The sequence below is a fragment of the Pseudomonas sp. S5D5 genome (assembly GCF_003013355.1).
GTDB classification, from domain to species: domain Bacteria; phylum Pseudomonadota; class Gammaproteobacteria; order Pseudomonadales; family Pseudomonadaceae; genus Aquipseudomonas; species Aquipseudomonas aylmerensis.
Genome location: NZ_PTEO01000001.1, coordinates 1965152 through 2080494 on the forward strand (window position 1 = coordinate 1965152; position 115343 = coordinate 2080494).

Here is a 115343-nt window from a genome sequence, read left to right on the forward strand (position 1 = left end):
TTGTCGACGCCGCCCAACAACGCTTTCTGTAGTGGCGTGTTTTGTGTGGATTCATAGGCTTCCAGCAATCGGAGGGCTTCCTGGGCTACGGCTGAACCTGGCACGATTTTGTAGCGGCCGGGGCTGCCTGCGCTGGCGACGATTTTTATGCTCAATGACTGATCGATACTGATGGCTTGGAAGAATTCGCCCATTTGATCGCTGCCATGATTCAGCGTGTTGGCGCGTATACCCAGGAACAGGGTGTGAGGAGAGCGGCTATCGACTACGGCAATGGTCTGCGTGATGCCGATAAGTTGCGCTGGCGTGAGTGCGTTGATACCCCGCGTGACGCAGTGCTCTTCCAGTCCCGTGTGCGCAAAGCTCCAGGTGCTATCCAGTTTTTTATAGGAAAAGCACAGGCGAAACTTCACGAACTGGCTGTTCAGCCATTCAGCCTGGCGTTGTTTTTCATCCCCGTCCTCTTCGTTGTCGCCATTGCCATTGCCATTGCCCTGTGCCTTGAAGGAGTGGTGCGGGGCCGGCTTGATGATCTCGGCCCAAACCATAAATAGCCGCTGATTGAACAGGACGGGACGGATACTGTGGGCCGGTGTATCGGCGCCAAACGTCAGGTTGATGGGTTTCCAGTCTGTCCAGGCCAGAGGTGCAGGCGCGTCGGGGTTGGCGGTCGAGCGTTTGGACAGGTCCAGCGAACGCCAATAATAGATGCTGTCGGTGGCGGACTTGCCGACGAAATAATAAGTGCTGGTCTCCAACTGTCCGACATTGCCATCAATGTAGCCATTGAGCGTTTGAATGCTGGCGACCTCTTCGAACCGTGACAGGAAGCCTTGCACGGCTTTCAGTGCGGTGTCGGGTTGGAGTCGATGCTGTTGAAGTTCGTTTTCCAGTTGCGCAAAGCTGTCGCTCTTGTCCTCGCGCAGCGTGGGGTCGAGGAAATTTTGCGGGTGATAGCGCAGTTGCTGGCTGGCGCTCCAGAGGGGGTAAGTGTGCAGGGAGTTCTGCCAGGCCAGGGTCGCGTGTGGCGACATGCCCGGGGTCTCATAACCCGGTTCGAGGCCTGAGTGGATCCGGTTTATGTAGTGTTGCAGGCTGGTGATCGCACTGGCGACCGGGCTGGTCGGCACTGCTTCGCTGACTTGTACGTCCAGTAGCCAGTAGTCGTACAGGTCGTTGGGTGTCTGCAACGCGTCTTTAAGGTCGGCGCTGATGCAGTGAGCCAGATAGTAGCTCAGCATGGCATCACGCCTGGCTTCATTAAGCCGTTGGTCGAGGTTCTCAGACATAGTCATTCCTTGAGTCTGCTGATTGAGATGCAGCGTTATTGACGTGCGGCGACGACGGCTTCACCCACGGACTGCCAACTGCTGAAGTCGCTTTGGATATCCAGTTCGCTGGTGTCGAGCAGGGTCTGGCTGGAGAGTCGGGTGAGGGTGCAGGCTTGCCGGCAGCGCATGATCCAATCCAGTTGGTCCATGGACCTGACCATGCCCGAGGGCAAGGTCGCCGTGAGCACGCGCAGCTCGCGTTCGTCCCAGCCCAACCATTGACTCAGCTGGGCGTTGGGGTTTTGCGGCCCGTTGTTGTTGGCGCCCTGGAAAAACGCCAGGAGGCTGTCCTGCGCCAGGCCATACGTATCGCAGCAGTCTCTGAAACGCTGTAATAGATAAAGCGTGCCCAGGTTCAGCCCGACCAGCGCGCCTTTCGTCATCTCGCTGTCCAGCCAATGAGGGTTGAGCAGCAATTGACGTAGCGACGTGCCGTTAACTGGCAAGGACAACAATGTGGTGATGTCTGGAACCAGCAGGATCAGGTGTATCGGTGCCGGCTCAGGCTCAGGCAAGGGCACAAAATGTTGGCCGTAGTAGAGTTTCAGCTCACTGCTGTAGACGGCCGGCTCCGGGCTTTCCAGGAACTGTTGGATGCATGAGTGCGGCCCCTGTCTCAGCAGATCGACCCCGCGTTGCAGTACCGGGCTGTCAGTAATGGGTTCCAGCAGCAATTGCTGGCGCAGCTGCGTCACGCTGGTACCGCAGGCCTTGAGCCACGTGACGGCCCAGTCCATTTGCATCAGCACATCGAGAAAATCCATCGGAGCGGCTTTCTTGATGCGTAATGTGGGGGTGACCAGCGACGCCCAGGTCGACGGGCCGAGCACGTCAGCCAGTTGTTTGCAGTGCAGGACAGAAAGGCCGAAGACTTGAGCGATCCGCGCTTGCCGATAGATCGCGGAGTACGTGGCAAGGTTTCGGGCGACAGGGGCCGGTGTGGCCTCGATCAGCAATTGCAGTGAATCCGGCGTGTCCCTCAACGTCAGCGCGGCGCAGAGTTGCTGGCGGGTGTGTGAATCGAAGGCCTGGTCGTCCAGCGGCAGGGGTTGCGAGGACACCGCTGTGCGGTTGAACACTTGATCGAACAGCGGCTGCTCATTGGCGCTGGCCTGAACGGGCAAGCGATGCAGCCACGCGGAAAACTCCAATGGCTTAAGGGCGTAGTGCCGACTCAGGTAGCGGTAGACGCCTTGTGCGCGCAGGGTATTGGGGCTGATGCGCAGGCTCGAGTTGGCTGTGCCCTCACACTCCATGGCGCTGACGATCAAAGTGTCCAGCTCGGCGAAAGGCAGATTGACCCACTGTTGCAGGCGGATCATCCGTTGCATGCGATCAAACCGGTCGTGCGAGGTATTCAGCAGTTGCGCGGTTTGCCTGCTGGTGGAGATGCCCTCCACAGTCATGGGCGGGTCACCAGTACCGTTGACGTAGCGCGCCCCAAAGGTAGGCAGTGTCTGGCCCTTGGTCGAGAGAGAGGCATGGGGAGCGAAACTGTTTTGCGCCAACAGTGCCTGCAATTGGAGGCTGTTCAACGCCGTACTTTTCAAGAAGACGTCGAGGTTTTCCAGTGGGATTGCCATCTGGGTCGGCGGTTTCCGAGGCCGGCCGTAGTAGATTTCATACAATGTGTCTTCCGGGACGAGCGATTGCGCCAAGAGCTTTTGCTGCTCCGGGCTCAGTTCACCCAGCAGCCGCTGGGTATTGGCATTGGGCTTTGTGACCGTGGCATAGCGTGCGCTGCTGGCGTCGTCAAACGGCAAGCGTTTGCTGATTCGATAATTCAACTCACCCAGGGAGTACCGGGTTCCCGAGAGTGCCAGCTGGCACTGGCGATGATGATGGTGGTAAGGCAACGCCATGGGGTAGCGCGCCCTGCTGAGTTGTTGATGCAGGTCCTTATCCGGATGGTGGAGCTGGATCTGCACGTGCAACATCTCATCAATGAGTGTCAGCAGGGGGCGTTGAGAATAGGTTGTGTCGTGGTCGATCAATAAGCGTCCCAGGTCCGGACGTCGTTGGCTCAACAGGATTTTTTTTTTACTGGTTGCCGCGCCTTTTTTTTCCAGTTGAGTTGCAAAAAGAAACAGCGTGCGCAGGTAGGCAACCGGTGAGTCGATAGCGGCGATGGCCTCCGGGTGACAGACATTCCCCCAGTCCTCGTTGAGCGGGCTGGGCGCCTTTGAACCCAGGTCGCGCTTGCTGTGAGAGGGGGCAGGGCGCGGGCTGAATGATTGTTGGTCGTGCAGCCATTGCAACTGGGTGGCGTAGGACAGCGCATTTTCATAGGCCTGGGCGCCATCGTCATCAGTGTATTGAGCCAATTGACGGATGAATTCGGCCTTGGGCTGGTCGACAATGTCGAAGACGCTGGCGAGGTTGAGTCTATTCAAGGCGGTACTCAAATCGACCCTCCCTGCGCCAGGAGTGACGGGGTGTTCCACCAGTTGCGCCAGTAGCGGACTGCTTGGAGTTGATGTGTCCATATCAATCGATCTTCCAATAAAACTGTCCAAAGGCGGGTCCCATGGGCGACGCAAGACGCTATCACGCAGGTGGTCTGGGTCGAGGTCAGCCAATGCCGTGGGGGCGTCAAGGAAATATCGGTGATTGAGTGTCGATGCAGTCGCATCGGGGTTTTGCTAGAATCCGCAACGCGCCGCCCAGTCGGCGCGTTTTTTTTGCGTTTACTGGCAGCTTGCGGTTAAAAGCCCGCAGCTGCCGACATCCGGTTCACCCCTTACGAGGGTAGCCACCTGGAGAGAACACCCATGACTCAACCGATTGTCGTGGCGGCACTGTATAAGTTCGTCACCCTGGAAGATTACGTCGCCCTGCGCGAGCCATTGCTGCAAGCAATGGTCGACAATGGCATCAAAGGCACCTTGCTGATCGCCGAAGAAGGCATCAACGGCACCGTTTCCGGCAGCCGCGAAGGCATTGACGGGCTGATGGCGTGGCTGAAGAACGATCCACGCATGGTCGACATCGACCACAAGGAATCGTACTGCGACGACCAGCCGTTCTACCGCACCAAGGTCAAGCTCAAGAAAGAGATCGTGACCCTGGGTGTCGAAGGCGTCGACCCGAACAAAAAAGTCGGTACCTACGTTGACCCACAAGACTGGAACGCGCTGATCAGCGATCCGGAAGTGCTGTTGATCGACACGCGTAACGACTACGAAGTATCGATTGGCACCTTTGAAGGGGCAATCGATCCGAAAACCACCAGTTTTCGCGAATTTCCCGACTACATCAAAGCCAACTTCGACTCTGCCAAGCACAAGAAAGTCGCGATGTTCTGCACCGGCGGCATTCGCTGCGAGAAGGCCTCGAGCTATATGCTCAGCGAAGGGTTCGATGAGGTCTACCATCTCAAGGGAGGCATCCTGAAGTACCTCGAAGAGGTGCCCCAGGCAGAAACCAAATGGCAGGGCGACTGCTTTGTGTTCGACAATCGCGTGACTGTGCGCCACGACTTGAGCGAAGGCGACTACGATCAATGTCATGCCTGCCGCACACCGGTGAGCGTAGAAGACCGCGCGTCCGAGCACTATGTGGCCGGCATCAGTTGTCCACATTGCTGGGATAAGCTGCCGGAGAAAACCCGTCGCAGCGCGATCGACCGGCAAAAGCAGATCGAGCTGGCCAAGGCCCGCAACATGCCGCACCCGATTGGCTTCAACTATAAGCAAACCCCTTCCGAGGCCTGACCCATGTCCGCGCGCCTGCTCTATGTAATGGACCCGATGTGTTCCTGGTGCTGGGGCTTTGCCCCGGTGGCGCAGGCGTTGGTAGAGCAGGCCCAGGCGGCCGGGGTGGAACTGCACCTGGTGGTGGGCGGCTTGCGCACCGGCAGCGGCGCGGCGCTGGAGCCCACCACCCGGCGCTACATCCTGGAGCACTGGCAGGCCGTCACCGACGCCACCGGCCAGCCGTTCAAGCGCGAAGGTGCGTTGCCCGACGGTTTTGTCTATGACACCGAGCCGGCCTGTCGCGCCATCGTCACCGCGCGCAGCCTGGCGCCGGATTGCGCGTGGACACTGCTGGGGCTGATCCAGCGCGCGTTTTATGTCGAGGGTCGCGATGTGACCCTCGCCAGCGTGCTGGTGGAGCTGGCCGAGCAGGCCGGCATCCCGCGCATCGAGTTTGCCGGCGCGTTCGACCGTGCCGAGCAGCATGCCGCGACCGCCGCCGACTTCACCTGGGTCCAGGATTTGGGCATCGCCGGTTTCCCGACGTTGCTGGCCGAACGCAATGGCCAGCTCGCGTTGCTGACCAACGGCTACCAGCCGCTGTCGGAACTGTCGCCCTTGCTCGCCCGTTGGCTGGAGCGAGCTGCCTGTGTATGACCGGCCCGATGAGCAACCCAAACGCGTCGACCGACTGACCTGGGCGGAAATTCGCCGCCTGGCCTTGCGGCACCGTAAATCCCTGTGGATCGCCAATGGCGTTGCCGTGCTGGCGACCCTGTGCAGCGTGCCCATTCCCTTGCTGTTGCCGTTGCTGGTGGACGAAGTGCTGCTGGGCCACGGCGATGCCGCGCTCAAGGTGATGAACCATGCGCTGCCCCTGGGCTGGCAGAAAGCAGCCGGTTATATCGGCCTGATGCTGCTGGTGACGCTGACGCTGCGGTGCGGCGCCCTGGTGTTCAACGTGGTGCAGGCGCGCTTGTTTGCGCGGCTGGCCAAGGACATCGTGTACCGCATCCGCGTGCGCCTGATCGAACGCCTCAAGCGCATCTCCCTGGGCGAGTACGAAAGCCTGGGCAGCGGCACGGTGACCACGCATCTGGTCACCGACCTGGACACCCTGGACAAATTCGTCGGCGAAACCCTCAGCCGCTTCCTGGTGGCCATGCTCACGCTGCTCGGCACCTCGGCCATCCTGGTGTGGATGCATTGGCAACTGGCCTTGCTGATCCTGCTGTTCAACCCGCTGGTGATCTACGCCACGGTGCAATTGGGCAAGCGCGTCAAACACCTGAAGAAGCTCGAAAACGACAGCACCTCGCGCTTCACCCAGGCGCTGACCGAAACCCTGGACGCGATCCAGGAAGTACGCGCCGGCAACCGTCAGGGCTTCTTCCTCGGACGCCTTGGCCAGCGCGCCCAGGAAGTGCGTGACTACGCGATCAATTCGCAATGGAAAAGCGACGCGTCCAGCCGCGCCAGTGGCTTGCTGTTCCAGTTCGGTATCGACATCTTCCGGGCGGCGGCGATGCTGACGGTGCTGTTTTCCGACCTCTCCATCGGCCAGATGCTCGCGGTATTCAGCTACTTGTGGTTCATGATCGGCCCGGTGGAGCAACTGCTCAACCTGCAATACGCCTACTACGCTGCGGGTGGCGCGCTGACGCGGATCAACGAGCTGCTGGCGCGTGCCGACGAACCGCAATATGCGGGCGGCGAAGACCCGTTCAGCGGCCGCGAAACCGTCGGCATCGAAGTCCGCGGCCTGGACTTCGGCTATGGCGATGACCTGGTGCTCAACCAGTTGAACCTTGCCATCGCTCCCGGTGAAAAGGTCGCGATTGTCGGCGCCAGCGGCGGCGGCAAAAGTACCCTGGTGCAGTTGCTGCTCGGGCTGTACACGCCGCAGGCCGGCAGTATCCGTTTCGGCGGAGCGACCCAGCAGGCCATCGGCCTGGAGACCATTCGCGAGAACGTCGCGGTGGTGCTGCAACACCCGGCGCTGTTCAACGACACCGTTCGCGCCAACCTGACCATGGGGCGTGAGCGCACTGACCAGGCCTGCTGGCAGGCGCTGGAAATTGCCCAGTTGGACGCCACCGTCAAAGCCCTGCCGCAGGGTTTGGACAGTGTGGTGGGACGCTCTGGCGTGCGCTTTTCCGGCGGGCAGCGCCAGCGCCTGGCGATCGCGCGCATGGTCCTCGCCGAGCCGAAAGTGGTGATCCTCGACGAGGCGACCTCCGCCCTCGATGCCGCCACCGAATACAACCTGCACCAGGCGCTGGCGCGGTTTCTCAGCGGCCGTACTACACTGATCATTGCTCACCGTTTGTCGGCGGTTAAGCAAGCGGATCGAGTATTAGTGTTCGACGGCGGTCATATTGCTGAGGACGGCGATCATCAGCAGTTGATTGCCGATGGCGGCCTGTACGCCAAGCTATATGGACACTTGCAGCAAGTGCGTTGATTTAGCCTAGGCTTAGCTATCGGAAGCGGATTTTCGCGTGCGTATTGGGCAGTGCATGTGTAAGGGACTTCATGAAGCAAAAGCGGACTCTCGGAACGCCTCGGCTGTTGGGCATTGTGTGGCCCTTCATCGCCGTCGTTCTGTTTCAGGCATTGTTGGGCTGCGTCAGTCTCTACGTGCTTTCAGCGGTACGCGGCTACGTGGCCGGTGAAAGCCTGTGGTCGAAGGGCCAGAAAGACGCGATCTACTACCTGACGCTCTACGCCGACAACCGTGACGAATCCACCTATCTCAAGTATCAGCAGGCGATTGCCGTGCCCCAGGGCGGGCATGAGCTGCGCATCGCCCTGGATCGGCCCACGCCCGATCTTGCTGCCGCCCGCCTGGGCATCCTCAAGGGCGGCAACCACCCCGATGACGTCTCCAGCCTGATCTGGCTGTACCTCAATTTCCGGCATTTCAGCTACCTGGAAAAAGCCATCGAGCTGTGGACGGTGGGCGATGGCTACCTGATGCAGCTCGATGACCTGGCCCGGGAGATGCACCAGGCGATCCGCCGTGACCAGGTCAACGCCAATGATGTGCGCCAATGGAAGGCGCACATCATTGCCATCAACGAAGGCGTGACACCCGCCGCCAAGGCGTTCAGCGACGCGTTGGGCGAAGGCTCGCGGATGATCCTGCGGCTGCTGCTGATCACCAACCTGACCACGGCCCTGGGCTTGATCGTGCTGGCGCTGTTGCGTACTCACAAGCTCCTGGCCCAGCGCCATGCCTTTGCCGATGCGCTGCAGGAAGAGAAAGAGCGGGCGCAGATCACCCTGGAGTCGATTGGCGATGGCGTGATCACCACCGACGTCGAAGGCAGCATCACCTACCTGAACCCGGCGGCCGAGGCGCTGACCCATTGGAACACGGCGCAGGCCCAGGGCCTGCCGCTGGCGGCGTTGTTCAACCTGCTGGATGACAATGCCCAGCCCGACGGTTTCACCTTGATCGAGCACATCGTCAAGGGCCAGCTCAGCAGCGGCAGCGAGCATTCGAAAACAATCCAGCGCCTGGACGGCAGCACCGTTTCGGTCAATCTGGTGGGCGCGCCGATCCGCAGCGCGAGCAAGGTCACGGGCGCGGTGCTGGTGCTGCACGACATGACCCAAGAGCGCCAGTACATCGCCAACCTGTCGTGGCAGGCAACCCATGACGCCCTGACCGGCCTGGCCAACCGCCGCGAGTTCGAGTTCCGCCTGGAACAGGTGCTGCACCCGGCCGGGGGCGCGCAGAGCGGGCGGCATGCGTTGATGTTTCTCGACCTGGACCAGTTCAAGCTGGTCAACGACACCTGCGGCCATGCGGCGGGTGACGAGCTGTTGCGGCATATCTGCGCACTGTTGCAGTCGGACCTGCGCGAAGGCGACACCCTGGCCCGCCTGGGCGGCGATGAGTTCGGCATCCTGCTGGAGAACTGCCCGGCACCGGTGGCGGAAAAAATCGCCGAGAGCCTGCGGCATACCGTGCAAAGCCTGCACTTCGTGTGGAAGGGCCGGCCGTTCATGACCACCGTCAGCATCGGCCTGGTGCACATCGGGCACACGCCGACCACCCTTGAAACGTCACTGCGGGCGGCTGACATGGCGTGCTACATGGCCAAGGAAAAAGGCCGCAACCGCGTGCAGGTGTACCACGCCGATGACTCGGAACTGTCGGTGCGCTTTGGCGAAATGGCCTGGGTGCAGCGGCTGCACATGGCGTTGGAAGAAAACCGCTTCTGCCTGTACGCCCAGGAAATCATGCCGCTGGGGCACACTGACGGCGGCAACGGGCATATAGAAATCCTGCTGCGCCTGCACGATGAGGGAGGACGCATCATCCTGCCGGACAGCTTTATCCCGGCGGCCGAGCGCTACGGTCTGATGACCTCCCTGGACCGCTGGGTGGTCGAGAATGTCTTCAAGCTGATTGCCGCCTGCATGCATGAACGTCCGGGGCGTCCGATGGCCATGTGTGCGATCAATCTGTCAGGCATTACTATCGGTGATGATGACTTCCTCGGATTCTTGCGTGAGAAATTTCATACTTACAGTATTCCACCCAGCATGATCTGTTTTGAAATTACTGAAACCAGTGCAATTGCAAACTTGGGCAGTGCCATCCGCTTTATTAATGAACTCAAGGCCTTAGGCTGTCATTTCTCGCTGGATGACTTCTGCGCCGGAATGTCCTCATTCGCTTATCTCAAACATTTACCTGTAGACTTCCTGAAGATCGATGGAAGTTTCGTAAAGGATATGCTGGACGACCCGATTAACCGCGCGATGGTTGAAGTGATCAATCACATTGGCCACGTCATGGGTAAGCGCACAATTGCAGAGTTTGTTGAAACACCGCATATCGAACAGGCGTTGCTCGAGATCGGGGTGGATTACGCTCAGGGTTACCTGATCGAACGACCGCAGTTGTTTACCTTTGATAGTCTGCAGTGTCGACCTTCGCGGCCGCAGCCCCTGTTATTCAAGGCGCCCGGCACATTCCGCTGAAACCTTTGCTGGTCTGTACATCACACTTAAAAAGGAGCCCGACAGTGATCGACACATTCAACAGAACCGGCCCGCTTATGGAAGCCTCGAGTTACCCCGCCTGGGCGCAACAATTGATCCAGGACTGTAGCGAGAGCAAGCGGCGCGTTGTCGAACACGAACTGTACCAGCGCATGCGCGATAACACGCTCAGCGCCAAGACCCTGCGTCACTACCTGATCGGTGGCTGGCCCGTGGTGGAACAGTTTGCCTTGTACATGGCACAGAACCTCACCAAGACCAAGTTTGCCCGCCATCCTGGGGAGGATATGGCGCGACGCTGGCTGATGCGCAACATTCGCGTGGAACTGAACCACGCCGATTATTGGGTGCATTGGGCCCGCGCGCATGGCGTCAGCCTCGAAGAACTGCAGGCGCAGAACGTGCCGCCGGAGCTGCACGCGCTCAGCCATTGGTGCTGGCACACCAGCTCGGCTGATTCGCTGATCGTGGCCATCGCCGCGACCAACTACGCGATCGAGGGGGCGACCGGGGAGTGGTCGGCGGTGGTGTGTTCCACCGGTGTCTACGCGGCGGCTTTCCCCGAGGAAGACCGCAAGCGCGCGATGAAGTGGCTGAAGATGCATGCCCAGTACGATGACGCCCACCCGTGGGAGGCGCTGGAAATCATTTGCACCCTGGCCGGCATGAACCCGAGCAAAGCCTTGCAGGTTGAACTGCGCCAGGCCGTGTGCAAGAGCTACGACTACATGTACCTGTTCCTGGAAAGCTGCATGCGCCTGGAGAAGGAAAAGCCGGCGGTGCTGGTGCGTGAGCGCCCGGCGCGGGTGGCCAGCGAAGCCTGATGTAACGGCGGTGGTGGGGGTTACCCTGCCATCGCCAGGCGGTTGCGGCCTTCGCGCTTGGCCACGTACAAGGCGTTGTCGGCCCGGCGCAGCAGGCTTTCCGCAGACTCGGCGGCCAGCAAGGTCGAGCAGCCTAGGCTCACCGTCAATTCGATCCGTTTACCCTCCGCCGAATAATCCTGGGCCTGTGCGGCCTGGCGCAGGCGTTCGCCGACCATTGCGGCTGCATCCCGGCCGGTGTTCGACAGCAGGATCAGAAACTCTTCCCCACCAAACCTGAAGACCATGTCGACATTGCGCAACTGGGCCTTGATCGCTCCGGCGACGGCGCGCAGGACGTTATCGCCGGCGGCGTGGCCGTAGGTGTCGTTGATGTTCTTGAAGTGGTCGATGTCCAGCATCAGCAGCGACAGCGGGTTCAGGTGACGACGTGCCATGTCGATTTCCCGTTGCAGGGTCTGGTCCATGGCAATCCGGTTGCCGGTCTCGGTCAACGGGTCACGCAGAGCGCTGCGGGTGGCGGCGCGGTAGAGCAGGGCGTTGCGCATCGGGTAGAGCAAGGTTGCCAGCAGCGACTCCAGCTGGCCGAGTTCCTCTTCCAGCAGGCGCTGGTTGCGCCGGAAAATCAGCTCGCCCAGGTGCTCGCCTTCGTGGCTCAGGCTATAGCTCATCGAATGGTGGCCGCGATGACCGAACTCCAGGCGCAGATCGCTGGCAGCGTGGCGATATTGCAGGGCGTCCAGCGGCACTAGGCGCTGGATCTCGCGGAAAAACGTCGCGAGGATGCGCTCCGGTTCCAGGCTGGTCTGCAGTTGCATGCCCAGTTGCTGGCGAAGTTGCAGAAGGGTGATGGGACGGCGCGGCAGGAGGGACGGCTGACCAAAGCCCAGGCGTTGCAATTTGGCACTGTCGAAGTCAATTGCGTTGGTCTGGGTGGGTGTTTTCATAAACGATCGGCCTCTAAGCACTTGGCTGTCTTACAGGCTCGATGAGAGTGGCGAGTGCCAAGCGTCTTACTGTTCCTTCAGTTCCGTAAAACATGGGAATAGTTTAAACCGCTTTACAGTGGGTTATAACCCCTGGGCACTGCCGCACGTCTTGTCATCGCGTAACCTGCTTGAAAGAGGTTAGAGCCAGATCCATGCCAATTGGTTTTAACTAAATTAAAAACCCTTATAAATCAATCGCCTTCTTTTCAGGTTAAACCGGCAAGCAAAGACTGACGCCAGTTATTTGGCAAACAAGGGCCGGCGCTGCCACCGGCTCGCTCGGCTTTACTGTTTTTGTGGATCGAACTGTTTATCGCGGATAAACAGCGCCGGGATCACCCCGCAGATAAAGTACGCGCCGCCCATCACCAGAAAGCCCATGCCGATGGAGCCGTGGGATGCCAGGAAACCAATGGCGGCTGGCGCCACGGCGGCACCGATGCGGCCGATGTTGTAGGCCCCACCCACTGCCGAACCGCGAAACTTGGCTTCGAAGCTTTCAGTCATGTAGGTGGCGTTGACGCCATAGGGAATCCCATACAGGAAGCCGAATACCACCAGCATCCACAAGATGTTCTCGGGGCTTTGGAACAGTACGATCACCGGCAGGAAGATCGCGGTGCCCAGCGCACCCACGGCAAACACCGTACGCCTACCCAGGCGGTCCGCCGCCAGGCCGGCGAGGATCTTGCCGAAGATCATCGCTGCGTAGGTGCCGACCATGTAGCTGGTCATCGACTTGAAGTTCATCCCCAGCTCGCTTTCCAGGTACGACGGCATCCAGTTGTTCACGCCGTAGTAGCCGAACTGCAGGAAGCCTGCGGTGAGGGCCCAGAGCAGGAACATGCGGCTGGCTTTTGGATCGCTGAAAATCAGTTTGAACATGCCGTCGGGCTTGCTCTTCTGCGCGAGCCGGGTGCCATCGGCTTTCTGCCGGGCGTGTTCGGCGCGGGCCGTCAGCCAGGCCTGGGGTTCCGGAACCAGGCGTTGCATCAGGACTGCGAGGATCACCGGGATAATCGCCACGTAGAACAGCCAGCGCCAGCCGTGTTCAGGCAGGATCCAGCCGGCCAGCAAGGTGGCGACGATATACCCCACCGACCAGCCCGCCTGCAGCGTGCCGAGGACGGTGGTGCGATAGCGCGTCGGCACGTATTCGGCCATCAGTGTGTTGCACGCCACGTACAGGGCGCCCAGGCCGAGGGAGGCGAAAAACCGCGTGCTCGCAAACTGCCAATAGCTGTGGGTCATGCCCAGGATGGCGGTGCCGACAGAGAACAGCACGATGCTCCACACCACGGTTTTCACCCGACCAAAACGGTCACAGGCCCAGCCGCCGTAGATCCCGCCGATGGCCATGCCGGCCAGGGTGAAACTGCCCAGGCTGCCGGCTTCGACGCTGCTCAGGCCGAACTCGGCTTTGAGGCTGCTGAGGCTGTAGGACAGCAGCATCAGGTCGGCGCCATCGATCAGCAGGCCGAGGAAGCAAAAGATGAATACGATGATCCACAGGTGGTTTTTGGCAGGCGACAACGCGCCCGCCGATGCGGCGACTTCCATAGCGATACCTTGTTTGTAGTTGTTAGGGCATTGGGTATGGGTATTGCGGTGAGTCCTAGCGCTGCGCCGCGCGAATCATGTTGCGGGCGATCACCAGTTGCTGGATTTGCGTGGTGCCTTCATACAGGCGGAACAGGCGCACATCCCGGTAAAACCGTTCGATGGCGTACTCGCTGATATAGCCGGCACCCCCATGAATCTGCACACAACGGTCGGCTACCCGCCCGCACATTTCCGTGGCGAACATCTTCGAGCACGAGGCTTCGGTACCGATGTCCTGGCCTTCGTCGCGTCTGCGCGCGGCGTCGAGCACCATGCAACGGGCGGCGTAGATCTCGGCCTTGCTGTCGGCGAGCATGGCCTGGATCAGTTGGAATTCGGCAATCGGCTGGCCGAATTGCTTGCGTTCGATGGCGTAGTTCAGCGCGTCGTTGAGCATGCGCTCAGCCGCTCCCACGCTGACGGCCGCGATGTGCAGGCGCCCCTTGTCGAGGACCTTCATCGCGGTCTTGAAGCCCACGCCTTCGACGCCGCCGATCAATTGGCTGGCCGGAACGCGCACGTTGTCGAAGATCACATCGCTGGTGTGCGCACCTTGCTGGCCCATCTTGTGGTCGCGCTTGCCCAGCGACAGCCCCGGTGTTTCGCGTTCGACGATAAATGCGCTGATACCGCCCGAGCCGCGAATCGCCGTGTCAGTACGGGCCATCACCGTGAAAATCCCGGCGTGGGGCGCGTTGGTGATAAAGCGCTTGGTGCCGTTGATTACATAGTGATCGCCGTCGCGCACCGCGGTGGTTTTCAGCGAGGCGGCATCCGAGCCCGAGTCCGGTTCGGTGAGACAGAACGAACTGAGCAGCTCGCCGCTGGCCAGCAACGGTAGGTAATGCGCCTTCTGCGTTTCGGTGCCATCGAGCAGGATGCCGATGGAGCCGATACCGTTGTTGGTGCCGAAGTAGGAGCGGAAGGCGGGGGAGGTGCGCCCCAGCTCGAAGGCGATGGTCACCTCTTCTTCCATGGTCAGCCCCAGGCCGCCGTAGGCTTCGGGAATGGTCAGGCCGAACAGGCCCATTTCCTGGAATTGGCTGACGATGTCCGCCGGGATTTCATCGGTCTCGGCGACTTCGTTTTCCCGTGGGATCAGTGCTTCGTTGACGAACTGCGCAATGGCATCCACCAGGATATGAAGTGTTTGCGGGTCTCGGATCATGTGCATTCCTCAGCGGCCCGTTCAGCGGGCCTGTTATCGTCAATCTGCCGAGGCCGCACACCGATCCTGCTAGCGGGTGGCGGCCACGATATTGTTCACCATGTGCTTGAGGCGCGGTCCGATGTCGTCTTCGAGTTTCTCCCGGGAAAGGTGAAAACTCGGTCCGCCACAGTTGAACGCCAGCAAGCCATGTTGTGGGTGCAGCAGCGGTACGGCGATGGCGTTTACATCGCGGTGCCACTCTCCGATCGACATGCAATAGCCGAAGTCGGTGTAGTCCCTGAACGCGCGCTCCAGCCCCTTGCGCAGTGTCGGCCAGTCCTCCAGATGACGCTGGCGGATATGGTCGAGCATGAACTCGCGCTCGTTTTCCGGCATCGCCGCCAGGCAGGCGCGGCCTGCCGAACTCAAGTGCAACGGCAGGCGCGTACCGACCTGGCGGCGCATCGTCATGTTCGCTTCGCCCTGGACCACGTCCAGGTAGACCATGTCCAGGCGGTCCCGGGTGGCCATGGCAACGGCCGCCTGGGCGTACTTGGCCATCGTCTCCATCAACGGGTGGGCCACGGCCCGGATCGACAGGTTCGACAGCATCGCGTAACCGAAGGCCATCACGCCCACATCCAACTGGTACCGGCCTGACTGCGGCAGGTGCTTGAGATAACCCAAGCGGGTCAACGTGTGGGTCATACGGGTGATCGTCGGCTTCGGCAGCCCGGTCTTGCGCGCCAGTTCCTGGTTGCCCAGCACACTTTCGCTGGGCGTGAAGCAGCGCAGCAGTTCCAGGCCACGGGCCAGCGCAGTGACGAACTGGCGGTCCTTGTCTTCCTCCTCATCGTTGTTCATCGGGTCAATCAACACATGCTCGAAAGCGTGGTTGCCAGCCGGGACTTCTGAGCTATCCGGGTCCGCGTTTTGACGGCGCATGTTAAGCCTCATTTTTTTATAAAATCAACAAAACAAAATTCTATTCCGCACAGCGAAACAAAGCAAGATGTTGAGGTTTTCCGACGCTTGCTGATAACACCTGTTTAAACAGCGGGTTAGCGGCTATTTTCAAATGGATTGGGGGTTTTGCGTTTACACCTGCAGGGTCGATACTTATGATCATGGCTAAATACGGAATGTTATTTCGCACAGCGAAACAAGTGACAGGCCGACTAACAAGAACGTTGCAGCAGGAGTGAATGTGACCAGCGCAGACCAACCCGTGGTAACCCTCGACGTCCACGACAACGGCGTGGCCGTGGTCCGTATTCATCGCCCCGAGGTCAAGAACGCCCTGAATGCCCAGGTGCGTGAGGCCCTTGCCGAGCATTTTCGGGCACTCGCCAAACGCCGCGAGGTGCGTGCGATTGTGCTGACCGGTGGCGCGCAGTTTTTTGTCGCCGGAGCCGATATCAAAGAGTTCGCCAGCGCAGGCGCAATCGATATGTATCGACGCCACACCGAGTACCTGTGGGAAGCCATCAGCCGTTGCCCCAAGCCGGTGATTGCCGCGGTCAACGGGTTTGCCCTGGGCGGCGGTTGCGAGTTGGCGATGCATTGCGACCTGATCGTCGCCGGCGAATCGGCGCGGTTTGCCCAGCCGGAGGTCAAGCTGGGCTTGATGCCGGGAGCGGGCGGCACCCAGCGGTTGATCCGCGCGGTGGGTAAGTTCCAGGCGATGCGCATCGCGCTCACCGGGTGCATGGTCGGCGCACGAGAAGCCTTGGCGATGGGTATGCTCAGCGAAGTCGTCAGCGACGACCAGACCCTGCCTCGGGCGCTGGAGCTGGCGGCGCAGATTGCCGCACTGCCGCCCCTGGCAGTCGAGCAGATCAAGGAAGTGATGCTGGCCGGTGCCGACCTGCCGCTGGAAAGTGCGCTGGTACTGGAGCGCAAGGCCTTCCAGTTGTTGTTCGATTCAAAGGACCAGAAGGAGGGCGCTGCGGCGTTCTTCGAGAAACGCACGCCTGAATACCGGGGGGAATAAGCATGACCGACACCCTTAATACGTTGGGCCTGGTGGGCACCGGTGTGATGGGCGCGGGCATTGCGCAGATCGCCGCTCAAGCCGGTGTGGCGGTGCGCCTGTTCGATGCCCGCGACGGCGCTGCGCAAGCGGCCCGCGACAACCTCGGCGCCACGTTTGCCAAGTTGGTGGGCAAGGGCAAGATCAGCCAGGCGGCGATGGATGCGGCGTGGGCCAACGTGCAGGTGGTTGAGCTTATCGATGACCTGCAGCATTGCGATCTGGTGGTCGAAGCCATCGTCGAAAATCTCGACGCCAAGCGCGGCCTGCTGCAACAGCTGGAAGGCATTGTCAGCCCGCATTGCATCCTCGCCACCAACACGTCCTCGCTGTCCGTGACCGCCATCGCCACCGGCTGCCGCTACCCTGAACGCGTGGCGGGCCTGCACTTTTTCAACCCGGTGCCGTTGATGCGCGTCGTGGAGGTCATCGACGGGCTGGCCACGGCGCCGCACGTCGCCACCGCGCTGCTCGCATTGGTTGCACGCATGGGCCATCGCGGCGTGCGCGCCAAGGACACTCCGGGCTTCATCGTCAACCACGCCGGGCGCGCCTATGGCACTGAAGCCCTGAAGATGCTCGACGAGGGCATCGCTGCGCGGGGCGATATCGACCGCATCCTGCGTGACGGCGCCGGCTTCCGCATGGGGCCGCTGGAACTGCTCGACCTCACCGGCCTGGACGTGTCACACCCGGTGATGGAATCGATCTACACCCAGTTCTACCAGGAGCCGCGCTACCGGCCGTCACCGCTGACCCGGCAGATGCTGGTGGGCGGGCGCCTCGGGCGCAAGACCGGGCAGGGTTTCTACCGCTATGAAAACGGTCAGGTGGTGGACGCCCCGCAGCCTCAACCCGTACCGACGGTGCGGCAACAGCCACCGGTGTGGATCGCCACCGAAAACAGCGAAGACCATGCGCGCCTCAGTGCCTTGTTGATCGACCTCGGTGCCCAGCTGGAAAACACGCCACAACCGTCGCCGGAAGCGCTGTGCCTGCTGGCACCTTATGGGCGGGACGCGACCAGCGCGTCGGTGCACTTCGGCACCGACCCGGCGCGCACCGTGTGCATCGATGTGCTGACGGACCTGTCGCACCAGCGCACCCTGATGCAAAACCCCCTGACCTCTGCCGCCATGCGTGATGCCGCACATGCCTTGCTCGCGGCGGATGGAGTCGGGGTGACCGTGATCGGTGACAGTGTCGGTTTTGTCGCCCAGCGCACCCTGGCGATGGTGGTCAACCTCGCCTGCGACATCGCGCAGCAACGGATCGCCACCCCCGCCGATATCGACCAGGCGGTGCAATTGGGCCTGGGCTATCCCAACGGCCCTCTGGCCTGGGGCGATGCGCTTGGCCCGCGACGTTTGCTGACAATTTTGCAGCGCATGAGTGAACTCACTCATGACCCGCGCTACCGCCCCAGCCCCTGGTTGCGGCGGCGGGCGTTGCTGGGGATTTCCCTGCGCCATGAAGAGCCGGCAGTCGGCTGATTTCCCAACCTCACAGGATAAGAACAATGGGTGCATTGACAGGTTTGCGGGTACTGGATTTAAGCCGTGTGTTGGCCGGCCCGTGGTGTGGGCAAGTGCTGGCGGACCTCGGCGCGGAAGTGATCAAGATCGAACGGCCGCAAAGCGGTGACGACACACGCGGCTGGGGCCCGCCGTGGATGAAGACCGACACCGGCGAGTCGTCCGGGCAGGCGTCTTATTACCAGTCCACCAATCGCGGCAAATTGTCGGTGGCTATCGATCTGGCCAGCCCGGAGGGGCAAGAGTTGGTACGGGCACTGGCGGCGAGTTCCGATGTGTTGATCGAGAACTACAAGGCCGGTTCCCTGGCCCGCTACGGCCTGGATTACGCGACCCTGGCCGAGATCAATCCACGCCTGGTGTACTGCTCCATCACCGGTTTTGGCCAGACCGGCCCGCGTGCCGAAGAACCGGGCTACGACTTCATCATCCAGGGCATCGGTGGCCTGATGAGCATCACCGGCGAGCGCGACGATCTGCCGGGCGGCGGTCCGCAAAAAGTCGGCGTGGCCTTTTCCGACCTGATGACCGGCCTGTATTCCACGGTGGCGATCCAGGCCGCGCTGCTCAGCCGCGAGCGCACAGGCGTCGGCCAGCATATCGACATGGCCTTGCTCGACGTGCAGGTCGCGACCTTGGCCAACCAGAGCATGAACTACCTGGCCTCGGGCAAGGTGCCGCAGCGCTATGGCAACGCCCACGCCAATATCGTGCCTTACCAGGTGTTCCGGGCGGCCGACCGCGACTTCATCATTGCCTGTGGCAACGACAGTCAGTTCGTCGCGTTGTGCCAGAGCATCGGCTTGCCGCACCTGCCGGATGACCCGCGCTTTCGCCGCAATGCCGACCGCGTGGCCCACCGCGCCGAGATCGTCGAGTTGCTCTCGGCGCACTTTCTCGGGCGTACGGCCGATGAGTGGGTGGCGTGCATTCATGCCTCGAAGGTGCCGGTGGGGGCGATCAACTCCATCGCGCAATCGCTGGAAGAGCCGCAAGTGATCGCGCGCAACCTGATGGTGAAAATCCCCCACCCGCAGAATCCCGATTTCGCCATGGTCGGCAGCCCGATCAAGATGTCCGGGACGCCGGTGGAATATGTGCGGCCGGCGCCGATGCTGGGGCAGCACACCGACGATATCCTCGGGCAGCGGCTGGGCTTGTCGGCTGAGCAACTGGCGCACCTCAAGGCGCGCGGTATCGTCGAGCAGCAGGGCTAGACCAGGGTGGTGCGGTCGATCTGGTCGATCGAAGTGACGCCGGTCAGGGTCATGGCCACGCGCATTTCCTTGGCGAAGATATCCAGCAGGTTCTCCACCCCGTGCTGGCCATCGGCGGCCAGTGCATAGGCAGTCGCGCGGCCCAGCAGGCACGCCTTGGCGCCCAGGGCGAGCATGCGCACCACGTCCAGTCCGGAACGGATGCCGGAGTCGACCAGCACCGTGAGGTCATCGCCGACCGCATCGGCAATCGGTGGCAGCGCCCTGGCGGTGGACAGCACGCCGTCGAGCTGGCGGCCACCATGGTTGGAGACCACGATGCCATCGGCGCCAAAACTCACGGCGTCCTTGGCGTCCTGCGGGTCGAGGATGCCCTTGATGATCATCGGGCCCTTCCAGAACTCGCGGATCCACTCCAGGTCTTTCCAGCTGATCGACGGGTCGAAGTTGTTGGCCAGCCAGCCAATGTAGTCTTCCAGGTGCGTCGGTTTGCCCAGGTATCTGGAGATATTGCCGAGGTCGTGCGGACGTCCCATCAGGCCCACATCGAAGGCCCATTGTGGCTTGGTGACGGCCTGCAGCATGCGCCGCTGTGCCGCGAAAGGACCCGACATGCCCGAATGCGCATCGCGATAGCGCGCGCCAGGTGTGGGCATGTCGACCGTGAACACCAGCGTGGTGACCCCTGCCGCCTGGGCGCGCTCCAGCGCATTGCGCATGAAGCCACGGTCCTTGAGCACATACAGCTGGAACCAGATCGCCTGCGGGCTCTGCGACGCCACTTCTTCAATCGAGCACACCGACACCGTCGACAGGCAGAAGGGAATGCCCTGCTTGGCCGCCGCTTTTGCGGCCTGCACTTCACCGCGTCGCGCGTACATGCCGGTCAGGCCGACGGGGCTGAGGATCACCGGCATCGCCAGTTCCTGGCCGAACACGCTGGTTTTCAGGCTCAGGTTGTCGACATTGCGCAGGACGCGCTGGCGCAGGCTGATCTCGGCCAGGTCCGAACTGTTCGCGCGCATCGTGTGCTCGGCGTAGGCGCCGCCGTCGATGTAGTCGAACAGAAAGCGCGGCAGCTTGCGTTTGGCGGCGGCGCGGTAATCGGAAGCGGACGAGATGATCATCAACAGTGTCTCCACAAGGCAAGGTGGCTTGAGGATAAGGAAATTTATGGCATGATAAAAACAACTTTTATCACTGGCATCCAGTCGCGAAGGGAATACCGATGAACCTCAGAACACTGCGCGCCTTTGTCGAAGTGGTCCGCCAGGGCGGTTTCTCCCAGGCGGCCGAGGTGGTCTCCCTGACCCAGTCCACCGTGAGCAAGGCGGTCAAGACCCTGGAGGACGAACTGGGCACGCCGCTGCTCAACCGCCTGGGCCACCGCAACGAACTCACCGCCGCCGGCGAAATCGCCTATCGCCGGGCCCTGGTGTTGCTCGCCGAACGCAACGACCTGGTGGCCGAGATCAACGACCTGCGCGGCCTCAAGCGCGGCGTACTGCGCATCGGCCTGCCACCGGTGGGCTGCGGCGTGCTGTTCGCGACCATGTTCGCCACCTACCGCAGTCGCTACCCGGACATCGACATCGAACTCACCGAATACGGCAGCAAACGCCTGCGCGAATGCCTGGAAGCGGGGGAGGTCGACCTCGCCGCCTTGCTGCTGCCGGTGGATGAAGCGTTCGACTACCAGCCCGTGCGCAATGAACCGCTGATGGCGGTGTTGCCCATCAGCCACCCACTGGCGCGGCGCTCACGCATCGACTTCACCGACCTCGCCGATTCACCGTTCATCCTCTTCGAAGCCGGCTTCGCCCTCAACGCCAAGATCCTCGCCGCCTGCGAGCGCAAAGGCGTCACGCCGCGGGTCACCGCACGCAGCGGGCAGATCGACTTCATCGTCGACCTGGTCGCCGCCGGCCTCGGCGTCGCCTTCCTGCCGCGCATGCTGGCGCACAAACACCAACACCCCGGCATCGCCCTGATCCCCCTAGACGAACCCCACACCGACTGGCACATCGCCCTGGCCTGGCGCACCAACGCCCACCTGCCACCGGCAGCCCTGGCCTGGCTGGAACTGGCAAAGGAGCACCGGCTCGCAACCGGTCATCCGGTTTAATCACTTGAAATACCAGAGAAAGCTTGACTTCTCCTTTTCAATCAGTAACATACGGCGCATTCCGCGATAGCTCAGTTGGTAGAGCAAATGACTGTTAATCATTGGGTCCCTGGTTCGAGTCCAGGTCGTGGAGCCAGATCGAGAAAGCCTGCAGAGATGCAGGCTTTTTTTTGCCTTGGATTTCTCCAGGGTGGTCAAAGCGCACAGCGTGACCAGCATGAAGCCGTCTCAAATCTTACGATTCAGAGGGAAGCTCCATGAAAGTCGCTGCAGTCGTTTCAACCAAAGGCGGGCCGGGTAAGACCACGGTTGGCGCCAATTTAGGTGCGTTCTGCGCCGATGCAGGTGTTCGGACCCTGCTCATTGATCTTGATAATCAGCCGTCACTGTCCTCGTTTTACAACCTGTCGCACGAGGCACCTGGCGGTACCTATCAGTTGATCACGAGTAATGAGACTCGGCCTGATCAAATCATTTCTCAAACCATCATCCCTAATCTGTCGCTGATCAAGTCAAATGATCCCTTCAATCTATTGAGTAATTTGTTACTGCACGCTGCTGACGGACGCCTTCGTCTCAAGAATTTAATGCCAGCCTTTGCGCAGGACTTTGATCTGATCTTGATCGATACCCAGGGCGCTCGCTCCATCGTGCTAGAGATGGCCTTGCTGGGCCTCAAGTGGCTATCTCTCCCATCACGCCCGATATGTTGACGGCTCGAGAGTTTCAGCGTGGGATGCTCCAGCTCTATCGTGACCTGGAGCCCTTGGCTGCATTGGGTGCAGTGACACCCGTGTTGAACATCGTGATCAACAAACTGGATGCAACGAATGATGCAAATCTTATCTACCACACGCTGACCGAGACTTTTTCTGATCACCCCAAAATTCAGATGGTCGAGACGACGATTCCCGCTGCGGTGAGTTTTCGCCGCGCTGCAACAGAGGGCATACCAGCGCATCGGCTGGAGTATCGACTCCCGACTCATCGTCGCTCTCCAACCGCTTTTAAAGTTATCAAAGAGCTCTCCATGGAGCTGTTTCCGGAAGGGCGTACGAAGTTTGAGGCGCTTAGCGAGGAACGCTTGAGTCATAACGTTTCCTTCTTATCGAAGAGGGCGGCGCTGGGGAGAGCGGCAGTATGAGCTTGCTTGATTTAGCCCCACCTCATTCGGTTGTCCGATGTCTTTCAATTGAATCTTGGCCCTCTGCGTAGCGCCATGAGTCTCACGCTTCATACTCACCACGCTGCCCGCGTTTGGCATGGTAGGAGGAGAGCGCCCACACCGCAGGTGAGGCCAAATTGGCCCCACGTCTTTTTGCCGCTTTGCACTTCGGAGTAAGCGCCATAAGCGTGGTAGGTGACTCCACAAAAGGCTGCAGCGGCAATCGCCAAGGCGATCAGGCTCACAATATCGAAGCCATGGTTTTGCAGGGTTCGAATGATGCCGTTGCCTTCGCCACGGCTGGGCGCTTCCATCCCAGGTAATGCCGCATAAGTACCGGATGAAATGACGGCGGAGAAAGTCAGGGCGCAAAGCGAAATACGGTGATTGACGCTTTTGAAGAACGGGCGGATCCACATGGTTGCCTCCAAGGGCAGTGGTTGAACGTTGGGCTGCTTCAGTGCAGCAACAGGAACGTGAGCAGGATGTAGATGAGGATGACTTTCAGGGTCAGGCCAACAAACTTGGCTTGAGAGATCTGGCCGGTGGCCCAGCCTCGGTAGCCGCTTGCAAGTGCCCAGGCGGCAAAGAGCAGTGCGCTGGACAGCACGAGTCCTATGAAGAGCGTGGTGCTCTGCTGCGGTGTGAAGCCGCCCATGGCCTGAAAAGCCGTGACCTGTTGCGGACTCATGCTCATGGTTCATCCTGGGTGGATCGCGTGTAGTGTCCGGTGAGTTCGGGAGGGTTTCGTGGTTGAGCGCGGAGGGGTTGAGGTAACTGTTGATGCCGTGGCGGATCAGATCGAGGTCGGCTGAGAGGCGATCGTAATCAAAGGTATACCGAGCGCTTAGGTCCGTGACGTGTGCTTTGGGTGATGAGAGGCGATCTGCAGCGTCGAGTTGATGCAGGACCAGTTTGAGGCGCTGTTGCTCATCAGCACCAGAGTTGGCCAAGGCGGTGAGCGATATGCAGCTTGTGCAGGCGAAGGTTAATAACAACGAATTCAAAGTGCAGGGCATCAATGGCTTCCATGCGCAGTAGAGTTTTTCGAGATTCGCGCAGGGGGGGTGTCGACATTAGAGAAACTGGATTGGGCGCAGAAGCTTTCCGACGGATTCGACATCAAAGCCCTGTCTAATGCTTTGATCCTTCATTGCAAAGATCTGCGATCTGGTCGCCTGGTTATGCGAGGCGCTGGCTAACAAGCTAACAAATAGGAGCTTTAAGGTATCGCTTTTGGCCTGAGTGCGTGCAAGGCGATTGGGCGTTCTCATATGATCCGCCGGCGCTTCTCGCCCATTCCGATGGAGGGGTTCTACTCAGAGTTGTACCACTGACGCGAAAGGAGGCGTTTACGCAGTTGCGAGGTGTGGTGCGGTTTTTAAAGCAGACGGATCCGCATAGCCTCGGTACTGATGCTGATTGAGAGGCAACGAGGTGGGTGGGGTATGCCTTACGAAACCTGGTTGCGCGACGTGATTGAGAATGGGGGGATTTGTGAGTTTTTGGGAGCTAGCAACCTTTAGACAGTCCTCGTCGGATTTTTGAGTCTCTCTCAATATGCTCTTGTTAGGCGAAAATTCTTATGAGTAAATTTTGGGTGGTGAATACAGGGGACCCTTCAATATGGCCTTGATGCGTCGTTAAGGACGCTTCCTTTATGCATTAGTTGCAGAAAGGGTGTTTGGTGTTATTGCCTTGAAATCAAAACGCCACTGCGTCATATTGTAGGTAATTTAGGGGGGATACCGTTGCAATCAAAAAAAAATTCACTTTGTTCAACTACAACCTCGGAGCCTGGGATTCCCAGAGATGTAGCGTCCGAGGTCAGGCGAGCTTACGTTTATCAGAGTGCTGTAGGGTTTGTTCTTATCTGTGGCGCTATTAAAGATGGCAGCTATAAAGAGTTTTGGTTTGAGCACAAAGACGATATTTTAGCTGTAAGGCATGATGGCGTCGTTGATGTGTACCAGGTGAAGACCAAGGCTTCGCCGTCAAAGTGGACCTCCAGAGATAAAGATGTTCTTAAGGCTATTAATAGGTTTGGGCGGTTCGAGGCGGAATATGCGGCGGGTATAGGGAAGTATATTTTTTATTCCAATGTTCCACCATATATTCCTTCAGAAATCTCAGATAATGACGCGAAGAGAAGCACAAGTCTCGTGGTGCTGAGGGATATATTGCTTAATGTTAGTGCGGATGCTTTGCCCAGTATCTACGTAGATGAGCTCAAGAGAGTGTCTGCTTCTACAGAACTTCCCATCGATACTGTCGTTCGCGTTTTACAGAAGCTCGAATTCGTTAAAGGTAGGGGGCTTGAAGAGTTTAAAGATGATCTTACCTCAAATCTTTTCAGCTTACCCAAATTAGACGGGCTTTCAGTTTCATGTCTGAGGCAGATAGCTGAAGCGCTTTTGCAACGAGTTGAAAGTGCGAGTGCGTTGGATTTGCCAGGTTTAGATACTCTTACGTCAGTAATTTCCAATGAAGGTTTACCGATAAAGCTTGTTGAAAATAAGCGGATAACTGTTTCACAGGCAAACACAATCATCAAACGTTTTGTTCTGAAACGAAAATACAAGATGCGTGCAGTATTTGCTGGGCTCATTGCCAGCGCTGTTTTGCTGGTTACGGCTACCGCGTGGGTGTTTTATAAGCCTGAATCTCAAACGTATTTAGAAAGGTCTATTAAAGTATTGACGTCGGCACGTGACGCGTCGTTACCTCCATTATTTGCAGAGTCTGTGTCTGCAGTTCGATCGGCCAAGTTTAGTTTGGAAAGTATAGATTTGGATGCGGCCTCTCTCAGGTGCCAAGATATGTCGAATTTGGATCTAAAGAGAATGACCGCTGTATCGTTAAGGGGGACTGGCGTGATCTTTAATCATTCAAATTTGTATATGGCTAATCTAACACATGGGGAATTAAATACTGGCTCTTACGTGGAGGCGATAGTGGATCACGCCTTTTTTGATGGCTCAAACATGCTCTACTCAAATTTTTCTGACTCTATTTCAAGGTGGGCAAGCTTTAAGGGAACCACGCTTACCGCTTCTGATTTTTCTCGGGCAGACCTTTCGCAATCTGATTTTTCGAAATCTGATCTGTCAATGTCTGATTTCAGACAAACTAATCTTTCCGGCGCAAATTTTGAAGGCGCAGTATTGACGGGTGCAGATTTGAGCGGGTCAGTATTGATAGGTGCTAGAGGGCTGACGCAGACTATGCTTGACGGTGCATGTATTGATAAAAATTCTTTGCCAAAGCTGGATAAGAATTTAAAACCTCCTAGTAAGAAATGTTACAGCGATCAGAAACAGAAAGATGAAAGAATGATTTCTCAGCAAGTGGTGGGATTGATTGGCCAAATGGTAGTAATGGAGGGTTATTGTAAGGCTGGCGAAGTTGTCGCTCGTCCACCCGATGGTCATGGTAGATCTGATCTGGAGTTGCCGTTCTTCGTGCCCCTGAAGCCGATAGTGAATTAATGGGAATAATTTTTCTTAAAATACATTTGTGACGGTGTTTTTATCACCTGGGCAACGTTAAAGGTACTTATTGAAGCTCCCAGCTGAAATACTGATGATGGCGCCTAACGCTGTTGCGGATGGCAGTAGTAACAACATAGGAGGGACTGAAATCGGAAGCGCTGGATAGAGGATCCAGGGCGCGACCAGTAACGGGAAAGTTAGCATTTTTGCTCTGTGGTAGATGAAACCTGATTCGCGACCCGCCCCGAATCTACGTAGGTCGCGACGTACTAATCCATCCACCAGGCCGGTGAAAGCAGCCATTAAAAATAGTGGCAGCGACAAGGTCAGAATCAGCACCCTCGACAGAAAGGTCAGCACTGTGTAGGTGGCGGCCAGTCCATAATTTTCAATCTGCACATAGGCAGTGCCTAGGCGATACTGAACGCCATCACCATTACCGCTGTTCAGCCTGGTCAGTTCAGACGACAGTGTGATCCAGCTAATGATGCCCGTTTTTTCGAAGCACCATTCGTAGGCAAGCCCAAGAGCAACCGTCACATCGTCAAGGACCTATTGGGACATCGAAGCATCGCCACGACCCTTAAGTATGTCCATGTGGATGTTGAGCAGGTAAGGCATGCACTGGAAGCGATGCGGTAGCAGAGTGTGCCGATATCGTTACCTGCACATCTTTGATTGGCGTCGATGTTGGCTGATGCAAGTGACGCTACAGCCGCATTTAAATGAGCAGGCAGGGCAGGAAAAAGATGTTTCACCGACGTAGTCAATGGGGTCCGTAGTGACTTCCAGTCAGTCCATGCTCTCAGTATCAACGCTGAAACAAACTCGTACATTTTATTGACGCCATCAAAACGCCACCATAAGATCGCCGCCAAATTATGGCACAAGGCCATGTAGAGGGATCTAGACATGTGGCGTTCGGTACATCGGACCAGGCTCGGCCTGCTGTCTGCTTTTTTTTGCCTGGGCATAGGCAGCTTGGCTCAAGGCGCAACTCCGCCGAACACGCCAGGCGTTACCGACCTGATCCGCGATCGCCAGGATCGCCTGCTCGAAGAGCAGCAACGCCGCCTCGAAGAACTCAAAGACCTGCCAGGCAAAACCGCCGCGCCAGCCAAGCCATCAGCACCTGCCGACACCCGCTGCTTCCCCATCAACACCATTGAACTCACCGGTGCCGACGCCCTGTCCGAAGGCGAGCGCAACAGCCTGCTCAAACCCTACATCGGCCAGTGCCTCGGTGTGCCGCAACTCAATGAGCTGCTCAAAGTCATCACCGATCATTACTTGGCCAAAGGCCTGGTCACCAGCCGCGCCTACTTGCCTCAGCAGGACCTCTCCAGCGGCAACCTGAAAGTCCAGGTGATCGAAGGCCGGTTGGAAGGCATGAAGGGCGAAGAGGGCAGTGGCATCACCGATCGTCAACTGGCCATGAGCTTCCCAGGCAAAACCGGCGACTTGCTCAACCTGCGCGAAATCGAGCAGATGGTTGACCAGTTGAACCGTCTGCCCTCGAACCAGGCCCAGATGGAGTTGGCGCCCGGCAAAGAAGTGGGCGGCAGCGAAGTGCTGGTCAAAAACACCCCGCAGAAACCCTGGCGCGTCGGCCTGTCGCGCCACAACGGCGGCCAGCGCGCCACTGGCGAGCAGCAGTGGGGCGCCAGCCTGGATTGGGATAATCCACTCGGTCTGGCCGATCAATTGTCGCTGCGTGGCGGCCACGATGCGGTCAGTGACCACCAGAAAACCTCGCGCAACTCTATGCTCAATTACAGCCTGCCGTTCGGTTGGTGGAACCTCAATTACAGCTACAGCGAAACCGAATACCGCTCACTGGCCCAAGCCAGCGGCTTCAACTTCAAGCAATCGGGCGATAGCCAGAACCATCAGTTACGCCTGGAACGGGTTATTCACCGTGACGCCCTGAGCAAAACCTCCCTCAACACCGGCGTTGCCTACCTGCGCACCAACAACTTCATCGAAGACAGCAAGCTCGCCCTGAGCAGCAACCGACTGAGCGAAGCGCAGTTCGGCATCAACCATGGTCGACGTATTGGCGGTTCGTTCCTCAACATCGACCTGGGCATGCAGGATGGCATCGGTGCGTTCGACGCCCAGGCCAATCACAACCCACGCCCCGGCCAGGCCGATGCGCGCTATCGCAAATACACCGCCACGCTGAGCTACCTGTACCCATTCAAGCTGTGGGGCGAGTCGTTCAGTTTCAGCAGCCTGATGACCGGCCAGCGCAGCGAAGACGTGCTGTTCAGCCCACAACGCATGAGCCTCGGCGGGCAGTCTTCGATTCGAGGCTACAAGGACCAGAGCCTGGCCGGTGATAGCGGCGGCTATTGGCGCAACGACCTGCGTTGGAGCCGCCCGGTGACCTGGGCCTGGATGCAGCCGGTGTTCAGCGAGTACGGCACCAGCCTTGGCTACGACCAAGGCGTGATCAGCCATGGCCGCTACAACGCCGAGCAGCATGGACGCATGAGCAGCAACTCCGTGGAGCTGTTTGCACGCGGCCAAAACGTCGCCGCCACGGTGACTTTTGCCCACTCTTTGGAACGACCGGGGCCGATCACTGAACGTGAAGCGCCGATCTATTTCCGCCTGGATTTCTTCCTTTAAATTTTTACCGCCCTTCGGGCATCGAGACATCACATGGACGTTCGCCAGTTTGCCTTCCTTGCGCGCCAACCTTCTGCGGCCCTGAAAAATCGTTCCAACTTCTTGGGGCTGCCCAAACGCGGGTTGGCATTGGTGCTGGCCAACGCCATGTTCTGGCAACCGTTGTTGGCGCAAGCGGACGGCATTGTGGTCAGTGCACCCGGCACCGGCCTGGGCCAGGCCGCGAATGGCGTGCCGATCGTCAATATCGCGGCGCCCAATGGCAGCGGGCTGTCGCACAACCAGTTCAAGGACTACAACGTCGGCGCCAACGGGCTCATCCTCAACAACGCGACGAATCGCACCGAGTCCACGCAGTTGGGCGGGATCATCCTTGGCAACTCGAACCTCAACGGTCGCGCCGCCAGCACCATCCTCAATGAAGTCAATGGCGGTAGCCCAAGCCAGTTACGCGGCTACACCGAAGTGGCGGGGCAGTCGGCGCATGTGATCGTCGCCAACCCCTACGGCATCACCTGCAACGGCTGCGGGTTTATCAACACGCCGCAGGCGACGCTGACCACCGGTAAAGCAGTGATTGAAAACGGCCAGGTCGGCCGCTATCAGGTCGATCAAGGCAGCGTTTCCATCGAAGGTGCCGGGCTCAACGTCAATAACATCGATCGTTTCGAGATCATCACCCGCTCGGCCAAGATCAATGCCGAGATCCAGGCCAAGAACCTGACGATCATCGCCGGCGCCAATGACGTCGATGCCAAGACCCTGAAAACTACGGCACGTGCCGCTGACCCGGCGACCGCCCCTCAACTGGCCATCGACTCTTCGGCGTTGGGCGGTATGTACGCCGGCGCAATCAAGCTGGTCAGCAGCGAAGCCGGCGTAGGCGTGAAGCTCGACGGCAAGATGCTCGCCAGTGGCGGCGACATGCAGCTGGATGCCAATGGTCATTTGAGCCTGGTACAAGCCACCGCCGCCGAAGCGGTTGTCATCAAGGCCCAGAGCCTGGATGCCCAGGGCAAGATCTACGCCGGCACCCGCGTTGAAGCGACCACCCAAGGTACGTTGACCAATCGCAGTGCCATCGCTGCCCAAGACAGCGTTGCGCTGACCAGTGCGGGTCAGCTTGAAAACCTGGGCATGATCGAAGCCGGTGTCACCCCGGAGAACACCCGCAACCAGACGGGTGACGTGATGCTCACCGCCAAGCGCATCGACAACCGTGGCCAAAGCGTTGTCGCCAGCCGCGACCTCAAGGCCACCGCCACGGAAGCGCTCGACAACCGGGCGGGTACGCTTTCAGCCAACACCCGCCTGACGCTTGACGCGCAGGATCTGGACAACCGTGGCGGCACCTTGACGGGGCAGGGCGCGGTCAAGACCAACCTCAGCGGCACACTCGATAACCGAGACAAAGGCACGCTCGCCAGCGGCGGCGAGCAAACGTTGAACGCGGCGGCGGTAAAAAACACTGATGGCGTGATCAGCAGCCAGGACACGCTCGGCCTGGATGTAGCCAGCCTCGACAACACCAGCGGCAAGATCACCGCCAAAAACACCCTGACCCTTGATGGCACGACCATTGAAAACGCCAAGGGTCAGATCACCAGTCAGGGAGACATCCTCGCCACGGCCAAAACGTTCAGCCAGCAAGGCGGCAAGTTGATCAGCCAGGGCCAGCTCACGCTGGTAGCCGACACTCTTGATAACAGTCTTGACGGCTACATCGCGTCCGCCAATGCCATGAGCCTTACGGCCCACCAGCAATTGATCAACACCGGCAAAGGCATTATCAGCACCCAGCAGGGCCTGACGATCAACGGCGGTGCGGTGGACAACACCACCGGCAGCCTGCTCAGCCAGCGCGGTATTACCGCTACGTTGAGCGAGGGGCTCAACAACCGAGACGGTAGCGTCATCACGCAAACAGGCGACCTCACTATTGATGCCGATAGCGTCGATAACCGTGGGGGAGTTTTGGCGAGTGTCGCGGGCAAGCTCAAGACCACCCTGGCGTCTGTATTGGATAATGGCAAGTCGCTCAACATTTCCGGCGAGGCAGGGCTGATTCAGGCTCAGTCGCTCGACCTCGGTGCCCAGCAGGCCGTGCTCAACAACGGCGGCCAAGTGTCTGCCCTGAATGGCGATGCCCTGATCACCACCGCCACCCTCGACAACCAAGGCGGCGCCTTGCTGGCCAAGCAACAGCTGGTGGTACGCGCTCACGACCTCAACAACACCCAAGGCCGTGCGGCCGCCGACGCCATCGACTTCGGCCTGACCGGCGTACTGAACAACCAGTCAGGCCTGGTCGAAGGCTCCAGCGGTTTGTTGATCGGCGCCGCCTCCATCAACAACCAGAACGGCAAGTTGCGTTCCCTCGGCCAACAAGGCACCGCCAGCGTGGCCAGCCAGCAATTGCTGGATAACCAGAGCGGCATAATCGAAGCGGCTAACCATGACGTCTCGTTGCGCATGGCCAGCTTCAACAACACGGATGGCAATATCCAGCACGTCGGCACTGGGACCTTTGGCGTCGACCTGGCGAAGTTCAGCAATATCGGCGGAAGCGTTGCCACTGCCGGCACACTGACCGTCGATGCCGCGACCTGGGACAACAGCACCGACGTTCAAGCTGATGTGCTCAACGTCACCGTAGGCCAGTTCAACCAGGCAGCTACCGGCAAGCTAGCCGCCAGCCAGAGTTTCACCGGTAAGGGCGACACGTGGACCAATGCCGGGCGCATCACCAGTGGCGGGGCGTTCTCCCTGACCGCGACCAACGTCATCAACACCGGTACCCTCGGTGGTGCCGGCAAGGTGGATCTGAACGCCGAAGCTGTACGTAACGACCGCGGCCTGATCTTCAGCGGCAGCGACATGGCGTTGCGCTTCAAGAACCTGACCAATTACTACGCCGATATCTACAGCCTGGGCGGCCTGAGCATGATGGCTCGCGACGGTGTGGCACGCAGTGCGTCGTTGGAAAACATCTCCAGCCATATCGAAGCCACCAACGATGTGTTGGTGCGCAGCGACAACGTGATCAACCGCAAGGACGTGTTCAGTACGGTCGACGAGGCGGTGTCGGGCTACCTCAGCGTGACGTGCTACGACTGCGGTGGTGATCATCACAACGTCGACTACGTTGCACATGAAGTCTCCAAGAGTGTGGTGGCAACGGATTCCGCCAGCTCTTCAATTCAGAGTGGTGCCAAGCTGACTGTCGACGGGTCAAGCGTGCTCAATAAATACAGCACCATGGCCTCGGGTGCCGACCTGGTGATCACCGCTGATAACTTCGCCAACATCGGCGCGACTACCGGCACCAGCACGCGTACACGTACCTGGAACACAGGCCGCATAACTGACGGTACCGATGACCGCTTCCGTGCGAACTGGATCTACCCCTACAACGCCCAACCCAACCCCAAGGTATTGCCGGTTGGCGCACTCAACTCCTTCAGCCTGGTAGGTGATACCACCACCGTGACCCCGGGCGACCCGATCGCCTCGGTGATTCAAGCGGGCGGTAACATCAGCATCCAGGCGACCCAACAGCTGGAAAACAGCAGCATCGTACAGTTCGCGCCGCCTACACCGGTTTCGGACAAAGGCGGTGCTACTGCGGTGACCAAACCCGCCGTGGTCGTGCTGAACCCACAGCTACCACCTGACCTGGCACAGCAACAAGTCAACCCGACCAACCTGCCGGGCTTCACATTGCCGAGCGGTACGAACGGCTTGTTCCATGTGGTCGATAGCGCCGCTGCAGCCAAAAACATCCAGGACCTGAGCAAGGCCAACATCCAGGGCTCGGACGCCAGTCGCGTGTTTGTTGGCCCTAAATACCTGGTCGAAACCAACTCTGCCTTCACCGACCTCAAGCAATTTATGAGTTCGGATTACCTGTTGGGCAAACTCGGTTACGACCCTGAAACCAGTTGGAAACGCCTGGGTGACGGCCTTTACGAACAACGCCTGATCCAACAAGCCGTCACTGCCCGAACCGGCCAACGTTTCATCGCTGGCCAGACCACCGATGAAGGCATGTTCAAGTACCTGATGAACAACGCCATTGCCAGCAAGGATCAACTCAACCTTTCCGTGGGTGTAAGCCTCACCTCCCAACAAGTCGCCGCACTGACCCACGACATCGTCTGGATGGAAGACCAGGTGGTCAATGGTGAGCACGTGTTAGTGCCCGTGTTGTACATGGCCCAGGCGAACAACCGCCTGACGGCGGATGGCGCGCTGATTCAAGGCAAGGATGTGACGCTGATTGCCGGTGCGGATTTGAAGAACGCCGGGACCTTGCGCGCCAGTGAAAGCCTGTCGGCAGCGGCGGGTAATAACCTGGTGAATACAAGGCTGGTCGAGGCTGGTGAAAAGCTCAAGCTGGTCGCGGGCAAGGACCTGGTGAATATGCAAGGCGGCATCCTCAAAGGCAAGGATGTTGACCTGAGCACGTTGACCGGCGATATCCGCAACGACCGGAGCATCACCACGATTGAAAACAGTGGAAAAGGGTTCAGCTCCAAGACTGCTGTTGTGGATAGCGCTGCGAGCATTGAAGCCGGAAACAACCTGACGATGCATGCCGCTCGCGACCTGCTGAATGTGGGCGGGGCCATTACGGCAGGCAAGAACGCGGAGTTAAGCGCGGGTAATGATGTGGTGATTGCGGCGGCTCGCGAAGAAACCGGGTCGATGCGTCAGGACAAACGGCATTTTTGGGAACAAAGCCAGACGGTGCAGCATGCCAGTGAGATCAAGGTCGGTGGGGATCTCGATGTTGTGGCGACGAATGAGCTGACGATGGTCGCCAGCCATGTCAAGGCGGGGAGCGACGTCAACCTGTCTGGCAAGGATGTGAACCTCCTGGCGGCTGCCAACGAAGAATCAAGTGAGTACCGCTATAAACGCAGCGGCAAGAAGATCAATCAGGATGAAGACCATATTCGGCAGCAGGGTACGACGATTGATGCCAGTGGAGATGTAAACGTCGCTGCGCTGAACGACGTGACAATGGTGGCCAGCAAAATCAACGCCGGTAATGAGGCGTATCTGGTTGCCGGTAACCAGCTGAATTTACTGGCTGAGCTCAATCGCGACTACTCCCTTTATGACATGACCAAGAAAGGCAGTTGGGGGAGTAACGCGGCGAAACGGGATGAGGTGACGCAGCACACAAACGTCGGCAGTGAAATCAAGACGGGCGGCAATCTCACGCTCAAGAGTGGCGGCGATCAACGTTATCAAGTGGCAACCCTGGACAGCGGCAAGGACCTGACGCTGGATAGCGGTGGCCGCATCGTGTTTGAGGGTGTGAAGGATTTCCACGATGAGAGCCATACCAAGAGCAAGGGTGACTTGGCTTGGTACAAGATGAAGGGCGAAGGAAAGACCGACGAAACTCTGCGCCAGAGTGCTCTGATTGCCCAAGGAAAACTGGTTATCAAAGCTGCTGACGGAATTCGTATTGACATTAAGCAAGTCGATCAGCAGAGCGTGAGTCAGACCATCGATGCAATGGTTCAGGCGGATCCCAACCTCGCCTGGATGAAACAGGCAGAAGCACGTGGGGATATCGATTGGCGTCAGGTCAAAGAGATTCACGATAGCTTCAAGTACGAGTCCTCAGGATTGGGTGCGGGTGCCAAAATTGCTATCGCAATCTTGATGTCCTTCATCCTCGGCCCAGCAGGCCTTGGTCTGCAGGGAGCCAATCTGGCTGTGGCGACCAGCCTCGGGACCACTGCGGTTACGAGCACCATTGATAACAAGGGCAACCTTGGATTGGCGGTGAAAGAGACGTTCAGCGCGGGTAGCCTTAAGAGCGCCGCAATTGCAGGATTCACTGCAGGTTTCCTTGATTATGCCGACGAGAAATGGTTCACCGCCGCCGATGGGGCGGGTTCCGCCGCACAGGGGATTCAACCCACCGATGGTTCGGCGTTAAGTGCGGCTAATCCTTCCAAAGATATCTTTCGTTGGAGCAATGCGACGGATGCGGCAACTCGTACCGTTGGGCGGGCGCTTATCTCTAGCGGGGTGTCCTCGGCCATTGGTGGAGGCAGTTTCGGCAGCAACTTCAGCGCCGCATTGATGGGTGAGGCCGGCAATATGGCCATGGCCTCCGGCTTCAACTGGATCGGTGATAACGCCATTCGTTTTCCAGACGGAAGCGTCCAAAAAGTGGTGGCTCACGCGATTATGGGGGGCTTGTTGGCAGAGCTGACCGGCAGCGACTTCAAGACAGGTGCTGCGGCTGCCGGGCTCAATGAAGTCTTGGTTAGCTCGATGGGGGACCTGGGCCGGGATAATAAACAGCTGAGGCTGGTTCTATCTCAATTGACCGGCTTGGTCGCTGCAGCAGCAGTGGATGGCGATTTGGATAAAGGTGTTGCCATCGCCAAAAGCGCCACTCAGTACAACCATGATCTTCATGAGACTGCTGCGAAACAGATGGCCGAGCAGGCTCTGGATCATTGTCGCGACAACCCACAGCTATGCGACTTGGGCATCGACTTCAGTAAGTTGACGGTCGACGACGTTGTTCTTGCCATGCGTGTAGAGGGCGCTCATGGAAAGGGGATAGAGAACGTCAAACCTGAAGCGATCGACTTCGTTGACGGCTTTATGTTCTCAAGAGCTCCTGACCTTCGTAACGTGTTGTACACTGAAACGGAGTCTGAGCGGAGCCGGCTTGATGACGAAAATAAGGCGACTCTTGCGCTTTCGGTCATCAGTCTCGGGAATGCGGTTCGCAATTTTGGTAATTTCTTACAAGGGTTGGTAAGGGCCACCCCCACAGGCGTGCCTGTCATTAAAGCAGCAGATGAACTCGCAGCAAAAACTGCAGGTTCTGCAACCTCAGAGACTGCGGGTTCGATAAAAAATGTAAATCCTGGTTTTCCTGAGGCTGGGCGGACCCATAATTGCGTAAATTGCTCCATTGCAACTGATGCTACATTAGCGGGTAACCCTGCATCTGCACTTCCAATTTTTTCAAAAAATGGTGTCCCTCTGACGGTACTGGAGAAGCAGTTCGGAACTAAGTTTGGCTCTGTCGTAAGCTCTGAAAAAATTGCTCAGCAGATGTCAGCGTCAGGAGCAGGGGCTAGAGGTATCGTCTTTGGTTCGTACGGTCCTGGCCAGCCTGGACACGTATTTAACGTGGTCAATCAGAACGGAGTGGTTCGCTTTTTGGATGGGCAGACAGGAAAGGTAGCAAATCTTGCACCCTACAAAACCCTGCAATTATTGAGGACTAATTGATGATTCTTTATGAGGACGCACTAAAGAAGGCTTTGGAGTATCTGCAAGGTTCAGAGGTGGCTTTGGGTATATCGCATCAGGAAGAGTTTTCTGGTGGCTGGCTCTTTTGTTTTCAAACAGAGGAATATCTCAAGACAGGAAATCCCTCTGCGCAATTGGCAGGTAATGGACCTTTCATTATCGATAAAGATACTGGTGAACTGCATTTTTTTGGAACAGATTCCTCACCAAGTGAATATATGGAGAAATACCTGCAGGATAAAAAGAATTGTATTTGAATTTTCGTAAATAAATGCATTTTGAAAGGAGAGAGTTTGAAGGGAGCTGTTTGGACGGCTCCCTCGCTGCGGAACAATTACGAATGGATTAAAGTTCTATGATTGTTGGAGCTTCTGTTCCATATGTGTGAATGTGGACAGAATACTCTCTACCTCAGACTATTGCTCAGAGATCGGCCGAGGCCTATTCGATTGCTGCGTAGCTTGAGTGATAAATAAATCTGTCCCCATTGCTCCAGAGGCTGCTCTTGGTCGCAAGATGGATGCGGGCGCTCTTGCCATTGGCGGCAAGGACTTGGCGGAAAATACTGTGGGGTAAATGGTGTCTGACCCTGAGGCATCCATGCTTTAGATGGTGCTGGAATATGAAAAAGACATTCCGTGATATTGACGAAAGTAAAGGTTTCAAATGGGAGCTCGGACCTGACCCCTCAGCTCTGGAGTTATGGCATATGTCTATATTAGATACCCCGATTTCGGAATTGGAAATTGGGGGCCTGTGTAGGGCTGTTAGGCAGGAGATGTATATTTCGAGGTTGCTACCCATGGTAGTTTCTGAGTTAGATAAAGATGTATTGGTTGGGTATTGGGATGATGCAGAGCTACTGAAGTTAACTTCAGAGCTGTCCGGCTCAGTTTGGGGGCAGTATGCTGTACTCGCCGAGAAGATGCTTGATATCCTCAGTAGAAATAAAGAAGTGCTTGCAGAAGATTTAAGCGCTGTCGCCTATGCTACAGAATTAGAGCATAAGCTTCTTGTTGCTCTTGGCGATCAGAGATAAAGTCGTAAGAATAAGGGGGGCGTTTGGACGGCTCCCTAGCCGCGGAAAAATTGAGGGTGTACTAAAGTCGAAGCGGTAAATGGGGTCTGACCCTGAGGAGTCTTTTGAAAGCGCCTATGAAGAGTTTGGTGTGATTGCAGTGAAATCATCTGCTCTTAAGAAGGATTTCGAGATGTATCTAAATGCTAATTTTATTTCTATGCGAGAACTGCGTGAGTTGGCTTCCGGCTCATTGATCGAAGCTAGAATCGCAAAGGCTCTAATTGATTCTTATGATAGTTTAGAGGGCGAATATGGCCGAGAGAAAAGTTTAAGAAAAAAGTAATTCACTGTCTTCTGGCACGAATGGCCGGCATTCATGACTTGGGGCAGAAACAACGATAATGTTTTGAGATATGGAAAAGTAACCCCCAATGGACCAGGTGGGTATGTGGTTCAGTACGACCTTGGGAAGGTCATCGGGACGGATAAAGCTGGGAACGCAGTCAAATCCATCCATGTGAATGTTCGCGATGGTGTCATTCACACTGTGTATCCCTATTAAGGGCTGGTTGATGAATATGAATGTTATAGAGCGATTTGTGCAGCAGGAATTAGATGCTCATGTTAGAGGGGGGCTACAGAGCGCCATTGACGAGAAGCGTAGTTCTGAGAACGTCTATAAACGAGAGTTTGAATTCAATAGCTTTGATGTGGTTTTGGACTTTTCAAGAGAAATGGTGATTGTGCAAGACGTTTTGATCGCTGGCGAAGATGGTGAACAGGAAGTCTCTATGTCAGACTTCATTGATGTTTGTAATTTGAAAGGATTAGACCAGTAGGTCGTGCGGAAGTCATTATGCCTATGGGCTTGGATGCTGTAGTTGTCAGCGGTTAATATTCCAGATGTATATTTTTTGTAGTTGATGGTCTTGCCGGTGGCAGCAATAGGACCCGCGCGATGGAGTTGACTAGCTTTTTTTGATGCGATAGTGGATGACGCTGAAAAGATATTTCTGGCCGGAGACTGGCCGAAAATTCCCGACATTTACAGCGTTCCAAAAGAGTATGGCTATGCCGATGCCAAGGAAAAACGGCCTGGGTTAAGCTAGAAGGATAAGGCTCCCATTGGCTGCAAAAATGTGCACACAGATAAGTTCGAGAAAGTAGATCATTGAGACGCCTCGTCTCCGGGTAGCTGACAACGACCGTCTCCTTTTCTTACAGATCATTAATTTGCACAGCTTTGACAAGCCAACCCAACCCGACTAACTTTCCTGGCGTGACGCATTCATGCGAATCACGCTATGCAGCAATCCCATCTCTCCACCACGTTTTTCGTGGCCCCTGTGCGCCTAACAGCCAGCAAATGACTGTTAATCATTGGGTCCCTGGTTCGAGTCCAGGTCGTGGAGCCAGACATTGAGAAAAGCCTGCAGAGATGCAGGCTTTTTTCGTTCAGGGCGTTTTCTCCTGACAATCAGCCTATAGCTTGACCTTTATGAAGCTGTCTCTAATCCTTCGATTCAGAGGCAAGCAGTATGAAAATCGCAGCAATCGTTTCAACCAAGGGCGGACCGGGTAAAACCACGGTAGGCGCCAATCTAGGCGCGTTCTGCGCCGATGCAGGTCTTCGAACCCTACTCGTTGATCTTGATAACCAGCCATCGCTGTCGTCGTTTTACGCGCTATCGCATGAAGCGCTAGGCGGCACCTCTCAACTGATCGCGAATAATGAGACCCGGGCCGACCAGATCATCTCCCAAACCTGCATTCCCAATCTCTCGCTGATTCACTCCAACGATCCTTTCAACCGGTTGAGCAATCTGAATCGCCCTGGCAGTTCCAACATCTACCTTCAGTACGAGCGACAAAGCTGAACAGCTTCTCTGCCGGGATGGAGAAATTTGGCAGGGGTTTAACTGATCAGTGCCTCATATTCTCGCGTGGCCATTTCCTTTGAAAGTTCGCGCAAAAATTCCGCCTCGCTTTGCAGCAGCGTGACGATATTTAGGACATTACTGGCTTCAGCGGCGGTCAACTTGCGCAATAGACTCAGCAAGTCAACGGCGCAAGCTTCGTTAACGGAGGCGGACTCTATCAGCCTTAGTTGCCGTCTTTGAATCTCGTGCAAAGGATCCATCATTCAAGCCTTGGGAGTGGTTGAGTTTGTCTTTAGCTGACAAGACCGATTTTCGGAGGGGAGGGCGGTGAATTAAATCAGACTGCTCTTAATTCACAGACCAGAATCTCAATCTGCTGGAGGGGGGGCGGGCGGGTCGAAAACGGGGTGACTGAAGCTGGTGGAGCGAAACCCAAGAAGCAGTTCCTGTAAGGTCGTGGCGTAGGTTGGGTCGCTCCACGGCGTGGCAGTCCTGAGAAGGGCCTCCAGCTGTCCCGCTTGGCGGGCCACATCTGGCCATTCGACACTGAGTGCTGCGCCGTGAAGACGGTGGGCTGCGTGGAGGGCCGGTTCCAGATTGCGCAGAACCATCCCTTCAAGCAGCGCCAGTAGATCCCGTTCCAATGCTTCAAGGATCTGCTGGTGGCCCACAGGTTGCCGTTGGGCGAAGGGGTGTGGCAGTAACGTCAGGGTCACGCCGCACCATAGCTCGATTGCATCCTGCAACTTGCCAAGGCTGATCGGCTTGCTGAGGATGCCATCCATGCCGGCATCAAAGCACCGGGCGACATGCTGGTTGCCCGTAGAGGCGGAGATCGCAATGATGGGGCAGCGCGTTTGCGCGGCATCCTGTTCGATCATGCGGAACAGGCGCGTCAGCGAGTAGCCGTCCTGGTCCGGCAGGTCACAGTCCATCAAGATCAGGTCATAGGTGCCTTGTTCGAAGCAATCCACGGCCTGGGCGCCGTCCCTGGCGATCACCGGCGTGCAGCCGAAGCCCTCGATCTGTGCCTGCAATACCGCCTGGTTGGCGACGGTGTCCTCCACGACCAGAATGCGCAAGGGCTTTGGTGCGGATGTCGCTGACCAGTTCGTGGCGGGGAGCACGGTTTCAGCCTCTGTCGAGTCGGGCGGTGCCAACTCCGCGGTCAGCGACAATTCAACGCGCGTTCCCTTGCCCAGCGAGCTGTCCAGCGTGAGGGTGCCGCCCATGAGTTTAAGCAGGTCGCGACAGATGACCAGCCCTAGGCCTGTGCCACCTGAGCGCTTATAGGATTGTGCTCCCTGGCTGTAAGGCTGGAACAGGCGCACTTGGCTTTCCGGGCTCAGACCGATTCCGGTATCAGTGACGGTCAACCGCAACTGTTTGTTGCGCGACGAAGGCAGGTCACTGATCGCATAGGCAACTTCCACACCGCCGATTTCGGTGAACTTGATGGCATTGGACAGCAGGTTGTGCAGCACCTGCCCAATGCGGGCGCTGTCGAGCATCAACAGTGGCAGGTGGGATTCGCCATCGACGCTGATTGATAAATGCTTCTCCCGGGCCCGCAAGCGATGCAGGTCAACGATGTTATTCACCAGGGTGCCGAGGTTCACCGGCTCGTATTCGAGCTTGACCTGCCCGGCATCAAGCTTGGAAATATCCAGTACGTCATTGAGCAGCCTCAACAACGATTGCGCGCCGTGGTTGGCCAGGTCGGCAAAGTGCTGTTGCTGCTTGTCCAGCGGTGTGTTACGCAACAGTTCGACGGCCGCCACCACCGCATTCATCGGCGAGCGGATTTCATGGCTCATGACCGCCAGGAACATCGCCTTTTCCCGCTCGTTGCGCTCGGCACGCTGGCGCATGCGCTGGGTTTGGTAAATCGTGATGAGCAATAGCACTACCACCAGGACAATTAACGCGATCTCATGAGGGTAGTGGGACACAACTTCCCTTATCGTCAGGTCCTGGGTGGCATGTTCGCGCAGCCAATTGGCGTGCAGGACGCGAACTTCGTCAGGGGTGACCGAATCGAGCGTCTTCTGGATGATTGAGTGCAATAAAGGCTCGTTTTTCCGAGTGCCCATGCCAATTTGCGACGCCATACCGGTGAGCACCCCGGATATCTGCAATTGGCCCTGGAACTGGCGATAGAGGAACGGCAGCAGATAGGCTTCAGTGGCCACCGCAGCATCGGCGGTGCCTTCGGCAACTTGCTGCAGCATCGTCAGGGCGCTGCCGCCGATGATCAATTTCGCCCCAGGTGCCTTCGTCGCGAGGAAATCTTTGTATCGATCGAAGGAGGGCAGGGTCACGGTCAGCTGGTCCAGCTGTTCAGCCTCGAAAAGAGGCGGGCGTCCGATGCGGGTGATGATGACCGTAGTGGTATTCAAATAGGCTGAAGTTAGCAGGAGTCGGGGGTCTTTAACACCGGGCCCATTAAGCCTGAAGGTGGAGATAAGGTCTGCTTGTCCAGTTGTCAGGAGCTCTATGCGCTCTTGAATCGAGTGAGCTGCAACATAGTCGATCTTCATGCCGGTCTTGTCTGCAATCAGCTGCAAATACTCAGCCGACAGCCCTTTGAGGCGACCGTTCTCCACGTATTCGATAGGGGAAAGACTGCCCACTACGGCGACACGCAATACCGGATGATGTTCGATCCAGACTCTTTCCTCGACGCTTAAATCAGGTTCGGGAAATCGCGCGCCGGCATTAGCCCATGTCGCGGCCATCAACAGGCACAGGCTGGCGCCCCAACGAACGCAGTTCCTGGTCATCATGTCTAGTCCAGGGTTTTCATGATCTTGAACAAGCCGTTGTTAGAGGTGACCCCAAGCTTGCGAAAAGCGGTGGCCTTCTGCGTACTGATGGTCTTGATGCTGCGATTGAACTTCTCGGCGATCTCCGTCACGGTCATGCCTTCCAGATAACAGCGGATCACTTCCTGCTCCCGCGCCGACAAGGCGGCGCGCTGCAAGGCGTTATCACTGATCGACATTTGTGTCGATTCGTCTGGCCTGGCCGCATCGGCCACTTGGTAAGACATGTCGACACTCAGGTAAATAGCGCCCGAGGCAACGGTACGAATCGCCTTCAGCAGGCTTCCCAAGCCCTCATCCTTTCCTACAAACCCTCGCGCCCCAACACGCAAGGCAAGCGACACCGTGGCCGACTCATGATGGCTCGATAGTACCAGGATACGACAGTCAGGGAAGCGGCTCCGCAAGGCGCGAATCAGGGAGACACCGTCCAGTTCATCCCGACCCAGAGCAAAGTCCAGCAGCAAGACGTTGGCAGGCATCGTCGCCATGCCGCGTATCAGTTCACGGCTGGTCTCATAGACGCCAACAATCTCGATGGACGACTCTTCGGCGAGGTGACTGACAAGGCCGTGGCGTACCACTGCATGATCATCAAGGATCGCTATGCGTATGGTTTTCATGGTTGCCGATGGACACTCGAAAGTACCCGGTTAACCAGTTGATTAAAGACCATCTATCAATTTGGCTCCAGCAGGGGTTGTAAATATCATTGAGCAGCGCCTTGATTACTTCCGGCGCGCGTGAGATCACATTTGTAGGTTCGATGCGCATGAACGCATCACTACGCAATGATCATGCTCAGGAAGACATCACTCTCCATCGGCCGGGCCAGGGCGAAACCCTGCCCAACGTTGCAACCCAGCTTGCTCAGCAACTCGATACTCTCGGTATCTTCAATACCCTCGGTGACCAGGTTGATATTAAATAGCTGGGCTAGACCGACGATGCCCGAGATGATTTCTGAAGAGTGTGCGGACTGCCCCAGCGCACGTACCAAGGCACCGTCAATCTTCATCTCGTCGAACGGCATGCGCGCCAGCAGCGACAACGTTGCAGCACCTGCACCGAAGTCGTCCAGGGAGACCCGAAAGCCTTTGGCGCGCAAAGCGGTGATCGAGGCTGAAAGGGCGAGTTCGCTGTCGGGCGCCAGGTCTTCGGTTAGCTCGATTTTTAGGCGTTTGCAAGGCAATCCCGCCCGGTGCATCTTTTGCGCGAGTCGCGTGGCCAGGCCATAGGCGCAGAGCGTTCGCGCTGAAGCGTTGATGGCGATGGGGATCTCAATGCCTGCACGGTTTAACTTGCCCAGAGTGTCGATCACGGTCTTTTCGATAAAGCTGAACAGCAATAGATCCAGCCCAAGCTGATTTACCATCGGGATCAGGATCGAGGGTGGCACATCTCCATGCTGCGGGTGGTGCCAGCGAATCAGAGCCTCCGCCCCGACGACTGCTCGTGTCACCAGGTCGTATTGAGGCTGGTAGACCACTCTTAATCCATCTCCTGTGGAGAGGGCCGCAATCACTTCATCGTCATTTAGCAATTGCTCCAGTTTTTCCTCGTTTGGGCTGCGCGGCGCCGGATGGGCGGTGTTTGCCAACTGACTGATAATTGCTAGGAGCTGTTCGGGTTGTTGTTCAACAGCGATCTCGACCTGGATACCTGAAGCCCTGGCTAGGCGTGCATGGGAAGCCAGGGCTGCCGTCGAGACGCCATTGAGGGTGTGCGTCCAGCCCTGCTCAATGCCTGCGGTCAGTAACCCTGAGGTGAGCGCAAGTTCGGATTGTGGCTGTGCGGTCCAGACGATATGCGGAATGCTGTATAGCAGCCCGGAAGCATTCAGGTCACTGACACAGCACGGCAACATCAAGCTGTCGACGTGGTCGGCGTGAACCTGTGCGACGATGATATCGACTGGCTGCTTGCGCAAGCGTGTCATTAACTCGCTCAACGAATCGATGTGTTCGATATGAAAAAGGGGGCTCCCGTTGAGCTGCGTGGCTACGCGATGGGCGTACTGCTCGTCACTGGCCAGGATGACCAGGCTTTGCAGGGCGCGCTCGGAGGGAACGATGACTTGGGCTGCCATCTGTTGATGCTCGGTGGTTGTAGTGAGGCCACATTTGAGCAAAGGCGGTGTGAGAGAAATATAAGACTGGGACTAAATCGTGGCTGAACCCTGTCCGGGTTCCGGTCTGCGCTGATCCGAAATTTAAGAGCAGTCCGATATCGGTATTTGCGAGCGCTCTACAGAATTCACCCCGATTCATGGCGGCTCGCAGCATGTGCGGGCATTACAGAACGAGTGCATGCACGCTGTCGCCGACAGCTGTTGTTTCTGCGCTTCAATGTCACTTCGTGAGGCCTCATACCTGACGATGTGTGTGCTACAGGGTGAGTTATTGTGAAAGTCACGTCGCGTTCAGTCTTGCCGTTTGCGTTCCTGCTATCAGCTCCGTTAAATCCGATTCGCTACTGGGTTCGCATGCGTTATTGCCATGCACCTGGTGCTTGTCAGTCACCACGCCCTCAACTGGATTGGGCGATATGGGGGGTCATGACCCTGACCGGCATAACGGCATTGCTGAGTGCACCAGCCCATGCCGGGAATGGTGTGCACATCAACGCGAATGCGGACGGCCAGTGCGTAAGTTTGAATGATCCGCAGAACAACGATGGCAATGCCACGACGTATCTGGCGCAAAACCTGATCTTCAAGGATCAGGCCTCGGGCAAGTGTAATTCCGCGACTAAGGGTTCGCAGACCGATTCGGTACTGTTTTACCGTCCAGGGGGCGTTTCTGGCGTAGGGGCGACCTCTCTGACCCTGGGCGGCGAACTGTTCGTCAACAGCGGTCGGGTGATCCTCGGGCAGCCCGGCGGCAATATGGCGATTGGTAACGAGAGTACTCAAGCCAGCGCCGACGGGGCTGCCATTGGTCATGGGGCCCAAGGCCTCGGCCGCTGGGGCATGGCGGCGGGGTTCCAGGCCAAGTCCCTGGCTGACTATGCCCACGCATTCGGCTATAACGCCCAGGCCTCGAATCAGTACGCCACGGCTATCGGCGCAAATACGACGGCGGCGGGAGAGCGGGCCACGGCTGTGGGCGCCGGTGCATCGGCCAGTGGCGGCGGGGCTTTTGCCGCGAGTCGCGACGCCAAAGCGGACGGCACCCACAGCGTTGCGGTGGGCTCCGAGGCCAGCGTTACGGCCAGCAGTAATGAAGGGGTTGCCTTGGGCAACAAGGCCAGCGCGCAACATAATTACGGCGTTGCACTGGGCAGTGGCTCAACGACGCAAAACCTGAAGGCGGTTGCGCCGGTGACGATCAATGGCACTGCCTACAGTGTCGATAGTACGTCGGCCATGGGCGTGGTCAGCCTGGGTAATGCCAGCCAGACTCGCCAACTGATCAACATGGCCCCCGGGGCGGTAAGCAACACCAGCACCGATGGCGTCAATGGCGCCCAGTTATTCGTTGCCTACGATGCGATCCAGAAGCTCGGGGATCGGGAGTTGGCGGCCACTCAGTCGGTGGCGGATGCCCTCGGTGAGGGTACTGCGGTCAAGGACGGCAAGGTGGTGCTGCCGGCCTTTTCCCTGACCAGCCTGGGTACTGGCGTGGCACAGCCCACATCGGTGGTGGGGGCGATCAAGGCCCTGGATCAGGCCCATAAAGGTACGCAGGAAGCCTTGAATGATGTCGATCAACTGGCCAACGAAACGGCAGAGCAAGTCCGCTTGGCGATGGCCGAGAAATACCTGCGTTGGAACAAGGACCTGCAAGCCTACACGGCCAGTGAAGGCGCCAGCCCTGAGAACCGCATTGCCAATGTGGCTGCGGGTGTGGCTGTAACTGACGCGGTAAATAAGGGCCAGTTGGACGCCGTGGAAAGTACCGCCAACAATGCGAACAGCCTTGCCGGTAGCGCGCTGGCTGGTGCCAGCGCGGCGCAGGCCACCGCCGACGAAGCCCGCAAAACGGCAAATACAGCGCAACAGGGGGCCGACGCGGCCCTGCAAACGGCGGCGGGAGCACGGGCAACTGCAGATAATGCGCAGAGCACCGCCAAGGATGCCGCCAGCTCGGCCGATGCAGCACAGAAAACCGCAGACACCGCGCAAGGCTCTGCTACTGCCGCGCTGGGAGCCGCATCAACCGCACAGGCGACAGCTGATGCTGCCCAAGGCACTGCCAACTCGGCACTGGGTTCGGCAAGCGGTGCGCAGCAACTGGCCGAGGCCGCGCAGGCGGCAGCGGACGTGGCGGCGAATTCCGCAACGACGGCGCAGCGAACTGCAGAGGCAGCAGAGGGCAAGGCGAGCTCGGCGTTGGCCGGTGCCGATGATGCCCGTAAGGCGGCAGATGGTGTGCGAGCAGCTGCCGATGCCGCTTTGGCCAAGGCCGACAGCGCCGAAAAGAGCGCAGGCGCGGCGCAAGGGACGGCCAGTACCGCGCTGGACTCCGCAGCTGACGCCCAGAAAACTGCAGACTCTGCCCGGAGAACCGCCGAACAGGCGCAAGAGGCCGTTGCGACTGCACAACAGACGGCCGAAACCGCACAGGGTGTCGCCAACACGGCCCTGGGCTCGGCAGTCACTGCCCAGACGACGGCCGAAGCCGCACAAGGGGCAGCCACCACGGCACTGAGTTCGGCGTCTGAAGCGCAAAAAAGCGCCGCGACGGCCCAAGGCACTGCCGATACCGCGCTGACCACGGCCTCCAGCGCCCAACAAGCCGCGAATGCTGCGCAGGGCTCTGCCGATACGGCGTTGGGCACGGCTGTTCGAGCCGGCGAAACCGCTACGGCCGCCCAGGGCTCCGCCGATGCCGCCTTGGCTGCAGCCGCCAGCTCTCACAAGGCTGCCGACGTGGCCCAAGGCACCGCTAAGACGGCGCTGGACAAGGCCGCCGTGGTGCAGAAAAGCGCCGATGCCGCGCAGCTTACAGCCAATCAGGCGCTCAGCGCCTCCGAGGGTGCCGGGCAATCCGCCAACGCGGCCCAAAGCGCGGCGGATTCGGCATTGGCAACGGCGACAGGGGCGCAGACTGCCGCTCAATCGGCTCAGGATCGCGCGGATACCGCCGTCAGTTCGGCGGCTGGTGCACAACAGGCCGCAAATGCCGCGCAAGGCACGGCGGACACCGCCCTTGGTGCTGCCTCCACGGCACAGCGCACGGCCGACGCCGCCAATTCCACCGCAGACCAGGCACTGAGCACGGCCTCCACGGCGCATCAGGCGGTTGAGAGGGCCCAAGGCACGGCCGATGCAGCGCTGATCGCTGCAGCCAGCGCGCAAAGCGTGGCGGGCAACGCCCAGAGTACAGCTGACAGCGCATTGGCCTCGTCGGCCCGGGCACAGCACGCCGCAGATGCTGCCCAAGGCACGGCTGACACGGCATTGAGCTCGGCTTCCGGCGCGCAGAAAACCGCTGAAACCGCGCAGAGGTCCGCCGATACCGCCCTGGCTTCGGCCTCGTCTGCGCGCAACGCGGCAGACAAGGCCCAGGGCACCGCGGACGCCGCCGGGCGCTCGGCAAGCGATGCGTTGCAGGCTGCATCAACGTCACAGGCCAGCGCCGACAACGCGTTGGGCGCAGCAAACAATGCCCAGCAAGGAGCGGACGCGGCTCAACGCACCGCCGATGGGGCCAAGGCCACAGCCGACATTGCTGCTGGTCAGCTCAAGGGCCTGGACGACGGTCAGACTGTCATCCAGCGCATTGACGCGGCTATTCGAGGCGCCGCAGGTGCGGCCAGTGAATTCGTCGCCAAGGCATTGGGAGGAGGCTCCACCGTGGGCGCCGATGGACAGCCGACGGCGCCGGCCTATGCAATCAGTCAGATCAACGCCGATGGCAGCGTTCAGCCCGCTCCTCAAACCCTGGACAACGTGGGCGATGCGCTGACTGCTTTGAACCGCAATGCCGGCGCGGTCAACACCGCTGTGAACCGCCAAGGCGCGGCACTCGGTGCCTTGGATGAGGATGTCCGGGCGCTGCGTGACGACAGCGTTGTGTGGGACGAGTCTAGCGGTGCTTATACCGCGGGTCGTGGCGCTGATCGCGGTGAGCCGGCACGTATCGGTAACCTGGCGGCCGGTGTTGCGCAAACCGATGCCGTCAACAAGGGACAGCTCGATACCGTCGCGACCACCGCATCGCAGGCCGGCAGCGCCGCTGACGCAGCCCGGGCGGCAGCGGTTCGGGCCCAGGGGACGGCGGATGGCGCGATGGATGCTGCTGCCTTCGCCCAGACCGCCGCTGATGCCGCGCAATATGCTGCCGATACCGCTGGCGGCACTGCTGCTGACGCACGTGAGGCCGCAAACGCTGCTCACACATTCGCTAGTCAGGTTGGCCAGGTGGCGGAGCGCGCAGCAGCACAATTGCAGGGGCTGGAGGATGGTGAAACCGTGCTTGATCGCATACAGTCAGCGAACCACGCAGGCCGACAGGCATTGGCTGATGCGCTGGGCGGTGGTGCTGCCGTCAACGCGGATGGTTCGTTGAAAGCACCGGCCTACGCTGTGACCCGGATCGACTCTGAGGGTGGCCCCGTTGGCCAGGTCCAGGCCGGCAACGTCGGGCAGGCTATCGAAACACTCGACGCGTCGCTGAATGCAGTCAACGGCAAGGCCGACAAGGCCACAGCGAACATGGCCAGCTTGCGCGAGCAGGTGAACAACGGACAGGTCGGCCTGGTTCGCCAGGACTCCCTCAACCGGAACATCCAGGTGGCGCGGGACACTGACGGCGTTCGTGTCGATCTCACGGGTACGCAGGGACCTCGTGTTCTGACGGGTGTGAAGGAGGGTGCCTTGAGCGTCGACAGCACCGATGTCGTCAATGGCCGACAACTCCACGCCGTCGACCGGCAGGTCAAGCAGTTGATGCAACGAGCCTCCGGCATCGCTGTTGACACCCAAGGCAATGAAAAGGCAACGGTGTCGCCGGGTAGCAAGGCCGTGGCTGTCGGGGCCAACGCCCAGGCCGGCAGTGAGCGCAGCGTTGCGGTGGGGGCAGGTGCTGTGGCCCAAGCGCCTCGCAGCACTGCACTGGGGGCTGGTGCCAATGCCGATGCGCCGGGCAGCGTCGCGCTTGGCGCCGGCTCCCAGGCCCAGCGGGCGAATACCGTCTCAGTGGGTGCGCCGGGTGCGGAGCGGCAAATCACCAACGTATCAGCCGCCAGCGAGGCGACCGATGTCGTCAATCTCGGCCAGGCCACGCAGATCTCCAACCAGGCCGCTGACCGTACCCTACGACAGGCCAATGCCTATACCGACAGCCAGATCAGTGCAGTGCGTCAGGATGCCTACGCCGGCATCGCGTCAGCGATGGCCATGGCAGCCTTACCTGTGGCGTCGACACCGGGCAGGAGCATGGTGGCCATGGGAACGTCGGTCTACGAGGGGCAGTCAGCCTTGGCCGTCGGCCTCTCGGGGCGCACCGAGGATGGTCGTTGGGCGTACAAGGCCAATGGTTCGGGCAGTGCCCAGGGAAGTGTCGGGCTGGCGGTTGGCGTGGGTTACGAATGGTAGGTCCTGATATCGGCAGGTCGAGGGTCTGACCCTCCCTGCCGATTTAGGAGCAGTCCGATGTTCCCCACCAGCCTCACTGTCCACAATAACCCTCAGTAATCATTGCCCGCTGTCGTAGCGGCTACCACTCGTGGAACCCGTCTCAGCCATCGGATTGCCGTGGTGCCTTGTTTCGGTTCGACGCATCCGTCAATGTCTCAGGTAAGTCATCGTGAAAGTCACATTGCGTTTCGATTCGCAGGTCGCTTGTCCGCATGCTGTTCCTCTCAACTCACTTCGCTCCCTCATTCGCGGCTTCTACTGCCCCGAGTTTGCGGTCACATCACGCGGTTGGCCGATTCTCGGCCTGCTGACCCTTACCGGGGTTTCGGCGCTGCTGGGCGTGTCTGATGCCCGTGCAGGCAACGGTGTACACATCAATGCGAATGACAGCGGCGAATGCGTCAGTCTCAATGACCCCCAAAATACTTATACTGCAGGCACCGGGGCCGACAGAGCCTATTTGAACGAAAACTTGAATTTCAAGGATGGTCAGTCGGGGCAGTGTGACTCGAACGCCAAGGGTGGCCAAACCGAGAGCGTGATGTTCTATCGGCCGTTAGGAACACCGGGTGTTGGTGCAACCTCGCTTTCCTTGGGCGGGGAGCTGTATATCAACGGTGGGCGGTTGATGTTGGGAGGTGTCAACGGCAGCATCGCGATTGGCCATTCCGGCATTGAGATTGGCGCCCCGCTTGCCACTGATAACGGCTTTGCCTTCGGCCGCGGTGCCCAGAGTACAGCCGCCTGGACCATGGCCTTAGGTCTTACCGCCAGGGCCCGGAACCCCTATGCACTGTCGTTCGGGAATACCGCTACGGCCTCCAATACGTTCAGTACTGCATTCGGTTCGGCATCCACTGCTTCAGGTGAGTATGCCACTACACTCGGCGCGAGCGCGCAGGCGGGCGGTGCGAGTTCGTTCGCCGGCGGGCGATTCGCAGTATCACGAGGGGACAACTCGGTAGCGATCGGCAGGAACGCGAGCGCATCGAACTTGGAAAGCCTGGCACTTGGTTACAGCGCCCAGGCCCCCCAGAGGGCGAGTGTCGCGCTCGGCAGCTTCTCGGCCACTGACGATCTGCGCGAAGTTACGCCCGTGACCCTCAATGGACGCGTCTACTCCTTCGAGCGCAACAGCGCGGTCGGCACGGTCAGCGGCGGCAGTGCGGCGCGATTGCGCCAATGGATTTTTGTAGCTCCAGGGACGGTGAACGCCACAAGTACCGATGCCATTAACGGTGCCCAGTTGTTCTCGGGATATGAGGCGATCCGCCGTCTTGGAACACGTGAGACCACGGCCGGTGAATCGATGGCACAGGCCTTGGGAACCGGCCCGCTCGCCCAGGGCAATCGGATAGTACCGACACCTCTTGTACTGACCAGCCTTGCCCCGGGAACACCGCCGCCCACCACGCTGTTGGGGGCTCTGGCGGCCTTGGACAAAGCGCACAACGTCACTGATGACCGCATGGGTGAAGTGTTCGATTCCGTCATGGACATCTCGGAAAAATCCCAGGTGTTGAGGGCGACCAGGAGGTTCTACTGGAACCCCCAGACGGGTGCGTATGACGCCGACAGGGACGCTGGCGTGCCCGCGTCGATTATCAATATGGCTGCCGGCGTGGCGGTAATGGATGCTGTCAACAAAGGTCAGTTGGACAGCGTTGAAAGCAGTGCCTTGCGTGCACAACAGGCGGCCGGCACCGCTACTGCTGCTGTGGATAAGGCTCATCAGGTGTCGTTGGCGGCAAAGGATGCCGCCGACTCATCGTTGGCACAGGCCAACAATGCCTCCCAGGAGGCAGCGGGTGCCCTTGCCGCCGCCAATCAAGCCCAGGGCAGCGCCAGCGCGGCGGCAAGCGCCGCCAGCAAGGCCGGTACGACCGCCGCCAACGCGCAGGCGGTAGCTGAGCGTGCCGACGTTGCTGCCGCAAGCGCTCAGCATTCGGCCCAGACCGCCCAAGGCGCCGCCACGCAGGCACACGCCAGCGCTACGACGGCGCAGGCTCTGGCCAGCGCGGCGCAAACCCGTGTCAAGGAAGTGGGAGATGTCGTGGACAAGGCTGCAGCTGCCGCGACAGCTGCCCTGCGCTCGGCTGATGCCGTCTCGGATGCGGTCACTTCGGCGCAGGCCGCTGCAGCGGATGCACAAGACCGGACGGACCAGGCTGCCACTGCGGCTTCAAGTGCACAGGAGAGGGCCGATGGTGCACAGCGCGCTGCGGATGCGGCCTTGCTCGTGGGCAGGGAGGCCGACGTGGCCGCTGAAACCGCGCAAGCCACTGCCGACCAGACACTGAGCGCCGCGAACGCGGTACAGGATGCAGCGGCTGCCGCTCGTGAAATCGCCGATCGGGCCGCGGGGGTCGCGTCGACCGCCCAGGGTGCCGGTGAGGTTGCTAAGGACATGGCTGACAGAGCCCAGGACACGGCTGCTGGCGTACTCGGCGCGGTCGACTCGGCGCAGGTTTCAGCCAACGCCGCACTGAACGCGGCGATCGCCGCCCAGACAACGGCAGCCACCGCCCGGCAGACAGCTGACACGGCAGGTGTAGCGGCCGTCACAGCGCAAACCGATGCGCAGAATGCCCAAGGGACCGCAAAAAACGCTCACGACACCGCCGTTTCTGCTCAAGACCTGGCCGACGTCGCACAGCGTGGTGCAGACAGCGCGTTGGGCGCGCTGGAAAACGCAAAGGCCACCACCGACGGGGCACAAGGCACTGCCGACCTCGCGTTGTCTTCAGCCTTGCAGGCGCAGCGGTCTGCGGATGCCGCGCAAAACACTGCAGGCGCTGCGCAGGGCTCGGCTGCCAGTGCGAATATCACTGCCATGGCCGCACGCAACAGCGCCGATACCGCATTGGCCGTCGCGTCGACAGCACAAGAAGCAGCCAGCGCTGCCGACACTACCGCCAGCCGGGCGCTAGGCGTCGCCACCGTCGCGCAGGCTTCTGCCCGGGCGGCCCAAAGCAGTGCCGACACCGCTTCCGCCGCGGCGTCCGGCACACAGCATGCCGCGCTGGAGACTCAAGCCAACGCTGAAGCTGCGTTGGGTGCGGCATCCACCGCTCAAACGGCTGCGCAGACCGCGCAGAGCGCCGCCGACCATGCGTTGCTGAGCGCCTCGCAGGTCAATCAGAAGGCCCTGGCTGCCCAGAGCCGCGCCAACGCGTCTCTGGATGCGGCAAACACGGCACAGCGTATGGCCGACACGGCCCACACCACAGCACAGCAAGCGAACAGCGCCAGCATCGATGCGATGAGTGTCGCCGTCGTAGCGCAGTCAGACGCCGACCAGGCGCAAGGCGTCGCGACGCAGGCAAGTCATCGTGCCGCTGCTGCACAAGCGACAGCCGACACGGCGTTGGGCGTCGCTTCGGTCGCTCAGCGCACGGCCGATAATGCCCAGGGTACTGCCAACGCCGCTCGGTCCACCGCTGATGTGGCTGCGGTTCAGCTCGGCGGCCTGGACGGCGGGCAAACGGTGGTAGAGCGCCTGGACTCGGCGGTAAAAGCAGCTGCGGGCCTGAGTCGCGAGACCATCACTCGGCTGCTTGGAGGTGGCGCTACCGTAGACGCTGAAGGCCAGCCCACGGCACCTGGCTATAACATCCCCATGATCGCAGCCGCTGGCAGTGCTCAGCCTGCAACCAGCCACGACAATGCAGGTGAGGCGCTGCACGCGGTGGCGGGCAATCTCTCCACGCTCAACGATGCCGTGCGTACCCAGGCCACTGAGCTGGACGCGTTGGTGGATAACATCCAGGGCCTGCGCGATGACACCTTGCAGTGGAGTGGTATTGACGGGGTCTACAACGCAGGCCGCAGTTCAGCCAGCGAGCCGGCTCGCATCGCCCGGTTGGCTTCCGGTAGCGCACAGGCTGATGCGGTGAACAAGGGCCAGTTGGATGACGTTGATCGTACGGCGGTGGCAGCCCAGAGTGTTGCCCAGGCTGGGAAAACCATGGCTGACCAGGCGCAAAGCGTGGCCGTCGGTGCGACTGGCGTCGCTGCCATTGCACAGAGCCGCGCGGAAGCGGCCAAGGGCAGTGCCGAGGCCGCACAATCCGCCGCTGCAACTGCCCATGATGGCGCCGTCGCAGCACACGCCAGTGCGACTCTTGCCGGCCAGGTCGCGGACCAGTCAGCCGCCAGGCTGCAAGGTATCGCCCAAGGCGAAACGGTTCTCGGGCACATCCAGGGCGCCGCTAAGGTACATGACGAGTTCCTGGCTACTGCCATGGGCGGCGCTGCGAATGTGAACGCCGACGGTTCGACGAGTCCTTCCACCTACGCAGTGACGCAGTCTGGCGAGAACGGTGCCGAGGCTCAGTCGATCAAGGTCGACTCCATTGGGCAGGCATTCGGTCTACTCGATGACCGTATGGTGGCTACCGACAACCAATCGAATGCCGTCAGTGCGCAAGCTGAAACACTGCGCAAGCAAATGGACAGCGGTGAGGTGGGGCATGCCCGCCAGGATCCGGTCAGTCGTGACATACAGTTGGCCGGCATTGCTGATGGGACCCACGTCGACATCAGTGGCAGCCAAGGCTCGCGCATGGTTGGTGGCGTTGAGGACGGCGAGGTCAGTTCCACCAGCCTTGATGCCGTCAACGGGCGCCAACTGGAGGCAGTGAATCAGCAGACCAAGCAATTGGGCCAGCAGTCTTCCGGCATTGCCGTGGATGCGAGCGAAGCCGGCGACAATGTATCCACGCGTCCGGATAGCCAATCGGTTGCGCTCGGGGCACAGACTCAAGCCGAAGGCGAGCGCAGTGTCGCCACCGGTGCTGGCGCCACTGCTCAGGTGAAACACAGTACTGCGCTGGGTTCGCAAGCAGGCGCCAACGTGACAAATAGCGTGGCGCTGGGGGCGGGTTCCCAAGCCACACGTGCTAGTAGCGTGGCAGTCGGTGCGTATGGCGCCGAGCGTCAGATCAGTCATGCAGCCGAGGCTGCGCAAGGCACGGACGCTGTCAATTTCCGCCAGGCAACGCGGCTTTCGAACCAAGCTACCAATCGGTCGCTAACTGAGGCAAACGCCTATACCGACCGTAGCGTCAGCAGCCTGCGGCAGGACGTGTACGCCGGTATTGCGGCGGTGATGGCCACCGCCGGGTTACCGGTCGCGTCCTCGCCGGGCAAGTCGATGGTGGCAATGGCAACGGCTGTGTACGAGGGTGAACCCGCTTTGGCCATCGGATTGACGGCGCGCTCCAGGGGTGGGAAGTGGACCTATCGTGCGACAGGTGCGGGCACCGCGCAGGGAGATTTCGGACTTACGTTGGGGCTTGGTTATCATTGGTAGTGCACTAGCTGCCGATAGGGCACAGCGGTAGCTTCCGGCCCGTAGTAACTACCCGTCACGACGGGTGCTATCGACCCTGAGCGGCCCTTCGCGAAAGGCAGCAATCGGCCAGAAGCAGACACTCAAAAAGCGCTCTGAACGATCAGGCTCTCATGTCATGAAATCATTCAGCTGTCGTACCATAGACACATCGGTACGCGGGCCTGCAACCGTTGCCAATCAGTTCCTGGCAGGGGTGTAAGAGTTTGTTCGGCGCTCAGCGGCGTCTCTTTCAGCAGCCAGGCAATTGTCGGGGCTACGTCGGCAATCATTGAGTGTTGCGCGACCGGGCCGGTGCTGTTAAAGCCGCCGCCGTGGAGGTAATGATCGATTTCGAAGCCAGGCTGATCTTGTGCCGCTACTTCCAGGCACGTCGCTTGTTGGATGCGATGCAGGGCAAATTGGCGCACGTCGCTGTAACCCACGACCGTGCCCAGGAGATAGCTCACCGAATGTCGTGAAACCATCCCGGCGGGATGGATGCGCAAACATTTGTCATTGCCCTTGCTGCGGCTCTGGTACACGATTTCAAGTTGTCGTGCTTCGAGCAGCGCTGTGGCGACCTGGGACCACACGGCATCGTTCACTGTTGCCGGTTGCAGTGCTTTGCCATTGGGCAGGGCACGTACGCGCTTTGCCCAGTGCGCCAGGGTGTTGTGCTGCAAGCTCTGAAGTTGACGTTGTGCCAACTCGAAATGGGGGGCTAGCAATTTCAATACACAGGGTGGCAGTAGTTTGCCCAAGTGGCTTTCGGCCAGGGCAAACGCCAGTGCTGTTGGCGTATCGAGAGCTGGCAGATCGAATTGCGGCGTATCCTTGGGAAAACTCCAGCGATAAGGACGTTGGCTTTCGTCACAGAGCAAAGGAAAGTCCAGGCCTAGCCGCCCGGTCAGGTCACGTTGCAGGGTGCGCAGGTCGAGGTCGAATTGTTCGGCCTTGAGTTTTTGCAACAGCTGCGCGGTGGAGATACTGCGCGGTTCGCGTGGGATCAGGCGTAGCAGGGCCAAGTGCCTGAACAGCCGGTCTTTTGGATCTGACATAGGACGACAATGCTCGAATCAACCTTGATGGCTCGCAGGCGCTGGGCAACTTGCAAGCAATTCCATTGATGGCGTTTTAACACTAACCGCCTGTCTAGCCAAGGGCAGTCTGCCATCACTGTGTTTGCATCACGCGACGCCTGAGGGAGGGTTGCGATGCTTTTCGCGCTCAAGTTCTTTCTTCAATTCCTCAAACGCTTGGTTATTTTTCATCACGACCACACCGACAACTACGCCGATGGCAAAGCAGGCTAGAGCCTTCATAGATGACACCCCACGCTGGAAAATAGACGTTGAAGCCATCCTCTATAGGTGAAGCGACAGGCAGTGTCGTGTGCCTGTTCCGAGGGAGAAAATCTTTTGAATGGCGTCGGCTTGGCGTGTCGGCGTTAACGTTATGAACCCCCCCTGCAATCACGCTAAAAAAAGTATCGTTTCGCCGCTTGAAATTTTTCCCCCTGAACCTATTTAGGTCTTACGCGATGCCGAAGACGGGTCGCGGCTCAAATCACTTGGAGAAAACTCAGGAGATTTTGCAATGGCTACTACGCTTTCGTTGGCCCCACTGTTCCGCCACTCCGTTGGCTTTGATCGTTTCAACGACCTTTTTGAATCGGCGCTTCGCAGCGAGGCCGGTACGACCTACCCACCGCACAACGTCGAAAAGCACGGTGATGATCACTACCGGATTGTCATCGCGGCTGCCGGCCTGGTGGAGGACGACCTGGACATCCAGGTGGAAAAAGGTGTGTTGACCGTCGCCGGCGGCAAGCGCGAACACAATGAGGGCATCACTTACCTGCACCAGGGTATCGCCCAGCGGGCATTCCGTTTGTCGTTCCGCCTGGTCGACCACATCGAAGTGCAGGGCGCGCAGCTCGCCAATGGCCTGCTGAGCATCGACCTGCTCAGGGTGGTGCCGGAGGAAGCCAAGCCGAAACGCATCGCGATTGGCGGTGCTGCCAAGGCCGATGTGAAATCCATCGGCGAGCAGTAAGGTGAAATGAATAAAGGCGCTCCTTGGAGCGCCTTTATTCTGCCTGGCGATTGACCGGCCTTAGCGGCGAATCGGCCGACCTCAACGCATGCCGAATTTTTCCAGCGTCGGCGCCAGCCCCAGCAGATCCACGGTGCTTTTGCCGGCTTCCAGCCCCGCACGAATGCCATCTTCCTTGTCCTCGCGATTGCGGCTCAGGCGAATCACTTCCTCGACCCGAGACTGCTCCACCACCACCAGGCCGTCGCGGTCGCCGACAATAATGTCGCCTGGGTTGATGTGCACGCCGCCGATCACGATAGGTACGTTGACCTTGCCCGGTTGGCACTTGTTGGTGCCCTTGATGCTCAGGCCGCGCGAGAAGGTCGGAAAGCCCATTTCGATGATGGCGTTGGCGTCACGCACGGCGCCGTTCATCACCAGGCCGACGATCCCGAGTTTCTGCGAGGCCAGGGTCAACAGGTCGCCCCAGGGCCCGGCTTCCATGAAGCCCTTCGCGTCCACCACCAGCACGTCGCCGGGCTTGGCCTTGGTCAGGGCGTAGTGGATGGCCAGGTTGTCGTCGGGGCGGCAGTCCACCGTCAGGGCTGGGCCGGCCAGGCGCAGGCTCGGGTCGACCGGGCGCAGTCCGCTGTCCAGCGCGCCTGTCTGGCCCTGGGCTTCGTGGATAGTGGCGGTGCCCAATTGCTTGAGGGTGTCGAGTTGGTCTTGGGTGATAGGCATGATGCTTTCCGTTTTTATTGAAGGTCGGTTTTTCAGGCGGCAGGGGTGTGGCGGCCCAGCCAGTCGAGTGCCTGGTCGAGGCTGGGTTTTTCTTCGCTGATCGGCTCAACCGCCAGGCCCTGGCTGCTGTGGCTGAAGCGCTGGCGCACGCCACCGAGCACGCTGCTGGCGATGCCCAGCGAGGCGAGCTGGCGCTCGGCGTCTTCGACTTCGTGCAGGCGCCGCGTGGCATGCACCACATGGGTCGACACGAGCATTTCGAGGAAGGCGGGCAGGGGCGCCTGGTCGATATCGGCCAGCACTTCGTACAGCGCCCCCCGCAATTGCTGGCGCTCGGCGGCCAGCAGCACTTCCACGGCCAGCGCCTCCATGCCTTTGGTGAACACGCTGCGCAGGATCTTCAGGGTGATCGCATCCCCCGGCTGGCTGGCCGGCAGGGCGCGTGCACGGGCACCGGCCGCGTTCAACAGTTCGACCAGCGCATCGGCCTTGGCGCCGGCACACAGCAGCGGGGTCTGTTCGCGCAGGTAGGCAATGGCGCCCATGATCGCCACGTCGACGTAATCGATCTGTTGCTGTGCGGCTTCCTCTGCTGCGATCCGTTTGCGTTCGGGCGCGGCGGTGGTGAGGTCGGCGAACAGGGCGCCGGGCTTGAGGTGCGCCAGGCATTCGCGGGTGACCTCCAGCGACTGGGTGCCCACCACGCAGGACAGCAAGCAGTCCGAGTCGGCCAGCCACGCGCCGATGGATGAATGGATCGGCACGCCGATGTTATCCGCCAGTGTCTGCGCTGCCGGGGCAATGCGTTGCTCACACAGCAGCAATTGCGCCGTGGTGGTATTGGCCAGGGCCTGGGCATAGCAACGGCCTACTTCGCCGAGCCCTACGATTGTTATTTTCATGTCGCCTCCGGATTCAGGTGGCAATACAATTAAAATACAATTTGGCCGATTGCAAACGATTTTTGTACAAAGTGCCAGAAGGGTGCCTGGGCGCAGGTGACGAAATCGACTGCTTGCATGGCAGGGGCGTCCACGGTAGAACCGCTGAAATTCAAATGATCAGAAGGGAAAAATGGCCAACGATCTCATCTACGAGACCTTGCGCAACCGCATCATTGCCGGCCAGTACGAGCCCGGCACGCAGCTCAAGGAAGAACCGCTGGGCAAGGAGTTCGGCCTCAGCCGCACGCCGGTGCGCGCGTCGCTGAAGAAGCTGGTGGACGACGGGCTGGCCGTGATCGAGGCCAATCGTGGTGTGTTCGTGGCCGGCTGGACCCAATGGGATCTGGAAGAGATGTTCAGCTTTCGCGAGCTGCTCGAGCCTCATGCGGCAATGCTCGCGGCCCAGCGCGCGACGCCACAGGACGTGGCCGAGTTGCAGCGTATCAACGAGCAGATGGCAGCTGCCATCGCCGGCAAAGGTGCGGATGTGACCCTGCGTGTGCAGGAAGCCAATCGGGCGTTTCATGGCCAGGTGCTGGAGATCGCGCGCTCGCAACGGCTCAAGTCGATGCTCGCCACCCTGATCGACATGCCGGTGATCACTCGCTCGTTTTTCCTCTACCGTCCGGCGGACCTGGAGCGCAGCCTGCAGCAGCACCTGGACATCACCTACGCCATCGAGCAGAACGACGGCGAGCTGGCCCGGCACGCCATGCAGACCCATATTCGCATGGCCTACCTGCGCTTTATGGCGCGCCGCAGCGAGTCGCCCGTTCGTCGATAAAAAAATACAAAACTAAAACAATATGCGTTAGAGTCGGCGCCACGAGACCGGGCAATGACTCCTGCCTGAGATTCACAAGGACCCGAAGAAACACCTGACGTGAGGCTTTCAGCACGCCTCAGCGGGAGCCTGCACCCCGGATTCGGCACACACGGCACATTCCAATAATAAAATCAGGTATTCCGTATGAGTATTCAGGACTCCACCACTGAAAAACCGTCGCGTTTTCGCTGGATCGTCGCTGGGCTGTTTTTCCTCGTGTACACCGTGGCGTCGGCCGACCGCGCCAACCTCGGCGTGGCCTTGCCGTTTATCCGCGAGGAATACCCCATGACCAACGCCGAGGCCGGGGCGCTGCTGAGTGTGTTTCTGCTGGCCTACGCCCTGGCGCAGATTCCCTCGGGCTTTGCCTCCAGCCGCTTCGGGGTGCGCAAGATTTTCTCGTTTTCGATGATTGCGACGTCGGTGTTCACTGCGCTGATGGGCACGGTCAATTCGGTGCTGGCGCTGAAGATCTATCGCTTTGCCCTCGGCGTTGCCGAAGGCCCGCTGCCGATTGGCATCGCCTCGACGATCAACCAGTGGTTCCCGGCGAAAGAGAAGGGCACGGCCACCGGTATCTTCCTTGCGGCGGTCAAGTTCGGCCCGGTGATCGTGCCGCCGTTGTGCGTGGCGATCGTGGCGATGTGGGGCTGGCGCGAAATTTTCTACATCTTCGCCGTACCGGGGATTTTGCTGTCCATCGCCTGGTATTTCCTGGTGGCCAACCAGCCCGCGCAAAGCCGTTTTGTGAACGCCGGTGAGCTGGCGTATATCACCGATGAAAGCAACAACGTCATCACCCAGAAAACCGCAGGCGCCCAGCGCCACTTCAAGCGCCTGGATACGTTTATCCGGGTCCGGCCGGTGGCGCCGATCGCCACCAGTCGTGGCCTGTTTCGCTCCTGGAACGTGGTCGGTTGCGCGCTGAGCTACAGCTTCCAGGTGGGCATCACTATGGTGCTGTTGTCGTGGATTCCCACCTACCTGATGACGGTCAAGCAGTTCTCGATCATGCACATGGGCTTTGTCTCGGCCGCGCCGTGGGTGGGCGCCATTTGCGGCAACCTGCTCGGCGGGATCCTGTCCGACCGCGTGCTGGGCAAGCGGCGTAAGCCGGGGATGATGCTTTCGGCGCTAGCCACGGTCGGCACCATGTATGCCCTGATCAATTCACCGAATGACCCCACGCTGTATGCCGCGCTCTTGTTCCTCACCGGTACGCTGATCAGCATCGGCTACTCCTCCTACATGGTTTACCCGATGGGCCTGGCGACCAAGAAGACCTTCCCGATTGCCAGCTCCATCGTCAACATGGGCGGGCAGTTGGGCGGCGCGGCAGCACCGTTCCTGGTGGGTTTGCTGCTCGACAGTTATGGCTGGTCCCAAGTGTTCCTGTTCATGGCCATCGGCTCGTTCGCCAGCTTCCTGGTGCTGCTGACCATCGCCGAGCCAGTGCCGGTGAGCGAGTGACTGTCATATTTTTAAAGTATCCAAACTCCGTTATTTAGATATTTTTCATAGGTGGACGGCACTGATAGGCTCGTAAAAAAACAAGAGAAGTGCCCGGTCATGTTCATACGCCTGTCCACCTCCATGAAACCCTTCACCACCCTGCTGGGTACCCTGGCCCTGATGGGCACGCTGACCAGCTGCGCCAAGGTCGATGTGCACACCGAAAGCGTCGACAAGCCCGAGGCCGATGCGCGCCAGGTGCTGCGCCTGGGCCATGACGGCAACGCCTACCCGTTCCTGGTCTACGCCAACGCCGACCTGTACAACCCGCCCAGTTCCATCGAACGCGCCGTGGTGATCCTGCATGGCGTGCAGCGTGACGGCGACGAGTACTTCAAGACCGGCCGCAAGCTGCTCGGCAATGCGCACCTACAGAACACCAGCACGTTGCTGCTGGCGCCGAATTTCCTCACGCCGACCGACTCGGGCATCAGCGATGACATGCCGCTGTGGCCACGCGACAAGTGGATGCACGGCATCGAATCGCAGTACGGCCACAAGGGCATCCCGGCGTTCCAGGTGCTGGACGATCTGGTCGCCTATTTGTCCGATCGCCAGCGTTATCCTGCGCTCAAGGAAATCGTGATGGTCAGCCACTCGGCGGGCGCGCAGTTGATGCAGCGCTACGCGGTGATGAATGACCTCGACGGCGGCCTCAAGGCCCATGGCCTGAGCATTCGCTACGTGGTTGCCAGCCCGTCGAGCTACGTGTATTTCGAAGACAGTCGCCTGCAGGACGGCGTGTTCAAGCCGGTCGTGACCATCATGTGCCCCAGCTACAGCCGCTACCGCTATGGCCTCGACGGCGCGCCGGCGTACCTGCTCAAGCAGCACCTGACCAGCCGCCAGGTGTTTGCCCGCTATGCCGCGCGCGACATCACCTATCTGGTCGGCGCCCAGGACAACAACCCCACCAGCCGTGTGCTGGACAGTTCCTGCGGGGCCAGCTACCAGGGCGCGACGCGGCTGGATCGCCAGTTGAACTACGTGAGCTACGAGCAGTTCCTGGCCAGCCAATGGCAGATTCCCTTGCGCCACCCCCAGCACACGATCCCGGGGATCGGCCACAACGCGGCACGCCTGCTGGGTGACAAAGCCGTCGCGCGGATGCTGTTTCCCTGAGTTCAACGCTGCTGCCTGACGCCGCGTCTCGATAAAAACAATAAGAGCATTGTATGAGCCAACCTCTCCCGTATACCCGGGCGCCCCGCGCCTGGGGGCCTGGCGCGTTGTCGCTGCTGGCCGCTGCCCTGATCGCCGCCCATGCCCAGGCCGATACGCTGCCATCGTCCGGCACCCTGTTCGATAACAGCCGCTCGGTGCTGCGTCCCACGGACAACGTCCAGCCGGCAGCGCCCGGCAGTGTGCGCATCGAAAGCCAGCGTGATGAGCCGGCGCCCACAGCCAGCGCCTCGACCTTGCAGCTGCAGGTCAAGCGCTTCGTGGTGAACGGCAATCGCGAACTCAGCGCTGCCCAGTTGCAGGCCGTGCTGCAACCCTATGTGGGCAAGACCCTCGGCCTCGACGGCCTGCGCGAAGCCGCGGCGCAAGTCACCGCGCTGTACCGGGCGCGGGGTTACCTGGTGGCGCGGGCGTATCTGCCGGCCCAGGACATCCAGGACGGCCAGGTCATCGTGGGCGTTTCCGAAGGAGTGATCGGCCAGGTCAGCACCTTGCCGGACGCAAATGTGCGCCTGCGCCCCGGTGTGCAGCAGCAGTTCGTCAACGCATTGCCGACCGGCACGATCATCCGCGAGCAGGACCTGGAGCGCGTGCTGCTGCGCCTGTCCGACATCACCGGAGTGTCGGTGCACGCCATCCTGCGCCCCTCGCAACAGCCGGGCGCGGCCGACATCGTGCTCAAGCTCAGCGAAATGACCGCCTGGACCGCCCGCGCCGCCATCGACAACTACGGCAACTACTACACCGGCACCAACCGCCTCACCTCGAGCGTCAGCCTCAACGATGCACTGGGGATTGGCGACAGTTTTACCGTCACCTCGCAGAACTCCTTCGAAGGCCTGGACATCAAGGGCGTCGGCTACCAGCAGCCGCTCGGTGCCACCGGGATTTCGGTGGGCGCCAACTACGCCGAGCTGGAATACAGCATCGGCAAGAACCTCAAGGGCCTGGACGCGGACGGCACCGCCGAGGTGTCCTCGGTGTTTATCAACAGCGCGCTGCTGCGCTCGCGCGACAGCAACATCAGCTTCAACGTGGCCGAGGATCACCGGCGTTTCGAAGACTCGGCCGGCGGTTTTACCGTGAACAAATCCGCGGTGTTTCGCAGTGCCACGCTGTACGGCAACTGGCGCGATGACTGGCAGGGCAACAATGCCTGGAGCCTGGCGTATGGCATTGGCGACCTGGATAAAAACACCCCTGCCGACGCCGCGCTGGATGCGCTCACCGCCAATGCCGCTGGGCGCTACAAGAAGGCCAATGCGAATTTCAGCCGCCTGCAGTACCTGGGCAACGGCTACTCGCTGTTCGGTTCGTTGACCGGCCAGTGGGCCGACAAGAACCTCGATTCTTCGGAAAAACTCAGCCTCGGTGGCCCCAACGGCGTGCGCGCGTATCCGGTCGGAGAAGTGGCTGGCGACGAAGGGCTGCTGGGCCGCCTGGAGCTGCGCAAGTACCTGGGGCGTGTGTCCGGGGCGATTGCCGAGGGCACGCTGTTTGCCGATGCAGGCAAGGTCACGGTCAACAAGAACCCGTGGGACAACAGCGAAAATACCCTCACGCGCTACGGCTATGGCGTGGGCCTGAACCTCTATCACCGCGACCTGGTGATGAACGCCAGCCTGGCGTTTTCGCCGGGTGAAGACCCCACCAGCGACGACCGCGCGGCCAAGCGCCTGTGGTTCTCGATCTCCGGTTCGCCGCAGGCGTTTGCCGGCTTGGCCAGCGACATCGGCTCCAAGGGCGAAGACTTCGAGGTGGCCGAGACCGACACGGTGTTCTACGGCAGCATCGGCATCGTCCCCGAATACGTCGACCGGCGTGGCGCGACCTCGGCCGGGCCGAACGACCAAAGCCGCCTGGCCACGCCCAACGGGCGCAACATGGCGAGCTTCTGGCGCGCCCGCGACAACGTGTCGGCCATCGGTGTGCACGGCGGCTACGGCCTGAGTGAAGACTGGAAGCTGCTGTGGCAACTCGAATACGGCATCTCGATGAACTACACCGAGAGCAACGATGATTCGGTGGTGAAATCCGCGTCGCCCAGCACCAAGTTGCGCAACACCGGCGCGGCCTTCAATAACGGCGACTACGGCACCTTGCTCTACGGCGTGTGGGACATGCCGATGAAAGAAGCCACCACCAGCCTCGACCCGTTCAACGGCAAGACCAGCGCCGCGTACTTCAACATCATCGGCTCGCCGGGCTTCAGCGCCGGCTTGTCCACCAACGTCAACGGCCCGCAAAGCTACAACGACACCTCGGTGAATGGCGACGCTGCGTTCAACCGGCGCCAGGCCGGCGTGGTGCAGTACTGGACACCGGAGTGGAACGGCCTGCAGCTCAAGCTGGCCTACTCGAACAACGGCATGAGCGCCGCCAGCGACGTCGACAAGGGCTACATCTACGGCAGCAGCCTGGTCTGGAACTACCGGGGCTTCACCGCCGTGGTGGCGGCCGAACGGCACATCAACTACTTCGGCATCACCAACCTGAGCCGCAACGCGCGGGGCGTGGGCAGCAGCACGCATGTCACCGACGGTACCTCCTCGGATGACTTCAGCTTCCGCTACGGCCTGGCCTATACCTTCGGCAACACCACGGTGTCGGCGATTGCCGATGACCTGTCGTACTCCGAAGACGGCGTGATCAATAACAGCACCACCTCCAGCGACCTCTCCGAGTACCGCCGTCGTGCCTACCTGCTCGGCGTGTCGCACAAGATCGGCGCCTGGCGCCTGAAGGCCAGCTACGGCAAGGCGCTGGCCGGCAAATGCGAAATGATCCGCGCCACCGCCGTCGACTGTGACACCCATGGCATGGGCGCCACCCAGTACGCCATCGGCGCCAACTACAAGCTGACCAAGAACATCGATGTGTTCAGCCAGTACGTGCTGCTGAAAAACAACTCCCTGGCGAACTACAACTTCGCCCTGACCGGGGTCTACGCGGCCAGCGGTTACTCGCCGGGCGCGGGCACCACCATCAGCGCCATCGGCACTGGCATCAACTATTCGTTCTGAGGAGCAGGCCATGAGCAAACAACACCGTCACACCGCACTGCCTGTACTCAAGCCCCTGAGTTTTGCCGTGCTCTGCGCCTTGTACGGCCTGGTGCCGATGCCTGCGCTGGCCCTGGACAACAATGCCTTGCCCACCAACGGCCAGGTGGTCGCAGGCAGCGGCACCATCACCAGCAACGGCAATGTCCTCACGGTGAACCAGGGCAGCGACCGCCTGATCGCCACGTGGGACACGTTCAATATCGGCAAGAACGCCCAGGTCAATTTCCTCCAGCCTGGCGCGTCGTCAGTGGCGCTCAACCGGGTGACCGGCAGCGACGGCTCGCAGATCCTCGGCCACCTGAATGCCAACGGCCAGGTGTTCTTGATCAACCCCCAGGGCGTGCTGTTTGGCGCCGGCTCCATGGTGGATGTCGGTGGGCTGGTCGCCAGTTCGCTGAATATTTCCAACAGCGATTTCATGGCCGGCAAGCACGTGTTTGCCGGCCAGGGCAGCGGTGCGGTAATCAACCAGGGCACTATCCGCGCGCGGGACGGCGGCAGTGTGGCGCTGCTCGGCAGCCAGGTGCGCAACGAAGGCACGGTGGTTGCGCGGCTGGGCTCGGTGGTACTCGGTGGCGGTGAAAAAATCACCCTGGATTTCACCGGCGACGGCTTGATTAATGTCGAGGTCAACGACCCGGCCATCGGCGCCAGCGTGATCAATCGCGGTCTGCTCAGCGCCAACGGCGGTGCGGTGACCATGACCGCCCGCGACTCCCAGGCCATGCTCAGCAATGTGGTGAACAACCAGGGCGTGATCGAGGCGCGCAGCCTGCAACAGCGCAACGGCAGGATCATCCTCGATGGCGGCGACAGTGGCGTGGTGGTCAACGGCGGCGTGCTCGATGTCTCGGGCAAGCAGCTGGGTGAGCGCGGCGGCAACGTGACCATGACCGGGCAGTATGTCGGCCTGTTCGACAGCGGCCGCATCGATGCCGACGGCGACCTCGGCGGCGGCACGGTGTTGATGGGCGGTGATTACCAGGGCAGCGGCAACCTGCACCAGGCCGACAGCACCTTCATGGGCAGTGACGCGCGCATCAGTGCGAATGCCTTGAGCAGCGGCGACGGTGGCAAAGTCATCCTGTGGTCCAAGGACAACACTCAATTTTACGGCGACATCAGCGTGCGCGGTGCCGGCCGCCAGGGCCGTGGCGGGCTGGTGGAAACTTCCGGGCACGCGCTGGACATCGCCGGCATCGTCGACCTGAGTGCGGTGTCGGGGCAGGGCGGTACGTGGCTGATCGATCCGTTCAACATCAACATCACCAGCGGTGCCAGCAGCGGCACGTCGACCAGCTCTCCGTTCACGCCGAATGCCGGCGCCAGTTCCAACCTGAGTTCGGCGACGCTCAATGCGTCGTTGTCCGAGGGCGCGAATATCCTGGTGACCACCTCATCGGGCGCCGGCACCTCGGGGGACATCAACGTGCTGTCCAACGTCAAGGGCGTGGGCAACGCGACGCTGACCCTGCAGGCCCACCGCAATATCGTGATGACCAACACCAGCATCAGCAATGGCACCGGCAAGACCCTGAATGTGTCGCTGGTGTCCAACTTCAACAACAGCGGCAACGGCTCGGTGGCCTTGAGCAACGCGAGCATCAGCACCAACGGCGGCAACCTCACCATCAGTGGCGCGTTCGACCCGGCGACGTCCTGGGCCAGTACCAACGTCAGCAATGGCGTGGGTATTTCCTTGACCAACGGCACGCGCATCAGCACCAGCGGCGGCGACATCACCTTGCGCGGCGCCACCTCGTCGAGCCTGGCCGCAGGCTCCACGGCGACCGCGATCAATATCAGCCGCAGCACCCTGGATGCGGGTGGCGGCAATATCAGTATCACTGCGCTGCAGGCCAGCACCACCGGCACCGGCGATGCCTTCGTGCTCACTGGCGGCAGCACACTCCAGACCTCGGGTGTCGGCAATATCAACATCGACAGCAGCAACCTCGGCAGCGGCAATGGCACGCGCATCTTCAGCACCAGCAACACCATCGCCACCACCGGCAGCGGCAACCTCACCTTGCGCGGCAGCGCCGTATCGGGCAGCGGCGTGCTGGTGTGCTCGACGGCGACAACGTCAACGCAAACCCTCAGCGTCGGCAGCGGCACCTTGACGGTGCAGGGCGCGGCGGATTCGGGCCGAGGTGTGTTCCTCGCGGCTTCGACCACCGGCGTGGTGACGCTGAACGCGGGCGCGGGTGGCGATATCTTCATCGAGGGCCGCAGTGCCGGTGACTCCGGCACGGTGGTCAACTCCACCGGAACCGGCTCGGTGATCAACCTGATCACCCAGGACGGCGACCTGACCTTGAGCGGCACCTCGGGGCCGGCCTCCAGCGCACCGGGCCTGAGCATTCGCAGCGGCGCCTCGGGTGCGGGCAATGGGGTCAATGTGCTTTCCAGCAGCGGCGATATTCGCCTGCAAGGCACCGCACAAGGGGCGGGGCCGGGGCTGTCGTTCAACGCCACCAACGCGCGCGGCTTCAACAACGTGATGACCGGCGGCAGCGGCAACCTTACCGTCACCGCGCGCAGTGCCAGTGGCGCCGCCTTGAGCTTCGACAACGGCACCAACACCCTGCAAGTGGTGGACGGCACCCTGCGCCTGGACCTCGATACGCCGTCAGGCAACTACCTCAACCAAGGCAACGGCACCGCGTCGATCACCGCCACCGGCAACGGCGCGGTGCTGATCAGTCGCGGCGGCTTGATCCACAACAACCTGCTGGAGACCCGTACCGAACCGACGCGCCAATACCATCAGAGCCAGATGGTCGGCGGCGCCTGGAGCCAGCCTCTCACTGCTCGCAGCCGGGACGCCGATGAGGTGCAGATCGAAGTGGAGCGACCGCTATGACCGAGCCGCTGTTCTCCCTGGAGGGCTTCGAATACCTGTGCTACACCCGCGACCATGAAGGCGGCGCGCGTGAACTGGTGCGTTTGCTGCAACTGATCGACCGCAACTACGGCAAATTCTCCGAGCAGTTTTCCCTCAGTGTGTCGCCGGCAATCAGTCCTGGCGAGCTGGAAAGTCACGTGCTGACGCGCATTACCTGCGCGATCACCGCACTGTTTTCCGACCCCGGTTTCAGCCTCAGCCCGGGGGGCTTTGGCCAGTTGATCAACCTGCAGCGCTGGCTGTCCTCGCTGTTTGCCGCGAGTGCCTTTATCAATGCGGATCACATCCTGCGCGCGCTGAACCTGCTGGGGCCCGACGATGGTGACTACCGCCTGGCCGAGCAGGACCTGGTGAAGTTCTGCCTGTTGTATTCGCCGGAATCCCAGTTGCCGCTGGACGTGGACCTGCTGTGGGCGCAGAACCCGACGCTGGCGGCGGCGCTGTGCATGGCGCTGCTGTCGCCGCGCTTTCTCGGCACCCCGGCCGCGCACTCCAAGCGCGAGGCCTTGCTGGCCTGGCTGCCGGGGCGCCTGGAGCAACTGGATAGCCTGGACACGCTGCCGCTCAACGTACTGCACGACGTGTACATGCACTGCAGCTACGCCGACTTGCCCGAGCGCCATCGCATCAAGGCCTCGATCAATACGCTGATCGAACGCAAGCTCGCCAGCGTGGGCATCACCAGCGTGCCCCCGGCTGCCGCGCCGGTGCGTGACAAACCGCTGATGCTGGTGCTGCTCGAATGGTTCTCCGGCGGGCATTCGATCTACCGCACGCACTCGCTGACGTTGCAGGCGGCGCGGCGGGATTTCCACGTGGTGGCGCTGGGGTATGCGGCGAACGTGGATGAACTCGGACGGGCAGTGTTCGATGAGTTTATCGAGCTGTCGGAGCCGGATGACCTGTTTGCCTGCCTGCGGCAGATCTCGGCCATCGCCCGTGCACGCCGGCCCGAGGTGTTCTACATGCCCAGTGTCGGCATGTTCCAGATCACCCTGTTCGCCAGCAACCTGCGCTTCGCGCCGCTGCAGGTGGCCGCCCTCGGGCACCCGGCGACCACGGCGTCGCGGCATATTGACCTGATCAGCGTCGAAGCGGATTTTATCGGCGATCCCGCGTGCTTTACCGAACGCCTGCTGCAACTGCCGGCGAACGGGCAGCCGTATCGGCCCTCGGCAATCCCGGTGCAGTTGCCACGGCTGGCGCGCGAGGATGCGCCGTGGGTCAACGTCGCCATCGCCGCCACCACCATGAAACTCAACCCGACCTTCCTGCGCGCGTGCGAGGCGATTGCCGTGCGCACGTTGCACACCTGCGGCAAGCGCGTGCGTTTTCACTTTCTGGTGGGGCAGGCGCAAGGGCTGCTGTTCCCGCAACTGGTGCGGCTGATCGAGCGGTATGTCGGCGATGCCACGGTGTACCCGCATCAGCCCTATGCCGATTACATGGCCACGTTGAACCGCTGCGACCTGTTCCTCAGCCCGTTTCCGTTCGGCAACACCAACGGCATCATCGACGCGCTGACCGTCGGCCTGCCGGGCGTCTGCAAGACCGGCCCGCAAGTGTTCGAGCATATCGACGAAGGGTTGTTTCGCCGAGTCGGCCTGGCGCCGTGGTGCATTGCACAGACCCATGAAGAGTACATAGCGGCCGCCGTGCGCCTGGCCGGCGACTTCGCCGAGCGCAGCGCGCTGTATCGGCACCTGGACACCAGCGCGCCGCTGGAGATTCTGTTCAAGGGCGAGCCTCATGCGTTGAGTGAGGCGTTGTTGGCAGAGCTGGGCTGAATCGCGGGATGAGGCCGAGCCTATTGTGGCAAGCGGGCTTTTTTGTGGTGAGCGGGCTTGCCCCGCGTTGGGGGGCGAAGCCCCCCTAAAACCTGAGAACCGGATCTACCTGAAAGACCGCAGCGGTCTTATTGGGGCTGCTGCGCAGCCCAACGCGGGGCAAGCCCGCTCACCACAAAAAAACAGGCCTGCTCACTACAAAAAAAGGCCTGCTCACTCGTGGGTCTGCTCACCACAACAATTGCTGCTGCCATAAACAAGCACGCAGGCCGTGGGAAATTTTGTTCGAGGGCGAGCCTTATGCGTTGAGTGAGGGTTTGTTGGCAGAGTAGTTTGAATCGCAGAGGGAAGGGTGAGCCTATTGTGATGAGCACACTTCCTTTGTGGTGAGCGGGCTTGCCCCGCGTTGGGGGGCGAAGCCCCCCTAAAACCTGAGAACCGGATTTACCTGAAAGACCGCAGCGGTCTTATTGGGGCTGCTGCGCAGCCCAACGCGGGGCAAGCCCGCTCACCACAGAAACAGGCCTGCTCACAACAAAAAAGCAAACCTGCTCACCACAAAAAACGGGTCTGCTCACCACAACAATTGCTGCTGCCATAAACAAGCACACAGGCCGTGGGAGATTTTGTTTGAGGGCGAGCCTTATGCGTTGAGTGAGGGTTTGTTGGCAGAGTAGTTTGAATCGCAGAGGGAAGGGTGAGCCTATTGTGATGAGCACACTTCCTTTGTGGTGAGCGGGCTTGCCCCGCGTTGGGGGGCGAAGCCCCCCTAAAACCTGAGTACCTGATTTACCTGAAAGACCGCAGCGGTCTTATTGGGGCTGCTGCACAGCCCAACGCGGGGCAAGCCCGCTCACCACAAAAACGGGCCTGTCCACCACAAAGCAGGCCTGCTCATCACAACCAGTCCGCTTCCCCATTTTGCTCGGCGGCGCGCCGTTACCAGCGATACGTCAGCGAGCTGACCAGCTGGCGCTCGTCGCCGTACCGGCAAATCGCGAACTCGCAGTAGGTGTAGCGTTTGTTGGTGACGTTGTTGGCGTTGAGCGCGACTTCCCAGTGCGGGTCGATTTCGTAGCTGGCGCGGGCGTCGTACAGGGTATAGGCGGGCATGGAGGAAGGCACGCCGGAGGCCTGGGTGGTGCCTTTGTAGCGGGCGCCGCCGCCGATGCGCAGTTGCGGGATTCCCAGCGCCGCCAGGCGATAGTCGGCCCACAGGGCCGCCTGGTGGTAGGGCGTGTCTTCGCTGCGTTGGCCGATTTCGCGGGCGATATCGCTTTTGGTGATGCGCGCGTCGATGTAGGCGTAGGAGGCAATCAGGCTGAGGTCGGGGGTGACCTCGGTCTTGGCTTCCAGTTCGAAACCACGCGAGCGCACTTCGCCGACCTGTACCGAAAAGTTGATATCGGTGCGGTCCTGGCTCAGGACGTTTTTCTGCTCCAGCTGGTACACCGCCGCACTCAGCAGGGTCGCGCTGCCTTCGGGTTGGTAGCGGATACCGATTTCATACTGCTTGCCCTCGGTGGGCACAAAGCTTTCGCCGGCCTTGTTGGTGCCGGCCACCGGGAAGAAGGATTCGCTGTAGCTGATGTAGGGTGCCAGGCCATTGTCGGCCTTGTACACCAGCCCCGCGCGCCAGGTGGTGGCTTCATCGCTCTGGCTGCTCTTGGCCGAATTGCGGAACAGTTCGGTGTCCTGGTCCGCCCAGTCATGACGGCCGCCGAGCAGCAGGATCCAGCGTTCATCGAACTTGATCTGGTCCTGGAAGTAGATGCCCTTTTGCAACGTGTCGATCTGCGAACCACGGTCGGTGGCCGGGTTGCGATTCACCACCACCGGCTGCCCATACTGGTAGGTGGCCAGGTTCAACGGCTGGGCGGCGCCGCGGAAATTGTGCGAGTCGTAGCTGGTGTCGTAGCCATCAAAGCCCAGCAGGAAGGTGTGCTGCCAGTCTCCGAACTGCCACTTGCTCTCGATATTGGTGTCGCTGGCCAGGCCCCGCGAGCGTTCACGGCGGTCGCTGTATTGGCGCTGCAGGATGCCGGTGTTTTGCGCGTTGGTGATGTTCTGGCCGCCGATGTTGACCTGCAGGTAGCGCCACGTCACATCCGACTGGTAGTAGCGCAGCTTGTTGCTGATGCGTGTGTGCTCATCGAAGCGGTGTTCGAACTCATAGCCCAGCGCCGACATCTCGCCGTTCATTTCGTCGTAGTCGGGCTCGCCGATAAAGTCGTGGCGGCCGATCTGGAATTTGCCGCTGCCGACGCCCTTGGTCAGTTGATAGGGCAGCGGCGCGGAGAAGCCGGTCTCGGTCTTCTGGTAGAACGACAGCAGGGTCAGCGAGGTGTCGTCATCCGGCCGCCAGGTCAGGGCCGGGGCGACGTAGACCTTGTCGTTGTTGATGTGGTCGGCGGCGGTGTCGCTCTTGCGGTCGAGCAGGGTCAGGCGGTAACTCAGGGTGTCGCTGTCGCCCAGCGGGCCGGTGAAGTCGGCGGACAGTTGCTTGCGGTTGTTCTGCCCGGCTTGCAGGTTGACCTCGTGGTAGGGCGTCTGGCTGGGACGCTTGCTCACGGTATTGATCAGGCCGCCCGGCGACAATTGCCCATACAGCACCGACGCCGCGCCGCGAATCACCTCGGCGCGTTCCAGGCCATAGGGCTCCTGCACGCCGTCGTAGGAGTTGTTCTGCAAACGCAGCCCGTCGCGCAGGGAACCGCCGGTGGCAGATTCGACGTCGAAACCGCGAATGCGGAAGCGGTCCGAGGTGCGGTTGAAACTGGTCGGCTGGCTGGTGAAACCCGGCGTCAGGTCGAGGGTTTGCGAGAGGGTTTCCGATTGGCGGTCACGGATCTCGTCGCTGGTGACCACCGACAGCGATTGCGGGGTTTCGATGATCGGCGTGTCGGTCTTGGTGGCACTGAGGTTGCGCGTGGCCACGTAACCCTTGACGTGTTCGGTGCTGCTTTCTTCGGTCAGGCCCGTGATTGCAGTGGGGCCCAGCTCCAGCGAACCGCTGGTGTTGGTCGGCACCAGTACGTAGCCATTTGCCCCTTGCACGGCCTGCAAACCGCTGCCGCGCAGCAGTTGGGCGAACCCCTGGGCAATCGCGAAGTCACCGTGCAGACCGGCAGTCGTCAGGCCGGCGACGGTCTGGCTGTCGAACAGCAGCGCCACATGCGCCTGTTGCGCGAACAGGTTGAGCGCCGGGCCGAGGGGGCCGGCAGCGATCGCATACCGCGCCGCCTCTTGTGCCGCCACCGGGCTGCAGAGGCCCAGGCTCAGCGCAGCAAGGCTGGCCAGGTTGATCGCCAGGGCGAGGGGCAACGGAGAACGCTTGAAGTGGCGCGGCATGGAAGAAATTCCTGTTATTGAGGTGCTTTCTTCCTTGACGGGGCAACCCTGAAAAGCGGAACCCGGCACGCGAAACTATTTTTCGTGGCGTTCGATCTGCAGCCACAACGGGCTGAACGCGCGGATGCGCACCGGCAGGCCATCGGCAATCAACTGCAGCGCACGGCGCGGGTTATCCAGCGGCAATACGGCAGACACGCGCAGGTCGGCCAACTGCTGGCGATCAAACTGCACATGGCCGCCGTATTGGCGCGCCAGTTCGTCGAGCACCTCCGGCAGGGGCCGGTCCTGCACCACCAATTGATGGTGTTTCCAGGCATCGTCGGTGGCGCGCGGGTCGATCTTGCCCAGTACCTTCACGGCATCCGGGGTAATGCGCGCCTGTTGGCCGGCGCTGACGTGCACGGCCTGATGCTGGGCGGCGTCGGTGGCCGCGACGGTCGATTCAAGCATGCTCAGCAAGGTGCCCGGCGCCTCGCGCTTGACCGTAAAACGTGTGCCGAGGGCGCGCATCTGGCCGTCGTCGGTCACCACCGTAAAGGGGCGCGTCGCATCGTGGGCGACTTGCACCAGGATTTCGCCGCGCAGCAAACGCACCTGGCGCTGCTGGCCGTTGAAGGTCAGGTCCACGGCGCTGTTGCCGCTCAAGGTCAGTTGCGAGCCATCTACCAGGGCGACCTGCTGCCATTGCGCCGGCGCCGTGCGCTGGTCGGCCAGCCAGTAGCTCGGCGGGTACGCGCGCAACGCCAGGGCCGCCGGCAATGCCACCAGCAACCCCAGCAGCACGCGCCCGGCCGGGTTGCGCCGGCGCACGCGTGCGGCTTCCAGCGCGGCTTGCACCGGGGCCTGTTGCGGGCGCAACGCCTGCAAGCGCCCGACAAACCCTTGCAGGCGCTCGAAAGCCGCCGCGTGGCGTGGATCGGCGGCTTGCCAACGTTCGAACTGCTGCTGCTCGCGCTCGCTGAGGTTGCCCTCATTGAGACGGATCACCCAGTTCGCGGCCTGTTGGTCGAGGTCGGTGCTCATATGTCCAGCGCGTGGTTGCAGTGCATCAGCGCATTCATCAGGTGCTTGCGTACCATGCGTTCGGAAATCCCCAGGCGGCTGGCGATCTCGCTTTGGCGCAGGCCTTCGAGGAAGTACAGCAGGAACGCCTGCCGCGCATTCAGCGCCAGGCCGTCGAGCACAAAGGCGATCTGTTCCAGCGCTTCCAGGGTGACGAGGATCTGTTCCGGCGACTGCTGGCACTGCTCCATTATCTCGATGGTCAGGGCCAGCTCGCGCAGGTAGGCGTCTTCCAGCTGGCGCCGGCGCGCGCGGTCAATGATCAGGTGGCGCGCGGTGGTGGTCAGAAATGCACGCGGTTCGCGCATTGCGCCGAGTGCATCGCGGGACGCGAGGATGCGCAGAAACGTATCGTGGGAAAGATCCGCAGCGTTTTGCGGGCAACCGAGCTTTTTGCGCAGCCAGCCGAACAGCCAGCCATGATGCTCGGCGTAGAGCGCATGGACCGCCTGATTCAAGGGAAGGTTGCTGGCCGACATGGAAAGATACGTCTGCGGATAAGAATTATTCGCAAGATTAGCGGTGTGCCATCAGCGAAAGCAAGCGTGGCCGGTGCCGAACGCTGTATTTATCTTGGCACTGCTGATAAACAGGGCGTGTCATCCATCAAACCGCTACTCGCTGCCGTTGAGTCAGAAGCCTCCCTCATGAAGCGTCATTTCGAAGATTTGCAGCTGGGCAGTATCGAGCTGTTTTGCCTGGCAGCCGAAGCCAGCAGTTTCACCGCCGCCGCGCAGGTCGCCGGCGTCACCCCGGCCGCCGTGAGCCGCAGCGTCTCGCGCCTGGAAGAACGCCTGGGCTCGCGGCTGTTTGTGCGCACCACCCGCAGCATTCGCCTGACGGACAGCGGCCGGACGTTTTTCGAGCAATGCCGCCAAGCCCTGACCCAACTGGTGGAAGCCCAACAGGAAGTGATGGGCGCGCAGTCCGTGCCCTCCGGCCTGCTGCGCATCAGCATTCCGACCACCTACGGCCATCATCGCCTGCTGCCGCTGCTGCCGAAGTTTCGCGCGCTGTATCCGCAGGTCACGGTGGATATCCACATCAGCAACCGCAATATCGACTTCGTCGCCGAGGGCTATGACCTGGCCGTGCGCGTACGCGCGCAACCCGATTCGTCGTTGATCGCACGCCTGCTGGAAGATGCCGAACTGGTGGTGGTGGCCGCGCCGTCCTACCTGCAACGCGCCGGTACCCCACAGACGCTGGAAGATTTGCCTACCCACGAATGCATCCAGTACGAACTGCCGAGCAATGGGCGCCGCATCCCGTGGTTGTTCCAGGTGGACGGCAAGGCGCACGAGTTCGCGGGGGAGGCGGGGTACAGCTGTTCCGACGATGTCCTCGGCGGCGTGACCCTGGCCAAGCATGGTGCGGGGTTGTTCCAGACCTACAAGTTCATCGTCGAGCAGGAATTGGCGGACGGCAGCCTGGTGCAAGTGCTGCAGGCGTATGGCGGCCGTTCGCGGCCGTTTACCCTGCTGTATCCCCATGGGCGCTATGTGCCGCACCGGGTGCGCGCGTTTGTGGATTTTCTGATGCAGCACCGGGATGCAAAGGCGGCGCGATAGAGGCGGCGACATCCCAGCCCAGCATGAGCTGGCTGATCGCCGCATCGAGGGTCGCATGAGGCACGTTGTCCCGCGCCAAGATCGACACCCCCTGCAGAAAACTGTCAAACACGCTCGCCATCACCGCCGGCTGAGTGTGCTGCGGCAACTGGCCGAGCCGCATCGCCCGCTCCACACACGCGACGATCCCCGCCCGCGTGCGCAGCCGTGACTGGGTCAACGCATCGGCCACGCGTGCATTCTCCGGGCTCGGCGCGCTCATCACGCCCAACGCGACCATGCAGCCCTTGGGGTGCCCGTCTTCACACTGCATGCGCACCGACTGGCGCAGCGCAGTCTCCACCCCCTTGCGCGGCAACAGGGTTTCGTCCCACAGGCATTCGGTGACCTGGGCGTAGGTCGCCAGGTAGCGCTGCACGCACTCATCGAACAGTGCTTCCTTGGAGCCAAACGCCGCATAGAAACTTGGCGCGGAGATACCGCCACCCAAGCCCGCCTTGAGCTGGGCCAAAGACGTGGCGTCGTAGCCGTGCTGCCAGAACAGGTGCAAGGCCTGTTCCACAGCCTGTTCACGGTCGAAAGTGCGGGGGCGGCCCATTTGTGCCATGTCGGGTCTCCGGTGGGGAATGAGATAAATACTAGTCGATACATAAGTCGTTGACAACGCGTCGCGACTGCCCGCAACATTTATATCGATCAGTATCTAAGTCTTGCCCAAAGGAGTATCCCGTGACGCCCTCACTGACCCTATCGGCCTCGTCCGAACGTTTGCCCATCGGCGCCTTGCTCGCGCTGGCCATGACCGGCTTCATCTGCATCGTCACCGAAACCCTGCCTGCCGGCCTGTTGCCGCTGATCAGCGACGGCCTGGCGATTTCGCCGTCGATGGCCGGGCAAATGGTCACCGCCTACGCGCTAGGCTCGGTGCTGGCGGTGATCCCCATGACCATCGCCACCCGTGGCTGGCGCCGGCGCAATGTGTTGCTGCTGACCATCGTCGGCTTCCTGCTGTTCAACTCCATCACCGCGTGGTCGTCGCACTATGGCGTGACGCTGGTGGCGCGCTTCTTCGCCGGTGTCGCAGCGGGGCTGGCCTGGAGCCTGCTGGCCGGTTACGCCCGGCGCATGGTCGCGCCGCACCAACAGGGCAAGGCACTCGCACTGGCGATGGTCGGCACGCCGATTGCGCTGTCGCTGGGTGTGCCGCTGGGCACCTGGCTCGGCGGCCTGGTGGGCTGGCGCACCACGTTCGGCCTGATGTCCGGTGTGAGCCTGGTGCTGATTGCCTGGGTGCTGGTGAAAGTCCCGGACTTCGCGCCCCAGCCCGCGCATCAACGCGTGTCGCTGGGCAAGGTGCTGACCACGCCGGGCGTGCGGCCGGTGCTGGCGGTGGTGATCAGTTGGATGCTCGCCCACAACATCCTCTACACCTACATCGCCCCGTTCGTGGCGCCGGCCGGCCTGGCCGAGCGCGTGCACCTGGTGTTGCTGGTGTTCGGCATCGCCGCGTTGGCCGGCATCTGGATTACCGCCCGGCTGGTCGAGCCGCTGCTGCGCAACACGGTGCTGGCGAGCCTGCTGCTGTTTGCGGGCGTGAGCGTGGTGTTCGGCCTGCTGGGCAATCTGCCGTCGGTGATCTACCTCGGCGTGGCAGTCTGGGGCCTGAGCTTCGGCGGCGCCGCGACCTTGCTGCAGACCGCCCTGGCTGATGCGGCGGGAGATGGCGCGGACGTGGCACTATCACTCAACGTGGTGGCCTGGAACAGCGCGATTGCCGGCAGCGGCGTGGTCGGGGGTGTGTTGCTGGAGAGCTGGGGCGTGGCGGCGTTTCCGTGGGCGATGCTGGGGTTGATCGGGGTGGCGTTGGTGCTGACTTGGGCGGCCCGTGCCCATGCCTTCAAACCGGGTGCGCGGGGAGCGGGTAAACCTGCGGCGGTCGGGCACTAATCTGATTTAAGTTAGTCCATAATCCTCGAAATATCATCCACTTGGCTCCGCGCGCCGGAGCCTGCCGCTTTATTCCCTTTCGAAGATTTACCCATGCACCTACGCAATATTGCAGTCGGGCTGTCTGCCCTGTTTTTGTTCTCCACCACCGTTGATGCCCGCACCCCCGCAAACCCCTACACGCCTTCGGAACAACGCGCCTCGTTTGACGGATGCGCTGAACTTTTCCCGGCGAAAAATCCGATCAACACGGCGACTGTCCCGGCGGCGATGAAACCGCTGGCGCTGTGTTCGGACACCTTTGCGGTGCTGTACTCGCAAACCAGCAAAACCCCGCTGGTGGTGGTCGAGCGCCTCAACGCCGCGCAATTGCAGGAGGCCAAGGGCGAGGAACGCACCAACCAGTTCTACCCCGATCCGCGTATTCCCAAAGGTGGCCGTGCGGAGTTGAGCGACTACCGCAGCCAGCACCCGGCCGTTGACCGTGGCCATCAGGCGCCGGCCGCCGACGCGCCGAACGCGCATGCCATGGCGCAATCCTTCGCGCTGTCGAACATGGTCCCGCAGGACCCGACCAACAACCGCAAGATCTGGAGCAAGGTCGAAGCCGACGTGCGCAAATTCGCCAAGCGCGCCGGCGGCGATGTGTATGTGTTCACCGGGCCGCTGTTCGATTCAGGCTACGGCACCATCGGCGACAACCGGGTGTGGGTGCCAACGCGCCTGTTCAAGCTGGTGTATGACGCTTCCAGCCAGCGTGCCTGGGCCTACGTGCTGCCCAACGCCGAAACCCGCATCCAGAAACCGATGGACTACGACACGTTCGTGAAGAGCACCGGGCTCAAGTTGTTGGGGAATCTCCCGGTGTCGGGCTCGGTGGGGCGGACGTAATCGAGGCGGGCCGATCCAGCTGACGCTTGATCGTGTAGACCGCCACCCCCACCGCCAGGATGCCTGACACCGCGCCGACCACCAGCGCCCAGCGCGGCCCCAGGTGGTCGGCGACCCAGCCGACGATGGGCGCGCCGATGGGCGTGCCGCCCAGGGCCACGCCGACGCGCAGGGCGATCACGCGGCCGCGCATCGCCGGTTCGGTGGTGAGTTGCATCAGGCTGTTGGTGGTGTTGCTGAAGGTCATCGCCCCCACACCGATGATCACCAGCGCGACCGCGAATAACCAGTAGTTCGGCGCCAGGGCCGCCAGGGTGCAGCCCACGCCGAAGATCGCGGCGCCATTGAGCAGGGACTTGAACTGCGGCCGTTCGCGACCGGCGGCCAGCAGTGCGCCGGCGATGGTGCCGATGGCCAGGGTCGAGGTTAGCAGGCCGTAGCCGCGTGCATCGGTATGAAACGCGGTCACGGCCATGGTCGAGATGAAAATCGGGAAATTCATGCCGAAGGTGCCGATCAGAAACAGCATCAGCAGGATCGCCTTCAAGTCCGGCCGCGCCCACACATAGCGCAGGCCTTCGGTGAGGCTGCCTTTGGTGCGCAAGGCTCGCACCTTGGCGTGCTGCCCCGACACCCGCAGGAAGAACAGCGAGGCCAGCACCGCAAAAAAACTGCTGCCATTGAGCAGGAACGCCCAGCCGGTGCCCACCGACGCGATGGTCAGGCCGGCCACCGCCGGACCGATCATGCGTGCCATATTGAACGAGGTGGAATTGAGCGCGATGGCGTTGGACAAATCCTTCTCGCCCACCAGCTCCGCGACGAAAATCTGCCGCACTGGCGCGTCGAACGCCGAGGCGCAGCCGGACAGGAACGCAAACACGTACACGTGCCACAGCTCGACAAACCCGGTGATGGTGAACACCCCTAGCGTCAGCGCCAGCAGGCCCATCACCGCCTGGGTGACGATCAGCAGCTTGCGCTGGTCGTAGTGGTCGGCGGCGAACCCGGTCCATGGCAGCAACAACAATTGCGGCCCGAATTGCAGCGACATGACGATGCCGACAGCGGCGGCGTTGTGCGGGGTGAGCTGGGTGAGCACCAGCCAGTCCTGGGCGGTGCGCTGCATCCAGGTGCCGATGTTGGAGACCAGCGCACCGGCGGCCCAGATGCGGTAGTTGGGGCTGCGCAGGGAGCGGAAGGTGCCGAGGAAACTCATGGTGTTATTCGTTCCCCCGGGTGTCGAGCAGATCAATGATGGCCTGCGTGGTGCCCGACTCGCCCAGGCGCGGGAACACGTGCTGGAGGCTGTAGGCATGGGCCTCGGGGTTGGCATCGGTCATTGCATCGATGGCGAGCGTCACGTTGAAACCCAACTCATAGGCCTGGCGCGCGGTGGCTTCGACCCCGGTGCCAGTGGCCACGCCGGTGACCACCACCTGCGTGACGCCGAGGGCCTTGAGCCGGGCCTCGAGGTCAGTGTTGGCGAACGCGCCCCAGCTGCGTTTGGTCACTCGCAGGTCAGTGGGTTGTGGGTTGAGTTCGGGGATCAGCTCGGCCCAGTCGGGCGGCAAGGCTTCGCTGCGCCGTGGTCGCTCGGTGCGTCCCGGTGCAAAGCCTGTGACGTTGACCAGCACCACCGGCAAATCGCGCGCGCGGAAGGCATCGAGCAGTGCGCGCGAGCGCTGCACCACCTCGCCGATCGGGTGCATGAAGGGATAGCCGGTGATGCCGTGTTGCAGGTCCACGATGATCAGTGCGGTTGTTGCATCCAGCGAGGTGACAGCCATGCTATTTCCTCAAGCGGGTAGGGGAGAGTCAAAAGTCGGCGAGGCGCTCCAGCAGTTTTACCGCGGCGGCGAGTTCGTCTTGTTCCTGGGGCGACAGTTGTTCCTGCAGCGCGCGCAGCAGCCAATCGTCTTTGGCCGCGCGGTTTTCGCTCAGGTGCTTGCGAAAGCTCGGCGTGAGGCTGATCAGCGTCTGCCGGCCGTCGCTTGGGTCCGGCTTGCCGCTCACGGCCTGCATCACTTCCAGCCCGGCCACGGTGATGCGCATCGACTGCGGCTTGACGCTTTCGGCGCGGGCGAGGGCAGAAACGGTGCTCGGTCCATCGCGGTCCAGGCGCAGCAGCACGGACTTTTGCGCGGTGGTGAAATCATCAGGATGGGTTTGCTCGCGCAGGCGGCGGATCAGCTTGCCCAGGGAGATACGCAGCTCGGCGGCCAGGGTGGCGGCGGAATGCGATGAGGGGGTGGAGAGTGGTTTAGTCATGCTGAAACCGTAGCATGGGTACAGGAAAACTGTACAGTTTAGCTGTATTAAATTTTTTTCATGTGGGGTGGGGGAGGGCGAGCAGTTTCTCTGTGGGGAATGGATTTGTTGTGGCGAGCGAGCTTCCTGTGGTGAGCGGGCTTGCCCCGCGTTGGGCTGCGTAGCGGCCCCAAAGCCATCCACTGAGTAGTTCCTGACACACCGCATTCTGCTGGATTGGGGCTGCTGCGCAGCCCAACGCGGGGCAAGCCCGCTCACCACAAGGGATGATCGTTCGTCACAAAAAGTCGGCTGGGGACTGGAAGTCGGGCGGGCACAGCAAGGCCACCTTGATAATCCAACGCGTTCCGTGTGTACGCCTGGAGCGTGGACCGGTGGTAGTGCCTTTGTGACGAATGGATTCGTTCTGGCGAGCAAGCTTCCTGTGGTGAGCGGGCTTGCCCCGCGTTGGGCTGCGTAGCGGCCCCAAAGCCATCCCCTGAGTAGTTCCTGACACACCGCATTCTGCTGGATTGGGGCTGCTGCGCAACCCAACGCGGGACAAGCCCGCTCACCACAAGGGATGATCGTTCGCTACAAAAAGTCGGCTGGGGAATGGAAGTCGGGCAGGCACAGCACGGCCACCTTGATAATCCAACGCGTTCCGTGTGTACGCCTGGAGCGTGGGCCGGTAGCAGTGTCTTTGTGACGAATGGATTCGTTGTGGCGAGCAAGCTTCCTGTGGTGAGCGGGCTTGCCCCGCGTTAGGCTGCGTAGCGGCCCCAAAGCCATTCCCTGAGTAGTTCCTGACACACCACATTCTGCTGGATTGGGGCTGCTGCGCAGCCCAACGCGGGGCAAGCCCGCTCACCACAAGGGATGATCGTTCGTCACAAAAAGTCGGCTGGGACTGGAAGTCGGGCAGGTACAACACGGCCACCTTGATAATCCAACGCGTTCCGTGTGTCCGCCTGGAGCGTGGGCCGGTAGTAGTGTCTTTATGGCGAATGGATTCGTATTGGCGAGCGAGCTTCTGTGGTGAGCGGGCTTGCCCCGCGTTGGGCTGCGTAGCGGCCCCAAAGCCATCCCCTGAGTAGTTCCTGACACACCGCATTCTGCTGGATTGGGGCTGCTGCGCAGCCCAACGCGGGGCAAGCCCGCTCACCACGAGGGATGATCGTTCGTCACAAAAAGTTGGCTGGGGACTCTTGGTTCCAGGGCATGATCAGTTACCTCCTGATCATGCGTATTAGCCTGTAAACCATGTCCCCGGTTAGAAATGTAAACGATGTCCCCGGTTTGTACCGGGGCAAGCCCGCTCGCCACGAAGGATGATCACTCACCACAAGGAATGACCACTCACCACAAAAGATGAGCACTCATCACAACAAGCCTGCTCACCACCAAAGATGATCACTCCCCACAACAAGCCTGCTCACCACAGAAGACGATCGCTCCTCACAAAAAAGTCTGTCAGGCACAACGCGCCCCCCGCGTGCCCTGGGTTTATACTCGTCCCCCTCGCATTCAACCCCTTCACACCGAGATACCCCATGAGCAGTTCTCTCCCTCTCGCCCCCGCGCGCACGCCTGTTGCGCCGTTGGTGGCTTTTATCATCCTGGTGCTTGGCGCCCTGTTCCTGCAAAACAGCGTGGGCTCGCGCCAGGTGTTGTTGCTGGTGGTCGGCGCGGCGCTGGGCCTGACCCTCTACCACGCCGCCTTTGGTTTTACCTCGGCCTGGCGGGTGTTCATCAATGATCGGCGCGGCGCCGGCCTGCGTGCGCAGATGGTGATGCTTGCGGTGGCGGTGCTGCTGTTCTTCCCGGCGCTGGGGGCGGGCACGTTGTTCGGGCAGCCGGTGGTCGGGCTGGTAGCACCGGCGGGCGTTTCCGTGGTGTTCGGTGCGTTTATTTTCGGGATCGGCATGCAGTTGGGCGGCGGGTGTGCGTCCGGCACGCTGTTCACCGTGGGCGGCGGGAATGCGCGCATGCTGGTGACGCTGTTCTTCTTCATTTGTGGCTCGTTGATCGCCACGCACCATGTCGACTGGTGGTTTGCACTGCCGGCGTTCCCGGCCGTGTCCATCGTCAAGAGCTTCGGCGTGGTGCCGGCCTTGATCCTCAGCCTGGCCGTGTTCGGCCTGATTGCAGCTGTCACCGTGCGCTTGGAAAAACGCCGTCATGGCCAACTCGAAGCCGGCGTAACCAGCCAGCACAAGGGCCTGCGCCGTTTCCTGCGCGGGCCGTGGACATTGGTGTGGGGCGCGATTGGCCTGGCGCTGCTCAACTACGCGACCCTGGCACTGGCCGGGCGGCCGTGGGGGATTACCTCGGCGTTCGCATTGTGGGGCGCCAAGGTGGCAAGCGGATTGGGCGTGGATGTGGCCAGCTGGGCGTTCTGGCAGATGCCGGGCAACGCCAAGGCGCTGGCCGCGCCGGTGTGGGAAGACATCACCAGCGTCATGGACATCGGCATCGTCCTCGGTGCGCTGCTGGCTGCCGGCCTGGCCGGGCGTTTTGCCCCCAGCCTGAAAATCCCGGCGCGCTCGCTGGTCGCGGCAGTGATCGGCGGCCTGCTGCTCGGCTACGGTTCGCGCCTGGCCTACGGCTGCAACATCGGCGCGTACTTCAGCGGCATCGCCTCGGGCAGCCTGCATGGCTGGGTGTGGCTTGTAGCGGCGTTTATCGGCAATAGCGTGGGCGTGCGCCTGCGGCCGTTTTTCTTTGCCGGCGAGCGGCCGCAGGTGGCGTTGAGCGGTTGCTGAGTCACGCCTCGGGGGAAAGGCTGGGCTCCTGGGCCGCTTCGGCCGCCAGCTTTTCCCGATCCGCCTTGCTGATATAGCGGTCCTTGCTTTTCGGCGCCAATTTGGCGCTGGCCTTCTTGGCCTTGGCCTTGAACAGCTGCTGGAGTTTTTTCTGGCGATTCATCGGTTTTTACCTGGTGGATACAGGCCGCGATGATACCAGTTTAAAAATCGCCAGCCGCTGCCTGGGTCGCTTTTTAGCGCCGATCCGTGCATTGAATCACCGTGTCTTTCGCCAGTAATCGGGCCCTGAATCCCCGACTATTGAACGCCACAGGGACGACACGATAAGCCTCCACACCCGCACCAAACGCCTGGCCTGCGTCATCGCCGACCTGCCATTTGGCAGCTATCAGCAAATACTCGGATCAAACATGCAGCGCATTTGATGCAATTATTTTTCAGAGGCTTTTTTGCGGCGCTGTACGTCCCAAAAACTCACTGATCAACGCCACCACCTGCTGCTGAATCTGCGCCCGAGGCCGTGCGCCCTCGCCGTCGCGGCAGATCATGCCATCCCCCGGTGAATCTTCTTCAATCAACGCCATGCCGCCCGGCTTGCAGATCGTCATGAAGCTGAAGTGCGTGGCGTCGCCGATTTCCACGTACTGCGTCGATGCCTTTGGCAGGCGCTTGACCATGGCGGCGGACTCCAGGTTGGGGTCCATATCCTCTGACGGCACGCCCCCCGCGATCACCAGCGCTGGCACTGGAAGCGCGGCCAGGCTGGCGTCGGTCAGGCCACGTGACAGGCCCAGGTCCAAGGACACAATGGCGCTGACGCGTGTGTCGCTCAAGTCCGCCGCCAGTTGGGCTTTGCCGGCAGGCGTACCGGCGGGGTTCATCTGCTGGTAGCCAATGCAACCGCCGAGCTTGGGGTGTGCGCTGCAGTCGCGGCTGAACAGGTCGGGGTCGAAGCGTGCGCCGGCGATTTCCAGCACGGTCCAGCCGCCGAGGGAATGGCCCACAGCGGCAATCCGCGTCTTTGCCACCGCGCCAAACTGCGTCGGTTGAGCCAGCACCGCGTCGATAGCGCGGCTCAGGTCGGCTGGGCGTTGCCACAACTGCGCGGCGGCCTGCGGGCTGCGGTCCTTGCTGGTGGTGCCAGGGTGGTTGACCGCCGCCACGATGAAGCCCCGATGCGCCAACGCACTCGCTAGCCATACCTGATTGAGCCAGTTGCCACCGTACCCGTGGGACAGCACCACCAGCGGATGCTCACCGGCAGCGGGCGGCGCGTCGGGGACGGCGAGCGCGCCGACGAACACCGCGTTGTCGGCGATCAGCTCAGGTGTGGCCGAGGTGCTGGCGGGGTACCAGACGACCAGCTCGAGTGGGCGAGTGTTTTTCGCATCCGCCAGGGTGGCAGTCCGCAAGCCCACAGGGCTTTCGGCGGCCACGGCGGGAGTGGCCAGGCACAGCAGGAACAGGGCGCGCAGTGCAGTTTTCATTGTTGTTATCGTCCTTGATTCGGGTGGCGCATCATTACCTGAAACCTGCCGCAATGCATCCCCGGCTGGCCACAAAAAAGCGGCCAACACCGCCGACGTTGACCGTTGACGATACCGTGCGGCAGCATGCGTCGACTCGTTACACCTAGCCTGGAACCCTATGCCTAGCCCTGTGGACCTTCATGAGTTGTTGACGCACGTCAGCGATGAACCGTCGTTCATCCGTTTTATCGAGGCGCTCGGTACCGATTTCGCCCACGAGCGCGAGATCGAAAAGACCTCGCCTTCATCACCCTATGGGCCCGGTGCGCTAGGTTGGGAAAACTGCTCTGTCGATGCGTTTTCGAGGCGGCAACCGCATGGGCAGAAGCCAGCGCCGGGCTTGCCCAAACGCAAGCAACGGCACCCAATGTGTGGCAACGCTGCGCGTCGATTGTATTCGCCGGCAAGTTTTATGAGTGAGCCCCGCACACCCGCCGCCGCCGCGGTGAATCTGCTCACACGCGGCGTATTACCGGAGACCGAACTCAACAGGCTCTTGGCACAAGCCGAAGCCAGCGGCTTGACCCTGGATGACCTGGCCGACCCATGCGAGAAATTCGGCGTGACAGCGCAAGCGCTGCTGAACGCCCTGTCCATCAGCCTTGCCGAGCGTTATCTCCAGGGCACTTTGACCTATGCGTTCTGCGACGGCGTGCTCAACGGGCTCATCGACGCCATCGTTGACGTGGGCATGTCCCGTGAACTGCCGCAGCCGGCGTTTTCGCTATACCAGGCGTTCGATCAGGGCGAGTGGCGGCGCAGCGACGACCCGCCCGAAACGGACCCCGGTGAGAAATATGTGAAACCGTTGGTCTTGCAGATAATGCGCAAGCTTCGGCATTAGTGGTTGTCTGTCAGTGCCAGGCGCGCGGGCTGATTCGGGCAATCCACCGTTCAACTTGCTATTGGCCAACCCAGCCCCATAACTATCCCTGTATCCATTGAGCGGAAGGACAGACCATGACCAACCCAACCGAAACCGCCATCCTTGCCGGCGGCTGCTTCTGGGGCATGCAAGACCTGTTGCGACGCTACCCCGGGGTGCTGCAGACACGCGTCGGCTACACCGGCGGCGACGTGCCGAACGCCACCTACCGCAACCACGGCAACCATGCCGAAGCGATTGAAATCGTGTTTGACCCGGCGGTGATCAGTTACCGGCAGATCCTTGAGTTCTTTTTCCAGATCCATGACCCGAGCACGCCTAACCGGCAGGGCAATGACCTCGGCCCGAGCTATCGGTCAGCGATTTATTACCTGAGCGAACAGCAGCGCGATATTGCGGAAGATACGGCGGCGGATGTAGACGCGTCGAAGCTGTGGCCGGGAAGGGTGGTGACAGAGATCGAGCCAGCAGGCCCGTTTTGGGAGGCGGAGCCCGAGCATCAGGATTACCTGGAGCGGATTCCCAACGGCTACACCTGCCACTTCATTCGACCGAATTGGAAGCTGCCGAAGCGAGGCTGACAGGGCGTCGCGGCAGAGAAGCCCGAGCGGAGCCTGATTCAGGGTCCGCTAGGTGGCTTCTTTCTGGACCGCGAACACCCAGCGCCCCAGTGGCCGAAAATACACCCAATCAAAAACATCAAAGAATACCCAACTGCGGGTCTTTACCGAAAAAGCCTGAACCTGCGGGCTCGGGGAAATACTGATGCCCTGACTGACAGAGAAAACGCCCTCAGGCACATCCCCACTGCGAGACGGTTTCCTGTCGTCAAGGAGACCGACTTGCAACGTGCCGACCACATCCGCCAGTGTCAGCGCTAAGACTTCACCGGTTGCAACACGGCCGACAACCGCGCCGTTAAAGAGCACCAGCAGGGGGACACGGCGCCCATGGGCGCTATCAAAAAAACCACGCTTGCGACAGATCGTAATGTCCATAGGCCGTTCTCGATTGAGTCATCACACCAAGCCTCTTCCGTTTCCACTGCCAACTATCCCGCTCACCGGGGAAGTGAATGTGGAAAAGCGTAGCCGAGAACGGGCCACGCGCAGGTATCAAAATAGGCGAAGGGATTCGAGGTCAGGCCCTGAAGCTCAGAGCCCCTCAGCTTATGGCCACTTAGGTGCAGCACTTGTTGCTGATGACTCTTCTGTGTGTGCCGCGATCGTTTCAGCGGTGGAGGGCGTTTGGGCCCAACCCAGCACAAAGATGCCAACGGCAAACAGCAACGGGGCGCCATAGACTTTGTAGTACACCCAAACCTCAAACGGAGCGAAGAGGGCGAACAGGGCATTCAAGAGTGCCAGGGCAATCAGTAGCAATGACAACTGAAGCACATAGGTCCGCCAGTGAGCCTGTGTGCGCTTCAACCGCGCACCGAACACGGCCTGCAGCACATTGACGCGACCTCCGAGTTCCAGGACGGCGATCAACAGCGCAAACAACCCGAGCGTGAACGGCGGCCCGAACCGCAGAAAATCCCGGCTGGCAAGCAATTCAGTACCGATAGTGAACCCCAGCGCCAGGCTGAATACTACGGAGTAGATGAAATACGCCAGGTAGGTGCGCCATAGGAGGCTGAGGGCTAGGGAGAAGCGTTGTTTCATCATGCTGCCTACGTCCTTGTGGTTGGGGAGGGCGGCATTCTAATGTTTTGTGGGCGAGGGAGGCATATTTGAGGGGCGGGCGGGAGTTGTCGAGTGTTTGAGTCGTGGTCTGAGTTCGCTGGCTCGCATTGCGAGAGCGGAAGGTGCTGGGTGGAGGTGGGGGGGCGAAGGAAGCAGAGTAGGTTGGATTTGAGTAGAAATAGATCCTCCCTTTTTTGTGCCGCCTTCACTAAGGCGAGCAAGGGGGGGATTGTGGCTGGCTGTTAATGACTGGTTGCGGGTCGAAGCAGACTTTCGATCCGCCAGAGTAGCTGGGGAACTATGAGTGGATAGAGGAGATATTGCAGACGAATTCAGCCAGAGTAAGGCCGTCCTGGCCATCCGGTTAGTAGCTCAGCTTCGGGACATTTGCACCGACCAATGGCGCAGGCATTCGAAAGAAACGCTCTGGACTAGATAAAATCCAAAATGGATAATGGAGGCATCTGGCCACCACTAAATCATGACGGATTATGAAAAAAATAATACACGTTTCAGATATACACGCTAGTACCACTCCACTTAAAGGTCAGTCCAGACAATTTCTTGAGAGGCTGAAGGACGCTTTTTTGGCGGATATCCAGTCGCTTGAGGGGGCTGACTCCATGATTCTCTCCGGAGATTTGACCTACTCAGGAAAGGCGGAAGAGTTCGAGCTCTGCCAGAAAGAAATAATTGGTCCTATTCGTGATGCCCTCAGGCTTGAGAATAAAGATGTTTTTTTGGTTCCAGGGAACCACGATACAGATTGGAATGGTTTCAGTTTTTCTACGAAACTAGCCATAAAAAGCCTTCGTAAAGATTACGATTCTGGGGGAATAGCCGAACTCCAGGCTGAGTTGCTTTCTGGTGAAAAAAGACCTTATGCAGGATGGTTGGACTTTACTGGTAAGTTCTACGAAGGGTCTGAGAGTGTAGTGGAGATAAAAGAGTTTTATCAGACTTACAAGCACGGAAATGTCGGTGTTGCGTGCCTTAATACCGGCTGGTCTGCCATTGGAGAGGGTGATAGAGAGAACCTCTTTATAGGGGAGCGGCAGATAGATGCTGCAATGAAGAGCATCAGTAGCTTCAAGGAAAAGATCATTATTATGCACCATCCTATGGAGTGGCTACATCCAGAGGAGCGCAGGTTGTTATCTGCAAAAATAACGAACTTTAAGATTTCAACCATCTTCTACGGACACATGCATGAATTCAATATTCTTCGGGAATCTTCATTTTCTGAAGACTTTGTAATGAAAATGCAGGCTGGTAGGTTCGATCTGTCCGGAACGGAGAAAAGCGGTTATTCGATCATCGGTGCAAATCATACGGACAATTTGAAGTCAGGAAGAATTCTATTCCGGCGATATGACGAGTCTGCTAAGAAGTTTGCGGCATGGGTAGATCGATGCCCTCAAGGGCAAATGGATTACGAAGCAGCTTTATCGGGTGGTTTCAATAGAGAAGCGTTTGCCGAGGACTGTACTAAAGTATTGGATCGCTTTGATTACGATCTTATGTGCAACACTGGCGTGGCAGAAGCTGAACGTAAACGACTTTCTGACATATTCATTTGCCCTGCTATTAGGGTGGAAGGATATGAAATCGAAGAAGAAGGCGAAGAGCAGTACATCAGTTTTGAGGAACTGGCAAAATCGCGTAATAATTTTCTTCTTATCGGTGGTGAAAATTCCGGAAAAAGCACCATATTGAAAAGCTTGCTCATGAGTAAGCTTAGGAGTCAAGCGCAAGCGCAGTTAGATGAAATTGCATTCTATTTTGATTGTAAAGGAAAAAAACTGCCGTCCAAAAATAGAATAAAGGCGGTTTTAACTGAGATATACGACTCTCTCCCCGGTTCGGCCCTATACATTGACACTCTAGGCAATAAAACAACAACCGAGAATGCGCTCCTAATTTTTGATGGGGTGGAAGGACTTTCTCAACGCTGCATTGATGAGCTTATCGACTTCCTGAAGGAATATAAGGCTCCTAGATTTATTATTTCTTGTAAGCATGCTACAGCCCATGAAATTGCAACAAAGTTGCGCACGGAAGTGGGGAGGAAGTTTTTTGAGGTAAATATCGGCGGGATGAAGCGAAGCCATCTCAAGGGGTTGGTAGGAAGATGGCTGTCAAGTTCTACCAAGCAGAATTCCGTTGCAAGAGAAATCTTGAAAGCTGTAGATAATGCAGGGATGCCGAATAATTTGTTTGTGTATTCTATGCTGCTTTCGATTTATGAACGAAAGCAGGGTCATTTCTCTACTTATTTGCATGAAGCAGATCTTGTTGAGAATTTTATCGAAGTAATTATGCATAAGCACTGTATTACTATTGAGCGGGCGCCGCAATATAAGGATCTATTGCGTCTCCTTGGAAGTATTGCTCATGAGATGGTCTGTAGAAATACATTCGCCCTCAAGGTCTCTGAGGTGGATGCCCTTATCGTCCAGTTCAATGGTGACATTGCTCAGGACTTTCAAGTCGCTTCCTACCTCAATCCTATATTGGCAAGCGGAGTGATTGAGCTTTCCGAAGGCAGATACCGATTTAGTCAGGCCTGTTTTTTTGATTACGTCTACGCCAGGTATCTCAGTAATAGAAGCACTTCATATCCAGAGCTGCATAGTTCGATTAATTTTCTGCGCTTCAATAAAGTTATTGAATATATGTCTGCTATTTCAAAGGAAGACACAGATCTACTCGCGTTTTGTCAGAAGCTCACTGCTGACGCATGGGAAATATGTGTTGCTTCAGAAAAAATCTCCAATCTGAAATCCGCTGCGCAAGAGCTTCAAGAGGCTGCGCAGTCTGATATTCTCGATGAACTGAAGGAGGAGTCCATCGATAAAGCTCTTGCCCACGAGCCTCCAAGGGAGCACGAAATCGATGATCGGATGGATAATGCCAATCCTCTAAGGGAGTGTCCTCAGAACGGCGAGTCACGCGCTACTTGGGACGACCTACATGGGGCAACATTATTTCAATCTTCGCTGTCGCTCTATGCCCGAGTATTCAGAGCAGCAGAGCACCTGACAGATCGCTCAATAGCGGATCAACACTTTTCTAGTGCTTTGGATTTCTATCAAAAGACTATTGCATTGAATACTAGACGATTTCAAGAGAAGCTGCGGCCTATCGTGTTGGAAAAGCTTGTGAGGCATTCTAAATATCAGGAGCTACCACAAGAGCACAGAAAGAAAGCGACCGAGAGGTTTGATGCTTTCCTCAATTTTCTCATCGCGGCGTTTCCTAATTTCGCTGTATCAATGATGGCTGCTGATCTAGTCAATTCCAGGCAAATAAGTCGTCTCAAGGAGAAGCGTGCTGAGTCAGCCGACAACCTGGAAAAGATCATCATAACGTACGCTCTTTGTGAGATTGATGGAATCGATACGCTTGGTGAAATTAAGTCCCTCAAGCCGAGTAAGAGCTATGAGTATTCAACTGTTATTATGAAGATTTTGGAGCTCTCTCACATGGACTTTACCCTTAGTCAAGAAGTTCGTGAGGAGTTAATCGAGCATGCCAAATCGCTGATGAAAAATAAGTTGGCTAGGAAGCTGGTTAATGATCTTTCTGAAATATCGACAAAAATAACCGGAGAACTGCTGGGGCTAGAGCCATAATATGAATATTGATTTTAATGTCGTAGCAACTGGCTTAGTAGCTCCTTGTGCGGTTTTAGTCGTAAAGACTCTGCTGGATTTCAGTCTTTCTCACTATTTTGTGAAATATTTGCACTGGATTCCAGTTAGGGGTTTTTTTCGGGATCGTCCTCCTGTATTAACAGGTAGATGGCAGCAAGTTTGGGAGGCGCCGAATAGTCCAAGTTTCAAAGAGATTAAGGATCGGCATAGCTACACAGATATTAAGCAGTTTGGGAAATATCTTTATGCAGAGTTTGACGCTAAAGGTAAGACTTACTGTATGTTTGGCACGATCAAAAACTCTTACATTTCGGGGGAGTGGTACGATAAAAGCGATCGGCTTGCTTATTTTGGAACCTTGCAGCTAAAAATTGTCGATACGGGAAATCTGGCGGGCCTGTACATAGGCCATTCTTCCCGCACGAGTCGTGTAGGGAGTGGAGATTGGAATTGGAAGCGTTGTTCTCCTTGAGAGCGGCTTCCTATAGCATTCTTTCCAAATATATCTTTATTCCTTTCTCCGCTTCTGCCGCTCACTAGGGTTCTTCAGCCATAGTGAGCGTCCTCTATTGGCCGATTGCTGCATGTCCTGTTAGCAGCAACTGGCCGAGTTCGGACATCAATTCGGCTGTAATCGCTGACCCCTTTTATCCTCCGGCCTAGCACTCAATGAGCAGACTCCCAACACTACTCACGCAAGCCCGATCAGCCCTTTCCATCCAACAGCAAATCCCACATGAAAAATGGGCAGCTATCGCATCGCAATGCGGGCCGGCGGAAATTGCGGAGATCGAGAGGCGCATCGAATCCCTCAGGGCCGAGTTGGAAACGGTCGAGGCGTGAGATGGTGATACGAGGGATGACATCCACCTCGCGATCTACCAGTTTTCTCAGTTGCTGAGAATGGCGGGTGGTGCGCCCTGATCATTCACGGGCGGGGGGAGGGATCGGAAGCAATCGGGCATGACTGGCTGCTCGGCCAATACATACCTTGTCTATTCATGCCTTCCACAAAGCCGCTCAGTCGCACAATCGCCGATTCGTCATGTAGCAATCACGACGACTCGGCGATTTTTTTGGGTACTAAAACTGAACGCTTACCCGCCTGCTACAGCCGACTCCCGCTCCATCAGCCTGTCCATCAACAGCACCCCCAACTCACTCAACTGGTGAATCGCCAGGACCACGTCCCGCTGTTTGCCGGTCAAGTCCTCTGACAGGTCGAGCAGCAACGCGGTTACCGAGGAGAAGGTTTCGTAGCTGTTGGTGATCAGGGTTTCGTTGCTGGCGTTGGCGGCGACGGTGAATAGGCCGAGGGGGGTCACAGGTGGAGCAGTTTTTGGATTGAGGTAGTGATCGATTGCACGGTGCGCAGCCTGGTTAAATTTCAGGTCCGGCTCGTTCGGAGGGTTGGGCGTGACTTTGAACATGTGTGTTGTACCTGATTAGGGCCAACACCTTTTCGCTACTAAACGAGAGGGTGGCGGCTGTACGCAGGTTAGTAGACCGGGGAAACACACAAAGCCGGCGCGCCCGAGGGCGCCCTGCGTACAGCCACCATCAAGCACAGACAAGAACATCTGATTGATGAGGCTCATGCACTTTATGTTGTCACGCGGGCTACTAAACCCGATCACTGAGTTTTCAGCGACCGAGCCACCTTAGAGACGCCCACTCAAGCGCACAAGCCGGCGGATTCTGACGTAACTGTAGGCAATGGGGCAAGCTGCTGAAGCCTGCTGTAGGACATGTCCTCACTGCGCGTCGGGTGTATCAGTGAGGGGCATTGCCGACAGTGCTTTGAGTTTGTTGGCGGGGCCGGTGAAGTGCGTTTTACCGTTCAGGGTCGTCACTGTGATTCTTTCCGAATCGCAGCGATGCAACAGCGTGAACATGGGTTTTTTGGGGCCGTACACACCTGGCTGCCGCTCGGAATACTTCAAGCTGAGCATGGCGTTTTGCAGCGCGATGGGGCTGACGGGGGCGGCGAAGGTCCACTCCGACAGGGCGGCCTCGCGGTACATATTGAACGCCATGCCGATGGATGCGCCGAAGGTGCCGCTGTAGAGGAGGGCGCTCTTGAAGGTGTCGGTGATGCCGACGCGGTGTGCGACGAACAGCACCAGGGCCATCACGGCAAAAAACAGCAGGAGTGTTTCCAGCAGTGCCAAGGCCTTGTAGGGGTCAACCGTCAGTTGGTCTTTGAGCGTGAGTCGGGTGATGGGTGTGTCGGTGTTGAGCAGTTTCAAGCGTTACCCCTCCTGGGTGTGTTGTCCTGATCGAGTAGGGGGCGCAGTTTACGCAAAGTGGGGGGCTGGGGGCGTGAGATTTTTATTGTCGGTGCGGGCGTCTTCGCAGCCTCGCTGGGGCTCGACAGCTCCTACAAAAAGAGCGGTGGTGGTTGTGGGCGGTGTGGTTTTTCGGCGCGTCCCAGGGGCGCGCCGAGGTGTGTGAAAGTGGGCCGCCTCACTCGGGTTTCTTGTAGGACTTGTAGTCGTTTTGCAGCACGATGTGGTCGGCGACGTATTTCGCGTCGTGCCACACGCCGTAGATGAACGATGACGCGCGGTTGACCAGGTTGGGCAGGCCCAGGAAGTAGATGCCGCTTTCCGCCGAGATCCCACGTTTGTGGAAGGGCTCGCCTTTTTCGTCGAACGCATCGACCTTCAGCCAGCTGAAATCGAAACTGAAACCGGTGGCCCAGAGGATGGTGGTGATGCCGGCCTTTGCCAGATCTAGGCTGAGGATGGGGTTCACCAAGCACTCAGGGTCGGGCAGCAGTTCCCAGGCCTCAGGCTCCAGGGGGAACGGCAACCCGTTCGCCTCGATGTAGGCATCCGCGTCGCGCAGTACATCGAAGTAGGCGCGGTCGCCTTCGGCCACGTTTTCGGCGAGCCCAGGTTGAAAGGTCATGACGCCGTCCTGCCAATCCTGGGTGACGCCGACTAACCGGATGCCTTGGTGCGCGAGGCGGCGGAAGTCGACGGTCTTGCCGCCTTCGTAGCCACTGACGGCAAAGGCCACGTGCTTTTTCTTCGGCTGGATTTTGACTTCGTCCCACAAGCCCAGCGCACCCAGCCACCAGCAATAGTCGCGGCTGCGGTAGGCGCGGGGCGGGCGGTAATGTTCGCCGACCGAGAGGTATACGGTTTTGCCGGCCTTTTGCAGTTCTTCGGCGATTTGCGAACCGGAGGCGCCAGCGCCGACCACCAGTACGCCACCTTCGGGCAGTTGGCCGGGGTTCTTGTAGGTGGAGGAGTGCAGTTGGTGAATCGGTGCGCTGGCAGGCACGATGTTGGGGATAGAGGGGCGCTGGAACGGGCCGGTTGCGGCGACCACGTTGGCGGCTTCAAACACGCCGGCCGAGGTGGTGACTTTGAAGCCGGGGCGGCCGATGTGGCGTTCCACTTGCTGGACTTCTACACCGGTGCGCACGGGAGCTTGCAGCTTATCCACGTAGGCTTCGAAGTAGTCGGCCATGCGCTCCTTGGGCGGGAAGGCTTCGGGGGAGAGGCCTTCGAAGGTGAGGCCGGGGAAGCGGTCGTGCCAGGCGGGGCCGTTGGCGACGAGAGAATCCCAACGCTCGGAGCGCCAGCGTTCGGCGATGCGGTGGCGTTCGAGGACGATGTGGGGGACGCCCATGAGGGACAGGTGTTCGCTCATGGCGACGCCGGCCTGGCCTGCGCCGACGACCAGGGTGTTGATGGTTTCTACTGACATGGGCGGTTCCTGGGAGGTAAGAGTTTTGTAGGCATCACCGAGTCTCAGCTGTGGGCGCTGGTGGTGGTTTCTTGTAGCAATGCCGCCACGGCGGTGAGTGCCAGTTCGTAACCGAGTGCGCCCAGCCCTGCGATCATGCCGGTGGCGGCTTTGGAGACGTAGGAGTGATGCCGGAAGCTCTCGCGCTTCCAGAGGTTGCTCATGTGCGCTTCGATGATCGGGCCGTCGAAGGCCAGCAGCGCGTCGAGAATCGGCACCGAGCTGTAGCTGAGCCCGGCGGCGTTGATTACCACGGCGTCGGCGTCAAGGCGTGCCGCTTGAATCCAGTCCACCAGCACGCCTTCGTGGTTGCTCTGGCGAAAGTCCAGGCTCAGGCCCAGCCCGGCGGCGTGGCGTTCGCAGCGCGCCTGGATGCTGGCGAAGCTCTCGCGGCCGTAGGTGCCGTTTTTATCCAGCCCGTAGAGGTTGGCGTTGGGCCCATTGAGGAAAAACACGCGGTGGGTCATGAAGGGCTCCAGGTTATTCAGCGACGGTCAGCACGACTTTGCCGACATTGGCGTTGGCTTCCAGCAGGCGGTGCGCCTCGGCGGCTTGAGCCAGCGGCATGCGCGCGTGGATCTGCGGGCGCACCACGCCGGCGGCCAGCCACGGCAACAAGCGTGAGCGGATACACGCCGCCAGGCGGGCTTTTTCGGCGTGGCTTTTCGGGCGCAGGGTGGAGGACGTCAGGCTGAGGTTCTTGCGCATCAGCACCTGCAAATCCAAGTCGATATGGGCGCCTTGCAGGAACGACAAACTCACGTGCCGCCCGCCCATGGCCATGGCCGCCAGGTTGCGCGCCACATAGGGCCCGCCGACGTTATCCAGCACCACGTCGACGCCACGGCCGTCGGTGCAGTCGTGCACCGCCTCGACGAAGTCTTCACGGTGGCGGTCAACCGCGTGCCACACGCCGAGCGCTTGCAGCATCGCGACCTTGTGCGGGCCGCCGGCCGTGGCGATCACCCGCGCACCGGCGGCATGCGCGCACTGCACGGCGAAGCTGCCGACACCGCTGGCGGCGCCGTGGATCAGCACACTGTCGCCGCTGCGCAAGCGCCCCAGTTCAAACAGGTTGTGCCACACGGCAAAGGCCGCTTCCGGCACCCCGGCGGCATCGAGCAGCGACAACCCCGCAGGCACCGGCAAGCAGTGCGCCGCGTGGGCCACGCAGTACTCGGCGTAGCCGCCGCCGTTGAGCAAGGCCATCACGCGATCGCCGCTCGCGAACTCATCCACGCCACTGCCTACCGCGACCACGATGCCTGCCGCCTCGAGGCCCAGCACATCGGTGACGCCTGCCGGAATCGGCGCGCCGCTGCGTTGCATCAGGTCGGGACGATTGACCCCGGCAGCCGTGACGCGAATCAGCACTTCACCGGCTTGCACTTCCGGCAGCGGGCGCTCGACGGATTGCAGCACCTGCGGTCCGCCGGGCTCGCGGGCGATCACCGCTTTCATACGGTCCAGTCGTCCGGCACGACGGCGATCACGTCGATTTCCATCAACCATTCCGGCTGGCCCAACCCGGAGATCACCAGCCCGGTGGAAATCGGGAACACGCCTTTGAGCCACTTGCCGACCTCCTGGTACACCGGCTCGCGATAGCGCGGGTCGATCAAATAGGTGGTGGTCTTGACGATGTGCGAGAGGTCGGAGCCTGCCTCTTCCAGCAGTTGCTTGACGTTTTTCATCGCCTGCTCGGCCTGGGCACGCGGGTCGCCGAGGCCGACCAGGTTGCCGTCGAAGTCGGTGCCGATCTGGCCGCGCACATAAATGGTGTTGCCGGCGCGGACCGCCTGGCACAGGTCGTTGTCCAGGGCCTGGTTGGGGTAGGTCTGCCGGGTGTTGAACATGCGGATGCGGGTGTGGGTAGGCATAACGGCAACTCGTGGGAAGCGGGATGAATCCAGCTTCACACCGCCCCGGTTCCGGCGAAACCAGCATTTGCGCGGGGTAGTGCTTAGGAAAAACCGAAGCCTGTGCCCCTCATCGGCTCGCGGCGGACCCGGCACGAACCCTGCAACGCTACCCGTACAGTCATTGTTGAGGGGCAGGCGTAATGCTCAGTCGTATTACTCAGCGTCAACTGGAGTATTTCGTCGCGTCGGGAGAGGCGGGCAGCATCAGTGCTGCAGCTGAACGCATTCACGTGTCGTCGCCGTCGATCTCGGCGGCGATCACCCATATGGAGGCCGAGCTGGGCATCCAACTGTTTATCCGGCATCACGCCCAGGGCATATCGCTGACGGCGGTGGGGCGCCTGGTGATGCAGGAAGCCAAGCTGATCCTGGAGCAGATGACCAACCTCTACACCATCGCCTCGGAGTCATTGAACACGGTGCGCGGGCCGTTGCGGGTGGGCTGCCTGGAGTCGCTGGCGCCGATGATCACGCCGGAACTGGTGTTTGGTTTTGGCCGCGCGTTTCCCGGCGTGCGCCTGACCCAGGCCGAAGGCAACCACGAGGAATTACTGGAAAAACTGCGCAGCGGCGAGCTGGACATCGCCCTGACCTATGACCTGGTGACCAGCCCGGATATCGACTTCCAACCCCTGGCGCAGCTGCCGCCGTATGTGATGGTCGGCGAGTATCACCCGCTGGCGAGCTTGCCGGCCGTGAGCATGCAGGACCTTGAAGCGTACCCGGTGGTGCTGCTGGATACGCCGTGGAGCCGCGACTATTTCCTCAGCCTGTTTATCCAGGCGGGCACCACGCCGAACATCATCATGCGCTCCACCAACCTCGAAACAGTGCGCGCCATGGTCGGCAACGGGATCGGCTATTCCTTCGCGAATGCGCGGCCCAAATCCAATATGTCCCAGGACGGCAAGCGCGTGATCCGCCTGCGCCTGGCCGGTGCACATCGGCCGATGCGGCTGGGCTATGCCACGGCCAGCAACACCCAGCTGTCGCGCGTGGTGTCGGCGTTTGCCGAGCGCTGCCGCATGTTTGTCTCCGACCAATACATCCCCGGCATGGCCCCGCCGAGCTTTTTTGACCCACACGCGGTGCGGGTGCTGAGTGGTGTGAGCTGAGGTTGCACCAAAAGGTCGCGTGTGCCGCGCCCTGCATTCAGGCGTGCACCGTTTTGGCCAGTGCCTGCGCAGCGCGCATCTGCAGGCGCTGGCTTGCCCGAGAGGCTGGTGCGCAGCGGTCGATTCATTGAGTGACAGATCGCTATCGCCGGCAAGCCGCCTCCTGCAGTTGATCTGGCTGGCTTGCGGGGCTGCATAGGCTCTGCCTACCCAGTGCCCCGGCTTTTACGAATTGACCCTGACCACCTCCCGCCACGACTCTCATCCCATCGATGCAGATCAACTTCTTTTTTTTTTGCAGGGCACAGCGACGATGACATTCGACTGGAATTACATGTTTGGTTTGCTGGGCGATGCCGAGTTCTGGCGCGCGACGTGGACGGTGATCAAGCTGAGTACCCTGACGTGGGTCTTGAGTATCGCACTGGGCTTTCTGCTGGCGCTGGCCAAGCAATCCCGGCACCCGTTGCTGAGTGTTCCCGCGCGTGGCTATATCTGGCTGTTCCGCAGCCTGCCGCTGCTGGTGCTGCTGATCTTCATCTACAACCTGCCCCAGGCGCTGCCGGGCACCTCGGCGATTCTGGCCGACCCGTTCTGGTCCGGCCTGCTGGCGCTGGTGATCTGCGAAACGGCGTATGTGGCCGAGATCCATCGCGGCGGTTTGCTCTCGATTCCCAAGGGCCAGGGCGAAGCGGCGCGGGCGTTGGGCTTGAGGTTTTTCGGTACCCAGTGGCGCGTGGTCATCCCGCAGGCGCTGCGGGTGGCGTTGCCGTCGCTGGCCAACGAATACATCTCCATCGTCAAGCTCACCTCGCTGGTGTCGGTGATCTCGCTGACCGAAATCCTGATGGTCGGCCAGCGCTTGTATTCGCAGAACTTCCTGGTGATCGAGACCATGGCGGCGGTGGCGTTCTTCTATGTGTTTATCGTCACGGTGTTCGACTTCCTGCTCAAACGCCTGGAGCGGTTTCTCGACGTCAACCAACGCAATGTCTCCCGCGTGCCGGATGCGGCGGTGCTGGCCCTGGCCACGCAACAACGCGTCGCCTTGCAGCGCCCGGCCAGCACCGGCGCCGCCGCGCTGCAAGCCACGCGGTTGCACAAGGCCTACAACGACATCGAGGTGCTGGGCTCGGTCAACCTGCAGATCCAGCCGGGTGAAGTGGTGTCGGTGATCGGGCCGTCCGGCTCCGGCAAGACCACGCTGATCCGCCTGCTCAACGGCCTCGAGCAACTGGACAACGGCGAGATCCAGATCAACGGCCAGCCGTTCATTCACTTGAACAAAGTCGGCGCGCAGAAACCCCAGTACATCGAGCACGCCGAGCATCGCCTGAACATCGGCATGGTGTTCCAGAGCTTCAACCTGTTCCCGCATTTGAGCGTGCTCGACAACCTGCTGATGGCGCCCAAATACCACCGCCTGGGCGCGACCTCCGAACTCAAGCAGCAGGCCTACGCGCTGCTGCACAAGGTCGGCATGCTCGATCACGCCTGGAAGTACCCACACCAGTTGTCCGGTGGCCAGCAGCAACGCGTGGCCATCGCCCGCGCCTTGATGATGCGCCCGCAGATCATGCTGTTCGACGAGCCCACCTCGGCGCTCGACCCGGAAAAAGTCAACGAAGTGCTGCAGGTCATCGAGGCCCTGGCCGAGGAGGGCATCACCATGGTGATCGTCACCCACGAGATGAATTTCGCCTTCAAGGTCTCCGACCGCATCGTGTTCATGGAGAAGGGGCGCGTGGTCTGCGACGACACGCCCGATGCCTTGCGCAGCGGCCATAACCCACGCGTGGAGGCGTTCCTCAAGGACGTCTCGCTGGCGTGATCTCTTTAACGTTCAGGAAACACTAAAATGATCGAGCAAGCACACATCGAACAATTCCAGCGCGACGGCTTCCTGGTGGTAGAAGGCGTGTTGTCGGCGGACGAAGTGGCCGCGCTGCAGCATGACTTCGACCAGTGGGTAGAAGAGAGCCGCAGCCATGACCAGGGCTGGGGCGCCACCGTGGATGGCCGCGCGCGGTTCGACCTGGAGGGCGACCACCGCGCGGATCATCCATCGCTGCGCCGGGTGAGTTCGCCTACCGAGATTTCCCCGGTGTACGAGCGCGTGGCGTTGCACTCGCGGATGGCGGCGATTTCCGCGCAGCTGGTCGGCGCCAGTGGTGCGCGGTTTCACCACAGCAAGATCAACTCGAAACTGCCGCACACCGCGACCCAGGTGAAGTGGCACCAGGACTTTCTGTTCACGCCGCACAGCAATGACGACATCGTCACCGCCTTGCTGATGGTCAGCGAAGTGACCCCGCAGAACGGCCCGCTGAATGTGATCCCCGGCAGCCACAAAGGCCCGCTGTGGTCGCACTGGCAGAACCAGCGTTTCACCGGTTCGGTGGACGACGCGGTGGTTGAAGAGCACTGCCAGCAACCGGTCGCCTGCTACGGCCCGGCCGGTTCCGTGTGCTTCATGCACACGCGGCTGTTGCATGCATCCAGCCCTAACGAGACCGAACTGCCGCGCACGCTATTTATCAGTGTCTACGCCGCTGAAGACGCGCTGCCATTCGGCGAAAACCCGTTGCCCAGCGTTCATGCCGGCCTGCTCGTGGCCGGTGCCGAAAGTGGCCTGGTGCGCTCCACCAGCAACCACATGCGTTTGCCGCAGAAGCCTCGCGGCGCGTCGTTCTTCGTGCAACAGGCCGGACAAGATACCGCCACTGCCTAACCACCCCCCAAGACCTTGCAGGTAATGACCATGACAGCGTTTCGTAAAAGTGTTCGCCCCCTTGCCGTGTGCCTGTTGGGTGCTGCGGTTGCGATGACTTCGTTGGCGGCTTCGGCCTTCCAGAAAGACGGCACGATTATCGCCGGCTCCGATGTCACGTTCTTTCCCTATGAATACATGGACAACAACAAGCCGGCGGGCTTCGATATCGAGTTCATGGACGGCCTGGGCAAGGTCATGGGCCGCAAGGTCGAGACCCTCGACACACGCTTTCCCAACTTGATCACCGGCCTGCAGGCCGGGCGTTTCGATGTGACCAACTCGTCGATGTACATCACGGCGGAGCGGGTCAAGGTCATCGACATGATCCCTTACCTGAAGAGCGGCGAGTCAATCCTGACCCTCAAGGACAGCGCCTTCCAGCCCAAGACCCCGGAAGAGTTCTGCGGCCACAAGATCGGCTCCATGGGCGCCACCTCGTGGCTGGCGCAGATGAACAAACTGTCGACGGAGTACTGCGTGGCCAAGGGCCTGAAGCCGATCCAGATCAGCGAATACAGCACCGACCCGCAGACCACCCAGGCCCTGCTGGCGCACGCGGTTGAAGCGCAGATCACCGACGCCGCCGTGGCCCGTGGGGTGATCGACAAGTTGGGCAACCGCGTGGTGATTTCGTCCGACACCTTGATCTACCCGGTGCTCAACGGCTTTGGTGTGAAGAAGGGCAATGACACGGTCAAGCAGGCCTTGCTCGACGGCCTGGCAAAATACCGTGCCACGCCTGAGTACGCGGCCCTGCTGAAGAAGTACAACTTCGAGGCACCGACCGATGCCGACCTCGCGGCGCTGATGCCCAAGTAACCCAATCACGCGGCCGCCGCTGTGCGGCCGCGTCCTGCGGAGACCGATTCATGGCGTTATCCCACGAAGAACAGACGCGCATCGACCTGGCGGCGACCTTTCGCATCATCGCCCACCTGGGCATGCACGAGGCGGTGGCCAACCACTTCAGCGCTGCCGTGTCGGCCGATGGCAAACAGTTTTTGCTCAACCCGAAGTGGAAGCACTTCTCGCGTATCCGTGCCAGTGACCTGTTGCTGCTGAACGCCGATGACAGCGCCTGCGCCGATCACCCGAACGTGGACGCCACCGCCTGGTCGATCCACGGGCAGATCCACCGGCTGTTGCCACAAACCCGCGCGGTGCTGCATTTGCACCCGGTGTACACCACGGCCGTGGCGTGCCTGGCCACGCCGCACATCCCGCCGATCGACCAGAACACCGCGCGTTATTTCAACCGCGTGGCGGTGGATGAACTCTACGGCGGCATGGCCGACACCGAGGCCGAAGGCGCACGCCTGGCCGGGCTGCTCGACGGCAAGCGCCGCCTGCTGATGGGCAACCACGGCGTGATGGTCACGGCGACGTCCATCGGCGAGGCCTTCGATGATATCTGGACCCTGGAGCGTGCCTGCCAGATCCTCGTGACGGCCTGGTCCACCGGGCAGCCGCTGCGGGTGCTTTCCGATGACGTGGCGGAGAAAACCGCGCGCGGTTGGGAAGGGATTGTGGATTTCTCGGTCCGGCATTTTGAAGAAATGAAGCAGTTGATGATCGACGCCGACCCTTCGGTACTCGATTGAGGAGCACGCCATGACTTTTTCCGTTGTCGCCCGGTGTGCCGAGACCGGCCAGTTGGGTATTGCGATCAGCTCTTCGAGCATTGCCGTGGGTGCCCGTTGCCCCTGGCTGCGTCCAGGCGTTGGCGCGGTGGCGTCGCAGAACATCACGCTGCCGAGCCTGGGGCCGCAACTGCTGGATTTGCTCGAGCAGGGCCTGGCACCGAGCGAGGCGCTGGCGACCTTGGTGGAACAGGATCACAGCCAATATCGTCAGGTCACCGTGATTGATAGCCAGGGGCGCACCGCGCATTTCAGCGGGGCGCAGACCCTCGGGATTCATCACGCGCTGAACGGCGAGCAGTGCGTAGCGGCGGGCAATATGTTGGCCGACACCGGGGTGATTGCGGCGATGGTGCGCGCGTTCGAGATGGCCACGGGGCCGCTCGCCGAGCGCTTGTTGGCGGCGATGCAGGCCGGCCAGGCCGAAGGCGGTGAAGCGGGGCCAGTGCATTCGGCGGCGTTGGTGGTGGTCGACGACTTGCTGTGGCCGATCGTCAACCTGCGCGTCGACTGGGCCGACGAGGACCCGATCGGCGCGCTCGACCAACTCTGGCAAGCCTATCGCCCGCAACTGCAGGCCTACATCGACCGCGCCCTCAACCCGCAGATCGCACCGGGCTATGCCGTGCCGGGAGATGAGCGTTGAACACAAGCCGCGACCTGCTGGCGCAACTGGTGCGCTTTGATACCACCAGCCGCGAATCCAACCTGGCGTTGATCGACTTTGTGCGTACCTATCTGCAGGACCACGGCGTGGCCTGCGAGCTGGTCTACAACGCGCACAAGAGCAAGGCCAACCTGCTGGCGACCATCGGCCCGGCCGAGGTGCCTGGCGTGGTGTTGTCCGGGCATACCGACGTGGTGCCGGTGGACGGGCAGCGCTGGACGGTGGCGCCGTTTGAACTGACGGAAAAACACGGCCGGTTGTACGGGCGCGGCACTGCCGATATGAAGGGCTATATCGCCTGCGTACTGGCCTGTGTGCCGGCGCTGGTGAAGGCGCCGTTGCGCATGCCGGTACATATCGCACTGTCCTACGACGAAGAGGTGGGCTGCCTGGGTGTGCGCGCGTTGATCGAGCGGTTCCATGGGCAGGCGGTCAAGCCGTTGCTGTGCGTGATCGGCGAACCTACCGAGCTCAAGCCGGTGCTCGGCCACAAAGGCAAGCTGGCAGTGCGCTGCGAAGTGCACGGCGTGGCCTGCCATTCGGCGTATGCACCGTCGGGTGTGAATGCCATCGAATATGCCGCGCAACTGATCAGCGAGCTGGTGCGACTCGGTGAAACGCTCAAGGCGCCGACGTTGCTCGACGAGCGTTTTGATCCGCCGTTTTCCACGGTGCAGACCGGCGTGATCGGCGGCGGCAAGGCGCTGAATATCGTCCCACAGGACTGCACGTTCGACTTTGAAGTGCGCTCGCTGCCGGCCCAGGATCCCCGGCAGGTGGCGCAGCAACTGCGCGATTACGCCGAGCACACCTTGCTGCCGGCGATGCAGGCGGTGAGCGCGCACTGCGCGATTGAGTTCAGTGAATTGTCCAGCTACCCAGGGTTGGCCACCTCGCCGCAAAGCCAGGCTGCGGAGTGGGTCGCGCAGTTTTGCGGCTCCCGGGATTACGGCACCGTGGCCTTCGGGACTGAAGGCGGGCTGTTTGACCAGGCCGGCATCCCGACAGTGGTATGCGGCCCCGGCAGCATGGAGCAGGGGCATAAGCCGGATGAATTCATCAGCCTGGAACAGCTGGATGCCTGCGACCGAATGCTGGAACGGGTGCTCGCGTTCGTGAGCCGATAAACCCCTCTCAAGCCATGTGCTCATCAAACTGTGGGAGCTGGCAAGCCCACTCCCACAGAGGCCCCAAGGCATGGCTCAGGCCCCCAAGCCTATGGAGATCAAATGTGGGAGCTGGCTTGCCCACTCCCACAGAGGCCTCAATGCATGGCTCAGTCCCCCAAGCATATGGAGATCAATGTGGGAGCTGGCTTGCCTGCGAAGGCGCTGTGTCAGTCGACGAATTAGCTAACTGACCCACCGCCATCGCGGGCAAGCCCGCTCCCACAGGGGGCTCAAGGCATGGCTCAGGCCCTCAGGCATATGGAGCTCCCACAGAGGCCTCAATGCATGGCTCAGGCCCCCAAGCCTATGGAGATCAAATGTGGGAGCTGGCTTGCCTGCGAAGGCGGTGTGTCAGTCGACGAATTGGTTAACTGACCCACCGCCTTCGCGAGCAAGCCCGCTCCCACAGGGGGATCCTGGTATGACTCGAGATCCCGGGTGTATGGAGATCAAATGTGGGAGCTGGCTTGCCTGCGAAGGCGGCGTGTCAGTCGACGAATTAGTTAACTGACCCACCGCCTTCGCGAGCAAGCCCGCTCCCACAGGGGGCTCAAGGCCCTCAGGCATATGGAGCTCCCACAGGGGGCTCAAGGTATGGCTCAGGTCCCCGGGCATATGGAGATCAAATGTGGGAGCTGGCTGGTGATTTCATCCAGCCTTGGCCACGCCCACTCGCCACTGCGCCGGGGGCAAGGTTCCGTTTACCAGGTAATTTCCCACGATCCGCGATTTGTAGACGCGCGGGTTGTGGTTGGCCAACGTGCGCGCGTTGCGCCATAGCCGGTCCAGTGCCTTGTTGCTGGCGGTGGCGCTGGCGCCCAGGGCGTCGAATAGCGCGGTGGTCGCTGCGAGTGTGGCATCTACCACCGGGTTGACGGCCAGGCACACTTCCAGCTCGGCGAGTGCCACCTGTGGGTCGTCGTCATGCACGGGCTGGTCGTGGGCAATCACATACTGCGCGGTGTGTTCCAGGCGCTGCGCCGCCTGTTGGGCGATGGCCTGGGCGGCGTAGGCCTGGCTGGCGACTTCGCCGATCACTTGCAGCAATTGCACATCCTGGCCGGCGACATCGGCATTGCCCGTGGTGAAAGTGCGGGCGCGTTGGCTGAGTTCTTCGGCGCCACTCAAGGCCGCGCGGCGGGCGATGCCGGCGAGGGTGCTGAGGTGATAAAGCTGGAAAAACGACTGCCCATGGCCAAAGCGCTGTTGGGTGGGACGCGCCTCATTGTCCAGCACCGGCGCGCTGTCGAAGATGCAGGTGCCGCTGGCGGTGAGGCGTTGGCCGAAGCCGTTCCAGTCATCGACGACCTGCACGCCGGCAGCCTTGAGGTCGACAACCACGCTGTAGGTCGTGCCGTCTTCGCCGGTTGCAATCGTGTTGATCAAGTCACTGTAGAGCGCGCCCGTGGTGTAGAACTTGCGGCCGCTGATGCGCAAGGTACCGCTTGCGTCGCGGTGCAGTCGGGTTTCGAAATCGCCACGGGTCTGGTTGCCGACTTCGGTGCTGCCGGGAGAGAGCAGCGCGCCCTCGCCGAGACGGTCGAGCCACTTGGCGCGCCAGGCGGGGTCTTTGGCGCTGAGTACATCTTCGCAAAAACCAAAATGCCCCCGCAGGGCCTGGGTGATGTTGGAGTCGGCGGCAGACAGTTCGGTGAGCACGGCGAGCAGCTCAACCAGGGTCGCGCCGTGACCGCCATGGCTTGGCGGCAGGCGCCAGCGCGGCAGGCCCAGGGCGGTGAGTTGCTGGATCACACCGGCCAGGCTGGCACGCGTCTGATCGTGCTCGGCCGCCTGCGCGAGGATTTGGGCGAAGAGTGGGCGCAACGGTGCGGCCAATTGTTCGTAGCGGGCAGACGGCGGTGCGCCCCAGATAGGCAAGGCAGAATTGGACATGGGTTGACCTGGCGGTGCCTGCGCGTGGACGCGTCGGGCTGGAAAAAAAGAGTCAGAAGCACGGGGCCAGTGGTCTGGTGACGCCACCCTAACCCAGCGGTGACGAGGTTTTTAATACGAAAAATTGCTATCGAACTGCGGGCTGGTTCTATCGGCGCGACGGGAAACAAGCACTCACAGAATCGCCCGGCCCCATGTACCGGGCGTGAACTAGGATTTTTTCTTCGGGGAGCTCTGCGCAGCTTGAAAAATCACTAGCATCGGCAGGGAGTAGCCAGTAGGCTACATGTGAATCTGTGACCAGCATAATCGGCAGGACGCCAGAGTTTGATACATGGCTGGATGGAGTGAGGGACGTTTGTGGAAAAGTGGCGGTTCTGACTCGGTTGGATCGCGCCGAAGACAACAATTTTGGTGATTGCGAGCCTGCCGGTAACGGCCTCAGTGAAATGCGTATTTTTGTCGGGCCCGGCTACCGGATCTACTTTGTCCGCACGGGCATCACCGCCTACTTGATGCTGTGGGGCAGTGACAAAACCGACCAGCAAAAAGGCATCAAGCGCGCCAAAGAGATTCTGGATGCCCTGAGAGGTTAACCAAATGAGCAATTCGACATTCAAGCCAGAGGACATGCCGATCCTCGATCTGGATACCTCCGGTACCCAGGTCTATGAAGCTTCGCGCTTCCTCGACAGCCCTGAAACCATCAGTGCTTACCTTGCGCAAAGCATGAAGTCGCAAGACCCGCAGATCCTCATGAAGGCGCTTGCCGAGGTCGCCAAGGCACAAGGTGTGAACAAGGTGGCCGCGGCGGCGGGAGTGAATCGCGAGAGTCTGTACAAGACGCTCAAGGGCGGGTCTAAAACGCGCTATGAGACCGTGCAGAAACTGATGCTGGCGTTAGGCGTGGAGCTGACGGTGCAGCCGATCAAGCGAACCCACTCGGCGAAGTGACCACGATCACCAGTGGGAGCTGGCTTGCCTGCGATGGCGGTAGGGCAGGCCACCTCAGAGTTGCTATCGCAGGCAAGCCCGCTCCTGCATTGAGCGGGTGTGTCTTGAGTGCCTAGCGCACCAGGCAGGGTTGCTTGTTGTTGAAGCTCCAGCCTGGGATCAGAAACTGCATCGCCACGCTGTCATCGCGCGCGCCGAGGCCCATGCCTTTGTACACTTCATGGGCCTTGGCCACGGCGTCCATGTCGATGTCCACGCCCAGGCCGGGCTTGGCGGGCACCTTCACGTAGCCTCCTTCGATTTTCAATGGCTCGTGGGTCAGGCGCTGGCCGTCCTGCCAGATCCAGTGGGTGTCGATGGCGGTGATGTCGCCCGGTGCGGCGGCGGCCACCTGGGTGAACATCGCCAGGGAAATATCGAAGTGGTTGTTGGAGTGCGAGCCCCAGGTCAGGCCCCACTCGTTGCACATCTGCGCGACACGCACCGAGCCCTGCATGGTCCAGAAGTGCGGGTCGGCCAGCGGGATATCGACCGATTGCAGCTGGATCGCGTGGCCCATTTCGCGCCAGTCGGTGGCGATCATGTTGGTAGCGGTCTTGAGGCCGGTGGCGCGGCGGAATTCGGCCATGACTTCGCGGCCCGAGTAACCGCTCTCGGCACCGCATGGGTCTTCGGCGTAGGCGAGCACGTGATGCTGGTCGCGGCACAGGCGGATGGCTTCTTTCAATGACCACGCGCCATTCGGGTCAAGGGTGATGCGAGCGTCGGGGAAGCGCTCGGCCAGTGCGGTGACGGCTTCGATTTCTGCGTCACCGCTCAGCACGCCGCCCTTGAGCTTGAAATCATTGAAGCCGTACTTGGCTTTGGCCGCTTCGGCCAGGCGGACTACGGCCTCCGCCGTCAGGGCTGTTTCGTGGCGCAGGCGGAACCAGTCATCATCGGCCTCGGCCTCGTTGCGATATGCCAGGTTCGTTGCGTTGCGGTCGCCGATATAAAACAGGTAGCCGAGCATTTTCACCGCATCACGTTGCTGCCCTTCGCCGAGCAAGGCGGCCACCGGCACTTCCAGGAATTGACCCAGCAGGTCGAGCAGCGCCGCTTCCATCGCCGTGACCGCGTGGATGGTGATGCGCAGGTCGAACGTCTGCAGGCCGCGACCGCCCGCGTCGCGTGAGGCAAAGGTGCTGCGCATCTGGTTGAGGATGCGCTGGTACTGCCCGATCGGTTGGCCGATCACCAGGCTGCGCGCGTCCTCCAGGGTTTCGCGGATACGTTCGCCGCCGGGCACTTCACCCACACCGGTGCGGCCGCTGCTGTCCTTGAGGATGACGATATTGCGCGTGAAGTAAGGCCCGTGGGCGCCGCTCAGGTTGAGCAGCATGCTGTCGTGGCCGGCCACGGGGATGACTTGGAAGTGGGTGACTACTGGGGTATTCATGGCACGTTCCTGGATAAGGTCAGAGAGGTTTGCTGATGGCTGCGCCCACGGGCACAGCGCCGGGCGAGGCCAGTACGGCGGACGGTGAGGTCTTGGCAAAGAACACCAGGATTGCGGCGAGCACTGATGTGCCTGCCAGGCCATAGAGGCCGCCCTGGATCGAGCCGGTGGTCTGTTCGAGGAAGCCGAAGGTGGTCGGTGCGACGAAGCCCCCCAGGTTGCCGATGGAGTTGATCAGCGCGATCACGGCTGCAGCGATGCGCACATCCAGATAACCCTGGGGGATCGGCCAGAACAGCGAAGACGCCGACTTGAAGCCGATGGCCGCAAAGCAGATCGCCACGAAGGCGAAGATCGGCCCGCCGGTGGTGGACATGAACATGCCGGCAGCGGCAATCAACAGCGCGGCCGCGACCCAGGCCTGCTGGAACTTGAACTTGCTCGACAACGACGCGAACGCGTACATGGCGATGATCGAGATTAGCCACGGGATCGAGTTGAAGAAACCGACCTGCACATCGCTCAGGTCGCCCATCTTTTTGATGATGCTCGGCAGCCAGAACGTCGCGGCGTAGATGGTCAGCTGGATGCAGAAGTACAACGCGCAGAACAGCAGGATCTGGCGATCCTTGAGCAGCTTGCCGAGCGTCGGCTTGACCGTGGTCAGGGCTTCACGCTCGCGCTGTTCCTGGTCGATGGCGCCGACCAGTGCGTCCTGTTCTTCGCGGGTCATCCATTTGGCGTCGTGGGGGTTGGAGTCGAGCCAGAACCAAACGAAGAACCCCAGCGCCACGGAGGCCAGGCCTTCGATGGCGAACATCCATTGCCAGCCGTGGAAGCCGAACCCTTCGATCTGCAGCAGCGCGCCGGAGAGCGGGCCCGAGATCAGCGAGGCCACCGCCGAGCCGCTGAGGAAAATCGCGATGGCTTTACCGCGCTCCACACCCGGCAGCCAGCGCGTGAAGTAGTAGATCACCCCAGGAAAGAACCCGGCCTCGGCCACGCCCAGCAAAAAGCGCAGGATGTAGAACTGGGTTTCGTTCTGGATGAACGCCATCAGCGTGGCGACGATGCCCCAGGTGAACATGATGCGGGTCAGCCAGATGCGCGCGCCGACCTTCTGCAGCAGCATGTTGGAGGGCACTTCGAAGAGCGCGTAGCCGATGAAGAACAACCCGGCACCCAGGCCGTAGGCCGCAGCGCCGATGCCGAGGTCGTGCTCCATGTGCGTGCGCACGAAGCCGATGTTGACCCGGTCGATGTAGTTGAGGATGAACATGATCACGAACAGTGGGAGCACGTGGCCCTTCACTTTGCTCACGGCGCGCGCGAGGACTGAATCACTTTCTGGAGTGGCAGATGCATGGCTTGAATTGTTCACAATTCAAAACTCCCCCTGATTTATTTTTATGCGGGTTTGCGTGTCTTGTTGATAGACATCATACAAGTGATTTTCCGGAGGCTGCAATGCGGTCGTGAGTGAATTTGTTCTTATAAGGCCGATGATCGACCAGTTATTTTGGTTATTTGCCAGTGTTTACTTGGTTTTTAGAGGATTTAGGTACCCAGGAGTGATGCGGGCGCCTGACGCTGGTGGTGATGCGTGAGTTAGCGGCTAAGATTGGTTGTCATACAAGCTGGACCGAGACAAATCAACCCAGCCCTGTCGCCGGGCGGGATGTTAAGCTCGCACCAGCCCAACCCCGTGGACCTGCAACGATGCCGATTGATAGTGGAATGCCCGTCCGTAGACGCTCCAACAACCTTGCCCAAGGCGTGGTCGACGCGCTGACCCAGCGCATCCTGCTCGGGCAGTTGAAGCCCGGTGAAAAGCTGCCGTCGGAATCCACCATCGTCCTTGAGCATGGCGTGAGTCGCACCGTGGTGCGTGAGGCCATTTCCAAGCTGCAGGCGTCGGGGCTGGTCGAGACCCGCCATGGCATTGGCACCTTTGTGCTGGCGCAACACGCCCGCCAAGGCCTGCGTTTGCACGTGGACACGGTTGCCAGTGTGCGCAACATGCTCGAGTTGCGCCTGGGCCTGGAGGTGCAGGCGGTTGCGCTGGCCGCGTTACGCAGGAGCGACGAACACCTGGCGCACATGCGCACTGCGCTCGACGATTACCAGGCATCGCTGGCGAACAACGACAGCTGCGTCGAAGAGGACAAGCGTTTTCACCAGTTGATCGCCGAGGCCACCGGCAATACCTTCTTCACCGAAATCATGCTGCACCTGGGCAATGCGATGATTCCGCGCACCCAGCTCAAGGGCGATGAGCGTGGCGGTGCGGACTTTGCCCAACTGGGGCAGTTGGCGAACCTGGAGCATGAGGCGATTTTCAACGCGATCAAGCGCCAAGACCCGGACGCTGCCCGCGCCGCAATGGTGCTGCACCTGACCAACAGTCGGGATCGGTTTTCGGGTGAGTAATTTTGTGTTGATAAGGAACAGCTGTTGAACCCACATACATTGTCCATGCGCCTGGAGCGCGTGGCGGCGAACGTGCCCGCTGGCGCGCGCCTGGCCGATATCGGCTCGGACCACGCTTACCTGCCAGTCGCGTTGATGCGACGCGAGTTGATCTCGGCGGCGGTGGCGGGGGAGGTGGCGACCACGCCGTTCCATGCGGCTGTGCGCACTGTGCGTGAGAATGGCCTGGAGCAGCACATTACCGTGCGCCTGGCCGATGGGCTGGCGGCGATAACGCCGGCGGACCAGATCACCGCGATCAGCCTCTGCGGCATGGGCGGCGAGACGATTCGCGACATCCTGGAAAGTGGCAAGGCGCACCTGAGAGGCCGTGAGCGCCTGGTCCTGCAGCCCAATGGCGGCGAGCAGCCGTTGCGTCAGTGGTTGATGGACAACGGTTACGCGATCCTCACTGAAGAGCTGCTACGCGAAAACCGCTTCTACTACGAAATCATTGTGGCCGAGCGTGCCCCGCCGGTGAGTTATACCGCTGAGCAGCTGTATTTCGGCCCGCTGCAGATGCAGGCGCGCAGCCCGGAGTTCCTGGCCAAGTGGCAGCGCATGCTGCGCCAGAAGCAGAAGACCCTGGACAGTTTCGAGCGGGCGCGGCAGGCAGTGTCGCAGGAGAAGGTGCAGGAGGTTGCGCGGCAGGTGCGGTGGATCAGTTCGCTGCTGGCCTAATGCGTTTTGGTCGGCGCCGGGCCTGCTGTCGGTGGTGTTCTTGCGCAGGCTGGCGCCAGGCCGGGCTCCTACGCGGGCGGGGGGTATGGTTCAATGGCGGCCATCATTCACTTATCCTGGACATCCGCCATGGCAGACGCCACTGACCAAGCCTTCTATGACCGTGCAGACGCGCATATCGAATTGTCGAACGAGCAACTCAAGACCTGTGAAAACCTCGGCGAGGTCAGCGCCTCGATGATGTTCGGCACCACCCGTTTCAATGCCTGGGCGAGTGCGCGCAACTTCAAGTCCGGTGCGGAAATGGCCGAGGCGCGCGAGGCGATGTTGAAGTATTTCTGCGATCAGTACCGGATGATGCTTGAAGATAACCTCGACGATCACATCAATAATTTCAGCCAGTACATGCTGGTGAAATAGCTCACTGTTACAGGTGTGCCCAGACCTTGAGTGCTTTTGCCCCATTTTCGCGCACACCTCACCTGCCTTCGTGCGTCACACCGTCTATTTCGGGGCACGCTCCCTGCGGCCCGTATCTTGCTAGTGCCTTCCCAATCAATGACATGGCATTTTGCCGTTAGTCATTTCAAGGCTTCGCCCACCGCGGTACGCGTGGGTTGTTTTTGGGGAGTAGTCGGACATGCACAGCCTCTTGTCACCCGGTATCCGCCTGCTCGGGCGTTTCGGCTTTGCGCGCAAATTCCAGATCCTGTTTTTCCTGTTCATGCTGCCCCTGGCGGGCAGCCTGTGGATGATTGGGGCGGACTATCGCGAAAAGTTAACCGTGATTTCCAGCGAGCAATCCGGCGTTCGGCAACTGCTGGCCCTCGATGCGCTGGATGCCCAATTGACCGCCCAGCGCAACCTGGCGGCGCGCTGGAAGGCCGCAGACATCCTGCACGCCCCCACCCCCACGGCGAAGGCGGCGATGGACAAGGTCGATGCGAATTTCCCGCTGATCCTGCAAAGCCTGCAGGCCCTGGGCGAGTCGCTGAAAAGCCAGAACGCCAGCGCCGACACCCTGGCGCGCTTCGAGGCGCTGCAAGCCACCGTCAAGGGCATGGACTCGCAATCGCTGCGCACCGTGGGCTGGTGGCCGGACGGATATGACCGCTTTACGTCGGCCCTGACCGCGATGCAAACCCTGCGCGAGCAGATCACCCTGGACGCCGGCCTGATCCTCGACCCATGGCTGGAAACCTATTTGCTCATGCAGATTTCCACCCAGCACAGCCCCGACCTGATCGAGCGTATCGGCCGCATGGCCAGTGTCGGCCAGTCGTCCATCGCCTCGGGGCAGTTCACCCTGCAAAGCCGTTTGCAGATGCGCGATTTGCGCGGTCGTATCGGCGATGCGCGCGACCAGTTGGTCAAGGCCGCGGCGTCGCTCAAAGCCAAGCAATACGCCGGCCTGGAGCCCTGGACGGCGCAATACGACAACAGCCTGCAACAGCTCGACAATGAGCTCAAAGTCCTCGACGACGGCGTGTTCGGCGGCACCATCAAGCTCGACACCGCAGCCTTTGAGGGCAGTGTCGACGCGATGCTCGACGGCCTGGGCGCGCTGCGCAACCAGTCGCTGATGTCGCTGGACGCGCGCCTCGGTTACTACCGCGACCGCTCGCTGCAAAAATTCGTTCCGGTGGCCGCGACCTTCAGTCTGCTGGCATTGGCGGCGCTGTACCTGTTCATCTGCCTGCAGGCTTCGATCCGCCGCAGTGCCAGCGGCATCACCACGCTGGCCGAATCCCTGCGCGACGGCAACTTGTGCGTGGAAGTGGCGGTGGAAGGGCGCGACGAACTCGCCGCCATCAGCACCGCGCTCAACGTCGCGGTGGTGCAGTTGCGCACCAGCCTGCTGGGGGTCAACCATGAAACCCAGCAGCTCGGTTCGGCGGTGCTCACCCTCAATACGCAGTCGGGCAGCACCCTTACCGAGGTCGAGGACCAGCAACAGCAGATCAGCCAGATCGCCGCAGCGGCCACCCAGTTGGCCGCCACCTCGATGGGCGTCGCCAAGAGTTGCGAACAGGCCTCGGGCAGTGCCCAGCAGACGCGGCGTATCGCCGAAGACAGCAGCCGCGACAGCCAGCGCACCACGGCCAGTATCCAGCAGCTCAACCAGCGCCTCACCGACACCGCCGATGCGCTGGAGCAAGTCAGCCAGCAGGGCCAGCAGATTCAATCGGTGGTCGACACCATTCGAGGCATCGCCGAGCAGACCAACCTGCTGGCGCTCAACGCAGCGATCGAGGCCGCGCGCGCCGGCGAGCAGGGGCGCGGCTTCGCCGTGGTGGCCGATGAAGTGCGCAGCCTGTCGCAACGCACCCAGGCCTCGACCGCGCAGATCGCCGGCACGGTGGACAGTCTGCGTGCCACGGTCAGCCAGGCGGTCAGCCTGATGGGCGCCGCGTGCGAACAGGCGCTGACCGATGCCGAGTCGGTCACCGGGCTGGGCACGCGCCTGGGCGAAATTGCCGGCGCAGTGCAGAACGTCACCGACACCCTGGCGCAGATCGCCACGGCGGTGGAGGAGCAAGCGGCGACGGCGGATGAAGTCAGCGGCAATATCCAGCAGGTCGACCAGGCGGCAGGGCGCTTGCTGGACGGTGCGCGTGCGGTCAATCGCGCGGCGGACACCCTGAGCAAAGGCAGCCAGGCCTTGAGCGACAACACCGCGCGGTTTCGCCTGGCCTGATCCGGTGTGGGGGCGGGCTTGCCCGCGAATGCGCCGGGTCAGCCACCGCCTCCCTCACTGACCCGCCGCGTTCGCGAGTAACCCCGCCCGCGACACAGCAGCGGTGTTTTCCGCCCCCGGTTATGTTCGCCACCTGAACCTTCGGTGGATACAGGGCTCACTTGTTAGGTCGCCCTGTTCCCTTGCCGAAAGGAATCCGCATGCCTGCAACCTCGCCAACGCTGCCTCCGTGCGGCCCTGTCGAACGCGAACTCAGCCTGCGCGCCGTGATCACCGGGAGCGTGCTCGGTATCCTGCTGACGCCCTCCAATGTGTACGCCGGGTTGAAGATCGGTTGGTCGTTCAACATGTCGATCATTGCCCTGCTGGTCGGTTATGCCATCTGGCAAGGCCTGGCCCGGCGCACCGCCGAGCCACTGCCGTGGACGTTGCACGAGAGCAATATCAACCAGACCGTCGCCTCGGCAGCGGCGTCGATCATCTCCGGTGGGCTGGTCGCGCCGATCCCGGCCTACACGCTGCTGACCGGTAACCAGCTGGACGCGCTGCCGATGATCGCCTGGGTGTTCTCGGTGAGCTTCCTGGGGATCTGGATCGCCTGGTACCTGCGGCCCTCGTTGCTGAATGACAAGGCACTGAAGTTCCCCGAAGGCATGGCCACCCTCGAAACCCTCTTGCACATCTACAACCACGGGCGCGAGGCCGCGACACGCTTGAAGGTGCTGCTCGGCGCCGCGCTGGTGTCGGGGCTGGTGAAGTGGGTGGACACGTTTTGGTGGGCGATCCCGCGCTGGGCGCCGAGCGCAT

General features: G+C 60.4%; 84 protein-coding genes, 1 tRNA gene and 5 pseudogenes (2 of these 90 running past the window's edge). 51 read left to right on the plus strand and 39 right to left on the minus strand.

From position 1 onward, the window contains the following. Positions 1-1295, minus strand: partial view of a neuraminidase-like domain-containing protein gene (locus tag C9990_RS09315; RefSeq protein WP_371920625.1) — the 5' portion only. The gene continues 3589 nt to the left of window position 1, outside the view; the window shows 1295 of its 4884 coding nt (coding positions 1-1295); its start codon is at positions 1293-1295; its stop codon lies off the left edge, out of view. Between the two features lie 29 nt (positions 1296-1324). Continuing rightward, the gene (locus C9990_RS09320; RefSeq protein WP_106803081.1) at positions 1325-3817 is read right to left on the minus strand and encodes a Tc toxin subunit A; all 2493 of its coding nucleotides are present in this window, start codon (positions 3815-3817) and stop codon (positions 1325-1327) included. A 285-nt stretch (positions 3818-4102) separates the two neighbouring features. Between C9990_RS09320 and C9990_RS09325 the strand changes: the two genes are divergently transcribed. The 5 genes from C9990_RS09325 to C9990_RS09345 all read left to right on the plus strand — a co-directional run bounded on the left by C9990_RS09325 (position 4103) and on the right by C9990_RS09345 (position 10869). Next, on the plus strand, positions 4103-5044 hold the full coding sequence (locus C9990_RS09325; RefSeq protein ID WP_106803082.1) for a rhodanese-related sulfurtransferase: 942 nt from the start codon (positions 4103-4105) through the stop codon (positions 5042-5044). Between the two features lie 36 nt (positions 5045-5080). Further along, a complete protein-coding gene (locus tag C9990_RS09330) occupies positions 5081-5683 on the plus strand; it encodes a DsbA family protein (RefSeq protein WP_177343946.1) in 603 nt (200 codons plus the stop codon). Then, entirely contained in the window at positions 5676-7490 is a 1815-nt protein-coding gene (locus C9990_RS09335; protein WP_106803083.1) for an ABC transporter ATP-binding protein, read from the plus strand. The genes C9990_RS09330 and C9990_RS09335 overlap by 8 nt, the downstream gene beginning before the upstream one ends. 71 nt (positions 7491-7561) lie before the next feature. Beyond that, complete coding sequence (locus tag C9990_RS09340) at positions 7562-10024, plus strand: EAL domain-containing protein (protein WP_106803084.1); 2463 nt, start codon at positions 7562-7564, stop codon at positions 10022-10024. 77 nt (positions 10025-10101) lie between these two features. Next, positions 10102-10869, plus strand: a complete 768-nt coding sequence (locus C9990_RS09345; protein ID WP_207200669.1) for a TenA family transcriptional regulator — start codon at positions 10102-10104, stop codon at positions 10867-10869. A gap of 20 nt (positions 10870-10889) precedes the next feature. On the opposite strand, the gene C9990_RS09350 is transcribed toward C9990_RS09345, so the two are convergent. The 4 genes from C9990_RS09350 to C9990_RS09365 all read right to left on the minus strand — a co-directional run bounded on the left by C9990_RS09350 (position 10890) and on the right by C9990_RS09365 (position 15567). Further along, complete coding sequence (locus tag C9990_RS09350) at positions 10890-11816, minus strand: GGDEF domain-containing protein (RefSeq protein ID WP_065904326.1); 927 nt, start codon at positions 11814-11816, stop codon at positions 10890-10892. 327 nt (positions 11817-12143) lie between these two features. Then, positions 12144-13418 carry an MFS transporter gene (locus C9990_RS09355; protein WP_106803085.1) on the minus strand — a complete coding sequence of 425 codons (1275 nt, stop codon included), beginning with the start codon at positions 13416-13418 and terminating at the stop codon, positions 12144-12146. 55 nt (positions 13419-13473) lie between these two features. Then, the gene (locus C9990_RS09360) at positions 13474-14628 is read right to left on the minus strand and encodes an acyl-CoA dehydrogenase family protein (protein ID WP_106803086.1); all 1155 of its coding nucleotides are present in this window, start codon (positions 14626-14628) and stop codon (positions 13474-13476) included. Positions 14629-14697: 69 nt separating this feature from the next. After that, on the minus strand, positions 14698-15567 hold the full coding sequence (locus tag C9990_RS09365) for an IclR family transcriptional regulator (RefSeq protein ID WP_065904331.1): 870 nt from the start codon (positions 15565-15567) through the stop codon (positions 14698-14700). Positions 15568-15817: 250 nt separating this feature from the next. Between C9990_RS09365 and C9990_RS09370 the strand changes: the two genes are divergently transcribed. The 3 genes from C9990_RS09370 to C9990_RS09380 are packed head-to-tail and all read left to right on the plus strand — an operon-like array spanning position 15818 to position 19394. Further along, the gene (locus C9990_RS09370) at positions 15818-16603 is read left to right on the plus strand and encodes an enoyl-CoA hydratase (RefSeq protein WP_106803087.1); all 786 of its coding nucleotides are present in this window, start codon (positions 15818-15820) and stop codon (positions 16601-16603) included. A 2-nt stretch (positions 16604-16605) separates the two neighbouring features. Then, entirely contained in the window at positions 16606-18135 is a 1530-nt protein-coding gene (locus tag C9990_RS09375) for a 3-hydroxyacyl-CoA dehydrogenase (protein WP_106803088.1), read from the plus strand. 26 nt (positions 18136-18161) lie between these two features. Then, positions 18162-19394, plus strand: a complete 1233-nt coding sequence (locus C9990_RS09380) for a CaiB/BaiF CoA-transferase family protein (protein ID WP_106803089.1) — start codon at positions 18162-18164, stop codon at positions 19392-19394. Here the strand turns inward: C9990_RS09380 and lldD are convergent. Then, the gene (gene lldD, locus C9990_RS09385) at positions 19391-20521 is read right to left on the minus strand and encodes an FMN-dependent L-lactate dehydrogenase LldD (RefSeq protein ID WP_106803090.1); all 1131 of its coding nucleotides are present in this window, start codon (positions 20519-20521) and stop codon (positions 19391-19393) included. The genes C9990_RS09380 and lldD overlap by 4 nt on opposite strands. A gap of 101 nt (positions 20522-20622) precedes the next feature. Here lldD and C9990_RS09390 point away from each other — a divergent pair, with 101 nt between their 5' ends. The 4 genes and pseudogenes from C9990_RS09390 to C9990_RS32710 all read left to right on the plus strand — a co-directional run. Continuing rightward, on the plus strand, positions 20623-21519 hold the full coding sequence (locus C9990_RS09390) for a LysR family transcriptional regulator (protein WP_065904339.1): 897 nt from the start codon (positions 20623-20625) through the stop codon (positions 21517-21519). A gap of 60 nt (positions 21520-21579) precedes the next feature. Further along, positions 21580-21655 (plus strand) — tRNA-Asn (locus C9990_RS09395). Positions 21656-21776: 121 nt separating this feature from the next. After that, a pseudogene (locus C9990_RS09400) lies at positions 21777-22663 on the plus strand (ParA family protein). Between the two features lie 30 nt (positions 22664-22693). Continuing rightward, positions 22694-22798 (plus strand): annotated as a pseudogene (locus C9990_RS32710) (AcaB family transcriptional regulator); the annotation flags it as partial. On the opposite strand, the gene C9990_RS09410 reads toward C9990_RS32710, so the two are convergent. The 3 genes and pseudogenes from C9990_RS09410 to C9990_RS33055 form a co-directional block, all read right to left on the minus strand. Further along, positions 22759-23103 (minus strand): TIGR03745 family integrating conjugative element membrane protein, encoded by a 345-nt coding sequence (locus tag C9990_RS09410; protein WP_106805617.1) that lies wholly within the window; start codon positions 23101-23103, stop codon positions 22759-22761. The pseudogene C9990_RS32710 and the gene C9990_RS09410 overlap by 40 nt on opposite strands. A 38-nt stretch (positions 23104-23141) precedes the next feature. After that, the gene (locus C9990_RS09415; RefSeq protein WP_106803091.1) at positions 23142-23381 is read right to left on the minus strand and encodes a TIGR03758 family integrating conjugative element protein; all 240 of its coding nucleotides are present in this window, start codon (positions 23379-23381) and stop codon (positions 23142-23144) included. 73 nt (positions 23382-23454) lie between these two features. Beyond that, a pseudogene (locus C9990_RS33055) lies at positions 23455-23703 on the minus strand (RAQPRD family integrative conjugative element protein); the annotation flags it as partial. Positions 23704-24435: 732 nt separating this feature from the next. Between C9990_RS33055 and C9990_RS09430 the strand changes: the two are divergent. Then, complete coding sequence (locus tag C9990_RS09430; RefSeq protein ID WP_106803093.1) at positions 24436-26172, plus strand: dsDNA nuclease domain-containing protein; 1737 nt, start codon at positions 24436-24438, stop codon at positions 26170-26172. Positions 26173-26229: 57 nt separating this feature from the next. On the opposite strand, the pseudogene C9990_RS09435 reads toward C9990_RS09430, so the two are convergent. Then, positions 26230-26703: pseudogene (locus C9990_RS09435) on the minus strand (TIGR03747 family integrating conjugative element membrane protein); the annotation flags it as partial. Positions 26704-27087: 384 nt separating this feature from the next. On the opposite strand from C9990_RS09435, the gene C9990_RS09440 reads away from it, so the two are divergent. From C9990_RS09440 to C9990_RS09475, 7 genes and pseudogenes are all read left to right on the plus strand, one after another. Continuing rightward, on the plus strand, positions 27088-28809 hold the full coding sequence (locus C9990_RS09440; RefSeq protein ID WP_106803095.1) for a ShlB/FhaC/HecB family hemolysin secretion/activation protein: 1722 nt from the start codon (positions 27088-27090) through the stop codon (positions 28807-28809). Between the two features lie 33 nt (positions 28810-28842). Next, the gene (locus C9990_RS09445; RefSeq protein WP_106803096.1) at positions 28843-36087 is read left to right on the plus strand and encodes a DUF637 domain-containing protein; all 7245 of its coding nucleotides are present in this window, start codon (positions 28843-28845) and stop codon (positions 36085-36087) included. Continuing rightward, positions 36087-36365 (plus strand): YrhB domain-containing protein, encoded by a 279-nt coding sequence (locus C9990_RS09450; protein ID WP_034107737.1) that lies wholly within the window; start codon positions 36087-36089, stop codon positions 36363-36365. Before C9990_RS09445 ends, C9990_RS09450 begins: the two co-directional genes overlap by 1 nt. 365 nt (positions 36366-36730) lie before the next feature. After that, entirely contained in the window at positions 36731-37147 is a 417-nt protein-coding gene (locus C9990_RS09455; protein ID WP_034107736.1) for a contact-dependent growth inhibition system immunity protein, read from the plus strand. A gap of 79 nt (positions 37148-37226) precedes the next feature. Beyond that, positions 37227-37472, plus strand: a complete 246-nt coding sequence (locus C9990_RS09460) for a hypothetical protein (protein ID WP_106803098.1) — start codon at positions 37227-37229, stop codon at positions 37470-37472. 229 nt (positions 37473-37701) lie between these two features. Then, positions 37702-37968 carry a hypothetical protein gene (locus tag C9990_RS09465; protein ID WP_106805618.1) on the plus strand — a complete coding sequence of 89 codons (267 nt, stop codon included), beginning with the start codon at positions 37702-37704 and terminating at the stop codon, positions 37966-37968. Positions 37969-38667: 699 nt separating this feature from the next. Beyond that, positions 38668-38955, plus strand: a pseudogene (locus tag C9990_RS09475) (ParA family protein); the annotation flags it as partial. A gap of 89 nt (positions 38956-39044) precedes the next feature. On the opposite strand, the gene C9990_RS09480 reads toward C9990_RS09475, so the two are convergent. The 4 genes from C9990_RS09480 to C9990_RS09495 form a co-directional block, all read right to left on the minus strand. Then, the gene (locus tag C9990_RS09480) at positions 39045-39269 is read right to left on the minus strand and encodes a hypothetical protein (protein ID WP_065904340.1); all 225 of its coding nucleotides are present in this window, start codon (positions 39267-39269) and stop codon (positions 39045-39047) included. 108 nt (positions 39270-39377) lie between these two features. Next, positions 39378-41795 carry an ATP-binding protein gene (locus tag C9990_RS09485; RefSeq protein WP_106803099.1) on the minus strand — a complete coding sequence of 806 codons (2418 nt, stop codon included), beginning with the start codon at positions 41793-41795 and terminating at the stop codon, positions 39378-39380. Positions 41796-41797: 2 nt separating this feature from the next. Then, complete coding sequence (locus C9990_RS09490) at positions 41798-42457, minus strand: response regulator transcription factor (RefSeq protein WP_106803100.1); 660 nt, start codon at positions 42455-42457, stop codon at positions 41798-41800. A 161-nt stretch (positions 42458-42618) separates the two neighbouring features. Then, a complete protein-coding gene (locus C9990_RS09495) occupies positions 42619-43923 on the minus strand; it encodes an EAL domain-containing protein (protein WP_106803101.1) in 1305 nt (434 codons plus the stop codon). Between the two features lie 492 nt (positions 43924-44415). Between C9990_RS09495 and C9990_RS09500 the strand changes: the two genes are divergently transcribed. Together C9990_RS09500 and C9990_RS09505 are read left to right on the plus strand one after the other, a co-directional pair. Then, positions 44416-49377 (plus strand): YadA-like family protein, encoded by a 4962-nt coding sequence (locus C9990_RS09500; RefSeq protein ID WP_177410326.1) that lies wholly within the window; start codon positions 44416-44418, stop codon positions 49375-49377. A gap of 211 nt (positions 49378-49588) precedes the next feature. Continuing rightward, positions 49589-54733 (plus strand): YadA-like family protein, encoded by a 5145-nt coding sequence (locus C9990_RS09505; protein ID WP_106803103.1) that lies wholly within the window; start codon positions 49589-49591, stop codon positions 54731-54733. 167 nt (positions 54734-54900) lie between these two features. On the opposite strand, the gene C9990_RS09510 is transcribed toward C9990_RS09505, so the two are convergent. Then, on the minus strand, positions 54901-55722 hold the full coding sequence (locus C9990_RS09510; protein ID WP_256595070.1) for a YafY family protein: 822 nt from the start codon (positions 55720-55722) through the stop codon (positions 54901-54903). 219 nt (positions 55723-55941) lie between these two features. Beyond that, a complete protein-coding gene (locus C9990_RS32715; RefSeq protein ID WP_256595071.1) occupies positions 55942-56076 on the minus strand; it encodes a hypothetical protein in 135 nt (44 codons plus the stop codon). 274 nt (positions 56077-56350) lie between these two features. Between C9990_RS32715 and C9990_RS09515 the strand changes: the two genes are divergently transcribed. After that, the gene (locus C9990_RS09515) at positions 56351-56809 is read left to right on the plus strand and encodes an Hsp20 family protein (protein ID WP_065904350.1); all 459 of its coding nucleotides are present in this window, start codon (positions 56351-56353) and stop codon (positions 56807-56809) included. 81 nt (positions 56810-56890) lie between these two features. Here the strand turns inward: C9990_RS09515 and C9990_RS09520 are convergent, their stop codons facing one another. Beyond that, positions 56891-57595 (minus strand): 4-carboxy-4-hydroxy-2-oxoadipate aldolase/oxaloacetate decarboxylase, encoded by a 705-nt coding sequence (locus tag C9990_RS09520; protein WP_319025202.1) that lies wholly within the window; start codon positions 57593-57595, stop codon positions 56891-56893. Beyond that, on the minus strand, positions 57565-58434 hold the full coding sequence (locus C9990_RS09525; RefSeq protein WP_106803105.1) for an NAD(P)-dependent oxidoreductase: 870 nt from the start codon (positions 58432-58434) through the stop codon (positions 57565-57567). The genes C9990_RS09520 and C9990_RS09525 overlap by 31 nt, the downstream gene beginning before the upstream one ends. A gap of 172 nt (positions 58435-58606) precedes the next feature. Between C9990_RS09525 and C9990_RS09530 the strand changes: the two genes are divergently transcribed. The 6 genes from C9990_RS09530 to C9990_RS09555 all read left to right on the plus strand — a co-directional run bounded on the left by C9990_RS09530 (position 58607) and on the right by C9990_RS09555 (position 69756). Next, on the plus strand, positions 58607-59260 hold the full coding sequence (locus C9990_RS09530; RefSeq protein WP_106803106.1) for a GntR family transcriptional regulator: 654 nt from the start codon (positions 58607-58609) through the stop codon (positions 59258-59260). A gap of 186 nt (positions 59261-59446) precedes the next feature. Then, complete coding sequence (locus C9990_RS09535) at positions 59447-60772, plus strand: MFS transporter (protein ID WP_106803107.1); 1326 nt, start codon at positions 59447-59449, stop codon at positions 60770-60772. Positions 60773-60871: 99 nt separating this feature from the next. Continuing rightward, a complete protein-coding gene (locus C9990_RS09540; RefSeq protein WP_106803108.1) occupies positions 60872-61936 on the plus strand; it encodes a hypothetical protein in 1065 nt (354 codons plus the stop codon). Between the two features lie 53 nt (positions 61937-61989). Next, on the plus strand, positions 61990-65019 hold the full coding sequence (locus C9990_RS09545; protein ID WP_106803109.1) for a porin: 3030 nt from the start codon (positions 61990-61992) through the stop codon (positions 65017-65019). A gap of 10 nt (positions 65020-65029) precedes the next feature. Then, positions 65030-67927, plus strand: coding sequence for a filamentous hemagglutinin N-terminal domain-containing protein (locus tag C9990_RS09550; RefSeq protein WP_106803110.1), 2898 nt, complete (start codon positions 65030-65032; stop codon positions 67925-67927). After that, the gene (locus tag C9990_RS09555; protein WP_106803111.1) at positions 67924-69756 is read left to right on the plus strand and encodes a peptide transporter; all 1833 of its coding nucleotides are present in this window, start codon (positions 67924-67926) and stop codon (positions 69754-69756) included. The genes C9990_RS09550 and C9990_RS09555 overlap by 4 nt, the downstream gene beginning before the upstream one ends. Positions 69757-70695: 939 nt before the next feature. Here C9990_RS09555 and C9990_RS09560 read toward each other — a convergent pair. From C9990_RS09560 to C9990_RS09570, 3 genes are all read right to left on the minus strand, one after another. Further along, positions 70696-73107, minus strand: coding sequence for a TonB-dependent siderophore receptor (locus C9990_RS09560; protein WP_106803112.1), 2412 nt, complete (start codon positions 73105-73107; stop codon positions 70696-70698). 75 nt (positions 73108-73182) lie between these two features. Next, positions 73183-74133, minus strand: coding sequence for a FecR family protein (locus C9990_RS09565; RefSeq protein WP_106803113.1), 951 nt, complete (start codon positions 74131-74133; stop codon positions 73183-73185). Continuing rightward, positions 74130-74651 (minus strand): sigma-70 family RNA polymerase sigma factor, encoded by a 522-nt coding sequence (locus tag C9990_RS09570; protein ID WP_106803114.1) that lies wholly within the window; start codon positions 74649-74651, stop codon positions 74130-74132. The genes C9990_RS09565 and C9990_RS09570 overlap by 4 nt, the downstream gene beginning before the upstream one ends. 168 nt (positions 74652-74819) lie before the next feature. On the opposite strand from C9990_RS09570, the gene C9990_RS09575 reads away from it, so the two are divergent. Then, complete coding sequence (locus tag C9990_RS09575; RefSeq protein WP_106803115.1) at positions 74820-75743, plus strand: LysR family transcriptional regulator; 924 nt, start codon at positions 74820-74822, stop codon at positions 75741-75743. Here C9990_RS09575 and C9990_RS09580 read toward each other — a convergent pair. Beyond that, the gene (locus C9990_RS09580; RefSeq protein ID WP_106803116.1) at positions 75646-76350 is read right to left on the minus strand and encodes a TetR/AcrR family transcriptional regulator; all 705 of its coding nucleotides are present in this window, start codon (positions 76348-76350) and stop codon (positions 75646-75648) included. The two genes, C9990_RS09575 and C9990_RS09580, sit on opposite strands and share 98 nt — an antisense overlap. 122 nt (positions 76351-76472) lie before the next feature. Between C9990_RS09580 and C9990_RS09585 the strand changes: the two genes are divergently transcribed. Next, a complete protein-coding gene (locus C9990_RS09585; protein WP_106803117.1) occupies positions 76473-77690 on the plus strand; it encodes an MFS transporter in 1218 nt (405 codons plus the stop codon). A gap of 93 nt (positions 77691-77783) precedes the next feature. After that, on the plus strand, positions 77784-78581 hold the full coding sequence (locus C9990_RS09590) for a DNA/RNA non-specific endonuclease (protein WP_106803118.1): 798 nt from the start codon (positions 77784-77786) through the stop codon (positions 78579-78581). Here C9990_RS09590 and C9990_RS09595 read toward each other — a convergent pair. The 3 genes from C9990_RS09595 to C9990_RS09605 are packed head-to-tail and all read right to left on the minus strand — an operon-like array spanning position 78532 to position 80852. Beyond that, on the minus strand, positions 78532-79800 hold the full coding sequence (locus C9990_RS09595; RefSeq protein ID WP_106803119.1) for an MFS transporter: 1269 nt from the start codon (positions 79798-79800) through the stop codon (positions 78532-78534). The two genes, C9990_RS09590 and C9990_RS09595, sit on opposite strands and share 50 nt — an antisense overlap. Positions 79801-79804: 4 nt before the next feature. Beyond that, positions 79805-80371 (minus strand): isochorismatase family protein, encoded by a 567-nt coding sequence (locus C9990_RS09600; protein WP_106803120.1) that lies wholly within the window; start codon positions 80369-80371, stop codon positions 79805-79807. Positions 80372-80399: 28 nt separating this feature from the next. Next, positions 80400-80852 (minus strand): MarR family winged helix-turn-helix transcriptional regulator, encoded by a 453-nt coding sequence (locus C9990_RS09605; protein WP_106803121.1) that lies wholly within the window; start codon positions 80850-80852, stop codon positions 80400-80402. A 1532-nt stretch (positions 80853-82384) separates the two neighbouring features. On the opposite strand from C9990_RS09605, the gene C9990_RS09610 reads away from it, so the two are divergent. Beyond that, a complete protein-coding gene (locus C9990_RS09610) occupies positions 82385-83596 on the plus strand; it encodes a YeeE/YedE family protein (RefSeq protein WP_106803122.1) in 1212 nt (403 codons plus the stop codon). Between the two features lies 1 nt (position 83597). On the opposite strand, the gene C9990_RS09615 is transcribed toward C9990_RS09610, so the two are convergent. Together C9990_RS09615 and C9990_RS09620 are read right to left on the minus strand one after the other, a co-directional pair. After that, positions 83598-83759 (minus strand): DUF2986 domain-containing protein, encoded by a 162-nt coding sequence (locus tag C9990_RS09615; protein WP_065904377.1) that lies wholly within the window; start codon positions 83757-83759, stop codon positions 83598-83600. 277 nt (positions 83760-84036) lie between these two features. After that, a complete protein-coding gene (locus C9990_RS09620; protein WP_065904378.1) occupies positions 84037-85086 on the minus strand; it encodes an alpha/beta fold hydrolase in 1050 nt (349 codons plus the stop codon). Between the two features lie 160 nt (positions 85087-85246). On the opposite strand from C9990_RS09620, the gene C9990_RS32440 reads away from it, so the two are divergent. Both C9990_RS32440 and msrA read left to right on the plus strand, forming a co-directional pair. Next, positions 85247-85972, plus strand: coding sequence for a hypothetical protein (locus tag C9990_RS32440; protein WP_177410327.1), 726 nt, complete (start codon positions 85247-85249; stop codon positions 85970-85972). A gap of 116 nt (positions 85973-86088) precedes the next feature. Then, positions 86089-86595, plus strand: a complete 507-nt coding sequence (msrA, locus tag C9990_RS09635; RefSeq protein ID WP_065904383.1) for a peptide-methionine (S)-S-oxide reductase MsrA — start codon at positions 86089-86091, stop codon at positions 86593-86595. 48 nt (positions 86596-86643) lie between these two features. On the opposite strand, the gene C9990_RS09640 is transcribed toward msrA, so the two are convergent. After that, complete coding sequence (locus C9990_RS09640) at positions 86644-87012, minus strand: hypothetical protein (protein WP_065904384.1); 369 nt, start codon at positions 87010-87012, stop codon at positions 86644-86646. Positions 87013-87183: 171 nt separating this feature from the next. Further along, positions 87184-87684, minus strand: a complete 501-nt coding sequence (locus tag C9990_RS09645) for a septation protein IspZ (protein WP_106803124.1) — start codon at positions 87682-87684, stop codon at positions 87184-87186. 509 nt (positions 87685-88193) lie between these two features. On the opposite strand from C9990_RS09645, the gene C9990_RS09650 reads away from it, so the two are divergent. After that, entirely contained in the window at positions 88194-91337 is a 3144-nt protein-coding gene (locus tag C9990_RS09650) for a metallophosphoesterase (protein ID WP_106803125.1), read from the plus strand. Between the two features lies 1 nt (position 91338). Then, on the plus strand, positions 91339-91830 hold the full coding sequence (locus C9990_RS32270) for a hypothetical protein (RefSeq protein WP_157955059.1): 492 nt from the start codon (positions 91339-91341) through the stop codon (positions 91828-91830). Positions 91831-92455: 625 nt separating this feature from the next. Here the strand turns inward: C9990_RS32270 and C9990_RS09660 are convergent. The 6 genes from C9990_RS09660 to C9990_RS09685 all read right to left on the minus strand — a co-directional run bounded on the left by C9990_RS09660 (position 92456) and on the right by C9990_RS09685 (position 96997). Then, entirely contained in the window at positions 92456-92788 is a 333-nt protein-coding gene (locus C9990_RS09660) for a DUF6124 family protein (protein ID WP_106803126.1), read from the minus strand. A gap of 324 nt (positions 92789-93112) precedes the next feature. Next, positions 93113-93607, minus strand: coding sequence for a hypothetical protein (locus tag C9990_RS09665; RefSeq protein WP_106803127.1), 495 nt, complete (start codon positions 93605-93607; stop codon positions 93113-93115). A 217-nt stretch (positions 93608-93824) separates the two neighbouring features. After that, positions 93825-95078: an NAD(P)/FAD-dependent oxidoreductase gene (locus tag C9990_RS09670; protein ID WP_106803128.1), complete on the minus strand. Its 1254-nt coding sequence runs from the start codon at positions 95076-95078 to the stop codon at positions 93825-93827. Between the two features lie 44 nt (positions 95079-95122). Then, the gene (locus C9990_RS09675) at positions 95123-95584 is read right to left on the minus strand and encodes a type II 3-dehydroquinate dehydratase (protein ID WP_106803129.1); all 462 of its coding nucleotides are present in this window, start codon (positions 95582-95584) and stop codon (positions 95123-95125) included. 13 nt (positions 95585-95597) lie between these two features. Further along, complete coding sequence (locus C9990_RS09680; RefSeq protein WP_106803130.1) at positions 95598-96578, minus strand: NAD(P)H-quinone oxidoreductase; 981 nt, start codon at positions 96576-96578, stop codon at positions 95598-95600. Next, positions 96575-96997, minus strand: coding sequence for a RidA family protein (locus C9990_RS09685; RefSeq protein ID WP_065904398.1), 423 nt, complete (start codon positions 96995-96997; stop codon positions 96575-96577). Before C9990_RS09685 ends, C9990_RS09680 begins: the two co-directional genes overlap by 4 nt. 182 nt (positions 96998-97179) lie before the next feature. Here C9990_RS09685 and C9990_RS09690 point away from each other — a divergent pair, with 182 nt between their 5' ends. From C9990_RS09690 to argE, 7 genes are all read left to right on the plus strand, one after another. Then, positions 97180-98154 (plus strand): LysR family transcriptional regulator, encoded by a 975-nt coding sequence (locus C9990_RS09690; protein WP_106803131.1) that lies wholly within the window; start codon positions 97180-97182, stop codon positions 98152-98154. A 313-nt stretch (positions 98155-98467) separates the two neighbouring features. After that, positions 98468-99985 (plus strand): amino acid ABC transporter permease/ATP-binding protein, encoded by a 1518-nt coding sequence (locus C9990_RS09695; RefSeq protein ID WP_106803132.1) that lies wholly within the window; start codon positions 98468-98470, stop codon positions 99983-99985. A gap of 27 nt (positions 99986-100012) precedes the next feature. After that, positions 100013-100885, plus strand: coding sequence for a phytanoyl-CoA dioxygenase family protein (locus C9990_RS09700; RefSeq protein ID WP_065904402.1), 873 nt, complete (start codon positions 100013-100015; stop codon positions 100883-100885). Positions 100886-100915: 30 nt separating this feature from the next. Further along, positions 100916-101746, plus strand: a complete 831-nt coding sequence (locus C9990_RS09705) for an ABC transporter substrate-binding protein (protein WP_106805619.1) — start codon at positions 100916-100918, stop codon at positions 101744-101746. A gap of 50 nt (positions 101747-101796) precedes the next feature. Continuing rightward, positions 101797-102528: a class II aldolase and adducin N-terminal domain-containing protein gene (locus tag C9990_RS09710; protein ID WP_106803133.1), complete on the plus strand. Its 732-nt coding sequence runs from the start codon at positions 101797-101799 to the stop codon at positions 102526-102528. Positions 102529-102538: 10 nt separating this feature from the next. Next, positions 102539-103213, plus strand: coding sequence for a DUF1028 domain-containing protein (locus tag C9990_RS09715; RefSeq protein WP_106803134.1), 675 nt, complete (start codon positions 102539-102541; stop codon positions 103211-103213). Continuing rightward, positions 103210-104361, plus strand: a complete 1152-nt coding sequence (gene argE, locus C9990_RS09720; protein WP_106803135.1) for an acetylornithine deacetylase — start codon at positions 103210-103212, stop codon at positions 104359-104361. Before C9990_RS09715 ends, argE begins: the two co-directional genes overlap by 4 nt. Before the next feature lie 690 nt (positions 104362-105051). Here the strand turns inward: argE and C9990_RS09735 are convergent. Continuing rightward, complete coding sequence (locus C9990_RS09735; protein WP_106803136.1) at positions 105052-106296, minus strand: acyl-CoA dehydrogenase family protein; 1245 nt, start codon at positions 106294-106296, stop codon at positions 105052-105054. A 296-nt stretch (positions 106297-106592) separates the two neighbouring features. On the opposite strand from C9990_RS09735, the gene C9990_RS09740 reads away from it, so the two are divergent. Together C9990_RS09740 and C9990_RS09745 are read left to right on the plus strand one after the other, a co-directional pair. After that, on the plus strand, positions 106593-106892 hold the full coding sequence (locus C9990_RS09740) for a type II toxin-antitoxin system RelE/ParE family toxin (RefSeq protein WP_106803137.1): 300 nt from the start codon (positions 106593-106595) through the stop codon (positions 106890-106892). Between the two features lie 4 nt (positions 106893-106896). Then, on the plus strand, positions 106897-107250 hold the full coding sequence (locus C9990_RS09745) for an addiction module antidote protein (protein WP_106803138.1): 354 nt from the start codon (positions 106897-106899) through the stop codon (positions 107248-107250). A 112-nt stretch (positions 107251-107362) separates the two neighbouring features. Here C9990_RS09745 and gudD read toward each other — a convergent pair whose 3' ends face one another. Then, positions 107363-108688: a glucarate dehydratase gene (gene gudD / locus C9990_RS09750; RefSeq protein ID WP_106803139.1), complete on the minus strand. Its 1326-nt coding sequence runs from the start codon at positions 108686-108688 to the stop codon at positions 107363-107365. A 19-nt stretch (positions 108689-108707) separates the two neighbouring features. Next, positions 108708-110069 carry an MFS transporter gene (locus C9990_RS09755; RefSeq protein WP_106803140.1) on the minus strand — a complete coding sequence of 454 codons (1362 nt, stop codon included), beginning with the start codon at positions 110067-110069 and terminating at the stop codon, positions 108708-108710. A 338-nt stretch (positions 110070-110407) separates the two neighbouring features. Between C9990_RS09755 and C9990_RS09760 the strand changes: the two genes are divergently transcribed. The 5 genes from C9990_RS09760 to C9990_RS09780 all read left to right on the plus strand — a co-directional run. Continuing rightward, positions 110408-111118 carry a FadR/GntR family transcriptional regulator gene (locus C9990_RS09760; RefSeq protein WP_106803141.1) on the plus strand — a complete coding sequence of 237 codons (711 nt, stop codon included), beginning with the start codon at positions 110408-110410 and terminating at the stop codon, positions 111116-111118. A 24-nt stretch (positions 111119-111142) separates the two neighbouring features. Next, a complete protein-coding gene (locus tag C9990_RS09765) occupies positions 111143-111838 on the plus strand; it encodes a tRNA (adenine(22)-N(1))-methyltransferase TrmK (RefSeq protein ID WP_106803142.1) in 696 nt (231 codons plus the stop codon). Positions 111839-111967: 129 nt separating this feature from the next. After that, positions 111968-112258, plus strand: coding sequence for a DUF3144 domain-containing protein (locus C9990_RS09770; RefSeq protein WP_065904424.1), 291 nt, complete (start codon positions 111968-111970; stop codon positions 112256-112258). A 220-nt stretch (positions 112259-112478) separates the two neighbouring features. After that, a complete protein-coding gene (locus tag C9990_RS09775) occupies positions 112479-114536 on the plus strand; it encodes a methyl-accepting chemotaxis protein (RefSeq protein ID WP_106803143.1) in 2058 nt (685 codons plus the stop codon). Between the two features lie 200 nt (positions 114537-114736). After that, positions 114737-115343, plus strand: partial view of an OPT family oligopeptide transporter gene (locus C9990_RS09780; protein ID WP_106803144.1) — the 5' end (the start) only. It continues 1133 nt past the right edge of the window; the window shows 607 of its 1740 coding nt (coding positions 1-607); its start codon is at positions 114737-114739; the stop codon falls past the right edge of the window.

Coding starts and splice junctions, on each gene's coding strand:
- C9990_RS09545 (WP_106803109.1), top strand. CDS start 61,990: ATGAGCCAACCTCTCCCGTATACCCGGGCGCCCCGCGCCTGGGGGCCT.
- C9990_RS09415 (WP_106803091.1), bottom strand. CDS start 23,381: ATGAGCATGAGTCCGCAACAGGTCACGGCTTTTCAGGCCATGGGCGGC.
- C9990_RS09605 (WP_106803121.1), bottom strand. CDS start 80,852: ATGACTAAACCACTCTCCACCCCCTCATCGCATTCCGCCGCCACCCTG.
- C9990_RS09695 (WP_106803132.1), top strand. CDS start 98,468: ATGACATTCGACTGGAATTACATGTTTGGTTTGCTGGGCGATGCCGAG.
- C9990_RS09745 (WP_106803138.1), top strand. CDS start 106,897: ATGAGCAATTCGACATTCAAGCCAGAGGACATGCCGATCCTCGATCTG.
- C9990_RS09325 (WP_106803082.1), top strand. CDS start 4,103: ATGACTCAACCGATTGTCGTGGCGGCACTGTATAAGTTCGTCACCCTG.
- C9990_RS09650 (WP_106803125.1), top strand. CDS start 88,194: ATGAAAAAAATAATACACGTTTCAGATATACACGCTAGTACCACTCCA.
- C9990_RS09570 (WP_106803114.1), bottom strand. CDS start 74,651: ATGTCGGCCAGCAACCTTCCCTTGAATCAGGCGGTCCATGCGCTCTAC.
- C9990_RS09670 (WP_106803128.1), bottom strand. CDS start 95,078: ATGTCAGTAGAAACCATCAACACCCTGGTCGTCGGCGCAGGCCAGGCC.
- C9990_RS32270 (WP_157955059.1), top strand. CDS start 91,339: ATGAATATTGATTTTAATGTCGTAGCAACTGGCTTAGTAGCTCCTTGT.
- C9990_RS09465 (WP_106805618.1), top strand. CDS start 37,702: ATGAATATGAATGTTATAGAGCGATTTGTGCAGCAGGAATTAGATGCT.
- C9990_RS09360 (WP_106803086.1), bottom strand. CDS start 14,628: ATGATCCGAGACCCGCAAACACTTCATATCCTGGTGGATGCCATTGCG.
- C9990_RS09515 (WP_065904350.1), top strand. CDS start 56,351: ATGGCTACTACGCTTTCGTTGGCCCCACTGTTCCGCCACTCCGTTGGC.
- C9990_RS09530 (WP_106803106.1), top strand. CDS start 58,607: ATGGCCAACGATCTCATCTACGAGACCTTGCGCAACCGCATCATTGCC.
- C9990_RS09640 (WP_065904384.1), bottom strand. CDS start 87,012: ATGGACATTACGATCTGTCGCAAGCGTGGTTTTTTTGATAGCGCCCAT.
- C9990_RS09550 (WP_106803110.1), top strand. CDS start 65,030: ATGAGCAAACAACACCGTCACACCGCACTGCCTGTACTCAAGCCCCTG.
- C9990_RS09610 (WP_106803122.1), top strand. CDS start 82,385: ATGAGCAGTTCTCTCCCTCTCGCCCCCGCGCGCACGCCTGTTGCGCCG.
- C9990_RS09590 (WP_106803118.1), top strand. CDS start 77,784: ATGCACCTACGCAATATTGCAGTCGGGCTGTCTGCCCTGTTTTTGTTC.
- C9990_RS09345 (WP_207200669.1), top strand. CDS start 10,102: ATGGAAGCCTCGAGTTACCCCGCCTGGGCGCAACAATTGATCCAGGAC.
- C9990_RS09580 (WP_106803116.1), bottom strand. CDS start 76,350: ATGGCACAAATGGGCCGCCCCCGCACTTTCGACCGTGAACAGGCTGTG.
- C9990_RS09340 (WP_106803084.1), top strand. CDS start 7,562: ATGAAGCAAAAGCGGACTCTCGGAACGCCTCGGCTGTTGGGCATTGTG.
- C9990_RS09735 (WP_106803136.1), bottom strand. CDS start 106,296: ATGTCCAATTCTGCCTTGCCTATCTGGGGCGCACCGCCGTCTGCCCGC.
- C9990_RS09700 (WP_065904402.1), top strand. CDS start 100,013: ATGATCGAGCAAGCACACATCGAACAATTCCAGCGCGACGGCTTCCTG.
- C9990_RS09330 (WP_177343946.1), top strand. CDS start 5,081: ATGTGTTCCTGGTGCTGGGGCTTTGCCCCGGTGGCGCAGGCGTTGGTA.
- C9990_RS09450 (WP_034107737.1), top strand. CDS start 36,087: ATGATTCTTTATGAGGACGCACTAAAGAAGGCTTTGGAGTATCTGCAA.
- C9990_RS09375 (WP_106803088.1), top strand. CDS start 16,606: ATGACCGACACCCTTAATACGTTGGGCCTGGTGGGCACCGGTGTGATG.
- C9990_RS09480 (WP_065904340.1), bottom strand. CDS start 39,269: ATGGATCCTTTGCACGAGATTCAAAGACGGCAACTAAGGCTGATAGAG.
- C9990_RS09410 (WP_106805617.1), bottom strand. CDS start 23,103: ATGTGGATCCGCCCGTTCTTCAAAAGCGTCAATCACCGTATTTCGCTT.
- C9990_RS09615 (WP_065904377.1), bottom strand. CDS start 83,759: ATGAATCGCCAGAAAAAACTCCAGCAGCTGTTCAAGGCCAAGGCCAAG.
- C9990_RS09760 (WP_106803141.1), top strand. CDS start 110,408: ATGCCGATTGATAGTGGAATGCCCGTCCGTAGACGCTCCAACAACCTT.
- msrA (WP_065904383.1), top strand. CDS start 86,089: ATGACCAACCCAACCGAAACCGCCATCCTTGCCGGCGGCTGCTTCTGG.
- C9990_RS09555 (WP_106803111.1), top strand. CDS start 67,924: ATGACCGAGCCGCTGTTCTCCCTGGAGGGCTTCGAATACCTGTGCTAC.
- lldD (WP_106803090.1), bottom strand. CDS start 20,521: ATGATCATCTCGTCCGCTTCCGATTACCGCGCCGCCGCCAAACGCAAG.
- C9990_RS09495 (WP_106803101.1), bottom strand. CDS start 43,923: ATGGCAGCCCAAGTCATCGTTCCCTCCGAGCGCGCCCTGCAAAGCCTG.
- C9990_RS09525 (WP_106803105.1), bottom strand. CDS start 58,434: ATGAAAATAACAATCGTAGGGCTCGGCGAAGTAGGCCGTTGCTATGCC.
- C9990_RS09705 (WP_106805619.1), top strand. CDS start 100,916: ATGACAGCGTTTCGTAAAAGTGTTCGCCCCCTTGCCGTGTGCCTGTTG.
- C9990_RS09485 (WP_106803099.1), bottom strand. CDS start 41,795: ATGATGACCAGGAACTGCGTTCGTTGGGGCGCCAGCCTGTGCCTGTTG.
- C9990_RS32440 (WP_177410327.1), top strand. CDS start 85,247: ATGCCTAGCCCTGTGGACCTTCATGAGTTGTTGACGCACGTCAGCGAT.
- C9990_RS09455 (WP_034107736.1), top strand. CDS start 36,731: ATGAAAAAGACATTCCGTGATATTGACGAAAGTAAAGGTTTCAAATGG.
- C9990_RS09660 (WP_106803126.1), bottom strand. CDS start 92,788: ATGTTCAAAGTCACGCCCAACCCTCCGAACGAGCCGGACCTGAAATTT.
- C9990_RS09320 (WP_106803081.1), bottom strand. CDS start 3,817: ATGGACACATCAACTCCAAGCAGTCCGCTACTGGCGCAACTGGTGGAA.
- C9990_RS09770 (WP_065904424.1), top strand. CDS start 111,968: ATGGCAGACGCCACTGACCAAGCCTTCTATGACCGTGCAGACGCGCAT.
- C9990_RS09710 (WP_106803133.1), top strand. CDS start 101,797: ATGGCGTTATCCCACGAAGAACAGACGCGCATCGACCTGGCGGCGACC.
- C9990_RS09595 (WP_106803119.1), bottom strand. CDS start 79,800: ATGAGTTTCCTCGGCACCTTCCGCTCCCTGCGCAGCCCCAACTACCGC.
- C9990_RS09680 (WP_106803130.1), bottom strand. CDS start 96,578: ATGAAAGCGGTGATCGCCCGCGAGCCCGGCGGACCGCAGGTGCTGCAA.
- C9990_RS09620 (WP_065904378.1), bottom strand. CDS start 85,086: ATGAAAACTGCACTGCGCGCCCTGTTCCTGCTGTGCCTGGCCACTCCC.
- C9990_RS09460 (WP_106803098.1), top strand. CDS start 37,227: ATGGGGTCTGACCCTGAGGAGTCTTTTGAAAGCGCCTATGAAGAGTTT.
- C9990_RS09540 (WP_106803108.1), top strand. CDS start 60,872: ATGTTCATACGCCTGTCCACCTCCATGAAACCCTTCACCACCCTGCTG.
- C9990_RS09690 (WP_106803131.1), top strand. CDS start 97,180: ATGCTCAGTCGTATTACTCAGCGTCAACTGGAGTATTTCGTCGCGTCG.
- C9990_RS09365 (WP_065904331.1), bottom strand. CDS start 15,567: ATGAGGCTTAACATGCGCCGTCAAAACGCGGACCCGGATAGCTCAGAA.
- C9990_RS09685 (WP_065904398.1), bottom strand. CDS start 96,997: ATGCCTACCCACACCCGCATCCGCATGTTCAACACCCGGCAGACCTAC.
- C9990_RS09535 (WP_106803107.1), top strand. CDS start 59,447: ATGAGTATTCAGGACTCCACCACTGAAAAACCGTCGCGTTTTCGCTGG.
- C9990_RS09355 (WP_106803085.1), bottom strand. CDS start 13,418: ATGGAAGTCGCCGCATCGGCGGGCGCGTTGTCGCCTGCCAAAAACCAC.
- C9990_RS09445 (WP_106803096.1), top strand. CDS start 28,843: ATGGACGTTCGCCAGTTTGCCTTCCTTGCGCGCCAACCTTCTGCGGCC.
- C9990_RS09390 (WP_065904339.1), top strand. CDS start 20,623: ATGAACCTCAGAACACTGCGCGCCTTTGTCGAAGTGGTCCGCCAGGGC.
- C9990_RS09440 (WP_106803095.1), top strand. CDS start 27,088: ATGTGGCGTTCGGTACATCGGACCAGGCTCGGCCTGCTGTCTGCTTTT.
- C9990_RS09575 (WP_106803115.1), top strand. CDS start 74,820: ATGAAGCGTCATTTCGAAGATTTGCAGCTGGGCAGTATCGAGCTGTTT.
- C9990_RS09675 (WP_106803129.1), bottom strand. CDS start 95,584: ATGACCCACCGCGTGTTTTTCCTCAATGGGCCCAACGCCAACCTCTAC.
- C9990_RS09715 (WP_106803134.1), top strand. CDS start 102,539: ATGACTTTTTCCGTTGTCGCCCGGTGTGCCGAGACCGGCCAGTTGGGT.
- C9990_RS09380 (WP_106803089.1), top strand. CDS start 18,162: ATGGGTGCATTGACAGGTTTGCGGGTACTGGATTTAAGCCGTGTGTTG.
- gudD (WP_106803139.1), bottom strand. CDS start 108,688: ATGAATACCCCAGTAGTCACCCACTTCCAAGTCATCCCCGTGGCCGGC.
- C9990_RS32715 (WP_256595071.1), bottom strand. CDS start 56,076: ATGAAGGCTCTAGCCTGCTTTGCCATCGGCGTAGTTGTCGGTGTGGTC.
- C9990_RS09565 (WP_106803113.1), bottom strand. CDS start 74,133: ATGAGCACCGACCTCGACCAACAGGCCGCGAACTGGGTGATCCGTCTC.
- C9990_RS09490 (WP_106803100.1), bottom strand. CDS start 42,457: ATGAAAACCATACGCATAGCGATCCTTGATGATCATGCAGTGGTACGC.
- C9990_RS09775 (WP_106803143.1), top strand. CDS start 112,479: ATGCACAGCCTCTTGTCACCCGGTATCCGCCTGCTCGGGCGTTTCGGC.
- C9990_RS09350 (WP_065904326.1), bottom strand. CDS start 11,816: ATGAAAACACCCACCCAGACCAACGCAATTGACTTCGACAGTGCCAAA.
- C9990_RS09645 (WP_106803124.1), bottom strand. CDS start 87,684: ATGATGAAACAACGCTTCTCCCTAGCCCTCAGCCTCCTATGGCGCACC.
- C9990_RS09560 (WP_106803112.1), bottom strand. CDS start 73,107: ATGCCGCGCCACTTCAAGCGTTCTCCGTTGCCCCTCGCCCTGGCGATC.
- C9990_RS09600 (WP_106803120.1), bottom strand. CDS start 80,371: ATGGCTGTCACCTCGCTGGATGCAACAACCGCACTGATCATCGTGGAC.